Genomic DNA, 115343 nt, shown 5'->3' on the forward strand with positions numbered 1-115343 from the left:
TGGGTATTTTACACTTGCTATAAAAACTATTCGTGTGAATGCGGATGTGTTTAGTAAAAATGTTAACAAAAAGATTGGTAGAGTTAGCGATTTGGATCAGGAGAACAATACATATACATTATCTGCGTATCTAATTGCACAGCTTGGAAAGAATTATTCAGATAATATGAACGAAAAGATAGAAGGTAGACAATTGTTGCAGGCTGCTGTAGAGACAATTAAGAAGTTGCAATATATGGCCGGAGGAACAGTTTGCTTTCTTGAAGCGGAAGAAAAACAAAAACTACTGGATTTTTACGAGAAAGATAATTCATTTAAACGATTTGCTACTAGAGAATCTAAGAATGATGGACACAAGCTTATTCAGTTATTAAAAGTAATTTAGTGCTGGTATATAGATTACCTAGGTTTAATTAGAAAAAGGCTAAAGATTTAGGTGCCTGACCCCAATGTGGGTAACATAACGTCAACTTAGAATTGAATGATACATGCTTACAGAAAAAGAGTATAAAATATAGCAAAAAGGACAAAAATAAAAACATAAGGTATTAATGACATAATTAACAAACTGTTCATAGTTGAATGCTAAAATGTGTGTACTTATCAAGTCACAGGGAGGCAGGCTATGAACAGTTTTTTTAATGCGAAAAAAATAATTGCATCACTGATGGTAACAGCGATTATGTTATCATCAGTTTCGAATACTGCATATGGAGCTCAGACCAAAAATTTGGCAACTACAACTATAGAGACTGCAGTATCCGTAGAGACGCTATCTATTCAGGAGAAACTAAAGCTATATGTGGACACCACAAAAAAGCAGTATGAAAATTATATGCTGCTAAAAGACTATAGATTTTTTGATCCTGAAAAATATTTATTAAATAATCCGGATGTTATGGCTGCGGCAGAGCAGTTTAAAGCTAAGGATTTAAATTCTTTTGCTCTGACTCATTATTTGTACTTTGGTATATTTGAGGGCAGAAGTTCACAAACGCCATTTGATCCAATAGTAGCACTTGTGTCTGATTCAGACATATTTAACAAGCTACTAATCTCCAAAATTTTTACTCCAGAAAATGTATTTACATACTATTTTGAAAAAACTGGCAAGGATTCTACACAAGGGTTAATTCTTACATTTGATGCTACTCATACTTTGTTGGCTATTCCTGATCCAAAACTGACTGCCAGTGCAGTTCAGTATGATGGTGGTTCATCAGGTGGAGGCTCTTCTAGTGGCAGCGGTTCCTCAGGTGGTTCACAATCAACACAGGGGTCATCACAAGCGTCTGATTCTACCACATCGTCAGAGGCTGAAAATATAAATCAGATTATTCCTACTGGCAGAAATTATGAGCTGATAAATAGTAAAGCTGAAAAAATTAAGGGTTACACGCTTTCATCTAACGGTACTACAGCCGATTCAGCTCTTAAGGTAACATTTTATGATTCAAACTATTCCAAGGCAAGGAAGTTGGCAGAGGGAAAAAACTACACATTTATGATTTATATGTGCGGTACAGATCAGGAAAGAAATAATAATTATAAAAGAGTTACAGCCCAGATTATGAGCCTTCTCAAAGGCGATATGAGCAATGTTAATGTACTTTTGTGCGTTGGTGGAACCACAAGTTATGCTAACAAATATTTGCAGAATGATGTCTCTGATTTAAGATGTGGAATCTATTATATCAATCCAGCTGGTGTCAGCACAGAAGGGAAGGAGGTATTGGATTCCTTTCAATTAGGAAATAGATCAACGTTATCAGCAAAATTTAATAAAGTAATTAACGAAAATACGTTAATAAAGCTTGCAACAACCGGTGCTCCTATAGATATGGGTGACCCGGGATTATTGGCTGGATTTATAGATTTTGGAACAAATCTATTTCCAGCTGCAGATTATGGACTTAGCCTGTCAAATCATGGCGGTGGCCTTGAAACAGGTATTTGTTCATCAGATAGCCTGATTAAAAATGGCAGGATTGTCGTAAATGGTACCAGCATTACTACAAATGAACTTGAATCAGCTTTAGATTCTACCGATTTGTACATGGATGAAACAGCAAATGCTGATGGTAAACTGGGATTGCTGTTTATGGATGCATGTCTTGAGGGTTCTACAGAGCTTGCAAACAATCTGAGAGACTATTACAGATTTATGATTGCCTCAGAAGAAATTACTATGAATTGGACAGATTATGAATCTCTAATTAATAAACTAAACACTGCTGTTAAAAATAATAATAGTGACCAGAATATTGCCATTGCTATAGCAGAAGATTTTGGAAACACTCCTTGGCATCGAGGGAAAAATAATGGACAGATGAGCAGCATAGTAGCCTATTCTTCAGATGCTATTGCAGAATCCTATAGAAGAATAAATGCGCTTTCTGACCAGCTATCAACCGTATTTACGAGCAACTACTATTCAAACCAGTTGAGGGAACAGCTATTTACTGAGCTTAGAAAATCCATACTTTCCTGTCATATTGCAGCAGGAACCTGCTATGAAGACAATCTAAAAAACATGATCTCTGGAAATTCCTATGTAGATATAGGCGAGTTCATGATATTTTTAAATAAAAATGTGGGTAACTTACTTACATCCCAAGCAGGACTTACGGCGGCAGATATATCTGCACTTAACGAAATTTCAGCCAGCATTAATAATGTTTTAAACAGCGGATTTTTGGTATATCTTTCAATAGATAATTTTAAGGGCGCCGGTGGCTACGAGTTTTCAAACAATGCGCCAGGTCAGATTATAACTATGGCCAATCTTTCGGAATACGCCCCAAGTGGCTGGACCAAAATCCGTGGTAATAATGATTATTTATATGGAAGCTCATTGTACATCCCATTTGGAATGTCTGAGTCTGAATTCCTGCAAGGAGAGTTTTACAAGTATTATCATGGTTCAGAGTTAAATCCATACGTGGATTTCGTGCACAACTATTTGAGTTATTACAATGATAGTGTAAATGGATATGCAAAAAAGAGAATAGCGCTGGCAAATGAGCTGAATGATAATTTTAGCAAGCTGGTTAAACCTGCATCAGATTTTATGACACTTGAAGATGAAAACGGCAATGTGACTCGCAAATTTATTAGTTTTGATATCGCACCAAGCTATGAAGCAGCAGGCCTTGCAACACCAGCAAACTCTACGGGAAGTCCAATGCTTGATATTCTAGAGACCCAAGGCTCTATTCAGGTATCAGCTGTGCGTAAGGAGTATTTCCCAACTAAAGACAATCAGGGAACTGTAGTGGTTGATATGATATGTGCTGAGGAGGATGTAAGCAGATATTCATATGCACTTGACAGCAATCGCATATACTTTAATGTGTCAGATTTGGCAGATAGTGTTATCCACGGATATGCACTTTCAGGAACATTATTTGATAAATCTACTGGAGAAATCAAAACCGATGAACGAGGTAAAAGTGTCACAGATTGGCAGTTTGTACTGAAATCTTCTGCTGAAAAAAATATAGATAAAAAGGTAGAACTGCTTCGCTCGGCAGGGGCTGATTCAGAGAGTCTGACAACAGATTATATAACTGTTTTGGGTGGCACCATTGCAGAGAACAACGAGGGAACAAGTTCAGAAGCCGACGCAGAATATATTAACACCTATCACATTTTCAAGACATATGATGACGAAACTTATACCTATTGGGCATCGGTAGGTGAGGATCAGACTATAGGCTATTACAAGATTGAAAATGTAGCTGGAATTTCAGTTTATCATTACATACTTGTGGAAGAAGATGTGGAAGGCAGCGATGAAAAAGTTTTGAATAAAAGATGCCTGGAAGCTTTTAAGGGTATTGATGACGGATATTTCAGCACTGAGAGAAGGATGGAAATATTTAGAGCTGTTGTAGCTGAATCTCTTCAAGATGATTTGCGTTCAAGTGAAGGTAACGGTTACACACTGGATATAGGAGCTACAAATAAGGATTATTCAGCCATTGCAAAGGTTAATGAAACTGTATACGAAGGTGCTGGAAACTCAGGAAATGGCCCATTGTTTGTTGATGATGCATCCAAGGTTGATGAAAGAATTCTAGAAAAAGACATTAAACCAGGTGATTATGAGGATGATGAAGGTGAGACTCCAGAAAAATATGAGGAAACTATAGATATCACAAATGATGAGGAATTAGACACTGTGACTGAGGCGGAATCTGAGTCAAAGCCAGAGGCAAAGGAAGACTTTGAACAAAAAGAGCAGGAGGTTATATAACCTCTTGCTCTTTTTTAAACATGGTCTTTACGGTTATTAGCATAGTGATAAAGCAAGCCATTCCGCCCACCACGTTACTGATAGGCTCGGCGGCAAACACGCCATTTGTGCCCATGTTAAACAAGTATGGAAGGATGTAGGTCAGTGGAGCCACAATGACAATCTTTCTAAATAAAGAGAAGAAGATTGCATGGCCCTTTCGGCCTAAGGATTTAAATACAATCTGTCCGGAGTACTGGAATACCATAAATATAAAGGTTGAAAAGTACAGGTTAAACGCTGGAACTGCATCTACCAGGATGGTCTTATCATTTGTAAATATTCCAATGATTAAAGCTGGTGCAATTCTGATGATTGCCCAAACGCATACGGTGTAGGCCATGGTGATTGTAAACATGATGATTATAGATTTTTTAATCTTATCGAATTTTTTAGCACCGTAATTGTAGCTGATTACAGGTGATGAACCTTCTGTGATGGCTACGATAGGTGTTTCCATCATCTGACGGGCACTGTTTACAATGGTCATTACTGATACGTACACATCGCCACCCACATTTGAAAGGACACTGTTGCAGGAAATCTGAACCACTGCATTTGTAAACTGTGTCATGAAGGAAGCAGTACCAAGTGTGATGATTTTTGCGGCAGTTGGTTTGCATTTTTTAAATTCTGATAAGCTCAATAATTTTAGTCTGCAATCGCATTTTTTACCAAATAAAAATCGCAGTACGTATAGAGCTGACATGCCTTGAGAAATAATGGTGGCTACAGCTGCACCCTGCACTCCCATGCCAAATGCAAAAATGAATATTGGGTCAAGAATAATATTTGCAGCAGCTCCTACAATAACGGTAGTCATACCCACAGTGGAAAAGCCTTGTGCTGTGATAAATGGATTCATTCCGGTGGCTATCATGGAAAATATGGTTCCTAAAAGATAAATACGTAAATACGGTAATGCATATATCATAGAATTATCGGAAGCACCAAAGACTGAAAGAATTGGTCTACCGAAAATTTCTCCAATTAATATAAGGCATATGCCGGTCAAGACCAGTAGAAAAAATGATGTGTTTTGAATTTTTTTTGCTTCCACGTCATTCTTTTGACCTCTTGCGATGGAGAAAAGTGGGGCTCCGCCACCACCGTACATATTCGTAAATGCAGTAATAAGTATTACAAGAGGAAAGCAAAGTCCAACCGCCCCAAGGGCTACGGTTCCAATTCGTGGGATTCTAGCGATGTAGATTCTATCTACAATGTTGTATAAAAGATTTAATATTTGTGCTACAAGCATTGGAAGTGCAGTAGCCATAATATTGGTAAGTGTTCGTCCGCTTTCAAAATCTACTTTTTTCATTAAATTACTCCAAAATGTCTAGTATTGCCTTAAACGACAGGTCTAGTTTATACTTGTTTTAGTTATATGTAAAATATAAATAAAATAGAGAATGTATATATAGAATATATAGAGGCGATTATGGACATAAAGCAGATGGAGTATTTTAAGACTATTGTCGATACAGGCAGTATCAATCAGGCTGCAAAGATTTTGCACATGACGCAGCCACCACTTTCCATGTCAATGAAAAAACTGGAAGATGAACTGAACACTTCATTATTTATCAGAGGAAGCAAGCACGTTGCATTAACTGAAGCTGGGGCTATTTTTTACCAGAGAGTGTGCAGAATTTTGGAGCTTACAAATAGCACCATAACTGAGGTATCAAAGGCAGGCCTTCACAAGACTTTTTCATTAGGACTTACCCCATCTACCATCCCGGTGGTTTCAGATACTCTTGCTAAATTTTCAGATGACAATCCAGAGGTGCATTTTCAGATTTATGACGGTTCCACTTTTGAGCTGCAGCATTTACTGGATACAAACGTAATCGATGCTGCATTTCTGCGCACCCCGTTTGCTTCAAAGGATTTCAAGAAAATAGAAATACAGACAGAACCTATGGTATGCGCTATACCAGATGCATTTATGGATAAATCCCTTAAAAATAAAAAATCTATTTCATTAAAGCAGCTGTCCACCTATCCGATTTCGACCTATAGAAGATACCAGAATTTGCTGACGGAGGCTTTCAAAGAAGATGGCTTGGAACCGGATTTTTTCAGTATATGCGATGATACCCGCACCTCACTTCTATGGGCAAAAAATAACAAAGCGGTTGCCGTATTTCCAAGGTCTTTATCTGTGGAATGTAAGGATGATTTGACCATACTTCCAATCCAGTCAACGCCACTGGAAACTACAATCCTGTTTGTATATAGCCCCGAAATATTAAAAAGCAATACCCTTCTAACAGAATTTCTGAATTATATTTAGGATTATTTGCCCAAAGACTGGCTGAAAAAAGCCGGTCTTATTTTATGTCGTGTTTTCCAAAAAAGATGTCGGCTTATGCTACGTGAATAAGCAAAACAATCATGATATAGTTTTCCTACAGAGAAGGAAGGTAGGTATTATGAAGAGAGAAAATTATAATAAGGATTGGCTATTTTGGAACAGTAAGGATGCATTTGCTTTGGTATGGGATATACCAGAGGCTGCAAAAAAAATTACATTGCCACATGACGCAATGATTGAGACAAAAGGAAATCCAGAGTCTCTAAATGGAAGTAATACTGGATTTTTTGATGGTGGCTCATATACCTATGTGAAATTTTATGAGTCAAAGCCAGGAGATAGAAAAAGAAATATAATGCTTCAGTTTGATGGCGTTTACATGAATACATTTGTTTATGTAAACGGGCAGCTGGCAGTAAATAGACCATATGGATATTCGCAGTTTTATGCCCCTATTTCACATTTGTTAAAGGAAGAAGGAACAAATGAAATTCGTGTGCAGGTGCGAAATGGAGCGATGGCAAACAGCCGCTGGTATTCAGGAAGTGGAATATATAGAGATGTGTATATGCTCACATCCGAGCCAACTTACATAAAAGAAGAAAGCCTTCAGGTGGTCACTGAAAATTGTGATGAGTCACAGGCAACTTTAAAAATAAAGGCCAAAATATGCAACAAAGAGTTTGAGGCTAAAGGACTAGAGATCCTATTTGAAATTTATGATGAAGAGAAAACTCTTGTAGCTAGTGACAAAAAATTCGTATATACGAATTCTAATGATTGCCGTCAGGTTACAAGCAGAGTAAATATTTTAAATCCAAAGCTTTGGAGTGAGGATACACCAAGTCTTTATACCGTATATGCGAAGCTTTATATTGAAGGACAGGATGCGCCTATAGATGAAGACAGCACAACCTTTGGTATCAGAACACTCACACTTGACGTTGCACATGGCCTTAGAGTAAATGGAAAAGAAGTAAAGCTCAGAGGTGCCTGCATCCATCATGACAGTGGCATCCTTGGTTCAAAAACATATTATGAGGCAGAATACAGACGAGTAAAAATCTTAAAAGAGTCCGGATTTAACGCTATCAGAATGTCGCATCATCCAGCAGCACCAGCGTTACTTAGAGCTTGTGATGAGCTTGGCATGTATGTCATGGATGAGACCTTTGATATGTGGACCAGAACAAAATCTGATTATGACTACAACCTTTATTTCATGGATTGGTGGAAAAAGGATGTGACCGCCATGGTAATGAAGGATTTAAACCATCCTTCAGTTATCCTTTATTCTATTGGAAATGAGATTCCAGAAATCGGAACAAATCAGGGAGCTCAGCTTGCAGCTGAAATCAGCGATTTATGCCATAGCCTTGATAGCTCACGCTATACATTGGCATCGATTAATGGTGTGTTTGCAGCAGGTGATGATGTGCCTGAAATCACGGCTGACGTGGCAGGAGAGGTTGCTGCTACAGATGATTCTGTAAATGTTAATGATTTCATGACCATCATGGATAAATACATGGATAGAATCGTGGTACATAAGGCTATAACAGCCAGACTAAAAAAGGCATGTGCTGCTACTGATATTGCAGGCTATAACTATATGACTGCAAGATATGCGTTGGATGCAAAGGAAGAACCAAACCGTGTTATGGTGGGAAGTGAAACCTATCCGCCAGAGATTGCAACAAACTGGAGAGAGGTTATGAAATATCCTCAGGTAATAGGCGATTTCACTTGGACAGGATGGGATTATCTTGGTGAAGCAGGAGTTGGAATCCCTGCCTATAAATGGGGTGAAGGTGGCTTTGGTGCAAAATACCCAGCTCGACTTGCCTATACAGGAGATGTGGACATTACAGGCTTTAGACGACCACTTTCATATTATAGACAGATAGTGTTTGGCCTGAGAAAGGCTCCATATATAGCAGTGCAAAATCCTGCTCACTATGGTGAAAATCTTATCAAAACACCTTGGGTGATGAGTGATGCCACATCAACATGGAACTTTGCAGGATATGAAAATAAGTCGGTTATCGTGGAGGTTTATTCAGATGCAGATGAGGTCGAGCTTTTCTGCAATGGAACATCAATTGGCAAAAAGGCCATTACTGATGCAGACAAATGTCGTGTATTATTTGAAACTACATATCAGCCAGGTACATTAAAAGCTGTAAGCTATGTGGCAGGAAAAAATACCGGAGAATATGAGCTTACTACAGCAGTAGGAAATGTTCGCCTCAGTGCACAGCTTGACGAAAACGTAAATGAAAAGTCTGATATTGTATTTGTTAATTTCACTCTTGAGGATGCTTCTGGAAACGTATTTACGGATTCTGATATGAAAATTAATCTAGAGCTTGAGGGAGACGGAGAATTGCTAGGCTTCGGCTCAGCAGATCCAAAGGCTACAGAGCTTTATGGAAGCGGTGAGGCGTACACCTTCAACGGTAGAGCACTTGCTATCATCAAGCGCTCATCAACTGAAAAGCTTGTGCTTAAAGCTACTGCTGGTGAAGCAATCAAAACAGAGCTTACAATATAATTAATAGAAATATTTATTATCGAAATGGAGCAGAAGAAATTCTGCTTCATTTTTTTAGACATAAATTTATCACATCTAAAAATATGTAGGATTCTATAAAAAATATATCATTAAAAGCCTGTAGGAATCATAATATAATCTTTACATAAGGTAGAAAGCTATAGAGGCTATGGAGGTAAAAAATGTCGAGAATTAATTTATTTACGGTGATGCTTGTGTTTATGCAGGCGATGAATCTGATGACACTGTTTATTTCGGTGCCTGATTTTTCTGTGAGCCAGAATATCATTAAATTCTTTTGGCCCGGGGGACTTGCATTAATTGCTTTTATATTTGGCCAGTTGACAAAACCTAGAGCATAGAGGCTATAGTAAAAATGAAGGAGAAAAACTTATGGGAAACACAAATCAAAAACCTGAAGTGACAAAGGCATTTACCTGGTTTCACGCTACTTCAGTAAACGGTGGCGCAATGGCAATCGCCGCTACAATTGCTACTTATTTTTCGTTGTATGTTCAGGAAACAATCGGTATCACAGCAGCTCAGCTTGCAATTATCATGTTCATCTGCACTCTGTGGGATGCCATCAATGATCCAATCATGGGCGTTATCTGTGATTCTGTTACTCCAAAGTGGGGCAGATATAGAACCTGGTTTACATTCACACCAGTTTTCTTATTAGTAGATATGTTTTTATTGTTCTCTAACCCAGGCTTTATTCAGGGTAGTGCAACAGCAAAATGTGTATACGTATGTATCACCTACATGTTCTACGGAATGATTGTTACAGCCTACACAATGCCACAGATGGCTATTCTTCCTGCAATGACAAAAAATGATCAGGAAAGAAATGGCGTAATCGCAAAGGGTGCTGGTGTATGTGCTCTTATGTTTACAATCGCTTCTACATTCTCAACACAGCTTGTAGAAATCTTCGGAAGCTATCGTAGATTAATGTGCTTCTACGCTATATTTGCAGTTATTTCTTTCTGGGGATTGTACAAGACTTCAGAGGAGAGATATGTACTTCCAAAGGATCCAAACACAACTGGTATCAAACAGCTTGGATATGTATTCCGTCACAAGGAAGTTTGGCCAGTAATGCTTTGCTGGTGCCTTGCATCCATCTCTTATGGATTTATGTTTACATCATCAGTATATTATGCACAGTACATTCTTGCAGCTGACAAGATTAACGCAGGACTTGCAACAGGTGCATATCAGTCAGAAGAGGAAATCGGTGCTTTTATTGGAAGCACTATCGGTTCAACAATTTCAACCTATATGGGATTCATTTCAGTGGGTGCGTTACTTTCAATGGTTGTACTCATGCCTATATTCTTAAGAACCTTTAAGACAGGCTGGAAGACACTTTTGGTTTCACAGATTGGAACAGTTATCTGCTATGTGATTTTATTCTTCACAGGAAGATTCAATTTCTGGTATTGCTGCATCCTTTCTCTTGTAGCTACAGTAATTGGAGCTATGGTAAATGCAGTTGTAAATGTACTTGTAAATGACACAATAGACTTCATCCTGCTTAAAGAAGGTAAGCAGCTTTCAGGTGTTGTTTCATCTGTAAAGGGCTTTGCTCAGAAGTGTGGTAACACTGTAACAAATTCTGGAATGCTTGCAATATTAGCACTTTGTGGATTTGATGCACAAAACGGTCCTCTAGGCCAGGTGCCATCTGCAATTATTGGAACAAATGTAGTACGTTTCCTTGTACCTGCAATTGTTTCAGGAATTATCATCGTACTTATGGTGTTCTACCCAATTAGAAAATACTTCCCAGAAATCGAGGCTATGAAGGCCAAGATGCATGCTACTGGTGAACAGGAGGCTTAAAATAAAATGTTAGATTTGGCAATGCTGAAAAAAACTCCATTTAATCTGAATGATAAGCAGGTGTCATGGGTAACGGATACCCTTGAATCAATGAGTCAGGAAGAAAAAATAGGTCAGATTTTTTGCCCGATTTGTGGCGAAACAGAACCTGAAAAAATCAATCAATTCGTAAATACATATAATCCAGGAGGTGTACTTTATCGCCCTATGGAGTCAAAGGTAATCAAAGGCTGTCACAAAGCTTTTCAGGATAGCTCAAGAATACCTATGCTGCTTGCGGCAAACCTGGAGTCAGGTGGAGTAGGCATTGCCAGCGACGGCACATATTTTTCACGCCCAATGGGAGTGGCTGCTACTGGAAACAAGGAAAATGCCTACCGTCTGGGATATATATCAGGCAAGGAGGCGGCAGCAGTAGGCTGTAACTGGTCCTTTGCTCCTATCTGTGATTTGGACAAAAATTTTATGAATCCTATTATGAATGTCCGTACCTTTGGAGATAACGTAAATACGGTAATCGGCTTTGTAAAGGAACAGCTACGTGGCCTGGACGAGTTTGGTGTAGCAGCAGCCCCAAAGCATTTTCCAGGAGATGGCGTGGATTTTAGAGATCAGCATCTTGTTTCATCAGTGAACAGTCTTTCTGTGGAGGAGTATGATGAAAGTTATGGAAAAATTTGGCGTGAAGTAATAGATACAGGGGTGCTTTCTGTGATGGTAGGGCACATCCTGCAGCCTGCTTATAGCAAGCTTTTAAATCCATCACTTAAGGATGAGGATATTATGCCAGCAACTTTGGCAACTGAAATTCTTCAGGGATTATTAAGAGATAAACTTGGCTTTAATGGAGTGATAGTCACCGACGCGACACCAATGATTGGATTTACAACAGCTATGAAGCGAAGTGATGCTTTGCCTGCATGTATTATGGCAGGCTGCGACATGATTCTTTTCAATAAAAATATAGACGAGGATTATGAGTTTATTAGAGCTGCACTTTCAGATGGACGATTAAGCGAAGAGCGTCTTGAGGAAGCGGCAATCAGAATTCTTGCCATGAAGGCTGCTATGGGATTGCCAGAAAAGAAGGCTAAGGGTACGTTGGTTCCAGAAGAAGCTTATCTTACAGATATAGACTGCAAGGAGCATAGAGACTGGACTAAGCAGTGCGCCGATGAAGCAGTTACTCTGGTAAAGGATACACAGCATCTGCTTCCAATTTCTCCAGACAAGTACAAAAAAATCAGACTCTATTTTCTTGAGGACAGAGTAGGCGGCGGCTTCAAGGACGGGGAAAGTGAAATCTATAGAATAAAGGCACTGCTTGAAAAAGAAGGCTTTGAGGTGAGCGTATATGATTACGCCAAGCCTGATTTTTATGAGATGTTTGAAACGGGAGTAGGCTATGCCAAGGAAAAATTCGACCTGGCAATTTACGTGGCCTGCATCGATACAGCCAGCAATCAATCGGTACGAAGAATTGACTGGGTACATCTTATGGCTGCAGATGCACCATGGTTTGTGAATGATATTCCTACAATGTTTATATCTCTTGCAAATCCATATCATCTTGTGGATGCGCCAATGGTCAAAACCTTTATCAATGCCTATACACCTACAAAGGAAGTGTGCGAAGCGGTGGTAGAAAAAATAATGGGCCGCTCCCAATTTAAGGGAATCAGCCCGGTTGATCCATTCTGTGGAGTATGGGGTAGTAAATTCTAATAACTTTTTGCGGACTGCATAATAAAACAGTCCACAAGAACCTATAAATAAAAGCTTAGGCTTCTTCATCGTCTTCAACTGAGAAGGGGATGAAGGGGCTATCTTTTTTATTTAGCTTTCTGAATTCTGCTGGTGACATTCCATATGTCTGACGGAAAACTCTTGAAAAATGGTCGGCGCTGTTATAGCCAATCTGTTCCGCAATTTCATTTATCTTTTGATTTGTATTTATCAAAAGATTCTTAGCGTCACGAAGGCGCAAATTCTTTATTAAATCCGTATAGTTTTTTCCAGTGTTTTGTTTAATTAAAGTACATAAATGTGGCTCACTGTAATGGAAAAATTCAGCCAGGGACGCCAGTGTCAGATTCTGATAATTATGCTGGATATACTGAAGCACAAGTGAGAAATCTGAGCCTAATTCATAGTTGTAAAAGGCGATTGTCTTACTGTAATTCCTAAGCAGGTTTGTGAAAAACAGATTGATAAGGTCTATGCAGCAGGCGTTGCTGTATTCGTCTGGATGAGATGACTCAAGCAGCAGCTTCCTTAAAAAGATGCGGCACTCCATATTGTTTCCAGTGAAAAGTCTTAAATAGTTAGCACGCTCTTCATCCCTAAGTATCTGACGGAAAAATCCCGATAACAAATCCTCGTGGCTCATCAGAGATGTAAAGGTGGACTCAAAGGTGCTTTTTCTGATGCAAATCGTATATACGATACTAGAGTCATCATTTATGACGAAATCATGAGTGGAGCCTGGTGCAATAATACATACTTCGCCCTCATGTAGTACATGCTCTGTTTCTTCAAAATAAAATGTACCCTCACCCTTTACCACAAAGTTCATCTCAAAATAGTTGTGTCTATGAGATTGATGCCTTGTGAAACGAGGATGGCGAATGGTAAACACATCCTGAAACTGGGGTATCATTTTGTCTTCAAAAATTTCTCTATTGGTGGCATTCTCAAAATTAACAGAGATGCTGATAGAATCGACGATTTTATCAAATTCCTCGTCCGAAATGGCCATTGCGTCTTCTGGAATTCTTATATGAACCGGATGAGAATCCATGAGATTTTTTGCCAGCATACGCTGAATCATCTCCATAAACTGAAGCCTTGATTCGGTACGGTGAAAATAGGTGTTCATCTCTTCTTGAAATTTGCCATAGGTTGTGTATACGTACATAATCTATATTTCCTCAATATTGCTGTGAATAAATACTAGATAATAATACCATTTTTTAAGGTGCTTGGCACGATAGCAGATTTTAATCCACAGATTGATACACGTATATTTTAATTTGGGGCATAAGTTGAGGAAATCATAGATAAATGCTACAATTATCTATAATGTTGGGTGTTTATTGTGGGGGATATTATGTTAGAGAAGGTTCAGATTTTACGTCAGAGTATTGAAAAACGAATTGTGGGAAAAGGGGAGCTGATAGATAGAGTGATTGCGGCCCTTCTTGCAGATGGTCATGTGCTTTTGGAGGATGTACCGGGAGTGGGCAAAACCTCACTTGCTAAAGCGTTGGCTGACTCACTATCCTTGTCTTTTGCCAGAATTCAATGCACACCAGATACCACACCTTCTGATATTACAGGTGTTTCTATTTATAATTCTAAAGAGCAGGTTTTTACAGTTATGCCTGGACCTGTAGTTAATAATATTGTGCTGGTGGACGAATTAAACCGCACATCCCCAAAGACTCAGTCAGCCTTGCTTGAAGTAATGGCGGAAAATAAAGTTACTATTGATGGAAAAGAAATTCCTGTGCCAAAGCCTTTTATGGTAATCGGCACTCAAAATCCTGCTGATATGGCAGGCACTTATCCATTGCCTGAATCTCAGCTAGATAGATTCATGCTAAAGCTTTCTGTAGGCTATCCTGACAAGGCCGCTTCAATAGATATGGCCTCAAGATTTTTAGATGGCAGCCTGCACGAGGTAACAACAGCGGTTCTAAGTGCAACTGATATTGAGGCTATGCGTTTAGAGGTGAGTGCTGTCACAATAAAGAAAAATCTCAGAGAGTATGCAGTGGCAATCGTAGAGGCCACAAGAAACAATGCAGATATAGCCTGTGGTGTGTCTCCAAGAGGACTGCTTGCTATGCTTCGTTATGCTCAGGCGTTGGCTTTTATGGAGCAACGAAATTACTGTGTTCCAGAGGATATTGTAAAGTCTGCAGAGTTGACTCTGCCCCATAGACTTATACTTACGACAGATGCCAAAATCAACGGTAATACAAAAGAATATATAATGAAAAAGATTCTTGAACAGGTTAGATGTGTTGATCCTATACTGTGAGATGCTATGACTGTTACCATTCAAAAGAGGGGAGTAATTTTATATCTACTTATTCTAGTGGGGAGCCTTGGGTTTGCCAGCTTTTATGGTGGGCCTGTGGCCTACGTGTGGCTTTATGCCATTTTTCTTTTAATTCCTGTTTCTATTTTATATTCCATTTTAAATTATCAATGCCTGAGGATTTATCAGGAAATCGAAGTTCATAAGGTTACAAGGGGAGAGGTCCATACATATCGCACCACCATAGAAAATGCCGGACTTTTGCCAATTTATAGAATGGGCATTTTTTTGTTTACTGAAAGGTGTCAGCTTACTGATATAAAAGATGGCATGCCAATTTCTCTATATGGGTTTGAAAAGCAGGAGATTACCTCTGGGATAATTTGCAGATATGCAGGAGCCTACAATGTGGGCATAGAAAAAATATCTCTTGCTGATCCATTTCATTTGTATGAGGTGATGATAGAAATTCCTTATACCTTTAAGGCAGTGGTAAATCCCCCAGTTACTGACAAGGCTTTTGCAGCTCTTGAAATAGAAAATCTGGTGAACAGTACAGGCCTAAAAAGTGACATTAGCTATGAGGACATTTTAGGCAATGATGTGCGGGCTTATGAAATGGGAGATGCCTTTAAAAGTATTAATTGGAAGGTGTCTGCAAAGCTTTCAAAGTTAATGGTGCGTACTCCGGATAAAATGGAAAAATCTAAGGTGACCATGCTGCTTTTGGCGGCAAAGGACCCTGCCAGCAAACAGGATTTGGAATATCTAAAAAGACGAGATTTTTTCCTTGAATTTATTATTTCAGCGGCATGGCATTTTGGAAGTCAAGGCGTGCCGGTGCAGATTATTTATCCTTCTGGACAAATTGTAAAAGCAACAGTAAATTCCTATGAAACTTTTATGAGCTTTTATGACATTGTGGCTGATGGAATATTTTATAGTACAGATAGAATCTATGATGAGCTAAGGACTATGGCGGCAGAATACAGAGGTAGTGGTTATGAAAATTCTACATGGATTATCATTAACGAAAATCCTGAATCTGATGAAGAGTTCTACACAATTTGTGACTGAAAAGAAAATAGGGCTATATTCCTATGCCCTTTTGGCGATAGGTCTGGAGATATTTACACTTGTAAATGCCAGGGCTGATATTAACAAAAATCAGTTTTTGATTGTTTCAGTTGGATGTCTGGGATTTTATTTATTACTTGAATATGCAATTAGATTTTTCGTAAATACGAATTGGACAGCGGTGCTTTCTGTCATTCCTGGACTATTATTATTTTTACGTTTACATCATCAATCTAGCGACTCCATGGTTATCTATGGAATCTTAATTGGCGCAATTCTTAGATTATTTTTTTCTTATGTACCTTTTCGAGAAAGGGTGCTTCTGCTTGGTTGTTTTCCTTTAGATGGAATAGTTTTATATCTATGGTTTTTCCAGGATAGCTTTAGAGAAAATATTTTTGCAGATAAGCTGTTACTTTTATGCCTGGTGTTGCTTACCCTAGCCGCAGTGCAGCAGGTTTTATATGAGAAAAATCAGGGGGCATACCCATTTCATTTTTTCCTGTTGATTGGAATGGTGATTATTTTTATTCCAGTCAGGGAAAAGCCCATAGATTGGACGCCTGTAGAAAAAGCCTTTGTGAAGGTGGCAGATACAACAAAGCATATTTATTTTTATCTGGAGGATATGTTTGATTCCAACACCTATACCACAGGCTACAGCTCCCTTGATGTAACAGGTGGACGACTGGATAAATCAGAAAAGCCTCAGCTGATTTTGACCACAAATGAAAAACCATACTTCGTATATACGGATTATGAAAACCACATGAAAAAGAAAATACGAAGGAATGTTTATTTAGAAGGGGGCAGGGGCGTCGATAAAACCCAGATGGTAAAATTTATAAATTTCTTGTATCAGAACAATTTAGATGCTGAAGCTGTAAAGGTATTTTCCCAGCCCTCAAAGCTAAAGCTTGAGTACGTTTATTTGAATACAGCCGATGAAATCGCTCCTGCAAATTCAGTGCTCCTTTCAAATGAAGCGGGTCAAGTAACTGCTGGAGTGAGCCCAAACATACATGAAAAGGGCTACAGCATCCAGTCTGCTTACATTGATATAGACTATGGAAGTCCTTATTTTATGGGTCTGCTAAATGATTCAGCTGCACTTGATAGTAGAAATATTCCGGATTATCAAACTATGGCTTCCTATGTGGATGATATCTACAGTCTTAAATTCTCAGATATTGTGACAGAGCAGGAATATAATACAATCCTTACAGAGCAGGTGGATAACAGTAAATATCTTGATGATGGAAAGGCTTCGAAGAGGCTTAAGGAACTGGCGTTGGATATAACAGCAGATGCCACGGGAAGCTATGATGCGGCAAAACGCATAGAGGCTTATTTAAGGCAATACCCGTATAGCACCAAGACACTAGGTGGTTATGATAAGAGCTCTACCATGGCAACAGCTGATGGCATGGCAGATATTGCAGATAGATTTTTATTTGATTCAAAAGAGGGGTACTGCGTTCATTTTACATCCGCCATGGTAACGCTGCTTCGCCTTTCTGGAATTCCAGCCAGAGCTGCCATTGGCTATAGATACGTGTATCCATTTGATGAGCAGGATAGCTATGTGGTTATAGGTAGCTGTGCCCATGTATGGCCAGAGGCCTACATAGAAAATGTTGGGTGGATTCCATTTGAACCAACAGCTGCATATTCTACTGCGGCTGCATACACCTGGCATAGAAGCCAGTCAGAGGACATAAAGGAGTCAACTGAAAGCAAATACGAAACCCCATATTCTGCTGGTGTACCTATAGTAGCTGGGGCAGGTTTGACCAAAAGCAAGGAAAGGGGTGATGGAGTCCAGGTAATTAAGCTTGTGGCTCTTGTAGTCATTAGCATTCTGTTCCTACTTTGTCTTTTGATTTTGGGAAATATCCTCTTTAGAAAAATCAGATATAAAATTGCCAGCCCTAACAGGCGGCTGTATCTTGATGTGGCAGAAATAAAAGAAATATTAATAAAAAACAATGACATTACAATTACTGACAGGGGCATACTGACAGACTATGTGAAACTGGCCCCAGAAGAGCTGAAATCTCAAATACAGGCTGTGATTAATCTATATTATAGAATGGAGTACAGCGAAGCTACAGAAGCAGTTATATCAGAAGCGGAAAGCAATTTCGTAAAAAATATTAGAGAAGAGCTGAAAAAATATTCTAATTAATTAAAAATATTTGGATAAAGTCAGATAATAAGAGGAAAGTTCAGATAAAAAACATAAATTATTATATTTTATATTGTAAAATGAAGGTTAAAGGGGTGTAGGAAGGAGGATGTAATGTCATTGGCGGAAAATACTAAAAAAAGAGGGTCTATAAAATTAAATCTGTTAATCATAATCATTCCTATAGTTACGATTATGATGCTTATTTTAGTGTTGAGTTCGTATCAGATTTCTTCTAAAAGCTTAAGAGGCGAAGCAGAGGAACTACTAAAAACCTCTATCAGAAGTCAAAAGAGTGATATTGAATCTTGGATGAAGGACAATTTGGACTCCTTTAAAATTGTAAAAAATACCATCGAAAGCTCAAATCCAGATGAGGCAACCTTAAAGGCGATTTTGGATGGTACTGTTGGTTACAACACTTCGTTTGAGGATGGCTTTTATATAGGAAAAAATGATGGACAGTTCATTACCGGTGCAGGCTCTAAAAAAACAGAAAGTAATGTATTAGCCTCAAACTGGTATTTAGAGGGTTCAACAAGAATCAACATGGCCTTCGGTGATCCATATGTTAATAATGATGGAAAAAAGGTTATAAGTGCCACCGGAATGCTTAAAAATGATCCTGACGGTATAAGTGTAATTGGCGCTGACGTTACACTGGATAAAATAAGTGTAATCGTAAACTCAAATGTTGAGATGGAAAAAGCCGAGACATTTCTTGTTGAAGCAGCAACTGGAACTATCATTAGTAATAGAGATTCCTCAAAGGTTGGAGCCAACATCGCAGACTATAGTACCGACGAATTTTACAGTGGTGTAGCAAATGCCCTCTCTACATCTGATTATTCTACAAAAGAAATCGCCGGAAATATGACAGCCTTTTGCGAAGTAAGCGGAACTGACTGGGTATTAGTATCCTTCATCCCTTCAAATATTATTCTAAGTGATGTATATAAGCTTGGAAAAGTAATGGCAGGTCTCGCAGTTGCTGGTGTATTGATTTTAATTGTTTTAATTGAAAGAACAGTACATATCTTAATCAAGCCTGTAAATAAACTTTCAGGAGTAATCAATACCATGACAAATGGCGATTTCACCATGGAGATTGAAGTTGAAGGTAACAACGAAATTACTTCAATGTCTGAAGGAATCAGAGATTTCGCAGGCACAATGCATGGCTTGATTAGTAAGATTGGAAATATTGCTGTCAACCTGAATCAGCAGGCTGATGAAAGTAATACAGTTTCCAGAGAAATGTATGACGCCTCTAAGATGCAAGAGGATTCAATGCAGGGCTTAAATGAAACGGTAGATGGTCTTGCAAGCTCTATTAATGAAATAGCAAACAGTGCAACAACCCTTGCTTTGGTTGTTACAGACACCAGAAACAATGGTGAAAGTGTAAGCCAGCAAATGTCTGAAACAGTAAATGTTGCCAATAAGGGTCACAAGGATATGGAGAAGGTAAGCGATGCAATGAGCAATATCATTTCATCAATTACTGAACTCCAGACTGCAATCAATGATGTAGGAGTTGCATCAAATGAGATTACAGAAATTGTTAAACTGATAGGCACCATTGCAGAAGAGACAAACCTGTTATCATTAAATGCATCAATCGAAGCAGCAAGAGCAGGCGAGACAGGAAAAGGCTTTGCTGTTGTTGCAAATGAGATTGGTAAATTGGCTCAGACCAGTACAAATTCTGTACAGCAGATTACAGAGCTTGTGTATGGAATTGATAATTTAGTTAAGGATGCAGAAAAGAAGGCAGAGGACAGCGTTAGAAGTATTGATGAAAGTAGTGAATACATCACAAATGCTGTAGATACATTCGGATTAATCTACAAGAACATTCAGCAGACCAACGAGATGGTTGCTGAGATGATTGAAAAGGTAGGCGAAGTAGATGCGGTTGCAACTGATGTAGCAGCTATTTCAGAGCAGCAGGCAGCAAGCGCAGAAATCATTTTAACTACATCAGAAGAAATAGTTAAACAGTCTGCCAAGCTAACTAATAATAGCGAGAAGGTTGCAAAGGAATCTGAAATGTTGGCATCAACTTCAGTAGAATTAGACAGACAGGTACATCAGTTTAAGATTTAAAGGAGTTAATCGAGATGAGAAGGAAAATATTAGCACTAATGTTATTAGTAACAATGTCAATCTCTGGTTGTGGATTATCTTCTTCTAAAAATACTTCATCAGGTGGCAATGGTGTAAAGGTGCTGTTTACATATTCACAGGAAGAAGGAAATACATTCAGAGATACTTTAGCCGAAGGTGCGCAGGAGTATGCAGCAAGTGTAGGGGCAACTGTAGAATGTGTTTATCCAGAGCATTCTTTAGATATGCAGATCGAACAAATAAAGTCTGCACAGAGTGAAGGCTACGGCGCAATAATGTGTATACCTGAGGACGCATCTACCGCAAGACAGCTGGAGGCTGCAGCAGGTGATTTGCCAATCATTTTCTGCAACAATGCACCAGATGACGCGACACTAAAGGAAGACAAATATATATACTGCGCTTCAGATGAGGGTGTGGCAGGAAAGCTACAGGCAGAATATATACTAAATTTATTCGCATCAAAGAATGAAATTAATGTATTATTATTAAAGGGTCTTGATGGACATTCAGCTACAATAGGCAGAACAAAGACATTAAAGGAAGACTTAAATGCCAGTGGAAAAAAGATAAATTATGTCTTTGAAGATTTTGCAGATTTTGATACAGGTAAAGCAAGAGAAGCAGTTAATTTTGCAATAAGCAAAGGAATAAATTTTGACGTAATAGTATGTAATAATGACGCTATGTCACGAGGTGCTATCCAGGCATGCCAGGACAATAATATCAATCTCAAGGATATGCCTATTTTAGGTGTAGATGCCACAGCAGATGGCTGCGAGGCAATTCTTGCTGGAGAAATGGTATTTACAGTATATCAGCCAGCTGGACCACAGGGAGCAGAGGCTGCAAAGGCTGCAATAGAATTGGCAAAGGGTGGAACAGTTACAGGATTTGAAACAATCTCAGAGGATAAATTACATCTATGGGTTCCATTTGAAGGTGTAGATGCTTCAAATGCTAAGAATTACTTAAATTAAAATTAAATACAACATCGAGGAGGAAAAATGAAAAAAAAGGTTTTAGTATTAATCTTGACAGCTGCGTTGCTTGCGATGGTGGGCTGTGGAAATCAGGGAAACACTCAGTCAGAGAATGGTACAGACGCAACAGAACAAAAGGTTGATAAGACTAAAGTAGAGGAGGCGTCTACCGACACAAAAGCAGAAGAAACAGCAGATGCTGAGGAAGAAAAGACACCTGCTGAGGATCCTGACGACATAGATGTAGAGTCAGAATTTCTAAACGATGGAACAGGAATTGCGCCAGATATCGACATTTCTGGATGTGATACCTTTACCCAGATTGTAGACAGAAAGTTAGAGCCTGGAATGGGTTATGCCAATGCCAAAATCGGCGATGAGGATGTACTTTTAGTTGCAAGTGGTTGCTATGATTGGGGCGGCGGACAGATGGTTGCCATTGATGCTACTATCTTTAGATATGACAAAGACGGTGCAATCGAAGAGGTGGCCAAGGTTACCTGTGGCGGTACAGCCTATCCACTTACCTTAAACAATGACATCCTTTACTGTGGCGCTAATCATTGGATGGTAAAGGACACCATCAAAGACGGTAAGCTTTCCATGGTAGAGCAGGTAAATGTAGAGTACGGAGAAGGTGAGGCTACCTACTACTACACTGAAGCAGGCTTGGAGCCAATAGTTTGTGAGGATGACTCTGAATTCAATCAGCTTTACACAGAGTTGGAGGACGCCACTGTTATAGAATTCTCGGTAGTTGGGGATGTTTAAAACAGTAGAATCATAATAAAAAGACTGGTTTATCAAATTAACGATAGACCAGTCTTTTTTTGTCTATTTTCCTACTGAGGACAATTACCCAAACGTCTAATATCTAAAAATTTTTAACTAGTACCTTGACATTGAATAAAAGATGGGTATTATATAACTCAGTTAGTTAAAAAGTTTTAACTAAAAACATTTAGCTAACAGAAAATATTTATCAACAAGCAAATAAAGGAGAAAATTTATGTTTGAAGTAGTAAAGGAAGTAATTATCGATACACTTAGCTGTGCAGCAGAGAAGGTTACACTTGAGGCTAACCTTTTTGATGACCTTGGTGCAGATTCACTTGACGCAGTAGAGCTTTCTCTTGCAGTTGAGGAAAAGACAGGCATCACAATCGATGAGGATGCAATGGCAGAAATTAAGACAGTAGCAGATATCGTAAATTATCTTGAGGCACATAAATAATCATGGACGTTAAAGAAATAAAAGAGCTGCTTAAGGCTTTTGATGAAAGCGACAGTTCGTATTTACGAATTAAACAGGATGGTGTGGATATCAGACTTAGAAAGCCTGACGATGTAAAGCAGGTGGTTGTAGCAGCACCACAGACATCAGTGGTTAATCCTGCTGCAGTTCAGGTTGAGGCTGCAGCAGCTGAGCCAGTATCCACATCAGAGTCATCTGTAGAGGAAAAGCAGCAGCCAGTTGATGGTGAGATAGTAAAGGCACCACTTGTAGGTGTGTTCTATTCAGCTCCATCACCAGAGGAAAAGCCATACGTTCAGGTAGGGGATTCGGTTAAGGAAGGCCAGGTGCTTTGCCTTATCGAAGCCATGAAGATGATGAGTGAAATCACTTCACCTAAGGACGGTGTGGTAAAAGAAATATATGCAAAAAATCAGGATATTGTCGAGTTTGAACAAAATCTATTTTGCATAGGAGAGTAGTTATGTTTAACAGAATATTGATTGCCAATCGTGGTGAGATTGCTGTTCGAATTATCAGGGCATGTATGGAAATGAATATTGAGGCAGTTGCAATTTATTCTACTGCTGATAAGGATTCACTTCATGTGAAGCTTGCGACTAAAAGCGTTTGCATCGGCCCTGCCAGAGCGGCAGATAGCTACCTGAACATGGATGCTATTATTACAGCAGCTAAAGTGACAGGATGCGATGCTATTCATCCAGGCTTTGGTTTCCTTTCAGAGAATTCCGATTTCGTTCGTAAATGCGAAGTAGAGGGAATTACATTTATAGGCCCTACAGCAGATGCCATGGATGCACTTGGAAACAAGGCCACAGCCAGAAAGATTATGATGAAGGCAGGCGTTCCTGTTGTACCAGGCTCAGATGGTCCTGTTGAGGATTACAAGAAGCTTGAAAAAATAGCAAAAAAGATTGGCTATCCGGTTTTAATAAAAGCAAGTGCCGGTGGCGGTGGACGCGGAATGCGCCGTGTTTATCAGCCAGAGGATTTGAAAAAGCTTTATGAAGAAGCAAAGGCAGAAACAAGAGCCTGCTTTAACGACGATGAAATGTATGTTGAAAAGCTGATTTTAAATCCACGACATATCGAATTTCAGGTATTAGCAGATGAGCACGGAAATGTAATCCATTTAGGAGAGCGTGATTGTTCTATTCAGCGTAAAAATCAAAAGCTGATAGAGGAAAGCCCATGTATGTTTATAGATGATGATTTGCGTAAATCTATGGGAAAGGCCGCAGTGCTGGCAGCAAAGGCAGCAGGTTATACTAACGCGGGAACTGTTGAATTCGTGTTAGATGAAAGAAATCACTATTATTTCATCGAGATGAACACAAGAATTCAGGTGGAGCATGGCGTCACTGAAGCGGTTACTGGAATAGATTTGATAAAACAGCAAATCAGGATTGCCTTTGGCGAACCACTAAAGATTAGACAGCGTGATGTAAAGCTAAAGGGTCATGCAATCGAATGCAGAATCAATGCGGAGGATCCTGCAAAGGGATTTATGGCAAACACAGGAAAAATCAGTTTCTTGAATGTTCCTGGAGGCCCTGGTGTAAGAGTGGATACATTGCTTTACACAGGGTACGAAACCAGCCCATTTTATGATTCCATGATGGCAAAAATCATCGTTCATGCTGAGACCAGACTAGAGGCCATCAGACGAATGAGAAGAGCATTGCTTGAACTTGTTACCGATGGAATTATTACAAATGGAGATTTTGATTACCTGCTTTTACATCATCCTGATTTCATTAAAGGAAATTACAACGTAGGCTTCATCGAGGAACACGTAGAAGAAATCCTAAATTGGGATAAGGCGGCTGAAGAAGCCGATGCCTAAAATTTCAATTAGGCTTAAGAGGTGTTATGAACGCAAACGCAGTAAATGAAAGAAAAGAAAAATTCAATAGATATAAGATGCTCAGGGAAAATCCTGAAGAGCTGTTAAGCCCAGTGATTAAACCCGCTAAGTCTTATTCAGCAAGAGACCGTATCTTAGATACAGTCGATGCAGAAACCTTTGAGGAATTTACATTTGATTTTCCAGAGACAAATCCTCTTGAATTTGAAGGATATGTTGAGAAAAAGGAAGAGTTGAGAGAAGAGCTTTCCATTCACGATGCAATCATTGCAGGTACATGTGAAATAGAAGGCCACGGGGCAGTGATAGTGGTTATGGACAAGCATTTTATGATGGCATCCATGGGAATGGAGCTTGGAGAAATAGTTTGCCAAAGCGCTGAGTATGCATCAGAGCATAAGCTGCCACTCATTATTTTTACAGCCAGCGGCGGTGCCAGAATGCAGGAGGGAATCCTAAGCCTTATGCAAATGGCAAAAACCAGTGCAGTAATTGAGCGCTTTAAAAATGAAGGTGGGTTATATATTGCGGTTTTGACCCATCCAACAACTGGTGGTGTAAGTGCTAGTTTTGCAACATTAGGCGACATCACCATAGCTGAAAAGGGAGCGCTAGTTGGCTTTGCGGGCCCTAGAGTAATCGAGCAGACCATAGGCCAAAAGCTTCCTGAAGGCTTTCAGCGAGCCGAGTTTTTAGAGGAGCATGGATTTGTGGATGCAGTAGTAGAAAGAGACGAAGTAAGAACTACACTTGCCAGAATTTTAAAATTACATGTGAACTAGGCAGCCCCAGTGGCTGGCTGAAACCGTTGGCCATAATGGCTGATGCAAAAGAGGTGTATTTATGAAAGCAATAGACAGAGTTCTAGCAGCTCGCGACAAAGACAGACCGAAAATCACTGATTACATCGATAACGTATTTACGGATTTCTTTGAGCAAAAGGGAGATATGCTTGGTAAGGAAGATGCAAGTATCTATGGAGGTATCGCACTCTTTCACGGCAAGCCGGTGACTGTACTGGGCCATCGTAAGGGAAATGATGTTAATGAAAATGTACTCTGCAATTTCGGCATGCCAGGACCGGAAGGCTACCGAAAAGCGCTTCGCATAATGAAGCAGGCTGAAAAGTTTTCAAGACCTATCATTACATTTGTGGATACTCCAGGTGCGTACCCTGGCCTTGAGGCAGAAATGTATGGAATATCTCAGGCAATTTCTGGAAATCTTGCAGCAATGAGTTCACTTAAAGTTCCAGTAATCACAATTGTAACCGGGGAAGGAAGCAGTGGCGGAGCTCTTGGAATAGCAGTGGCAAACAGAGTATATATGCTTGAAAATGCAGTTTATTCTGTTTTATCACCAGAGGGCTTTGCATCTATATTATGGCACGACAGCGCCAGACGCGATGAGGCTGCAGAGGCTATGAAGCTTACAGCAACAGATTTGCTTGAGTTTGGCGTGATAGATGGAATCATTTCTGAGCGAGGCGTAGGTCTTTCAGTGGTAGATGAGGATTCTGCCACAGGAGCATATGATAGATTATTTGCCAGGGTAGACAAGCAGATTTCTAAGGCTCTAAAGGAGCTTGAGGGAAAATCAGGCGATACTTTGGCTAAGGAACGTTTTGAAAAATTTAGAAGCTTTGACGAGGCATTTTTAAAGGTAGATTCGTCAGCTAGATTGGAAAATTTATAAATGACAGGAATAAAGATTTTAGCAACCGGAGCCTGCACACCAAGCAAGGTTGTCACAAATGATGACCTTGCAAAAATCGTTGAGACAAGCGATGAGTGGATCAGCCAGCGAACAGGTATGAAGGAGCGCCACTATGTACAGGGCGATGAGAATCATACTTACCTTGCAGAAATGGCGGCAAAGCAGGCAATAGAAAATTCAGGAATACCTAAAGAAGAAATTGGAGTAGTAATCGTTTGTACAGTCTCGGCTGATTATTTTTCTCCATCAGCAGCCTGTCTTGTACAGGGGCGCCTAGGACTTTCAAAGGACATAATAGCCCTTGATGTAGGGGCAGGATGCTCAGGATTTATTTTTGGACTAGAAACAATTCGAGCACTTATGATGGCTCGAAACTCTAAATATGGACTTATCATCGGTGCTGAAGTGCTATCACAAAAAATGGATATGACAGATAGAAGCACCTGCGTATTATTTGGTGATGGAGCTGCAGCAGCAGTGGTAACACTTTCAGATTCACTTTACAGTTCTGTTATTGGCGTAGATGGTGATGAGGAAATGATCAACATCAAATCCCCAAATGGATTTATTCATATGGACGGCCAGGGCACCTACAAATTTGCAGTAGCAACAGTGCCAAAGGTTATAGAACAGGCTGTAAATAAGGCGGGGCTTACCTACGACGAGATTGATCATTTTGTACTTCATCAGGCAAATCTTCGCATCATAGAATCCATTGCAAAAAAAGTAAAACAATCTATGGATAAGTTTGTCGTAAATATAGATAAATATGGCAACACATCGGCAGCCAGCGTAGGCCTCGCCTTAGACGAAGCCTTCAAATCTGGCAAAATCCGTAAAGGCGATAAAGTACTCCTGTGTGCCTTCGGCGCAGGCCGCACCTGGGGAGCTATCGTATTAGAGATGTAAAACATTTAGATAACAAATCAGCTTGAAAAACATGGTAAGCGCGAGCAGGAGGGCCCCATGCCAAGTAAGGAGGGACCCCTTGGGGAGGATTCCTTGCTTGAGTATGGGAGGTGGCCTGCGGGAGCATGAAGAACTAGGAGGCTGATTTGTTTCAAGAAGTAGAGGATTAAGCTATGAAATTAAATGATTTAACAGGAACTAAATATCCTATTATTCAGGGTGGCATGGCAAACATCGCCACAGGTGCATTTGCAGCTGCAGTAAGCAATGCGGGAGCCCTTGGTCTTGTTGCTTCGGGCGGAATGAATGCCGAGGCTTTGCGTGAGCAAATTAGAATTTGCAAAAGCAAAACCGACAAGCCATTTGGTGTAAATTTAATGCTGATGAATCCTGATGTAGATAACATCGCTCAGATGCTCATTGAGGAAAAGGTGCAGTTCATCACAACAGGTGCAGGTAACCCTGGAAAATATATGGCAGGCTGGAAAGCCATGGGTGCAAAGGTATTTCCAGTAGTTGCATCCGTTGCACTTGCAAAAATGATGGTAAGAGCTGGTGCTGATGCAGTAATCGCAGAGGGCGGTGAGTCAGGCGGTCATGTAGGCGATATGACTACAATGACACTGCTTCCACAGGTGGTTGCAGCAGTAGATGTACCTGTTATTGCAGCAGGCGGTATCGCCACAGGCGAGCAGATGGCAGCAGCTCTTCTTATGGGTGCCTGTGGCGTTCAGATTGGAACATGCTTACTTGTATCAGAAGAATGCCCAATCCACGAAAATTACAAAGCTGCCCTCATCAAGGCAAAAGATAACGCTACCACAGTAACAGGCCGCAGCCAGGGTGCACCAGTGCGTATCATCAAAAACGAAATGGCCCGCGAATACCTAAAGCTGGAAGCCGAAGGTGCCGGCCGAGAAGAACTTGAAAAAATCACACTAGGCGGCCTCCGCCGCGCCGTAGTTGACGGCGACATGATCCGCGGCTCCGTAATGGCCGGCCAAGTCTGCGGCCAACTCACAGCCATTCGTCCAGCATCATCGATTCTCGATGATATTTACGTAAATGCGAAGCGTACGTTAGAAAACGCTGTTAATATTGCAATTTAAAAGATTTAGATGAGCCCTGCGGGTGGACACACGCAGCTTTGCAATGAGCCCGTAAAGCAACGTCGGCACTTAGCGAGTGGCTTGCCACGAGCTTAGTACCGCTACGTTGCGACAAGAGCGAAAGCGCGGCGAATGCAAAGCTGTGTGTGGCCGCCTGCAGGGCGGACTAGGGGTAAAACATGAAACTAGGATTTATATACGCTGGCCAAGGTACACAAAAGGTAGGTATGGGCCAGGATTTCTACGATAAATACGAAGATTTTAGGGAGACTATTGACAACGCCACAGCCTCAGTTAAAAGCGTCACTGACATGGACGTTGCCAAACTTTCATTTGAGGGCCCAATCGAGCAGCTCTCAGACACAAGATACACTCAGCCAGCCATGGTAGCCTTCGCAATTGGCGTAACAAAGCTTTTGCATAAGAAGGGCCTTAAGTCTGACTATACCTGTGGCCTTAGTCTGGGTGAGTATTCAGCACTTTACGAAGCAGGTGTTATTGACGAGAGCACAATTATGGAGCTTATCGCAAAAAGAGGAAAATACATGTCAGAGACAGCTTCTGATAGAACTGTAAAGATGTGTGCAGTACTTGGGGCAGACCGAGAGGTTGTTCAGGAAACCTGCGATTATGTAAATAATTTTTACAATGGTGAATTTGTAGTTCAGCCTGCAAATTATAACTGCCCTGGACAGATTGTAATTTCCGGAGATGCACTTGCTATTGATAAGGCTAGTGCATGTCTGAAGGAAGCAGGAGCAAAGCGCATTTTACCTTTAAAGGTGAGCGGTCCATTCCATACAAAGCTTATGAAGCCAGCTGGTGATAAGCTTGCAGAGGAATTTAAAAATGTAGATTTCAATCAGCCAAATTCCAAGGTGGTATTTAATTGCCTTGGCAAAGAAAAGTCAGAGGATGATAGTGTGGCAAAGCTTCTTGAGAAGCAGGTGCAGTCATCAGTTTATCTGGAGGATTCTATCAAATATATGGCTGATGAGGGTGTAGATACTATTATCGAAATCGGACCAGGCAAAGCCATCAGTAAGTTTATTAACAAGACAGTAGATGGCGTAAAGGTATATTCAATCGATACTGTAGAGGACTTTGAAAATATCGTGGAGGAATTGGCATGAGTGTTGCACTTGTAACAGGCGGAAGCCGAGGTATAGGAAAAGTTATTTCGTTGAATCTTGCTAAAGCAGGCTTTGATGTGGCTATCTGCTATTCAGGAAATGAAGCTGCAGTACTAGAGACAGTGACTGAGTGTAAGGAACAGGGCGTGCAGGCTATCAGTGTTAAGGCTGATGTAAGCAATATCGATGATGTAAATGCCATGTTCGAGGAAGTTAAGTCTTCGCTTGGTGCTGTAGAGGTGCTTGTAAATAATGCAGGGATTACAAAGGATGGCCTTTTAATCCGCATGAGTGAAGCTGATTTTGATTCAGTTATCGATATAAATTTGAAGGGAACCTTCCTGTGCACAAAGGCTGCTATAAAGGATATGATGAAGGCCAGACATGGACGTATCATCAATATCACTTCAATAGTAGGTGTGGAAGGAAATCCTGGACAGGCAAATTATTGCGCAAGTAAGGCAGGAATTATCGGATTTACGAAGTCAGTTGCAAAGGAGTATGGCGCAAAGGGGATTACCGTAAATGCGGTAGCTCCAGGATTTATTCAGACAGCAATGACAGATAAGCTTCCTGACAATGTGAAGGAAGCATATTTAAAGCAGATTCCAGTTGGCCGTTTTGGACAGCCAGAGGATATTGCAAATGTAGTTGAATTTTTAGCATCAGAAAAGGCAGCTTATGTCACAGGACAGGTTGTTGAAGTTACTGGAGGTATGTAATGAGAAGAGTAGTGATTACTGGAATGGGTACAGTCAATCCACTTGCAAATAGTGTCGAGGCTACCTGGGATGCAGTTAAGGAAGGCAAATGTGGTATTGCACCAATAACACGTTTCGATACAACAGATTTTAAGGTAAAGCTTGCCGGTGAGGTAAAGAACTTCGACCCTACAGAAGTGCTTGATCCAAAGGAAGCAAAGCGAATGGATGTATATAGCCAGTATGCCTGCGCAGCAGCCAAAGAAGCAATGGCAGATTCCGGCCTTGAAATGGAAAAGGAAAATGCAGATAGAGTAGGTTGTATCGTATCATCAGGAATCGGTGGACTTTCAACAATCGCTGAGGAGCATACAAAGGGAGAGACAAAGGGCTATAACAGAATTTCTCCTTTCTTTATTCCTATGTCTATCAGCAACATGGCAGCAGGTCAGATTGCTATCATGTTTGGACTTAAGGGTATCTGCACATCGGTAGTAACAGCCTGCGCCAGCTCAAACAATGCCATTGGCGATTCCTTCCATAGAATACGTGATGGCTATGAAGATGTAATGGTTTGTGGCGGTGCAGAAGGTGTGGTTATGCCACTTGCCATCGGAGGCTTCCAGTCAATGAAAGCACTTTGCACCAGTGAGGACCCAAATCGTGCATCTATCCCATTTGATAAAGAAAGACATGGTTTTGTACTTGGCGAAGGTGCAGGAATTCTTGTTATAGAAGAGCTTGAGCATGCCAAGGCTCGTGGCGCAAAAATCTATGCAGAAATCGTAGGCTACGGAACAAACTGCGATGCATATCATATCACAGCTCCAAACCCAGAAGGGGAAGGCGGCGCAAAGTGTATGACACTTGCCGTAAAGGATGCAGGTCTTGAAATGACTGACGTAGACTACATCAATGCACATGGAACCAGCACAAGCCTTAACGATGCAGGTGAAACCCTTGCAATCAAAAAGGCTTTTGGCGACCACGCATACAAACTCATGGTAAGCTCAACCAAATCCATGACAGGCCACTTACTTGGTGCAGCAGGAGCAGTAGAAGCAATCATCACAACCCTTGCCCTCAAAAACAGCTTCGTCCCAGCTACAATCAACTATCGCGAAAAAGACGAAGCCTGCGACTTAGACATCGTTCCAAACCAAGGCCGCAACGCCGACATCAACGTAGCGTTATCAAACGCACTTGGTTTCGGAGGCCACAACGCGTCAATCGTATTTAAGAAGTATGCGTAACTAATCCAATACGTAGAGGTACAAGGATTTAATTGAAACTGAAATCATTTAGATGAGCTGATGTTACACAGGCTCAAAAACTGTAGCCAATTTATTTAAGAAGAAGTTTTCATCTTTAACACTACAGTGAGCCAGTAGCTGTCAAGAATGTGTACCTATTTTTGAGGAGTATAGCGAAAGCGATCTCAAAAATAGGTACACATTCTTGATAGCGTAACTGGCGGGCTAAAGGTATTCGCAGCCTGTGTAATATCAGCGGACTAGGAGCATATATGCAGTTAAGTAATAAAGAAATACAAGAAATCCTACCACACCGTTATCCGTTCTTGCTGGTAGATAAAGTCACAGAGTGTGAGCCAGGTTCATACGCCAAGGGAATTAAATGCGTCACCGCAAACGAAATGCACTTCCTCGGCCACTTCCCAGGTCACCCTGTAATGCCAGGTGTACTTATTATAGAAGCTTTAGCTCAGGTAGGTGCAGTGGCTCTTTTAACAGAAGAGGAAAATAAGGGCAAGCTTGCCTTCTTCGGCGGAATCAAAAATGCCAGATTTAAAAAGCAGGTGGAGCCAGGTGATGTTTTAGAGCTTGAATGCAAACTTACAAGTAGAAAAGGACCAGTAGGTTTTGGCGAGGCAGTGGCATACGTGGACGGTCAGGTTGCGGCTAAAGCTGAAATTTCCTTTGCCATAGGAGAGTAATTTGAGTATTATGTTTCCAGGGGAGATAAATTTTAAGAAGGAACAGGTACTAAAAATGTTAGAACAAACACTTTCCGAGGTGTACACCAAGTTTAAGATTCATTTTTATCAGGAGATGTTTAAAAAGCTTAATTCCAGGGAAACTTCATTGACCACAGTAGAGCTCTTTTGCGTAGAGATTATACATGCCCTCAAAAATCCTACAGTAGCAGAATTCGCAAACTTTATTAATGTATCATCGCCAAACGCTGCCTACAAGGTAAACAGTTTGATACAAAAGGGCTATATTGAAAAGGTTCAATCAGAAACAGATAGAAGAGAATATCATCTTCATGTGACAGATAAATATTATAACTATTTCAACCTTTCTCAGAAATATGTCAGCACAGTTGTAGAGCGTGCTAAAAAACATTTTTCGCCTGAGCAGGTAGAGATATTAGATGGCATTCTTAATGATATGTCACATGAACTTATGAAGGAAGTAATTATTCCACCAGTAGAAGTATAAACAAAAGATTCAGTATCTATCAGCAGATAGAAACTGAATCTTTTTTTATTTTTGTGAAATTTTACAAAATGTTATATTGTATAATGTTTTCCGAAAAGGGATATTTTAGGAGTATAGATGAAACTTTCACAGTTATTAGAATTTGATAATATTATAGTTCAGTGCCATAATACACCAGATGCTGATGCCATAGCATCAGGTATGGCATTGACTAAATATTTAAAAGATAAAGGTAAAAACGTTTGCTTCGTATATGGCGGCAATTTTGAAATCACAAAAAGCAATCTTAAGCTTATGATTTCAGATTTGGGCGTGGATATTCATTATGTAAATCATCAGGCTCAGCTTTCACAGCTTCTTGGCATACGTGAGCAGGAGCTTCCAGATTTATTAATTACAGTTGACAGCCAGTATGGTGAGGGCAACATTCGCAAATTCAAAGCGAAAAACATAGCCATCATTGATCATCATCAGGTTTCCAGTCCTCTGCCTCAGCTGTCTGAGGTCAGGTCCTTCCTCGCCAGCTGCTCCACATTGATTTGGGATATGTTTCGCGAAGCTCACTACGATATTTCAGAGGATATTAATCTTTCTACAGCCCTTTATTATGGATTGCTGACGGACAGTAACAATTTCGCTGAAATCAATCACCCGCTTGATATGGATATGCGTGATGATTTGCAGTATAGTGCTGCGGAAATCACCAAATTTAAAAATTCAAACATTTCCCAGGAGGAGCTTCGCATAGCTGGAATAGCCCTTCTTGGTTCTGAATATTACAAGGACAATCATTATTCTATCGTAAAGGCGGACCCATGTGATCCAAACATCCTTGGAATCATTGCCGACATGCTTTTAGAGGTTGAAGATGTAGACTGTTGTCTGGCATACACAGTACATGAGGGTGGTATCAAAATCTCCATTCGAAGCTGTGTAAAGGAAGTAAAAGCAGATGAGCTTGCACGCTATATTTGCGCAGGTGTAGGCAATGGAGGAGGACACACCATAAAGGCGGGCGGTTCAATCACACGCTCCCTGCTAGAACAGGCCGAAATGGATTACAATGCGTCAACCATCCAACAGTTCTTCCGTGAGCGTATGCAGGATTACTTCAACGACAATGAAATTATCTATGCAGCCGATTACCAGGTCAATATTGACGAGATGGAAACATATCACAACAGACAGGTCCAGTTTGGATATATTAAGGCCTCTGATATCATGCCAGTGGGCACAAAAACTACCATCCGTGCACTTCAGGGTGATATAGATTTGACCATAGAAGAAGATACATACCTTGTCATAGGAATAAAGGGTGAGATTTACGTCACCACTAAAAACTCCTTTGAAAAATATCACAGAGTTGTTGATGGGGAATATAACTATCCCGGCGATTATGAGCCTGTCATTCGAGTTCAAAATAAAGAACACATCCGAAGCCTTTTGCCATACATCAAAAGCTGCATTTATATAGGCGATGGAGATGTTTATGCAAAAGAGCTCAACAAACGTACAAAGATATTCACAAGGGCATATCCTGACAACTATACCTTAGGTCGCCCTGGGGACTTCTTTGTCGTTTCGAAACGTGAACCAACTAATATGTTTATTTTAGATAGAGAACTATTTTGCAAAACATATGAAAAATAGTTGATTAGTTGCGCGCAATGTAATATAATCTATATGAATTAAATAGGAAATCTTCAGGGCAGGGTGTGAGTCCCTACCGGTGGTATAGCCCACGAGCCGCAAGGCATGATTCGGTGTGATTCCGAAGCCGACAGTATAGTCTGGATGGAAGAAGATGTACAGTTATTTTAGTACTTGATGCCCTGAGTTTATCTCAGGGCTTTTTGTTACCCTTAAAGCCTTCCCCCTCTGGGGGAAGGTGCCCGGAGGGAAGAGATAATGCTTTAGCATTATCTGCCACCCCGGCGAGGGGCGGATGAGGGCTAACAAATTATAACAAACCGAAGACTTCCTACTTAAATAGAACCAATAAATTTATTATTAAGGGAGGTCCAAAATGGATACAACACAATTTACAGGAACAGCGTCACAGACGAAACCAGCAAAAAGAGTAAACGTAAGAAACATGACAGTAACTGCAATGCTTTCAGCAATCGCATTTGTCCTTATGTTTTTAGACACAGCAGTGCCTATCATGCCTAGCTTCATCAAGCTCGATGTGTCAGAGCTTCCAGCACTTGTAGCATCATTTGCACTAGGCCCAGTATATGGCGTTATCGTATGCCTTATCAAAAACATTCTTCATCTGTTCATTACACAGACAGGTGGCGTAGGAGAGCTTTCCAACTTTATCCTTGGTGTAGGCTTTGTTCTTCCAGCAGGACTTATCTACTACCACAAAAAGACAAAGAGAAACGCAATCCTTGGAGCAGTGGTTGGTGCATTTATCATGGCAGCCATCAGCTTCCCATCAAACTTATTTATCGTATATCCGGTATACTACAACTTCATGCCAAAGGATGTAATCGTTGCAGCATACCAGGCAGTAGCACCATTCGCTCACATCCATTCAATCGAGCAGTGCCTGTTACTTTTCAACGTACCATTTACATTTGTAAAGGGACTTATTTCAGCAATCATCACAATGCTTATTTACCAGCCACTTCGTCCATTGCTTAAGGGAAATAAGTAATCAAGACTTTTTATTCATTATATGAGTAGAACCACGATAATCCTTTGGGGATTGTCCATATTTGGCTTCGAAGATTCTGTAGAAATATGCAGAATTTTCGTAGCCAATTTTTTTTATGATTTTTTCAGTTGTAAGAGTTGTGCTTTCCAGCAGATATGCCGCCTCCTGAAGACGGCGCTGCTGTAATAGCTGTTTGAAATTAAGGCCGGTGTTCTGCTTTAGCAGGCGGCTTAAATATGCTGTGGAATAGCCAGTAAGGCTTGCAAGCTCATCAAGTGTAGCATCAGCAAAATGAGTATCGATATATTCTAGTGCCTGAATAGTGGTGGAGTTACTGCCACGGCTCATATCTGTCAGGCTGTCTGATGAAAGAGTGCACAGATTCATCAGCAACAAATCCATGGTGGACATAGCGATAGTGTTCATATCATTCTTGTGATAGATAAGTGTCCATATTAGATTTTCAATGAGATTTTCCACAGTAAGGATTCCCTTGGCATGATACAAAATATAATCATTGTAATTTTGTTTATCTGATAAAGAGGTTACGATAAAGTCTCTTAAAATATCATTTCTATCGTAAAAAATCTGAGTACGGGAGAAAAACTCTGGAAGAATGATAAAGTTAATAGCTATATCATCCTTGCCACAAGGCTCTATGTCATGGCGGGCATGACGATTTAAAAGGAGTATATCTCCAGCCTTAAGTGTCAAAGTTTCTCCATCCACAAAATGGGTGGTAAGCTCACCCTTTAAGATGCAGACCATTTCTATGTAGTTATGTCTGTGGGTAGGGAAATAGGCAAATCTGGTGTGAGGTCTGATATCGATTAGTTTGCCCTGGGCCAAAAGCTTACTGGAGTCTACGACAAAGTCATCCTCTGAGGTGTAGAGCTCTTTTTTTATGTCTGAATCCCCTTCCAAAATCTTTTTTTCTTCATCTGTAATTGTATTTAACAGTTCATAAATATCATTTCTCATAATGTCAAATAAGGTCCCATAATGTGAAAGCTATTGTTCTAGTTTCTTGATTAAAACCATTATATTATAGGCATACATAAAGAGCAAATAAAGTTCTAGGAGGGTTCACATGTTAATCGAGACAAAAGCAAGAGTGGGTATATTTTCAATTGCCCTTGGAGCATATTTACCACAGTTTCCATCGCTGGTTCCAGAGTTTGAGAAGCAGTACGAGGATTTCAAAAAATCAATTCCAGATACAGTAGAGCTTGTGGATGGAGGCGTAGTTACAACAAAGGAGCAGTCACAGGCAGCTGGAGATAAATTCAGAGCAGCAGACGTAGATTTAGTATTCATGCAGCTGCTTACATATGCAACAAGCTACAACATGCTTCCAGCAGTAAAGGATTTGGATGTGCCTGTAGTACTTGTAAATGTTCAAAAGCTTAAAGCCCTTGATTACGATACAGCAGGCACAGCAGAGTGGCTTGGTGAAGGATATGCCTGCGGAGCCGTTGGTGAAATGGTGGCTGATCTTAATCGCTACGGAAAGCGTAGCGCTGTAATCACAGGCGTTGTAGAAGGTGGCGATGCAAATGTTGCAAATGAAATCGCTGAGTGGTGCAAGGCTGCAAACTGCCGCAGACGTTTTAGAGATACAAATATAGCTCAGATTGGTCGTCCATATCCAGGTATGATGGATTTATACATCGACGAATCAAATCTTTACAGAAGAATGGGACTTTACACAAAGCAGTTTGACTGGGAAAAGATTTGGGCTATAGCAGATGATATTACAGATGAGGCTGTGATAAAGGCAAAGGCTGAGGACATCTTGGAGACCTTTGATATTGTCGGTGGCGGCGATATTGAAAAGGTTTGGGAGATGGCAAAATACGTTGTTGCCTTTGAACAGTGGGTAAAGGACGAGAAGCTTGGCCTTGTGGCTTCCCACTATGATGGATTTGCAAAGGGAATAGCCGGCAAGGTAGATAGTCTATTAATCCCTGCATTTTCAATGCTTATCAAGCAGGGTACTGCATGTGCAGTTGAAGGTGATATGAAGGTTGCAATGGCAATGAGCATTTTAAAGACCATCTCTGGTACAGGCCAGCTTGCAGAGATGTACACTATCGATTTCAACGATGATGTTGCTTTAATCGGTCACTCTGGTTCAGGTGATGCTGCAATTTCTCAGGCTAAAAAGCCTACAATGAAGATGATGGATGTATTCCACGGAAAGACCGGCGGCGGATACTTAACACAGTTTTATCCACCTGTTGGCCCTATTACATATCTTGCAATCACACAGGATGGCGAGGGACACTTCAAGTTTGTAGTAGCAGAGGGCATCAACGAAGAAGGAAAGATTCTTCAGAATGGCGACACTATGATGCGTACAAGATTTTCATGCAGTGCATCAGAGTTTGTAACCAGATGGAGCGAGACAGGCCCTACTCACCACTTTGGCGCAGCAGTAGGAAATCATATAGAGACTATCAAAAAGGTAGCAAAAATTTTCAATGTACCAGTAGAAGTAGTTGTTAGATAAAGGAGAAATAAAATGAAAGTATTAGAAGCAAAATTTGTAGAAGGTTTTATGAGAATGGCTGATGATGGCTGGAATCAGGGCTGGCATGAGCGCAACGGTGGAAACCTTTCTTATAGAATTAAGCCAGAGGAAGTTGAAAGTGTAAAAGAAGAGTTCAATGCTGGTGAGTGGAGAGAAATCGGAACAACAGTTGCTGATTTAGCAGGAGAGTATTTCCTTGTAACAGGTTCAGGAAAATATTTTAGAAATGTTGCTATTGATCCTACAGATTCTATCGGAATCATTGAGGTTGATGAGACAGGTAGCAAATACAGAATCCTTTGGGGCTTTGTAAACGGTGGCAAACCTACATCTGAATTACCATCACATCTTATGAACCTTGAAGTGTGCAAGAAAAGAGATGCTGAAATCCGCGTAGTATATCATTGCCATCCAACAAACATTATTGCACTTACTTATGTTCTTCCTCTTTCAGACGAAATTTTCACAAGAGAAATCTGGGAGATGGCAACAGAGTGCCCTATCGTATTCTCTCAGGGTATCGGCGTAGTGCCATGGATGGTTCCAGGCGGAAGAGATATTGCAGTAGCAACATCAGAAATCATGGCTACAAAGGACGTTGCTGTATGGGCTCACCATGGAATGTTTGTATGTGGTACTGATTTTGATATTGCATTTGGTCTTATGCACACAGTTGAAAAGGCTGCAGAGGTACTTGTAAAGGTATTGTCTATGACAAATAAGAAGCGTCAGACTATCCAGCCAGACGAATTCAGAGCATTAAATGAGCCATTCAACGTTCACATCAACGAAGAATGCTTATATGAAAAGAGCAGCGATATTATTGGAGAAAAATAATGTTTAATTACTATTTAGCAGTAGATATTGGGGCATCTTCGGGCAGGCATATGCTTGCCCATATGGAAGATGGCAAAGTGGTTTTAGAGGAAATACACCGTTTTTCAAATGGAATGGTCGAGGTGGATGGCCACAAAAGATGGGATATAGATGAACTGTTTAGGCAGATTATCATTGGCCTGAAAAAATGTAAGGAGCTTGGTAAAATTCCTACCTCCATGGGAATTGATACCTGGGCTGTGGACTATGTTCTTTTAGATGAAAATGATAATGTAGTTCGTCCATGCTTTGGATACCGTGATAGCAGAACAGCAGGGGCTGATAGTCTGGTTTATCAGGTGATTCCAGAGGAGGTTCTTTACCATCGCACTGGTATTCAAAAGGCCATTTTCAACACAATCTATCAGCTCATGGCAGATAAAAGGGATGGGTATCTATCTGATGCTAAAAGCTTTCTTATGGTTCCTGATTTCTTACATTTCCTGTTAACAGGTGTTAAATCAAATGAGTATACCAATTGTTCTACAACTCAGCTGTTAAACCCTGCTACAAAAACATGGGACTATGGGCTAATTGAAATGCTTGGCTTCAACAAGGATTTATTTGGTGAGATTAAGCAGCCGGGCACTTACATTGGTAATTTTTCAGAAAATGTTAGGGAAGAAGTAGGCTTTGATTGCAAGGTGGTTATTCCTCCTACCCATGACACCGCATCTGCAGTTTTTGCAGTGCCAAACACATCTGACAATGTGCTTTATATTTCATCAGGCACCTGGTCATTGCTTGGCAGTGAAAACATGGAAGCCATCTGTACAAAGGGGGCTATGGAAGCAAACTTTACCAACGAAGGTGGATACGAAGGTCGTTTCCGTTTCCTTAAAAATATCATGGGTCTTTGGATGATTCAGTCTGTTAGAAATGAGCTGCTTGCAAGGGGTGAGGAATATTCTTTTGCAGAGCTTTGCACACTTGCAGAACAGGCAGATATTGAATCTATAGTTGATGCCAATGATGAATGCTTCCTTGCACCAGCTTCTATGATTGAAGCGGTAAAGGATTATTGTAGAAATCACGGTGAGACAGTACCAAATACACCAGGAGAGATTGCAAAGGTAATCTACCATTCACTTGCTGTATGCTACAAAAAGGCTTGCGAGGAAGTAGAGAATATCACCGGCAAAAGCTTTGATACTATAAATATTGTGGGCGGCGGTTCAAAGGCAGAATACCTAAATAAGCTCACAGCAGAAATTACAGGAAAAAAGGTCCATGCAGGCCCTTCAGAGGCCACAGCTCTTGGCAATATAGGTTGCCAGATGGTGGCTGCAGGGGAAGTAGCCGGACTAAAGGATTTTAGAAACATAATGTCTTTATAGAAGCAATTATTCTTTGACTTTTTTCTGACCAAACAAAGAAATAGTCAGCAAGAATCATGTAGAACTTTACCTTCTTTTTCTATATAATTAAGCCATAGAAAAATAAATTTGAGGAGGTAATGTTATGCCATTTTTAATCGTGTTACTGGTTATTCTTGTAGTATGCATAGGCTTTGGCATTAGAATTGTCCCACAGGGCTATGTATTCGTTATCGAGTTTTTAGGAAAATATCATGCAACCTGGCAGGCAGGCTTTCATGTTATGATTCCTTTCCTTCAGAGAGTATCTAAGAGGGTATCTCTCAAGGAGCAGGTGGCAGATTTCCCACCACAGGACGTTATCACAAAGGATAACGTTATCATGAAAATCGACACTGTAGTTTATTTCAAGGTTGCAGACCCTAAGCTTTATGCTTACGGTGCTGAGCGTCCAATTCTTGCTCTTGAAAATCTTACAGCTACCACTCTTCGTAACCTGGTAGGTGAGCTTGAGCTTGATCAGACTCTCACATCCCGTGATTCTATCAACGCAAAAATGCGTGTGATTCTTGATGAAGCTACAGATCCTTGGGGAATCAAGGTGGGCCGTGTTGAGCTTAAGAATATCATCCCACCAGAAGAAATCCAACGTTCAATGGAAAAGCAGATGAAGGCTGAGCGTGACCGCCGTGAGACACTTCTTGAGGCAGAGGGACACAAGCAGGCATCCATCACCAGAGCAGAAGGTGATAAGCAGGCACTTGTACTTAAGGCTGAGGCTGAAAGAGATGCAGCTATTGCAAGAGCTACAGGTCAGGCTGAATCTATCCGCCTTGTATATGAGGCAGAGGCAAAGGGTATTGAGCTTCTTAAGAATGCCAATATCGATGAGCGTGTTCTTCAGATTAAAAAGCTTGAAGCACTTGAAAAGATGGGCGATGGTAGAGCAACCAAAATCGTGGTTCCTACAGATTTGGCTCAGGCTGCATCAGACCTTACCTTTAAGACGGAGATGCTTGGCTTTGGAAACAACACTCCAGTAGACACATCAGCTTCAAAGAAGGTACAGCAGAAAGCAGCAGATCCTTGCTGTAGCGATGCTGATAAAGGCGAAACTACAAAGCATTTTGCTACACAGCAGCATGTAGATTTTGAAGGATAATTAGATCTAACAGATAAATAAAACATTACAGAAATCCGTTTGCAGTCCTTTGCAGGCGGATTTCTTTTTTTGATTGTATTAACACCCGCGGACAAATGTCGGTGTGACGCAAACTTTTTGTTGTAATATGAGAAAAACTATAGTATAGTATCAGAGGTAATCACTTTAGCGGATTAAAGTGAAACTTCTGGTACTATTCTTATTGAGTTTTATTTTAAAAATAGAACATTTGTGCTATACTGTTAATGCAATTTTCAGTAACGTAAGAATTAGGAAGGTATCACATGGACCTATTTGATTACATGAGACAGGAAGCAAAGAAAAAGGAGTCGCCACTTGCGGCCAGACTTCGTCCTACCACACTTGATGAGGTAGTAGGTCAGCAGCATATCATCGGCAAGGACAAGCTCCTATATCGCGCCATCAAGGCGGACAAGCTTTCTTCTATTATATTTTACGGGCCGCCTGGCACAGGTAAAACCACACTTGCTCAGGTCATCGCCCATACAACAGCAGCGGAATTTACATCTATAAACGCCACCACCTCTGGAAAAAAGGACATGGAAGCGGTGGTTGAAGCCGCTAAGCAAATGCTCGGAGCTTACGGCAAAAAGACCATCCTGTTTATAGATGAGATTCATAGATTCAACAAGGGGCAGCAGGATTATCTGCTCCCATTTGTTGAAGATGGCACCATCATTCTTATCGGTGCCACCACTGAGAACCCATATTTTGAGGTAAATGGAGCTCTTCTTTCAAGGTCTATCATATTTGAACTAAAGCCTCTAGAGGCGGCAGACATTAAGACTTTGATTATGCGAGCAATCACCGACGAAGCCAAGGGTCTTGGCAGCTACAATGCAGTCATAGATGATGACGCCCTTGAATTCCTTGCAGATATCGCAAACGGTGATGCCAGGTCGGCTCTTACAGCTATCGAGCTTGGCGTGCTCACTACAGACAGAGCAGAAGACGGAAAAATTCATATCACTATAGATGTAGCCAGCGAATGTATCCAGCGCCGTGTTATCAAATACGACAAGGATGGCGATAATCACTATGACACCATCTCAGCCTTCATCAAAAGTATGAGAGGCTCAGATCCGGATGCAGCAGTTTACTACCTGGCTCGTATGCTATACGCAGGAGAGGATCCAAAATTCATCGCCAGACGTATATGTATCTGCGCCTCAGAGGATGTAGGCAATGCAGACCCTATGGCTCTTGTGGTAGCCACCAATGCATTCCTTGCAGTAGAGCGCATCGGTATGCCGGAATCAAGGATTATCCTTTCCCATGCAGCCACCTATGTAGCCTGCGCACCAAAGTCAAATTCAGCCTACGGAGCTATAGATTTGGCTATGGCAGAGGTGAGAAATAACACCACGCGACCAATACCAACTCACCTTCAGGATGCACACTACAAATCAGCAGGAAAGCTTGGCCATGGTGTTGGATACGAATATGCTCATGATTTTCCTAATCATTTCTCTCACCAGAGATATTTACCGGAAGGACTTGAAATCGGAGATTTCTATCGTCCAGGAAATCTGGGTTATGAACAGACAATCAATGAATACCTGGATAAGGTACGAAATGATAAATAAAAACGTTAGCCTTCCCCTTGAGGGTAGGGGCCCAGAGGGCGGATGAGATGTCCTTGGGGCATAAGTATTTTAAAAGGAAGGAAATACTCAATGAAAAAGTACAGCGAAATGTCACCAGAGGAATTAGCAGCAGAGAAGGAGCAGCTCTCAAACCAGTACAAGGCTTGGCAGGCAAAGGGCTTAAAGCTTGATATGAGCCGTGGTAAGCCATCAGTAGAGCAGCTTAATCTTTCAATGCCACTTTTTGATATCCTTGACGGAAAGTCACTTATGAAGTGCATGAATGGAGTTGAGACCAGAAACTACGGTCAGCTTGAGGGTATCGTAGAGGCACAGCATCTTATGGCTGAAATCATGGATTGCCAGCCAGAGCAGGTTATCGTAGGAGGAAACTCTTCACTCAACCTTATGTTTGATGCGGTAGCTCGCGGATACATGTTCGGTTTTGATGGATGCACACCATGGTGCAAGCTTGAGAGAGTAAAATGGCTCTGCCCAGTACCTGGTTATGACAGACACTTCGCTATTACACAGCACTTTGGATTTGATATGATAAACATCCCTATGAAAGAGGATGGCCCTGATATGGATGTAGTCGAAGGACTTGTAGCAGCTGACGACAGCATCAAGGGTATGTGGTGTGTACCAAAGTACTCTAATCCACAGGGTATTGTATATTCAGACGAGGTTGTTCGCAGAATCGCTAACCTCAAGCCAGCAGCAAAGGACTTCAGAGTATTCTGGGACAATGCATATGCTGTACATCACCTCTACAAGGAAAAGAGCAAAATCTTAAATATTCTTCACGAGTGTGAGGAAGCAGACAATCCAAATCTTGTATTTGAGTTTGCATCTACTTCAAAGATTACATTTGCAGGTGGCGGTATCGCAGCTATTGCATGTAATCACAAGAACCGTGAGGAACTCAAGAAGACTCTTACAGTTCAGACTATCGGCTTCGACAAAATCAACATGCTTCGTCATGCCAGATATTTTGCAGATGTTGAGTCTGTCAGCAAGCACATGGAAAAGCACGCAAAGATTCTCCGTCCAAAGTTTGAGCTTGTAATCAGAACAATGGAGAGAGATTTAGCAGAGCCAGGCTGTGGTAGCTGGATTTCACCAAAGGGTGGATACTTCATCACATTCGAGGCTCCAAAGGGAACAGCTACTCGTATCGTAGATTTAGCAGCAGAGGCAGGCGTTAAGCTTACGCCAGCAGGAGCTCCATTCCCATATCACATGGACCCTAACGACTCTATCATTCGTTTCGCTCCATCACTTCCTCCAATCGAGGAGCTTGAGCAGGCAGCTGAGGTATTCACAGTTTGCGCACGTATTGCATATCTTGAAAAGCTCATCCTTGCAAAGGCAGAATAATTAAATACTTTTGTTAATCAGGCGCTCTCTAATTTTAGAGGGCGCTTTTATAAAATAAAAAATAGCATTTATAATTTATTATGTGGATAAAAACAGTGAGTTAAGGTTTCAAGTGTACAAAAAAGTCCGAAGATGGTAAACTTATTGTAATATTTTGGGACTTTTTGTTGTAGGAACTGGAGGTTATACAAATGAAAATTGGTTTTATTGGAACTGGTAACATGGGTTCAGCTATGATTGGTGGTATTATTTCTTCTGGTATTGTTGATGCAGAAGATGTAATGGCAAGCGATATTTTCCAGGCTGCCCTTGATAAAGTGAATGAACAGTTTGGTGTAAACACAAGTATTAGCAACAGAGACGTCGTGGATTTTGCGGATATTATTTTTCTGGCTGTTAAGCCACAGTATCTTCCTAGTGCTATAGATGGCATCAAGGATATGGATTTCTCTGACAAGGTTGTGGTCAGCATTGCAGCAGGGCAGTCGCTTAAGAGATTGTCAGAGTTATTCGGAAAAGAGTTAAAGCTTATCAGAGTAATGCCAAACACACCAGCTCTTGTAGGTGAAGGCATGAGCGCACTAAGTCCAAATGAGCTTGTAACAGATGAGGAATCAGAGACAGTTATGGAGCTTTTTGAGTCCTTCGGAAAGGCAGAGCTTGTTCCTGAGAGATTGCAGGATGCAGTGGTTGGTGTCAGCGGTTCATCACCTGCATATGTATACATGTTTATCGAAGCGCTTGCAGATGGTGCTGTTGCAGAGGGGATGCCTAGAGCACAGGCCTACAAATTTGCGGCGCAGGCAGTTCTTGGCTCAGCTAAAATGGTACTTGAAACAGGGGAGCACCCAGGCGTACTAAAAGACAACGTCTGTTCACCAGGAGGCACCACCATCGAAGCAGTAGCAGCCCTCGAAGCCCTAGGCTTCAGAAACGCAGTAATAGAAGCCGAGCGCGTCTGCATCGAAAAATCAAGAGAATTATAAAGGCTTCCCCCTTGGGGGAAGCTGTCAGCTTTAGCTGACTGATGAGGGGTTGTAGGTAACGCAATTTAAACAACCCACCTAAATACCAGCACCTTCTCTTCCCAAAAGAGAAGGTGCTTTAAAATGGAGATAAACATGAAAAGTATTAAGCATTTTATTCAAAATGAAATAGTTTTAGTAGTAGCCTTTATTCTAGCTCTGATATCCAGCTTTATAGTCCACCCCGATTCCATGTACCCAGGCTACATTGATTTTAGAACACTAAGTATCCTGCTGGCATTGATGATTACCATGGCAGGCCTACAGCGTCTTCAGGTTTTTCGTCAAATCGGAGAACTACTTGTTGCAAAAATGAGCTCTATAAGAGGCGTAGTGCTGGTGCTTATTGCACTTTGTTTTTTCTCAGCAATGTTCATTACAAATGATGTGGCACTTCTTACCTTTGTACCATTTTCAATAGTTACCTTATCCATTTCCAACCGCAGGGACCTTTACATCATAGTAATAGTATTAGAAACTATAGCCGCCAACTTGGGCAGTATGCTCACACCGCTAGGCAATCCTCAAAACTTATACCTGTATTCATTAGCTGGAATGAGCCTTGGAGCCTTCATCAAATTGATGCTTCCATATAGTGTAGTGGCACTGTTGCTTCTTGTCGTATGTGGCTATGCATTTGTAAAGGCAGCGCCTTGTACTCTTACAGAAAAACATAAATACGAGCGCACCAAAAGAGACAGGAAAATGATTGGTATGTACGTATTTACGTTTTTGGTATCTATCCTTGTCGTAGCCAGAGTTTTAGATTATAGAATAGGACTATTAATAGTTTTCGCCCTCACACTGATTTTTGACAGAAGAGTACTGAGAAAGCCAGATTATTCACTTTTATTTACATTCATCTTTCTATTTATTTTTATAGGAAACATCAAGCGCATTCCAGAACTGAGCTCGGCCATTAACAGTATGGTTCAAATAAACGAGGTGGCAGTTTCCATTATACTTAGTCAGTTTATCAGCAATGTGCCAGCAGCAATTCTGTGTTCAGGCTTTACAGATAAAATAGATAAGCTGATAATAGGAACTAACTTAGGTGGACTTGGCACATTGATTGCATCAATGGCCAGTCTTATTTCTTTCAAGCAGTACAGCTATATAGACGGCGCTGATAAAAAGAAATATATCGGTGTTTTCACATTGGCAAACATCGCATTTTTAATTGTAATGTGTGCTATGGCTGCCATATTTTAATGAAATTGAGATTATAGAAAATGGAATCATATGGAATACATTAGCTTATCAGATTATCTAAAAGAAAAATACAACACAAAGGTCTACAAACTTTCACTCACCAGTGGATGCACCTGCCCAAATAGAGATGGCACCATCTCTACTGGTGGGTGTATTTTTTGTTCTGAAGGTGGCTCAGGAGATTTTGCAGCCAAGGGCTTAAGCATTGAAAAACAGATAGCAGATGCCAAGTCACTTGTAGACAGTAAAATATCCTCTAAAATCCCTCCAGAGGAGAGAAAGTATATAGCATATTTTCAGTCTTTCACTAATACCTATGGTGATCAAGAGCGCCTGATTAAGTTGTTTGATGAAGTGTTAAGCTTTAAAGAGATAGTGGGACTTTCAATAGGAACCAGACCAGATTGTCTGACAGATGAAATGGTAAATTACCTGAGCTTGGCCAATAAAAATAAAGAAATATGGGTAGAACTGGGGCTGCAGACAATTCATGAAAATACAGCAAGACTTATCAACCGCGGCTACGAGCTGAATGTATTTGAGGATGCCTACAAAAGACTGACAGATGCAGGCCTGAAGGTAGTAGTACACATAATACTTGGCCTGCCAGGTGAAACAGAAGATGATATGCTTGCTACAGTAAAATATCTGGCAACCTTTAACCCGACACTTTTTGGAGTAAAGCTTCAGCTTCTACATGTATTAAAAGGAACAAAGCTTTCAGAAATGTATGAAGAAAATCCATTTCATATATTTGAACTAGAGGAATATTGTAATCTGGTTGTGAAGTGCCTAAAGCTTCTGCCAAGGGAAACTATAATCCACCGTCTCACAGGCGATGGCCCTAAAAAGCTACTCATAGCACCTATGTGGAGTGGAAATAAAAAGCTAGTGCTAAATACTATGAGGAAAATTGTGGCTAAGTCATAGGATGCGTTTACCTAGAAAATACAATTCTCTTGCATTTTCTTATTTCAGGGAGTATTATAATCAAGCAATTTAACAATTAATTTCACCTATCGTGGTGAGGGACAGTTCGTTTGTACCATCCTGTCCATAAACAAAACCAGGACTAAACACACTCTTTTTGTGTGTTTTCCCGTCTCTGGAGGTTCTTAGAACCTCTTTTTATTTTGGGAATTTCTAGTCCTATTTCGAGGAGATTTCAATGTATTATTTAACTGCAGAGGCTTCATTTGATGGAGCTCATTTTTTGGCTGGCTATGAGGGTAAATGCTCTAATTTGCATGGCCATCGCTGGAGAGTAATTTTAAAAATAAAAACTGATTCATTGCAGAGCGAGGGGCAACAGCGTGGAATGGTTGTAGATTTTGGCGATATAAAAACCGTTCTAAAAAAAGAAACAGACTATTTTGATCATACATTTATATATGAGGAGGGCTCACTGAAGGAGGCAACTGTGGTAGCTCTTAAATCAGAGAATTTCTTGATGAGAGTGGTTCCGTTCAGACCTACAGCTGAAAATTTCTCAAAATATTTTTATGAAAAGTTCACAGGATATGGATTCAATGTTGCAGAGGTAACAGTTTATGAAACACCTAACAACTGCGCAAGTTATATGGAGGATTAGTCATGGCAGTATTTTATGTGGTAGAGAAATTTGTCAGCATAAATGGCGAGGGGCAGCATGCAGGTGAACTAGCGGTGTTTATAAGACTCAGAGGCTGCAATCTAAATTGTAGCTACTGCGACACCAGGTGGGCCGGCTCTTACGATGCGCCTGCTGAAGCTATGACAGAAGAAGAGATAATTGAATATATAAAATCCACTGGAGTCAAACGCGTCACTATTACAGGCGGTGAGCCTTTAAAGGCCAGAGATATAAAGGATTTACTCAGAGCACTTGCAGCAGAGCATAAACTTAAGGTGGAGATTGAAACCAATGGTAGCGTATCCATTCTTGAATATGCAGCTATTCACAATGCTCCGGCGTTTACCTTGGATTACAAGCTACCTGGCTCTGGAATGGAAGATAAAATGGATTTGTCAAACTTCACATTTCTGCAGCCAAAGGACACAGTGAAGTTTGTTGTTTCAGAGGTAAGCGAGCTTGATAGGGTATGTTCATTGGTTGATACCTATGGTCTTTCGGATAAATGTACAGTTTTAATAAGCCCTGTCTTTGGGCGAATAGAGCCAGCAGATATGGTGAATTACCTGATTGAGCACAAACGCAATGACATTCGTTTACAGCTTCAGCTTCATAAATTTATCTGGGACCCAAATAAGCGCGGAGTCTAGAGAGGAATTAATATGGCAATCAACAAAGAATTAATTAAAGAAAGCATCAGAAATATTATTATTGCACTTGGGGATGATCCTGAGCGCCCAGGCCTCATAGAGACTCCGGACAGAGTGGCTCGCATGTATGAAGAGGTTTTCGAGGGAATGAACTACAGCAATCAGGAGATTGCAGATATGTTCAACAAGACCTTTGATGAGGATTACTACGATGCAGACAGCCAGGATTTGGTGTTTGTAAAGGATATTGAAGTGTTCAGCTACTGCGAGCATCACCTTGCCCTTATGTATGATATGAAGGTCAGCGTGGCTTACATTCCAAATGGCAAGGTTATCGGACTTAGCAAAATCGCCCGCATAGCAGATATGGCTGCAAAGCGTCTTCAGCTTCAGGAGCGCATCGGAAATGATATTGCAGAAATAATCCAGCTTGTTACTGGCTCTGAGGATGTGGCTGTATTTATTGAGGCCAGCCATTCCTGCATGACAGCAAGAGGCATTAAAAATGCAGGGGCTAGGACCCATACACAGACACTGCGTGGAAAGTTCAAGACAGATAGAGATTTGTTGGGACGATTATTATAGACACCATCATCTGTCGACGAGTTGCCACTCTTTAAAAGGAGATAAGGCCGAAAAAGGAGAACAACATGAAAGCATTAGTTTTAGTTAGTGGTGGTGTGGATTCCACTACTTGTCTTGGAATGGCTGTAAAGGAATACGGAAATGAAAATGTGGTAGCACTTTCTATTTTTTATGGTCAGAGACACGATAAAGAAATAAAGGCAGCAGATGCAGTATGCGAGCATTACAACGTTGAGCACATCACACTTGATTTATCAACAATGTTCCAGTTTAGTGACTGTACATTGCTTCAGCATTCTGATGGAGAAATCCCTGAAGAATCCTATGCAAAGCAGCTTGAAAAAACAGACGGTAAACCAGTGAGCACCTACGTGCCATTTAGAAACGGACTTTTCCTTTCAAGTGCAAGCGCCATTGCACTTTCTAAGGGCTGTTCAAAGATTTATTATGGTGCACACAGTGATGATGCAGCAGGTTCTGCATATCCTGACTGCTCAGAGGCATTTAATAATGCTATGAATACAGCAATCTACGAGGGTAGCGGAAAGCAGCTTGAGATTGTAGCACCATTCATCAACCTCACAAAATCTCAGGTAGTGAAGAAGGGATTGGAACTAGGCGTTCCTTATGAATTAACCTGGAGCTGCTACGAAGGCCACGACAAGGCTTGCGGAAAATGTGGTACCTGTATCGACAGAAAGGCTGCATTTGAATTGAATGGTGTTTCGGACCCTATTGAATATGAAATATAATTATCGTATATACGAATTGGAGGACTGATTATGTCAGATAGAAAAGACGAGGGTACTTTAACCCTGCTTGGAAATAAAAATAATAAATATCCAGATAATTACGCACCAGAGATGCTTCAAACATTTATAAATAAGCATCCAGAAAATGATTATTTTGTAAAATTTAACTGCCCTGAATTTACATCCCTTTGTCCTATTACAGGTCAGCCTGATTTTGCAAATATCATTATTTCTTATGTACCAGGTGAAAAAATGGTAGAGAGCAAATCATTAAAGCTTTATTTATTCAGCTTCAGAAACCACGGTGATTTCCATGAAGATTGTGTAAACATCATCATGAAGGATTTGATTAAGCTGATGGATCCAAAGTACATTGAGGTTTGGGGAAAGTTCACTCCAAGAGGGGGCATTTCCATCGATCCCTACTGCAACTATGGCAAGCCTGGTACAAAATGGGAAGAGGTAGCATTTAACCGCCTTGCAAACCACGACATGTATCCTGAAAAAGTGGATAACCGATAAAAAAGAAGGATGAGATGTTTATAAATCGTCTCATCTTTCTTTATGTTTAATCTGCCCATTTATTCACTTTTTTCTGAGGAGTTGTTTGATTTTCCAGCAGGCTTGTCAGCGGGTTTTTCACCATTTCCATTTCCATCTGCTGGAGGCTCTTTTCCATCACCTGGCTTTCCTGAAGGAGCGTCCCCGGAAGGGGCACCATCTGGGGCTTCACCATCAGGCTTTTCACCTGGCGCACCACCTTCTGGCATGCCATCTATCGTACCAGAGCTTGGACTGGTTAACTCGATGGCCTCACCATCTGAGGCAGTTCCTTCTGAATATTCTTCTCCATTTACATAGAGTGTATAACCATTTAAATCGATACTATCTGCGTCGCATGTGAGTGAAGTGATATATGAGTCGCCTGTCAATGTCCAGGTAGCTCCGTTTGTAAGGGAAACGTAAACATCCCCTGCCTGTCCATCAGAATTAATTGCTCCGGTGTATCTGGAGCCAGTCTGTAGATAAAGGTTTAAAGCTGACACATCATCAACGATAATATCTCCATCGATTGTCTGCTGTGTAGCATACAAATCTGCCTGACCACCATTGCTTCCTTCATTGCCCCAGCCTGCAGCCGCAGCTCTTAAGAATACGCCATCACCATTATTTGTGATATCTACATTTGCAAGGTCAATAGTTGCTACAGTGTTTGTGATAAAGAAGATATCCTCGTTTTCATTTGTCAGGCTGCCATCTGTCATTGTAAAGCTGGCAACACCGTCATCTGCATCACCAGACATAGACTGGTAAATCATAACAGACTGGTAGTAATCTGATTTATCGCTGTTTTTAGTGTTGTTGTCAGCGTTCAATGTCACGTTGTTTAGGGTTACTGAGTTGTTACCCTCCACTACAACGCCCTGTGATGCTGTTGAGGTCAGAAGTGCATCATTTACAGTAATATCTGCTGTCGAGTAGATAGCAGGTGAGCCTGTGCCTGAGGTAGAATAGCTGCCACCATCAACTGTAACAGTACCGCCGCCTCGATCAGATCTGATTGCAGCAGAAGAATTTCCGCTTGTTTCGATAGTTAGATTTGAAGCGTTCATAGTGCCGCCACCTGTTGTCATAAGACCGCCTGAGCAGTTGCCAGCTGTTGTGATGTATGAGTCAGAAATATTGACAGTAGTTCCTTCACCATAGCTGTACACTGCGTTGGCGTGAGTTCCGTTGGTATCCACCACAATCTCTGAGAGATTTAAAGTGGCTCCATCAGTAGCGAAAACTGCAGCGTTTTCACCATAGAAGTCAGCTTCATCCCCATCGGCCTCGCCGGTTTTAATAACCTCCACATTGCTGTAGGATTGCTCCTCACCGGAAGCCTCGATTGCGTGCTCCCCGTCAGCATCATTTTCAATAGTTTCATTTATTGTAATATCATCTCTGGTGAGATAAGCTGTACTTCCTGTCTGGGTAGTAGCCTCGCTTTCTGCAGTGGCTTCAACCTCTGTGGTTGTTTCTTCCGTGGTTGAACCACATCCCACAAAAAGCATCGAACCTGCAATTGTGCAAGCCATAAGTCTGGATAAATATTTTGATTTCATTTTTTCCTCCTTGTTCATATCTTTCGATGGGATAAAGTTATCATTCCTTTTTGAAGAACAGGTGAAGGAAAATAAAAGGTTGGGTGAGGGGAAATGGGATTTTTTGGTATAATGATTTCAGAGGTTTAGTATGAGTGATAAATTGATTTTTCATATTGATGTTAATAGTGCATTTGTTTCCTGGTCAGCCGTAGAGATGTTGAAAAAAGGCGGGCCTGATTTGCGTGAGGTTCCTTCTATTGTTGGTGGAGACCCATCTTCACGAAGAAGTATTGTGGCAGCCAAATCAATACCTGCCAAAAAATATGGAATTGTAACAGGGGAGCCTGTAGCTCTTGCCCTTAGGAAATGTCCTGATCTTGTGATAGTGCCTTCCAACTTTGACTGGTATGTGAGATGCTCCAGGGCTTTTAAGGCTATCTGCCAGGAGTACACTCCTACAATGCAATCATTTTCCATTGATGAGGTGTTCCTTGATATGTCGGGAATGCATTTGATATATCCTAATCCTATTGCGACAGCCCACGAGATAAAGGACAGAATATATAGAGAGCTTGGATTTACTGTAAATGTAGGGATTGCTTCCAACAAGCTGTGTGCAAAAATGGCTTCAGATTTTGAAAAGCCTAACAAGGTACACACACTTTTTACGGATGAAATTCAGGCTAAAATGTGGCCGCTTCCGGTAGGAGAATTATTTTCCTGCGGCAAGTCCACAACAGCAAGGCTTAAAAGTGTGGGGATAAACACCATAGGGGAACTGGCACAGACACCTGTAAGTCAGCTTTCACTAATACTTGGAGAGCGTGCTGCTAACCATTTTCATAATTATGCCAATGGAATAGACAACTCGCCAGTAGTGGACGAACCAGAGGATGCCAAAGGCTATTCTGCTGAGAACACCGTGGAGGATGATTTGGTGGATTTGGAATCCATCAACAGGCTACTTTTGGCTCAGGCAGATGTGGTGGCAGCCAGAATGAGAGCAGACGATGGCAAATGCCGCTGTGTCGGTGTGACCTATCGAACACTTGATTTTACAAACAGATCCCATCAGGTTAAGCTATCAGAGCCAACAGATGTTACAGAAATTATCTATCAAACCGCAAAAAAGCTGATGAAGGAAAGCTGGCATGGCGAGCCACTGCGCCTAATCGGCCTTTCAATCAGTGACATCGACAGAGGCGGCTTCGAGCAGATGACCTTATTTGTAGACGAAAATAAAGAAAAGCGAAAAGCCTTAGACGGCGCTCTGGATTCCATCCGAGGTAAATTTGGCAACGGCTCAGTTCAACGCGCCAGCACAATGGATACCAGCAGATATGTTAACAGGAAATTTAAGGCTGAGAATGAGATTGATAGGAAATAAAAATGGGGCTCCTGCGGGAGCCCCTAAGCATTTTGGTGGGTGAAATTTATAGCTGCGCTGTGCAGTGTGGACAGCGGGTAGCTTTGATGTTGATTTTGCTGTAGCAGTATGGGCAATCCTTTTCTGTAGGTGTGGCTGCTTCAGCCTCTTCTTTGTTTTTCTTTACAAGTGCAGCAGCTTTTTCTGATGCATGGTTAAGTCCCTTAATGATGCAGAAAATAACAAGTGCTGTGATGAGGAAGTTGATTACTGCTGTGATGAAATTTCCATAGGTAAGTGTTGGAGCAAGCTCGCCAGTGCCAAGTGTAACCTTAAGTTCTGAGAAATCTGTGCCACCAAAAATACCAAGAATAGGTGAAAGAATGTCTTCGTTCAGTGATGTAACGATTGCTGTAAAAGCACCACCTACGATAACACCGACTGCCATATCCATTACGTTTCCGCGCATGATGAATTCTTTAAATTCGCCGATAAAACCCTTTTTGTCGCTCATAATGACCTCCCTATAAACAGTTTGATTAATTATTGTAAATAACGTTTGAGTCAATTATACAACAATTTGAGCGAGGTGGGTGTTTTTTTTATCCTTTATATGAGATATAATGATTGTACTGTCAAATACCATAGGGTTTTTTCCTTCATATAAACTAGGAAACGGACATAGATTATTATGGCAGATAAATGAATTTTATTAGGAGATTTTGTTATGGGTTTATTTAAGAAAAAAGAAGAAAATATCGCAGTAGAAGACACAGATGTAACTGCCACAGTTGATGCTGGCAGACGCTTCTCTGTAATCATAGAGGGCATCACTACAATGCTCGATGGCAATGGAAGTATCATCACAGGTCAGCTCTTTGGAAAAATCCTTAAGGGTGACAAGGTATATGTATACATGGCTACAGCAAAGGCTATCGAGTGCGAGGTACAGGCTGTAGAAGCAACTATCGATGGCAGAAGCGCCATCGTAGATGAAGCAGAGGATACAACAGTTTCACTTCAGCTCACACTTCCAGATGATGCCAATATCAAAAAATATGCAATCATTTCTAACATTGCACCTCAGGAAAAGCTCGATCCTAGAGTGTCTATTGAAAATCCAGCCCTTGCAGGTATTATCAATGGAATGACTGCCCACGGCACAGACAACACATTCCACGCTACAGTTGCTTACTGGGCTAGCCATGCACGTTTCATCACACCTATCAAAATGGACCAAGAGCCACAGATAAATGAGAATGGTATGGCCGTAATTCCAAAGGACACAAAAATCGGTTTCTACATGCTTAAATCAGCAGTGAAGCTTACAGGTACACCAGAGGATAAGGACAGCATGGTGCTTCCACTTTTCACAGACTGGACAGCTCTTCGCCGTTGGGAAGGCCTTGCAAAGGATGGTCAGAAGATTCACACACAGGTGCTTACATTCCAGGATGTTTATGCAATGATTAAGCGTGGTGATGTGTACGCTGGTATCGCTATCAATCCTTTCAACAAAATTCCATGTACTCTTCCTGTACCTTATCTTGATACCATCACAGGTACACCAGGCTATCAGGCAGAGTTTGGCAAAAAGGATACAAATGCACCACAGGAAAATGTTCAGGAGCAGAAGATTCCAGCAGGAAAGAAGATTCTCCTTGGTGTTCCAGTAGAAAATGAAGAAAATGCAACTATCCGTACAAAGCTTACAGAATACGGACAGACACACGAGGATATTAAGTCTATCAGCTTCCTTACAAAGGTAGAGGAGGATACAAAAATCGTTCGTCACCTTGTAGTACTTGAGTTCCCAACAGACTTCACAAAGGATCAGATGAAGGAACACATGGAAGCAATTTACCAGACACTTAAACCATTTGCCCACGAAATCAACCAAATCGAATACGCCCTAAAAGGCGCCATTCCAGCCGTGGACGACGTAGTAAAACAGCACGAAGAAAAGATGCTCATTTACACAGCGTAATCCGTAAATACGAATATTTGTGAACACGCACCCGTAAATCCGTAAATGCAAATTTACGCATTTACGTACTTATCCAGTAAATTGGATTGGCAAGAACATCATAAGCATCTAGATGAGCTGGTAGGTAACAATGATTAGGTCTCTTAAGGGAGACATTCTAAGTCGACCGTAGAGACCTAATCATTGTTACCGTAACCGGCGGACTATAGGCTAGCCACTTTTTAGCCAATAGACTTGGGGGAGTCAAATCATTTATGAAATTAGACATTAAGAGAACCGTGCAGATGGGCTTCGGTTTCTTAAGCATCTGCGCATTTTGGCAAATGTACAACGCCATCATTCCTTTGGTGCTCACCAACACCTTTCACTTAGCAGAAACTTATTCAGGTATAATTATGGCTATGGATAATGTCCTGGCCTTGTTTTTGTTGCCATTTTTTGGCGCAATATCAGATAAATGCAAAAACAAGATGGGCCGTCGCAAGCCTTTCTTTTTATATGGAACCATAGCAGCCGTGTTGCTGATGCTGCTACTTCCTCTAATTGATAACAGCTATTACGCAAATCCTACCACTTCCAAAGAGATTATTTTCATTGGAATTTTGGGCGCTCTTTTGGTAGCTATGGGGACCTATAGAAGCCCTACAGTTGCGCTGGTAGCAGATTGCACCATCAAGCCACTTCGTTCCAGAGCAAATGCCATCATCAATCTGATGGGCGCATTGGGAGGTGTGGTATATCTGATTGTTGCTGCTATATTTTATCCAGCTTCAAAGGTGAGCTCCCTTGACCATGTGAACTACATGCTTTTGTTTATGGTAGTGGCAGGGATAATGCTTATCTCCCTTGGCATTGTGATGTTGGGGATAGATGAGGTGAATTTAAGCAAAAATGTGGAAAACTATGAGAGCCTTCATCCAGAGGAAAACTTAAGCGTAAAGGATGAAAATGGAAATGAGGTGCTACCAAAAGAGGTTAAGCGTTCACTTACATTTCTTTTGATGTCAGTGTCCCTTTGGTTTATTGCATATAACGGCATGGAAACCTGGTTTACAACCTATGCGGTGAAAATGTGGAGCATGGCATTGGGGGATGCCAGTGTTTGCATGCTTTTAGCATCTGTTGGAGCCATTGCCTTTTTTATTCCATCAGGTATGCTAGCTGCAAAAATCGGCCGTAAGAAAACCATTCTTTTAGGAGTTATTTTATTAGGGGGAAGTTTTTTTGCTGGATTCGTATTTACGTTATTATCCGATACATTTTCACCAGTATGCTATCTGATATTTGCATGCATGGGGGCAGGCTGGGCTTTCATAAATGTTAATTCATTACCTATGGTTCTTGAAATGTGCAGTGATTCAGACAGCGGCAAATTCACAGGATATTATTATACATTTTCAATGTCAGCTCAGATTGTTACACCAATTGTGGCTGGATGGCTTTTGTCCCATGTGGGTTACATGACATTGTTTCCATATGCTACTCTTTTTGCAGCGTTGGCTTTTGTGACAATGCTGTTTGTTCAACATGGAGATGTACACGTAGAGGCTAAAACAGGTTTAGAGGCCTTTGAAGATTTAGACTAAAATGAAACAGAGATTTTACAGAACAAGATTATTATTAAAACAAATCAGGGTACGCTATTACAACAGAATAGGTATCAGAAAACGAGGAAAGAAAATGAACAGACCGTTGGTTTGGGCACATAGAGGTGCCAGTGGATATCTTCCAGAGAACACCCTTCCTGCTTTTGAAAGGGCAATTGAGATGGGGGCAGATGGAATCGAACTTGATATCCATAAAACAAAGGATGGTCAACTAGTGGTCATCCACGACGAAAAAATCGACAGGACTTCAAATGGCAAGGGGCAGATTCAGGATTATACGCTAAAGGAGCTTAGGAGATTTAACTACAATGCAACTAAGCCAGAGTGTACACATGCTGATATACCTACTATGCGCCAGGTGTTTGAGCTTATTAAGCCTACCGATTTGCAGATTAATATCGAATTGAAGACAGGTATTGTATTTTACGAGGGGATTGAGGCTGATATCCTTGCCATGACAAAGGAATTTGGCATGGAAGACAGGGTTATCTATTCATCCTTTAATCACTATAGCATTATGAAAATCAAAGAGCTCGACCCTACAGCCCGTACAGGATTTTTGTACATGGATGGCACCCTAAATATGCCAGAATACGGACATGATCACGGTGTTGAGGCACTGCATCCAGCATTTTACAATGTGCAGTATCCTAATTTCGTGGAGCGGTCTCATGAGCTTGGGTTAAAGATTAACAGCTGGACTATAAATTCAAAGCAGTATATGAAGATGGCCTGCGATATGGGTTTGGATGGCATCATCACAAACTATCCGGACGTAGCGCTTCAAATCGTTAATGGTCAGATATAATATTTTGATGAGGGGCTAGATATTATGACATTCGAAGATTTATTTATAAAAGATCAGGATTTTTCCAAAGAATTGGAAAATAAACTTCTTCCATTCATGGAAGAAACAGCAACAGACGGCTATTTGGAAAGTAACGATGGGTTAAAGCTACATTATCAGTATTTTTTAAATCCAAAGGAAAGAGCAGCAATTGTCATTTCACATGGATTCTGTGAGTTCATTTCTAAATATGCAGAGACTATCTATTATTTTTATCAGATGGGTTATTCTGTATTTATGATTGAGCATAGAGGACATGGATTCTCTGACCGTCAGGTTTCAGGTTTTTCCATGGTTCATGTAAATCGTTTTGAAGACTATGTGGATGATTTTAATCTTTTTATAGAAAAAGTGGTAATTCCACAGAGCTTGACTGAGCGTTTATATTTGTTTGCACATTCTATGGGTGGTGGAATAGGCTCACTTTATTTGGAGGCTCACCCTGAGGTATTCAAAAAAGCTGTGCTTTCATCACCACTTATGGAGCTTAACATGGGCTCAACCAACAAATTTTTGATTTGGTTGGTATGCATGCTTTCTTATATTCCATTCATTGGAACAAAATATATTCCAGGTCATCACGATTATGACCACAAATATAAATATCCTCATTGTTCAACCATGTCCAAAGCCAGATATAACTTTGTATACAACGAGCGTGAGGAGGAGCCTCATTATCAGTCAAATGGTGCTAGCTTCAGATGGGGCAGAGAAGCTATTAATGTTTCTAAAAAAATTCTAAAAAATGCCCATTTAGTAAAAATTCCTGTTATACTTATGCAAGCATCCTTGGATGATTTGGTTACTCCTACTGCGCATAAGGAGTTCGAAAGCAAGGCTGCTGATTGCAAGTTGATTCGTTATGAGGATTGTAAGCATGAAATCTTCAATGCCACAGACGACATCATCTTTGACTATTACAAAAAAATAATGGATTTTTATGAGTAAAAAGCCTGGGATTCCTGATTTAAGATTGATTTCGTCAGGGCAGGCAAAGAGGAGAAATATTATGTCAAATCAGGATTTCAGAGAATTTGACCCTAACGAAACAGAGATAGCTGATATCTCAGATGATGTAATTGAAGAAGTTACAGGCAAAGATAATAAAGAAGATAAAAAGGACAATCAGGATAAGAAGCCTACAGAGTTCTGTTATATGTGCCGCAGACCAGACAACATCTGTGGTCCACTTATCAAAATGGCTCCAGGAATGGGAGTCTGCAACGAATGTATGCAGCGCACTTTCGATTCAATGGGCAACTTTGGTTTTGGCGGCGGTGACAATTCTAAAAGCAATATGGATATGTCAAAAATGCCAAATATCAGCTTCTTGAATCTTGGAAATCTGTTTGGTGAAGGTCCAAAGGTTAAAAATGCCCATGGTGCATCTACAGCAAAGGCAGAAGAGGATAGACCGGCACCAGCTATTGATATCAACAATATCATCCCACCTCACAAAATCAAGGCAATGCTTGACGAATATGTGGTAGGTCAGGATTATGCAAAAAAGGTTATGTCCGTAGCTGTTTACAATCACTACAAGCGTGTAGCGACAGGCACTATGGATGATATCGAAATTGAAAAGTCAAATATGCTTATGCTTGGACCAACAGGTTCAGGAAAGACATATCTTGTCCGTACTTTAGCTCGACTTCTGGATGTACCTCTTGCTATCACAGATGCTACATCCCTTACAGAGGCAGGCTACATTGGTGACGATATTGAATCCGTTGTCAGCAAGCTTCTTGCAGCAGCGGGAAACGATGTTGAACGTTGCCAGCAGGGTATTATCTTCATAGATGAAATAGATAAGCTGGCTAAAAAGAAAAACACAAATCAGCGTGATGTAAGTGGTGAGTCAGTTCAGCAGGGAATGCTTAAGCTTCTTGAGGGAGCTGATGTGGAGGTGCCAATCGGTGCATCCAGCAAAAATGCCATGGTTCCAACCACTACTATCAATACAAGAAACATTCTGTTCATCTGCGGTGGTGCATTCCCTGCAATGGACGAAATTATAAAGGCCAGACTCAACAAGCATTCATCAATGGGCTTTATGGCTGACCTCAAGGACAAGTACGATAATGATAAAAACATTCTTCAGAAGGTTACTGTTGAGGATTTAAGAGAGTTTGGTATGATTCCAGAATTTATTGGACGTCTGCCAATCGTGTTTGCCACAGAGATGCTGGATGAGGATATGTTAGTGCGTATCCTTAAGGAACCTAAAAATGCCATTATCAAGCAATATGCAAAGCTTCTAGAGCTTGATGAGGTTAAGCTTGAATTCGAGGAGGAAGCACTTCATGCTATAGCAAGAAAAGCTCTCGATAAAAAGCTCGGTGCCAGAGGACTTCGTTCTATTATTGAAGAGTTTATGCTTGATATCATGTATGAGATTCCAAAGGATGATAATATCGGTCAGGTAATTATCACTGGAGATTACATTGAAAAGAAGGGTGGCCCAAAGATTCTTGTACGTGCCGCTGGAATGATTTCAGATAAAGCGGCAGCTCAATAAAAATATTCTTACAATAGATTTGCCTAAAAAATGCTGTACCTCAACGTTATAAAATTCGGATGACATGTTATTTTTATTAATTATGAGTAACAATTGGTAAAAAATGTATAAAAAAATCCGTCAATTCCTTTACTTTGCTATTCGGTTTTGCTAAACTAAACATAGTCAAGCAGGAGCTTGGCAAGTAATATATTGGAGGTACTTTAGCATGAGCAAAGGTACAGTAAAGTGGTTCAACAACTCAAAGGGCTACGGATTTATCTCAGACGAAGCTGGAAACGATGTATTCGTTCACTTCAGCGGCATTAACTCAGAGGGTTTCAAGACTCTTGAAGAAGGTGCTACAGTTGAGTATGAAGTAACTGATGGGGCAAAGGGACCACAGGCTGTTAACGTAACAGTTGTACGTTAATCAAATTCATTAATCATATGTTTGGGATACCTTTGGTTGTGTTATGAAAAACAGGCTTTAGGCAATACAAAGATGATTAAGGGGAGAGAGGCAGTGTAATTTTATATTACACTGCCACTTTTTTTAGGAGGAACTTTTTGAAAAAATTTATAAGTTTTCTAATCAATACCATTATCCTACTGGCGTTAATTACGGGAGCTATTTATTTAGGAACCTACGTCCTTAAATATTTTAAGGGTTCTAAAGGTCCAATAGTTCCAATAATAGCCGAGCCTAAGGTTGTAGAGAGTGTCTCTTATGACCGTTATGCCTACCAGCAGCTTGATGAGGAAGCCCAAACGATTTATGATCAGGTCTATAACTGTATCATTGAATATAATGATAAAGTGTCATTATCTACAAAGGATAGTGAAGTTTTACAGCTGGCCTTTGAAGCAGTTATGTCAGATTATGGCGATTTGTTTTGGGTAAATGGCTATCAGTATAATACCTACTCATCTGGTAGTGAAGTGGTAGGCATTGAGTTCTTGCCCAAATATACTATCAACAAGGAACAAAGGGATGTATACCAGGCTACAATAGAGGCTAAAGCAGATGAGTGGCTTTCTGGTATTAGTGATTCTGCCAGTGATTTTGACAAGGCCTTATATGTATTTGAAACGCTGATCAATAATGTAGATTACAATCCGGAAAGTGATGAAAATCAAAACATACTCAGCGTATTTTTATATCAATCTACAGTATGTCAAGGTTATGCAGATGCTGCCTGGTATTTGTTAGACCGGTTGGACATAAATAGTACCATTATAGCGGGGACAGCTAATGGTGAGAATCATGCCTGGAATTTGGTTTATCTGGATGGTGCTTATTACTACATGGACATTACATGGGGAAACAGCAAATATCTGGATAGTAACAATGATACAACAAAGCGAGTTAACTACGCATATTTGGCTATGACCAGCGAGGAACTACTTCAGAATCATGTAATTACATCCAGCTTTGAAGTACCGGAATGCCTGTCGAACCAGGATAATTACTACGTACATCAGGGACTTTATTATGATCAGTTTGCTCCAGAAGCTATAGGCTCTCAGCTTAAACAGTCCTACGAATCTGGCGAGGCAGAAATCTCTTTGAAATTTAGTGATTCTGACCTGTTTTCTCAGGTTATGACTTATTTTATAGACGAAAATCACTTATCAGAGTATTGCAGAGGCCTCAAGTCAGTGTATTATCTGAAGGATGAAAGTGTCAATGTTCTTACTATTCAGTGGAATTAAAGGGGATTCTTGGAATGATGGACATATGAGAATAAATACACATGTAGTTTTAAAAACCACATGTTGAATTAATAAAAACTATTTACGTGGAAATACCCTAGTGCTATAATCTCTGTTGAAGAAGATTATCGGAGGATTACCATGTACAAAATTATTTTAGATAGCTGTGGGGAGCTTACAGAAGAGATGAAGGCAGATGGACGTTTTGTAAACGTTCCACTTACTCTAGAAATTGACGGCGAGCATATTATTGATGACGAGACCTTTGACCAGGCTGACTTTATTAAAAAAGTTAAAGAAAGCCCAAATGCTCCTAAATCAGCATGTCCATCACCTCATGCATATATGGCGGAAATGGAGTGCGACGCAGATAATATCTACGTGGTTACATTATCAGGAGAGCTTTCAGGCTCATATAATAGCGCATGCCTTGGCAAGGATCTTTACGAGGAAGAGGATACCTCAAAAAATATCCATGTTTTCAATTCTAAGTCAGCATCCATCGGTGAAACTCTGATCGCCATGAAAATAGCTGAGTGTGAAGAAGCTGGCATGTCATTTGAGCAGGTTATTGAGGCTGTAGATGCCTATATCGAAAACCAGCATACATTCTTTGTACTTGAGACACTTGAGACCTTCAGAAAATCCGGTCGTCTTTCAGGACTTAAGGCTGCCATTGCAGAAACACTTAATATCAAGGTTGTAATGGGTTCTACAGATACAGGATATATTCAGCAGCTTGCAAAGGGACGCGGCATGGCCCAGACAGTCGACAAGATGACAAAGTGCGTCATGGATGTTACCACGGGTTGTGAAGATAAAATTTTGGCAATTTCTCATTGCAACTGCCCAGAACGTGCTCTATCATTAAAGAAAAAAATGGAGTCGTTGGCCAATTTTAAGGACATCTTTATTGTGGACATGAGAGGCGTCAGCACTATGTACGCAAATGATGGTGGAGTTATTTTGGTCGTATAATTAACTATGACATATGATCAGGTAGTAAATACAATTGATAATAAACGCCGTTTTGGTAAGGCTTGTGGGCGAGATGTTACAAAAGAATTTATGGAGGTCCTAGGACATCCTGAGCTTGGAAAACATATTATTCACATAGCTGGTACCAATGGCAAAGGATCAGTAGCAGCTTTTGTGAGTAGTATCTTGCAGGCTGCTTCTTTTTCGTCTAAAACGTCCTTTAAGGTAGGACTTTTTACATCACCACATCTAATCGATTACACTGAGCGCATCCAGGTGGATGGCAAGCAAATCTCAAGAGAAGATGTGAGAAGACTTGGGGAAATGCTTCTTTCAATGAATCTTGAGCTTGAAGCTACCATGTTTGACTACTGGCTTGCTATGGCACTTTTATATTTCAAGGAGCAGGAAGTAGACTATATAGTTCTTGAGACTGGCCTTGGTGGTGCAAAGGATTCTACTAATGGATTAAGCCAGGTTCCTAAGGTCTGTGCCATTACATCTATAGGCTTAGAGCACACCCAGTATCTTGGGGATACACTTGAAGCTATAGCAGGAGAAAAAGCCGGGATTATAAAGGCGAATATTCCTGTTGTAATAGGACAGATGGATAACGAGGCTGCAGCAGTAATTGAGACCCGTGCTAAGGACTTAGGTTGTGCACTTACCAAAGCGGACGAGGTGGATAAGTCACTTAAACTTGGTCTGTTTGGTGAATATCAACGGAAAAATGCTGCAGTTGCGGTGGAAATCATCAAGAGTCTGAGCCTTACTGTGGATAATCAGACGATAGAAAAAGGACTTGCAAATGCAGTCTGGCCAGGAAGAATGCAAATCATTAACGAGGCGCCTTTTGTTATGGTAGATGGTGCCCACAATCCCGCTGGAGTAAGAGCATTGTATGAAAGTTTGGTGTCCGAATTTCCATCAGAGAGATTTTCATTTATAATGGCAGTGATGGCAGATAAAAATTATGCCGAGATGGCTGATATTATAAAGCTTGTAGCAAAGCGCATTTATACAGTGACCGTTGATTCTGATAGGGCACTTCAGGCCAAGGAACTTGCAGAGGTTTTGCTGGATAAGGGAATCGATGCAACAGCCTGTCAGTCCTATGAAGCTGCCATAAATCAGGCATATAGTTATGAAGAAAAAATAATAGTATTTGGTTCGTTATATTTCATTGGGGAGATTTTGAAAAATGATTAAGACCAGACAGGAAGCATGTGCTATCCTTGGACTTTCTGCTTATGCAGATGAAGCTCAAATAAAAATGGCATATAAGGATTTGGTGAAGAAATGTCACCCCGATGTGACGGGAAGTCACGATTTCACTCAGTATAATCACATCACTGAGGCCTATCAGTTTTTGTTAGAGGAGTCTAGGGGAGAGGCACTTGTCCATAGCAAAGTTATGGGTAAATCGACCCAAAGATACGCTTCCAGTAAGGCAGATTATGCCTCTTTTCAGAAGAAGGTGGACCGACAGAGAGCTAAAAAGAAGGCTGAATTTGAACAGAAACAAAAGGACTTTGCCGCCTACTATGAAAAGCAGGAGGCGGATTATAAACGCGCCATGGACGCCATAGAGGCCATCAGAGTGGCGAGAGCCATTGAAAGTATGGTCTGGGCTAATGGCTTAGAGAAAGAAAATAAGGAAAATGATAGGAAAAAAGACTAAGGATAGTGTATTTTGGAGTGTTGTAGTTGTTGCTATTCCTACTATGCTGGAGCAGATTTTGTCTGTGCTCATGCAATATGTGGATACCGCCATGGTAGGCCACCTGGGAGCAAAAGCTACGGCTGCAGTATCTACATCCACCACCATCACCTGGCTTATTGGCAGTATGCCATATGCCTTTGGTGTGGCCGCCATGACGCTTATCGCTCAAGCTATAGGTGCTGGTGAAGAGGACAAAATAAAACATATCGCAAAGCAAAGCTTGTTATTTGCGATTGGAGTAGGTGCTGTTATAGAGGTGATTTGCCTTGTTATTTCACCATTTGTAGCTACCTGGATGGGAGCTGAGGAAGCTATCAGACCAGCGGCGACCAGATATTTCTTCTGGATTTCAGTGCCGATTATTTTAAAATCCATTCAGTATATTTTGGCATCGGCTATTAGAGCCACTAAAGACACCAAGACACCTATGATTATTAGTATTCTGATAAATGGTGTTAACCTGATTTTAGACTATATATTCATCTATATTTTTAAAATGGGTGTGGATGGTGCTGCATTTGCCACATGTATATCTGCGGCACTTGGTGGAATACTTACACTGTTTGTATTCTTCAAGAATCCATATCTCTCATTTAAGGGCAGCCTATTTGAGGCTGATAAAGAGGTTACAGCCAGAATGTGGAAGTTGTCTTTGCCTGTGCTTTTGATTAATGTGGCTTCTACATCTGGTTATGTAGTGTTTGCAGGTCTTGTTTCACACATGGGAACAATTATTTTCGCAGCACACAGCATTGCTGTTGGAGCGGAAGAACTGTTTTATATTGGTGGCTATGGTTTTAAATCTGCAGCCACTACTATGGTTGGAATATCCTTTGGTGAAAGAAACTACGACAAATACCGCAAGGTATGCATCAGCAGTATAGCCTGTACACTGGGAGTAATGATACTCAGCGGTGTGCTGCTATTTATATTTGCTCGACCACTGATGGGATTTTTCACCACAGATGCTGAGGTTATAGAGCTTGGTACCACAGTGTTAAAGATGGTAGCTTTCAATGAACCATTCTTTGGACTTTACGTAATATCCGAAGGTATCTACTATGGACTTGGCCGAACCAAATATCCATTCGTAATCGAAAGCGTAGGGATGTGGGCAGTGCGTATCTTATCCACCTATATTGGAATTCATTTCTTTGGAATGGGACTCATTTACGTTTGGTGCTGTATGATAGCAGATAACGTATTAAAGGCTTTATTCCTTACTGCGCCGGTGCGTGGCCTCTGGAAAAAATCTATAGAAAAAGCTTAAATAAAAACACTTGCAATATCTCTTAGTATTTTCAATGAGCATAGGCGTGACCGATATTGAAAATACTTTACTTAGAGATATGCAAGTGTTTTTTTATAGAGTGAATTGATTTTTTCCTTTATTTACTCCAAAACGCTTGGCCTTCAGGCGTATCCTTAGGTGGCAGTTCTACGCGGAAGAACCGTACGTTTTTGGTAAGAATTTCTGCGATTTCCTGTAGTTCCTTAGCCTGGTCTACAACAGCTTCCATATTGGAATCGAGCTGTGCTAGACTGGCACTGGTTTCTTCTGTTGATGCGGCGTTTTCCTGTGAGATACTTGATAGAGAATCTACAGAGCTGAGGATGCTGTTTTTATCTGCGTTAACAGATTTTACCAGCTCAACAATCTGCTTATTTCCTACCTCTGTTTCCTGAAGGAGTCTAAGCATTTCATCAAAGGATTCGCTCATATCTTCAAGGGCTGCAGCTTCGCTTGTGGTGGCATCTTTGATATCTTCAGCCAGCTTTTTATTGGTATCTGAATAATGAGTAATTGTAGCAAGCATTCCTGTGATTTCACCTGCCAATTGATTAGTTTCTTCAGCCAGGTTTTTGATGTTATCGGCAACAACGGCAAAGCCCTTGCCTGCTTCGCCTGCTCTTGCAGCTTCGATAGATGCGTTGAGGGCCAAAAGGTTGGTCTGGCTTGAAATATTTATAATTCCTTCTGCAGCCTCTGAAATCTGAGCAACAACATTTGCTGTTTCACCAACTGAGCTTGCAACTTCACCGGCGATAGTATCTGTTTTTTGATCCTGTATTTTAATCTGTTCCAATTTTTCTTTTAGTTTAGATGATTCGTCGAAGACGAGCTGGCCTTTATCCAGGTTTCCATGTGCAGAATCTAATACATTTTCCACAGAATCTCCGATACTTGCAGTAATCATTGATGTAGTAGATACATCCTGAGCCATCGCTGTAGCTCCTTCTGCTATATCATAAACAGCAGAGCTGATGTCATTTGTGGTGGCCTGAGATGCTGTGATGTTGTCCTTGGTTTCCTCCGCTTTAGCATTAACTTCATTGGCTTTGTCGATGATATCTGCCAAGGCATTTCTTAAATCATGCCGCATAGATTCAAGGGATTTACCCATATTTGCAAATTCCGTGATGATGGTTTTCGGTCGTACCTTTGTTACAAAATCTCCACTAGACATCTTTTCTACAGAAGTTGTGATAGATTTCATATTTTTGCTTATATTAATAAGTATATAGATGGTGAATGCAAGTAATGCAATGGAAACGACACCAAAAATTAATACTGAATTAAGGATTGATTTTTTAATGCTCTCGTCTGTATAGGCTTTTTCCTCAGCTGCAAAGGCGATAACCATTTCGTTCATATCTTTTAGCCAGGCTCTTGCACTTGAAAAACTATTAATCCACGCTTCGGTAGCTTCAGCTGTGGTTGTGTTGGAGTAATCATTTTTCCAAGCGGTAAATTCTGACATAAAATTATTATAAGAAGTAGAAAAGTTATTACCTGATTCGGCGGTGATACTGTTATATAAATAGTCGATGGATCGGGCTACTTCAGCAGCAGCATTTAATTCGGACTCAACCTGCGCTGTTTTTGTAGCAAAATCTGTGTCAAAACCGGCTAACACATCAGCAGGTACGTATGCACTATAGGTTATTTTTTGTGTACCGATAAGCTGTGCCTCCACAAAATCTCTGTCAGCAGAAATAACGTTGGAACTTATACCATAAAGTATGGTGTAATAGTTATTTTCTGCTGTTTCTTCAATTTTGATTGACCTGTAGGCATTATAGATGTTACACGCAATTAAAGCGATTATGAGCGGCAGTGCAATCATCAGAATTAATGCGTTCAAACTAATTTTGCGATTGTTTTTCTCTTTCATATGAAATCTCCTTAAAATTATGGCGGATGAAAAAAGAAAATTGCTTTATGTTACATTTTGTTTAAATAGTCTACATTAAAATTTTGATAAAATGCAAAAATACACTAAAAAAACATACAAATATCCAAAAAAATAGTAATTTACAGAGATATATAATGGTATGCTAGACAATAGTATACGATGAAACAATATAGAATAAAGTTATATAAATGATGATGATTACATATATGGGTTGACATATAATGGAAGAGCGTGCTAAACTAACATCGTTTTTGAAAGAAAATTTGTTGTCGATGTTTTGAGAGGTATTTTATGGAACTTACAACACTTAATAAAGAATACAAATTATTACGCGAAGAGAGCGAAGAGAAATTCGTAAAGATGAGCTTAATTGAGCCTCATATTAATTTCGTTGAAGAATACTGGATTACTTCAGATCATACTCTTGGAAACACAAGATCATATTTTGATTCTTATGAGATGGGACTTGAATATGCATTAGATAGAGTAGATTACAGAATGAGTCTTAATGCTGATGGCCAAAAGCCATTTATTATTTTTGTAAACGGTAAAGCGGTTAACGCCAAGGGCCAGCTTGAAAGCTTCCTCAATGGAGATTTCAAGATTGAAGCTGTAAATATAGAAGAGAGCAACGTCAAGAAGCTGTATTCTTAATTGCAAATTTGTGCACAGAGCTCCAGTGCTTAGATGAAGTCTAGGTACTGGGGCTTTTTTATTTAATGAGTATCTATAAATAGAAAAAGACGGTTCATGACCGCCTTACTATTTACTACTATATTAATTATCGAAAATTTTATTTAACACAAAAAAAGAAGCCATCCAAATGAATGACTTCTCAAATTCAAGAGCGCGAAACGGGACTCGAACCCGCGGCCTCCACCTTGGCAAGGTGGCGCTCCACCAACTGAGCCATTCGCGCATTTCTTATGTGTTCCTCGGAACAATGTATAATATATAGGAATTACAGCCATAAGTCAAGCAAAAATAAAAAGTTGCAAAGCTTTAAGAAATGCGCGAGATTGTCTGAAAATTCTAATGGCTGGTTGTTACATTAATAAATGATTATAATAGAACATGATAAATGTGCATGGCACGTCAAAACGAACTTGAGTGAGGAGAAAATAGATGAAAAAACGAACTGTAACTTTTTTATTATCTATGATGGTGGCAGCTAGTGTGGTTGCTTGTGGAGAAACTGATACAAAGCAGACTTCTACTGGGGAGTCTCAAGTAGTTACTGAAGAAACAGAAACTAATAATGATGCTCCGATTGAGACTGCAACAGAACAATTAACAGATGAAGAGAAAGGTCAGATTTTAGCTGATTACCCAACAGGCTTAGAAAAGCTTGCGGACAAGACCTTTGATATGAAGGCAGGATATAAAGCTTCTGAGGGGCTTTATGATAAAATTGATGGTCCAAGCGGGACGCTATATTGGCAGTATCCATTAAATACAGATAACCTTGTGGTTGCAAAATACGATAGCGATGAAAATGCTTTGACATTCGAGTCTATAGGTGTAGATGAAGCTGGTAAAGCTGTGGTCACAAGTGATGTGGTTTTAGAAGATTTCCTTGGAATATCTGACGACACTAAAGTTTTATTTTCGGGCCTTAATACTACATCAGGACAGAATCTAATAATGGTCGAGTACAGGGATGTTGCATACACTTATGCAGATGGTGTGACCTACAATATCGCATTAATCCAGATAGGAGATGATGGTAGCCTTACAAAAGTTTTTGACGATGGACTCTGTGGCTCTGGTGATGAGGACATTACTGCCGATTTGAGAGCAGGTTTTAATAAGGCCATAGCAAGGGATTACTCAAAGGATACATTTGAAGATGCTTTTTACAATGGTAATTTGTTGATCGAACAGGAAAATATGCCAGTGGCTGCCAGTATAGAATTCAAGTCAGAATCTGCAAAGCTTGCTGATGATGGTGATTGGGAAGGTGCCAGCGGTATTTCATCAAAGCTTTATGAAAATCCAGATGCCGATGTAGAACCATTTGATTGGGGTACAGGCAAATTCGTCGCAGATAGTTATAAGTAAGATGAGGTATAAAAATGACATTATATAGTGGCAGACCTGGAACCGCAGAAGGTAGACTGGAAAAGGAAATACGTACATACGATTATTTGGATGAGCTAAAAATCCCATATGAGAGAGTAGATCACGAGGCCGCAGAAACAATGGAGGCCTGCAAGGCGGCGGATGATTCCCTCGGTGTTGAGATGTGCAAAAATCTCATGCTTTGCAACAGACAGAAAACTGCATTTTACATGCTCTTAATGCCTGGCGATAAAAAGTTTAAAACAAAGGAATTATCAGCACAGATTAATTCAGCCAGACTGTCATTTGCTGATGGGGAAGATATGGTTAAATATCTGGACATTATACCTGGCTCACTAAGCATTATGGGGCTGATAAATGACAAAAATAACGACGTTAAGCTTCTGATTGATGAGGATGTTTTAAAGGCTGAATACATCGGCTGTCATCCATGTGTGAATACATCAAGCCTTAAGATTTTAACATCAGATATAGTGGAAAAGTTTATACCATCAACAGGACACGATTTTACAACAGTGCATTTAGTTGGGGAAGATTAGTGCTTTTATTTTCTTTTTGGCAGTTTTATATTACACTAATCAGGAGAGGCTAAAGGGCAAAGCGTATGCAGCAAATATCCCTGAATGATAATTTCATAAAAGTCACAGGCGTAGATGTCAAAGGTTCTTATGGAGGCAATCAGGGGTGGTTTGTAGACAGTGCCTTTGGCAATTTATCCAGGCAGGGCTGTGGTGTTATCGCTGCTGTGGACACTATGCTGTATCTTATAGGTAAAAATGAAGCTGCTATCGAAAGTTATTCGAAGATAGTGCGTGATTTTTGCCATGAGCGTAGACTTTCCAGGTTGTTTATGAAAGAAATATCAATCCGCAAACACGGTAATAATTCTTTTGCTATTGGAATCATTCCTATTCAGATGTCAGGTTTTATCAACAATAGGATGAAGGCCTATGGGATTAAAAAGCGAGTTAAATGGAATGGCATTCATGGACACAAGTACATGTATCAGAAAATGAAAGCTATGATTTCCATGAATAATCCTGTGATTTGGTCTTTGTACTCGCCTAAGGGGAAGCTTAAACTATATGTAAAGACTGATAAGACGAAAGGCTTTTCGTACGCTGGTCAATCTGTAAATAATCATTATGTGACGGCGACTGCCATACTTGAAGGTTATGTGCCAGAACACCCCAGGATGATAGAGATATCCAGTTGGGGCAAGAGATATTATATTGATTATGATGAATATTTAAAATACGTTGGCAAATCTTTGATTAGTGGGTATTGCTCTAATATATTTATTGTAAAGTAAGGGAAAAAATTATATGAAAAAAATCATAATAGCACTGGGTACTACAGTTTTGGTAGCAGGTGGAGCAGGAGCAGGTCTCTATGCCTACTACAATCAGGAATCTGATTTAGTGTACAAGGATGTTTATGTGGAGGCAGGCACATCGGATTGCGATGTGAAGGAATTTTTGAAAAAAGAAAATGCTAGTGCTACTTTTACAGCTGATTCTACATTTGATGCAAGCGTCCCAGGTGACTACGATTTAAAAATCAAAGCTGAACTGCCTATCTTTGGAGAAAAAGAATTTTCAACTACTCTTCATGTTCAGGATACTGTGGCTCCAAAGCTTACTTTAGCAGAAGAATCTATAGAGATGTATACCACCGCAGTACCACCAGAAATTACTGATTTGGTTGCAAACGTAGAGGATGTAACCAACTGTACCATTGACTTTGAGAAGTCCTATGATTTTACAAAGGAAGGTCAATTTGACATAACGATTCTGGCAAAGGACACCAGCGGAAATGAGACAAAGGGTTCAATCCCATGTAAGGTGATCGCAGATGTAACACCGCCGGAAATCAAAGGCGTGGAAAATCTGGTGATTGCTCAGGGTGATGCTGTTTCATACAAGAAGAACATTGAAGTGGTGGATGATCAGGATGAGAATCCTACACTTGAAGTAGATAGCACTGGAGTAAATGTAGATAAACGAGGAGTTTACACTGTGATATACAGGGCCACAGATGCAGCAGGTAATACTTCTGAGAAAACTGCGTCAGTGAAAATTATATCGGCAAAGATTGCAGCTGCCACTGAAGAAACCGTATATGCGAAGGCAGATGAGATCTTAGCAGATATCATTACACCAGGGATGACGCAGCTTCAGCAAGCCAGAGCAGTATTTGACTGGGTGGTAAAAAACATTACGTATTCCGAAACTGCTGGTATAGATGATGTGCTATCAGCAGCCTACAAGGGTATGTTCAACCGTATCGGTGATTGTACTGTCAAACAAAAGACTGCTGAAGTGATGCTTAATCGCCTTGGCATAAAAAATATGGAAATTGAAAAGATCCGTGATACCAGAGGCCATTATTGGCTGCTCATTGATGTGGGAGAGGGATGGTATCACTATGATCCTAATCTGCAGTTAGATGGAACATTGATTTTCTACTGGCATGATGCAGACCTGTGGGAATATTCAAATGCCCATAAGAACACACATAATTACGACCCAGCGAAATATCCACATATTCAATAGAAATAGGCAAAGCCTTAAAATAAAGGAGAAAAATGATGAAGAGAAAATGGTTAGCTTTTGGTATTGTTGCAGCTATGGCACTGTCTATGGTTGCCTGCGGCGGTTCAGACGACACTAAGGTTATTGAGGCTAGCTCAAATGGTGCTGGTGATGCTGAGTCTACAGCACAAAATGATGAGGGATATGTTTTCCATTATGATGGAACAGAATTGAAAATGGATGATGATGCAGCCCCTATAGTAGAAAAGCTTGGTGAGCCAAGTCAGTATTTTGAATCACCTAGCTGTGCAGCAGAGGGAATCGGAAAGCTATATACTTACAGTGATTTTGAAATTCAGACATATCCAGATGGTGATGTTGACAGAATTTTATATGTTCGCCTCAGAACAGATAATGTTGCCACAGATGAGGGGATAGACCTTTCAAGCACAAGAGAAGACATTGTTGCTGCATATGGTGAGCCAGCTGAAGAGGCTACAGGTTCAATGACATACGAGCTTGGCGGTACATCACTTATTTTCATATTTGATGGCGACAGCCTTAACTCAATCGAATATGATAGTGCCATGAATAAGTAGTTGTAATTTTCTGAAAAACGAAGGGATTTTTAAAAGCTTTGCAACTTTTAAAAATCCCTTGACTTATGGCTGTGATTCCTATATATTATACATTGTTCCGAGGAACACATAAGACATGCGCGAGTGGCTCAGTTGGTGGAGCACCACCTTGCCAAGGTGGGGGTCGCGGGTTCGAGTCCCGTCTCGCGCTCTTCCGAAATGGCTCACAAATGTTGATTTTATCGCATTTGTGAGTTTTTTATTTTGCAAAAACAGGGGTACAATAAGGGTACATTCGTTGTTCTGGGCTTATAGCCCTTATTTTTTTACTCATTTTTGCTTACCCAAACATCTCATTCCAACTATCAGTATCAATATCACCAAGTTGTGACACTCTCTTATAGTGGCCTGTTGTTTTATTGCCTAGTCGAACAAAAGATGATATTTTTTTGGGTGAATTAGGAAAAAATCAAACAAGAAAATATACAGTGAAATAGTAATTATTTTATTCCAATTGAATTCGGCAATAAATGATGTTATATTATAGATAAAGAAAGCACCCACTTCAAAGTGGATGCTCCCGAAATAGACTTATTTAGCTCTCAGTGAGAGCCGCCTCTTTCGTTTCGCAGACGAGAGAGGCATTATTTTTTTCGCTTGTTGTTTCTCTTATCGAGAAAGCTAAGCAACGCCAGTAAGAAACCACAAGCTGTAAAAAGCAACGCTAACATAGTTAGCATTATCATCAAGATTTCGTAGTCCGTCATGTGCGCCACCTCCCTTCCATAGTGACATCCAAATATATGGAGCACCTTATAGAATGGCTCGGGAGATTTCCACCTCGTCATGGGTACTTTCAGTGCGGATGAACCGCATAGATAAATCTAGCACAAATGTTCTACTTTTACAATCGAATACTCCAAGTTTCTTAGTACTAAAAAATAAACTGGTTTATTGGACTAAAAAACTTGGAGAAGTACATGATTGAAGCAAAGTATGTAGAAACAAAGAATAAAGATTTCTGGTATAGCTCAGATAAGCATTTGCCAGAAAAAGATTAGAGAGCCGCACAAAATTATACTGAATTATTAGCATAATCAGCCGATATACAAATAGAGAGAGTATTTACATTGTAGTAAAGGATTTGAAGGTGTCAATGGATTGAGCATATCTGTTGATGCCTTTTTATTATGAAAGGGGCTGGAAACTTATGGATAATATATTGATACAGGCAAAAATGAAAATGAATAGCATAAAACTTGATGTATCTGCAGCTGATGAAAAAAGTACAGAAAAGCTTGGAACTGAGATTGCAGCTTCAATTAGAGAGAAAATTGAAGAATCAAAGAATAGTTCTGAACAAAATGACGAAAAGATGATGACTAAAATAATGGCAAAACTTAAAAGTGGTAAGAAACTTAGTCAAAAAGAAGAATCCTATCTAAAGCAGCATGATCCAGAGCTGTATATTCAGTATTTACGAATCCGTAGAATGGCAGAAACTATGGCTAGTCGTTTGAAGCATGCCAATTCAAAAGAGGAAGTTAATGACATAATTATGCAGTCCATATCTGGAATATCTGATAAAGATCAGTATAAGGAATATATTGTAGCAGCACTTGACGAGGTGGCAAAAGAATTTAAAAAATCAGATAATTATAGAAAACTACCTTCTACGTCAGAGGAGGCTGAGGAAAAGAAAAAATCTTTATCAAATAATGATTCATTTTCTGAAGACAATTTTGATGACGATTTTGACCCTATGAGTTGGTCGCCTTTACAGGAGCTTGTTGATACTATGCCAACATTTGAAGCTCCTGCATGAAATGCATATTGATTTGATAACTCCATTTTATATACATTTGTTATTAAAAATATTTACACAAAAAATATGCCACGATTATATTTATATTGACTATTATTTTGAGCCGTTATATGTCGATATAGAAGTGTAATTGTTTGTAAGGCAAAGGAAACGCTTATATCAACGGAATGATGTTGGAATAGGTGATTTACGATTTGTGGGCGAAAATGATGGAGGTTGTTATGAGTTCAATTAAAAATTCGTATGAATACTATCAGGCTAGCCAGGGGCTTTTATCAATGTTAAATAAAAACAAAAAAGGTAATCCGCTGATTAATCATTTGGTCGAAAAGAATGAATTAGCATATCAGCGAAAAATGGAATCCTTTGGATTTGGTACGACAAAAGGTAATAACAAATATAAGCAAGTTGAAACATCTGCAAATAATTTGGAAGATGCCTTAGTCAAACTTGGAAACGAAGAGCTTTACAAAGCAGAAACTGGAAAAGAATACGATAATAGCTTGCTGATTAAAAATATCAATAATTACATAACTGCTTACAATAGTACAGTTACTTCTTTGGATAATTGCGGTGGTTCACTTAAGAATAGTTTTGCAATAGAGCTTAGTGAAGCTTTCAAAGAAAAGGCAGAAGCTTTTAATAAAGTTGGGATAACAATGTCTGCCGATGGAAAACTTGCCGTGGATCAAGAAAAGCTTAAAGCTGCCAATCCAGATGATATAAAGAGTATTTTTAATACAGGTTCAGCGTATTACAAAGCCATAATTAATGGTACAAACTCAATGGAGACCATTATTAATAAGGCATTGGCTATGAAATCGGGAACATATAATGCCAGTGGAATCATGTTGCAGTAAAAGTGCGCTATGAAGCTATATAGGCGATTAATATTTGAATATTACAAAAAGAAGAATCCTATGCAAAGCAGCATACTGCCAAGATGCTTTGCATAGGATTTCATTTTATCACTAAACTTTGGACTATTTTGCCTTTTTAATTGAGACCTTGCGTTCTCCAGGCCTTGTTCCAATTATATTTTTTATCTGCCCTGCAGTTGCAATGGGATACATGTCCATTATGTGGTTTTCGATTTTCTTTGCAGAATCTATAGGATTTTCTTTATATTCAGACCTCACATAATCGGAGCCCCACAGATGTTCCGGGGTAGAATAGATAGCTATAGGCCATCCGTATTCTTCGCCTTGCTTGTTTTTGCGTTGCCTAAAATCTCTTACACAAAGATACATCTGCATTTGCAGGCCAGTGATTACACCATCAAATCCCTTCTCACCACCTTTTCCGAACCCTGCTTTTTTCTTAAGTTCATTGGAATAGTATTCCGCGTCTATTTGATCGTCACAATATAAATCCATAATTTTCTTTTGCTTGGCCGAGGCTTTACCATCTTCCCAAAGAGCGTCAAAATCATAACCATCTCTGCGATAGTTCACAAATTATCACCTTCATTAACAGGTTTGTAAACAGTCACTAGGGAAACTATGGAATCAAGGCAAATTGCTTGGGGTGCAATAATTTCCACCTTCAATAAAACATTTGTTCTTGTTGAAATATTGAGATATAATACTGAAAATAGCGATATTTACGTCCGGGAATATGAGCTAAACTACGGTAAAAATAGGAGTAACACTATGATTATTAATACAGGGCAGAGGACGGACATACCTGCATTTTTCCCTGAATGGTTGGCAAATAGGCTAAGAGAAGGTGTGGTGTGCGTGCGCAATCCATACAATCCAGTTCAGGTGAGCAGATACAAGCTGGATCCTAAGGTGGTGGATATTATAGGCTTTTGCAGCAAAAATCCGGCGCCGTTCTTTAAGTATCTTGACTTGTTGGATGGCTATGGACAGTTCTGGTATGTGACTATTACTGGCTATGATAGGGACATAGAGCCCCATGTGCCGGACAAGCTAAAGGTGATGGAGGATTTCAAATATCTTTCTAAAAAGGTGGGACTTGATTCCATAGGCTGGAGATATGATCCGATTTTTATAGACGATAAATATACGGTGGATTTTCATCTGAAAAAAATTGCGGAAATGGCGGAAAACCTTGAGGGCTACACTAGGATAGTGGTGATTAGCTTTATAGATATTTATGACAAGGTGAAGAGAAACTTTCCAGAGGCCAGAGGTGTGTCAGCTGAGGATAAGGTTTATCTGGGACAAAAAATCATAGAAATTGCAAAGAAACACGGGATGCTCGTTAAGCCCTGCGCTGAGGGAGATTTTCTGGAAAAATATGGGGCAGATTGCAGAGGGTGCATGACACTAGCTGACTACGAAAACGCCATAGGTAAGAAGCTAATTCCACCTAAATCAAAAATACAAACTGCGCGTGAAGATTGCGCCTGCTATTTAGGGTCGGATATTGGCGCTTACGATACCTGTGGCCATTTGTGTAGGTATTGTTATGCTAATAATGATATCGCCCAGGTGCCCGTTAATAGAAAACTGCACAATCCGAACTCTCAGTTTTTGATAGGCGACTATAGGCCAGGTGACATCATCCATGATGTAGAGCAAAAATCATGGATAGATGGACAGATGGATATTTTTCAATTCATTTAATAAAATGGGCACCCACTATACAAGTGGGTGCTCGTCCATATATGCTTCTGTGGCTAAAATATTTGGAATTGAATGTTCCAGCTCTCGTGCATAAAGATATGTAAATCTTATAATATCCGCCAAATCAATTGAACCAGTATTAATATAATGCGCCAGCATTAAGTCCTGAATGTGAACGCATGTGGCGACTGAAAGCTGCGCCTGCCCGAAATAGTATTCATCATAGGCGGAACCGCAGAAATACGCATAAATAAAGTAAACCAGAATTTGCTCCATGATAATATCAAGATTGATATTTTTACTAGAAAGATGTGAGCTCATGGAAGTGGTCATATCGCATATATCTACTGACTTTCTTGACGTAGTATTATAGATAGTTTCTTCGGAAAAATTGATGATGTCAACAAACTCATCGCCAGTGTATTCCCAGTCTTTCATAGCATCAAATAAGGTGTGTCTTACCTCTGGAGTCAAATCTAAAGGTTTGTAAGCGACGTGTAAAACAGCCTCTAAATCAATATCTTCAATCTCCCCGTCCCCAAGCAAAACAAAATCGATTTCATCTTGAAATGCCTTTGCAATAGCTAAAATTTGCCCCATTCTGTCATCAAGTGTGCGTGTTCTGTCTTGAGCGATGTCGATGAAATTATCTCTCAATACACTAAGAAGTCTATATATGGACTGTTCTTCAGGATTATAGTCCTCTTCATCTAAAGTGGCATCCTCCGAGCGGTTAAAAGAAATCGGTTCCACGGTTGAAAGAATCATTCTTGCAACCTCAGGGCAGGAAATGCTGAGGGAATATTCTCTGACATTTTCAAATTCTTCTATGTGCCTTGGAAATGTGGCGCAGGTGTGGCATAAAATATCCGGGCCATGGGCAGTAATCAATTTACATAAACCATTTTCATCAAGGTTCAGGCATCGTTTTTTATTATCATGAAAAAATGCTTGCTCATGGTAATCGACAGTATCAATTTTCATGGATGAATATTTATTCAAAGAATTATCATCTATTTCTATCTGCCAGCCGGCACAGCAGGTCTTAGGACAGGCGTCTGCGATGCATTTGAAATTGTCATAGTAATCTGGATGAATGTATTTCATATCGTAATCTCCAAAATTTTAAAATAAAAACGACCCGCACATAGCGAGCCGCTGGTATTATGTTTAATCTGATTATTCAGCTGATAAATCTGAAAGATAATCCTGAATGGCTGAAGTGTCAACCTCGTTGTATTCGTAGGTGGCATTTGCCTTGGCTGAATCCTGTACCTTTGTGTAGATAGAAAATCCCACCCAGCCAACGATAGCAAGGCCAATTACTGAAGCAACTACGATGCTGGCGATTTCTTCGGCTTTTTTCTTTCTGAGGATTGATCTGCGATTTTTCTTGTCTAACTTCTTCTGATCTACTTTCTGCTGACTCATTTCTTCTCCTATTTGCTAGACCTTGATTTCCGTAGGAAGTCTAACATAACTAGTAAATATAGTAGCGCATTGATTAGTCCTTTTCAAGGGTATTCAAATTGCAGGCAATTGTGGTAAAATTTATAATGATTATATAATCTAGGTGAATTCTAGGTTTTGAGATTTTGAAAGGGATAATTATTGCATGAGCAAAGCTGATATTATATTTAAAGATATGTGCCGAGATATTTTGGAAAATGGCACGGATACAAAGGATGAAATAGTGCGCCCAACTTGGCAGGATACAGGTGAAAAAGCCTACACTATCAAGCAGTTTGGCGTGGTTAATAAATACGATTTACGTGAGGAATTCCCAGCTCTTACACTTCGTAAGACAGCACTTAAGTCCTGCATGGATGAGGTGCTTTGGATTTATCAGCGCAAGTCAAATAATATTCACGATTTGAAGCCACATGTATGGGATGAATGGGCAGATGAGAATGGTTCCATCGGTACAGCCTATGGATACGTAGTTGGAGAAAAATTCGAGTTTAAGGGCGAGCAGATTGACCAGATGGATTATGTACTAAAGCAGCTCAAGGAAACACCTTATTCCCGTCGAATCATGACAAATCTATATCAGTTCCACGACCTTGCCACAGGACATTTGGATCCATGCTGCTATTCAGCTACCTATAATGTCACCAAGGACAAGGCTACAGGCAAGTTGGTACTTAACATGGTGCTGAATCAGCGTTCACAGGATGTGCTTGCTGCAAACAATTGGAACGTGTGCCAGTATGCCATCCTTCTTATGATGGTGGCCCAGGTCAATGACATGATACCGGGACAGCTCATCCATGTCATCGCAGATGCACACATCTACGACCGCCACGTGGATGCAATCAAAGAGCTTCTAAGCCGCCCAGAGCTTCCAGCTCCAAAGGTTTCGCTTAATCCTGAGGTGAAGAATTTCTATGATTTCACTACCGATGACCTTATTGTGGAAGGATATGAGGCTGGCGAGCAGATTCGTAACATACCGATAGCGGTATAATGTTGTTGAATAATCAGCTGCTTAACCTTGGCGAGCGCGAGAAGGAAGGCTCCATGCCGAGTGAGGAGCTACTGCACCGGAGCGAGAGTATGGAAGGTGGCCTGCGGGAGCACGGAACACTTGGAGGCTGATTTATGGAGAGGATTATGATATGAATTTAATTGTAGCAGTAGATAAAAATTGGGCCATAGGCAAGGACAACAAGCTCTTGGTAAGCATTCCAGATGACATGAAGTTCTTCCGAGAAACCACCACAGGCAAGGTGGTAGTCATGGGGCGCAAGACTCTAGAGAGCTTCCCAGGTGGCAAGCCACTCAAAAATAGAGTGAATATCGTTTTGACTCGCGACTCAAACTATCAGGTAAAGGATGCAGTTGTAGTTCATTCAAAGGATGAGCTTGATAAAGAACTTAAAAAATATAATCCAGATGATATTTTTGTCATCGGTGGCGAAAGTATCTATAAGATGCTTCTTGATGAATGTAGTCGTGCATTTGTTACATATGTGGATTATAGCTACGATGCAGACACATATTTCCCAAATCTGGATGAAAAACCAGAGTGGAAGCTTGCTCAGGAATCAGAAGAGCAGACATATTATGATATAGAATTTTATTTCAGAACTTATACAAAATAGCAACAATAAACCGGCACTTACAATGAGGACACTAAAATGGCATTGAACATCACAGGACGAAAGTTATTTGTTAAGGCGTTGAAAGAAGAGGGCGTAGATACAATATTTGCATACCCAGGTGGTATGATTACAGATATTATAGATGAGCTATACAAGACTGAGGGCATAAGAGTTATTCTTGGCCGTCATGAGCAAGCCCTTGTGCACGAGGCAGAAGGCTATGCCCGTGCCACAGGAAAGACGGCTGTAGTCCTGGTGACCTCAGGTCCAGGTGCAACTAATACAATTACTGGTATTGCAGATGCCTATTATGACAGCATTCCAGTAGTTATCTTTACAGGTCAGGTACCTCTTCACCTAATAGGAAACGATGCTTTCCAAGAGGTAGATATTGTGGGCATGACCCGTTCTATTACCAAACTTGGCGTGACAGTCCGCAACCGCGAGGAGATGGGACGCGTCATTAAAATGGGATTTCAGGTTGCCTCAACTGGCAAGCCTGGCCCGGTTCTTATTGATATTCCAAAGGATATTCAGGTGACACCAGGCTCTCCTGATTACCCTGATCATGTGGATATTCGTGGTTATCATCCAAACGAGACAGTTCATATTGGCCAGCTTAAAAAGGCCTATCGTCTGCTTAAAAATGCAAAGAGACCTCTGATTTTAGCAGGTGGCGGTGTCAGAATATCTGGTGCTCAGGCCGAGCTTTTAGAGTTTGCTACCAAAATGAACATCCCTGTCACAACTACAGTGATGGGAAAAGGTGTTATGCCAGAGGATAGCCCGCTTTACATTGGTAATTGCGGAATGCATGGTAGATTCGCTGCTAATAAAGCGGTTACCGAATGCGACGTTTTATTTTCTATAGGTACACGTTTTAACGATAGAATAACAGGTGATTTGGAGAAATTTGCTCCAAAGGCACAGATAGTTCATGTGGATATTGCCTCTGCTTCTATCTCACGTAATGTAGTGGTAGATGTTCCGGTTACAGCTGATGCTAAAATCGCTCTTGAGCGTTTGGTGGAATATGCTGAAAAAATGAATACCGAAAAATGGGTGGCAAAGATTGCAGAGTGGGAGAGCGAACATCCACTTACTATGCCACATAGCAAAATAGGTGTGTGTCCTCAGGTTATTTGCGATGGAATCAATCAGGTATTCCCGGATGCTAATATCATCACAGATGTAGGACAGCATCAGATGTGGGCCAGCCAGTTTATTAAGCTGAATAAGGGGCAGGAATTTATTACATCGGGTGGTCTTGGAACTATGGGATTTGGATTCCCGGCAGCAGTGGGTGCAGCAGTAGGTGCCCCAGACAAGCCTGCAGTTTTAATCACAGGCGATGGTGGCTTCCAGATGAACATGCAGGAAATGGCCACAGTCATGACAGAAAAAATCCCAGTTGTTATATGCTTATTTAACAATTCTAATCTGGGTATGGTTCGCCAGATGCAGCAGCTTTTCTATGGAAAACGTTATGAGATTACCGATTTATCTGCAGGGGAAAGAGGCTATTTCCCAGACTTCCTCAAGTGGGCTGAGGCCTACAATGTTAAGGGTATAAGAGTAACAAATGAATCTGAGGTTGTAGCTGCGTTAAAGGAAGCTAGAGCAAATGAGGATGGCCCTACTATCATAGATTTTGCAGTATCTCCAGACGATTTGGTTCTTCCTATGGTAAAAAGCGGAACACCACTTAGTGACATGATTTTAAAATAGAAGCAGGGGTAAATGACATGGATAAAATGAAAAATAGATGGATTGCTTTATATGTAGAAAATCAGGTAGGTGTTCTGGCAAAGGTCTCTGGACTTTTTTCAGCTAAGTCATATAATCTTCAGACTCTTACAGTAGGTATTACAGAGCGTGAGGATGTATCACGTATGACCATTTCTGTTATGGCTGATGATGTGACCTTTGAGCAGATTAAAAAACAGCTCAACGCTATGGTAGAGGTTATCAAGGTTATAGATTTGACCACTATTCCTATCCACATGAAAGAAATCCTTTATGCTACAGTGCATGGACTTGATACCGAGGGCAAGACAGAAGCCTTTCAGATAGCAGAAGTATTTGACAGAGGGGGCAGTGTAAAAATCTGTGATATTGGTTCGGATACAGTGCTTTTTGAATGCACACTTACTGAAAATAAAAATAATGAAATAATATCTTTACTTAAAACAAGATTTAAAAACGTACAGATTGTGCGCGGCGGTGCGGTTGCTGTGGAAGCTATTAGCAGATCTAACCGTTAGTAATAAATCAGGTAGGATATTACATGGGGGAATTAATGAAACATCGACTCAGAGCCTGCTTGGTGATTATCATTCTTTCGCTGAGTTGTTTATGCTCAAGTGTTGAAGCTTCTAAAGCGGAAGTAGACAGGCTCAAGGAAGAGACGGAAAATGCTACCCAAAAGGTAGAGGATTTAAAAAATCAGCAGCAACAGGTTCAAGATGCAAAAAATCAATTGGAGTCTCAGGCGGATAGCTTGTCAGGACAGATTACAGATTTGAACAATCAAATATCCACTGTTACTGGTGAGATTTCAAATACAGAACAGGATATAGCTGCGGTTGAAGCAGATATAAATAAGCTTTCTGATGAGATTACAACTATCCAGAATTCATTGGATGCTCAAAAGCGTTCCATGAAAGCCAGAATACAGTATATGTACGAAAATAAATCTACAAACACTCTGGTAAACTTTCTGGAAAGTGGCACCATGTCAGATTTTTTGCAGAGACTAGAATATATGTCCCAGATTGTGGACTATGATCAAAGAGCCATAAAAAAGTTTGAGGAAACTCAAGCATCGCTAGAAGAAAAAAAGGCGGAGGTAGAAGAAAAAAATAAGCAGCTGAGTGCCTATAAGAGCTCTTTAAGTTCAAAAAAATCACAGCTTGGAAATTTAGTTGGAAATGCAGCTACAGCGCTTAACGTTACAGCTGGTCAGATAGCCGATAGCCAGGCTGCTATTGAAGAGTTAGAACGTCAGCTTCAAGAAGCGAAAGAAAACGAAAAGAGAATCAGAAAACAATACGAAGAGGCTCAGCTGGCATTGGCACAAAGGCTGGCTGGTGAGCATGGAGCCTATAAAGGCGGTTACGCCGGAGACGCTGATGAAACCACACTTTTAGCTGCTCTTATTCAGGCGGAGGCTGACAACCAGGGCTCTGATGGACGTTTGGCGGTAGGCTCAGTAGTTATGAATCGAGTGGCTAGCTCCAAATTTCCAAATACTATTGCGGGAGTAATTTATGCTCCAGGTCAGTTTGCTCCGGTGGCATCAGGCAGATTTGCAATCATTCTTGCGAATGGTCCAAACAAAGGCTGCATGAAAGCGGCAGAGCAGGCTATAGCTGGAAATACTAATACAGATGCGCTGTTTTTCTTCACCACATCCTATGCCCAAAACCTACATGACACACAGGTGGCAAATGGACAGGAAGGCTTTTTCGACAGGACAGAAGGAATTACAATCAGGGCTCACTATTACTACAATTACAAGTAAAACATAGTTGAAATACTAGAGAACTTTAGCTAGAATAATCTTCTAGCTGTGAAATTAAAATATAATTTAATAAGGAGGAAAAGATATGGCAACACCACATAACGAGGCGAATAAAGGTGATTTTGCTAAAACAGTACTTATGCCAGGAGACCCACTCCGCGCAAAGTTTGTAGCAGAAAATTTCTTAGAGGACGTAAAGTGCGTAAATACTGTTAGAAACTGTCTTGGCTTTACTGGAACATATAAGGGAGTTCCTGTATCAGTCATGGCCAGTGGAATGGGAATGCCTTCTATCGGTATTTATTCATATGAGTTATACGAATTCTATGATGTAGAAAATATCATCAGAATCGGTTCAGCAGGAAGCTACACAGACAAGCTCAACGTACTTGATGTAGTTATCTCAGAAAGCGCTTTTTCAGAGAGTACATTTGCAAAATTTACAAATGGTGTAGAAGAGAAGACTTTATATCCTAGCAAGAAGATTAACGACATTGCTATCGCAAAGGCCAAGGAGCTTGGCATCGATGCAAAGCTTGCAAAGGTACATTCAAGTGATCAGTTCTATACAGCACCTGAGATGGGTGGCTGGAAGGCAGTTAAGGAGCGTTGCGGTTGTGACTGCGTAGAGATGGAAAGCTTTGCTCTTTTCAACAACGCAAACATGCTTGGAAAAAACGCAACTTGCATGCTTACAATCTCTGATTCATTTGTTACATCAGAGGAAATCCCAGCTGAAGAGCGTCAGAAGTCATTTACAGAAATGATGAAGCTTGCTCTTGAGACTGCAATTGCATTATAAAATTTAAAACATATAAAAAGCACCCGATTCGGGTGCTTTTGCTTTACATAGCGGATTTTATTTTTTAGAAGCCTGATAGTTGGCCAATTCAGAAGAAAGAAAATGCGCCAGCAGCTCCATTGTCTCTTTTACCCTGGATGTTTCTGAAATGTCAAAGTTGGCAATGTAAAGATAGCCAATAGTTTCATTGTGGTGAGTTAGTGGAACCAGGCATAAGCTACTTACATTATCGCGTTTGAGCGTAGAAACCCAAGCTGGGGCTTTCTTTTCGTATATTTCCATATCCTGAGCATCTTTGATAATGAGAGAGTTGGTCTCTGTAAAAAGTTGAGACCAGGCATCCATTATTTCAAATGGAAAATCTTTAAATATTTCTTTTACGCTAAACATATTGTTTAAAACGCTCTCACTTAAGATAGAAAAGTCTTTTGACTGCCTGTCAATGGAAATCATGCTGCAGGTGAAGGAATTAGTATATTCCCTGATTTCTTTAGTGACATGATTTAAGCTTTCAATGAAGTCACGGTCTTCATTGAGTTCCAGACAAGACTGAATTACAAATTGAGAAATGTCAGGTGACATCAATGAATATTTGCTGGGATTCATTTGTTTGTCCATTATATAAAAGAACTGACAATAGGAAATATTGTCATCATGTTCGCAATTGATAGGCATTAATATAAACTCGGACCAGCAGGAAAGTGTTTTTGTAGTATCGACATAAACACGGGTAGGTTCGTTGTTCCATGCGCACTCATAGGCAATCTTGTCAAATTTTGGTTCCCTGGGTATGAAGCAGGTATATGATTTTCCTCTAAGATATTCATCGAAGGTTGAATAATCTATAGAATGCGCATCGATATTTATATTTTGAAGCTGACAGTAAAAACTTAGTTTAAATGGTTCATTCACACACAGATAGCTAATCTCGCCGATTTTTTGTTCATCTGTTTTTTCAACAGACAGAATAGCGCATGGAAGCGGTGATGCTGATGCTAAATTTTTCATTTTGTTATATAGTTCGTTTTGCATAATTATTTAACTCCTTACATAATTATCCTCATAGCATTATATCATGTTGGATATTTTAATGTGCGAAATAAATGGGATTTTTTTGTGTATAAAACCACACATTCTGGAAACGGAAAGTATAAGATTAAGGTTTTTAATCCATAATTGCCCACAATTTTAGAATAAATGCATATATTAAAAAAATGTGAAGTATGTTACAATTTGTAATGTTTAAAAAGGGAGAAAATTTTAAATTCTAACTAGTTTTATCATTTCATAAATAGCGGATTTTCATTCCAAAATAACAAAATTTAATAGATTTAGGTTCTAAATAATGAAAAGCAGAACAGTAACAAAAGGCGTGTATGCAGGGATTTTAGGGGCATGCACCATTGCTATATGTGTATTGCTGATAATATTGGTCAGACAAATGCGGAGTGTGGCCATACTTCCTATCCCATATGCAGTAGCTATAGTTATATTTATACTTATTCTTTTTGGTGCAGGCGGATTTTTCTTTACACGCAAAAAAACAGTTGTTAAAGTGATTGGAATTATCCTCATTGTTGCATCAATTGCAACAAATGTTGAAGGAATATATTTGTACGCAAACAGTATTAAAGCCTTGGATACCATCGCCAATCAAACAACCGAAACGACTACCTATGGTATTTACGTTTTGAATGAATCAAAGGTAGAAACAGTAGATGACTTATCAAAGAAATCTGTAGGTCTTGCTTCTGATACTGTAGACGAAACTTTATCTGAAAAAATTGGATCTTACGGATTTGCCATCAGTCAGTTTGATAATCAGGCTTCGTTGGTTGAAGGGCTTATAAATGGGCAGTGTGAAGGCGCAGTGTTAAACACTTCATATATAGATTTACTTGAGGATAGTGAATTCGGTGAGGAGTTTAGCGGCAGATTGCGATTGCTGGATAAAGTGGATGTTTCAAAAATCGTGGAAGCTCCAACTATCATCACACCCGAAGAGCCATTTATCGTATACATAAGTGGTAAGGATACCTGGGGCCATATTTCTGTCACAAGCCGTTCTGACGTAAATATCATTGCCGTGGTAAATCCTGAAACTAAGCATATTTTATTAGTTTCGACACCTAGGGATTACTATGTACCTTTGTCTATCTCCGGTGGTGTCAAGGATAAGCTTACCCATTCAGGTATATACGGCATAGATGTGTCAAAGGACACCATGGAAATGCTTTACGGCATAGAAATGGATCACTATTTCAAGGTGAACTATAGTGGCTTTGAAGGATTGATTGATGCCATGGGCGGTATCACTGTATGGTCGGATTATGCCTTTGATGTGGAAAATATTGGACACTTTAGCAAAGGAGAAAACCAGCTTACCGGTCTACAGGCGTTGGCTTTTGTTAGAGAAAGACATTCATTTGCCAGAGGAGATGTCCAGCGTGGCGAAAATCAAATGAATGTTATTCAGTCTGTAATTCAAAAAATGACTTCAAAGAGCACATTGATGAATTACGCTGATATTTTAAAAGAATGTGATGGCACGTTTGCCACAGATATAACAACTGATGAGATAGCCGATTTGGTTTCTTATGAGTTGGCAAATCCGGGGAAATGGAATATTGAAAAATTAAGTGTTGGTGGTACGGGAGAGTACAACCATGTTTATTCTCTTACGAAAAGGGTGTATGTAATGGAGCCAAATCAGGATGACATTGAAAATGCCAGAGAGCGAATAAACGAAGTTTTAGAAGAAAATTAATGGGAGAGTAATTTGTGAAAGCATTAATTGTTTCTTCTGTGTATGGTTTTTTGTCTAAATTTGAAAGACAAAACGTTGAGCTTTTGGAAGCCATGAACGTCGAGGTGCACTACGCATCTAATTCTCATAATATTGTCTATGAAGACGACGAGGATATTTTGAAAGAATTAGGTGTTAAGTATCAGGACATTCCAATTACTCAGTCACTAGTAGACGTCGGGGCTAATATTAAAGCTATCGTTGCCTTACGCAGACTCATCAAGACTGAAAAATTTAATATCATCCATTGTCACACACCTACTGGAGGTATGGTTACAAGACTTGCCTGTATAGGTCTAAAAGGGGTGTATGTGATTTACACTGCGCACGGGTTCCATTTTTATCATGGCGCATCCAAAATATGGAATGCTATATACTATTTGGCAGAGCTTTTCATGAGCAGAAATACCAACGCAATCGTCACTATCAATCACGAGGACGAATGTGCTGCCAAAACTATGTATGCAGATAATGTTTATCGGATTCCAGGTGAGGGCGTGGATTCGGAATATTATTGTCTGACCAACGATGACGACAAAACAAAAGAGCGAGAGCTGTTAGATATAAAAAAGGATGATTTTTTCATCATAAGTGTTGGAGAGATTAGAAAAAACAAGAATCAGAAAAAGATTATAGAAACCATCCGCTATTTCAAACAAAATAATGATGGATTCAATGTAATCTATGGAATTATCGGAAGTGGAAGTCAGGAACGTTCCTTAAAAAAATACGTTAAGAAGTATCATTTAGAAGATAATGTGAAATTCTTTGGCTACGAGGTAGATATACGTCGATTCCTAAGAGCTGCAGATGTAATGGTATTTCCATCAATCAGGGAAGGCCTTGGTATGGCTCCACTTGAAGCAATGTTTACAGGGCTTCCAGTTATCGCATCAAGCAATAGAGGGTCAAAAGAATACATCAAAGATAAGAAAAACGGCCTTCTGGTAACAGAAGATACTGTGGAGGCTTATGCCAATGCTATTATGCGAATGTATTCATATAAGCTAGAGCATAAAAAATATAATAGAGAAAACATTAGAGAATCAGTTACAGCTTTTGAAAAATCAGAATCAGAAAAAGTGATGAGAAAGGTCTACGAGGATGCCTTCAATAAGTGTAATGTTTCCGGTTTATAACTGTAAAAAAACATATTTGAAAAAGGCGATTGAGTCAATACTTGCTCAGTCTTTCAGGGATTTTGAACTGATTATATTTGACGATGGTTCTGTTAATAATGTTAAAGGCATTATTGATGAATATGCTAAAAGAGATACAAGAATTGTATTTATCCGAGAGGAAGTGCATCATGGGCTGGCATATGGCTTAAACCATATGGTGAAAATAGCCAATGGCAAGTATCTGGCAAGAATGGATGCGGATGATATAAGCTCTCCTTCAAGATTTGAAAAGGAATATACATTTTTGGAAAATCACTTGGAGTATGGTTTTGTTGGAGGCAATTTGCTTTTGATGGATGATACCGACAAGGTATATGGCAAGCGTAAATATCCAAAGAAACCTGTAAATAAAGATTTTTTGAAGTATCAACCTTATGCCCATCCAACTATTATGTTTCGTAAATGCGTATTAAGCATGGACAATCCATACGGCTCAAATAACAAATCGCGCCGTGGTGAGGATTATCAGCTGTTTATGAATTTGACAGCAGCTGGAATAAAAGGGTTCAACCTGCAGGAGGATTTGCTTTATTACAGGGAGACCAAAGATAGCTACAACCGCAGGAAACTGAGTGATCAGCTGGCCGAGGTTGTCATTAGATGGAATGGATTCAAAAAGTTAGGTTTGAATCCATGGCTTGAAATCTACTATGTTATTAAACCGCTTATTGTTTGGATGGTTCCAAACAGAATTGCTTTTAGAATCAGAAATGGATTTTAAGTCTTAGGAGTTATGTTTTGAAAGAAAAAAAGATAATAGAGTATGAGAAAATCTACAAAGCAGTTCCAAAGCTAGGTGATTTATCAGCAAGACCTGGTGAGCACAGAGTCTTCTCCAATAGAGAAGACGAAGTGATTTATAATACTGGGAATTACGTTTTGGTACCGGTTTTAAACAGCTTTGTGTTACATGTTCTTGAGGAAGCTATGAATAAGGGAATCAAGACCTTATTTTTTCTCGCAAGAGATGCCTATTTCTATTACCGAATAGCAGAAAAATACGTAAAAGAGTTTGATTTAAATATAAATTGTAAATATCTATATGTTTCGAGGTTATCTTTAAGAGTTCCCCTTTACCATTTAGATGTTGATCAAGCTTTATCTTATATTACTTTGAGCGGAGTAGATGTTACTCCTACTACAGTGTTGAATCGCTCAGGACTTTCAGAGGGCGATAAAACACAGTTTATACAAAAAATAGCAGACTTCCTTGGAATTGGCGTTGATGAACAGATTCCAAGGCACAGACTTAAAGAAGTCAAAGCTATTTTAAAAAATGACATAGACTTTCTTGGCCTGTTAATAGAAAATTCAAAAAAGGAATTTTTAAGTGCTTCTAAATACTTAGAGGAGGCAGGCTTTGGAAATAAAGAAAAAATAGCTATTGTGGATAGTGGCTGGGTTGGTTCAATACAACAAAGCCTAAACAAATTTCACATTGCTATGGGTGGGCAGGAACCTATAGAAGGTTATTATTACGGGTTATATGAAATACCACCAAAGGCAGAAGAAAAGTATTATCACTCATTTTTGTTTGGGCCTAGGTCGAGACTAAAGGAAAAAGTGGCTTTTAATAATTGCTTGTTTGAGTGTGTTTTTTCAGCACCACACGGTATGACCCTAAGATATAAATATAATCCAAAAGGGACTGTCCCGGTTTTATCTGATATAACAGTAAAACAGATTGCTTTTCTAAATCAGATAGATGGTATTATCGACGATTATCAGGAAAACCTGCTTCGTGAATACGATAATTTTCAAGATATATGTACATTGTTTAACAATCCTATATCAAAAAAAACAATTGAAAAAGCATTATTTAACTTTATGTCCAAACCATCTCTTGAAGAAGCGAAAGTATTTGGACAATTACATTTTTCAGATGATGTTATCGACTATGATAACGCTGTGTTGGCCACAAGGCTTACAGAAAAAGACTTGCATGACAATCATTTCTTAAAGAGGGTTTATCTTGAACTTCGTGAAATGATTTTTGGTAAAAGGTATGTGGTCAATATATCAGGTTGGTATGAGGCATCAGTGATGCTTTATGCAAAACCAGCCACTGTAAGATACCATTTGACTGCGTATAATCACTACAAATATTACATGCAATATAGTAAAAGAAAACGATGGATAAGAGAGCGTGAGAGATATGAAACGACATGAGATTAGAGGCTTGACGGTTGCGCTGGCAATCTTGTCTTGCGCATTTATAAATCCTCATTATGCCTATGCTGCAGGTGAGATTACATTTGGTTCAACAGAGTATTACGAAGAAGATAATTCAAAATTCCCAATAGGTGTTTATGTCAATACAACTGATAGAAATCAAAACTATCACATAGAACTAAAGTATGACAAAAACAGAATGCAATATATTAAGGGTGGTGATTCTGAGGAAGACGGAATAATCACTCTTGAAGGTAGCGGATTGTCAGCAACCAGGAAGTATATGCTTTCATTTGAAACGCTTTCAGGTGGCAATGGCTATATATCTGTTGTAGATGGTTACACTAGTGATGCTGATGGCTCAAATCGTCAACCAATAGAAGACTTAACCAACGTAGATGTCTTTATCGAAGGTGAAGATATAGTTGGTGAAGTAGAGGAAGAAGAAGTTCAACCTGAGGTTGAAGTGGTCATGCCTGAAGCTGATGTAGTGTCTGAAACTGAGGTCGTTACTGCTCAAAGTAACATTGATGAAAAAGAAAGTGAAAATTCAGAGGAGATTACATTGAAAGCTAATTTTATAAGCAATGGAGTGAATACATTACCACTCATCATAGGTATTGTAAGTATGTCCATAGGTGTTTTGATTCTTGGGATTGTGGGTGTTGTACTTTTTATGAAGAAGAATCCAAAGACAGAAAAACAGAAAAAGAAAACGTATATACGTAGTAATTTTTTCGACGATGAAATAGATATTCAAGATTTAGGTGATCTTGAGGATTTAGATGATCATAATGACTCTAATACAGTAATTTCTGTTCAGAATGTAACAATGAAATTTAAGGTTGCTACACAGAATGTAAATGGCATAAAGGATTATTTCATACAATTACTTAAAAGAAATATTTCTTATAGAGAGTTTTTTGCTCTTGATGACGTAAGTTTTGATGTAACTAAAGGAGAAGTAGTAGGTATTATCGGAACAAATGGTTCCGGAAAATCTACAATCCTTAAAATCGTATCAGGAGCTCTTCGTCCTACATCAGGTACAGTAAAGGTTGATAGAAAAAAGGTTCAGCTTCTTACACTTGGTACAGGTTTTGACATGGAGCTTACAGGTCGCGAGAATGTTTACCTCAACGGTGCTATCATCGGTTACTCAAAAGCTTTTTTGGATGAGCACTATGATGAAATCGTAAAGTTTGCAGAGCTTGAAGATTTCATGGATGAAAAGGTTAAAAACTACTCAAGTGGTATGGTAAGTCGTCTGGGATTTGCAATCGCCACAGCCGGTGATGCAGCTGAAATCCTTATCTTGGATGAAGTCCTTTCTGTAGGTGATGAGTTCTTTAGAAAAAAGAGCTTAAAGCGTGTTAAAGAAATGATTCATGGTGGAAGTACTGTACTTCTCGTTAGCCATAGCATGCCTACTATCAAGGAAAACTGTTCAAAGGTTGTATGGATTGAAAAGGGAAAGCTTCGAATGGTAGGTAAACCTGAGGTTGTATGTAAAGCTTACCAGCAAATGCAGGAAAAAGGTGTGCCAGAACCTATAAAAAAGGTTAGTGAGGTATCTTAGTTATGGAATATGGATTAAAGCAATATATTTTCGTAATTAGAGAGCTCACTACAAGGGAGATTAAGCGAAAGTATTCAAGGTCAGTATTAGGTATTTTTTGGAGTGTATTACAGCCACTGTTATTTATGTTTGTTATGACCGCAGTTTTTAGTGGGTTTACGCTGAACAATATTTCTTATCCAGTTTATTATTTGACAGGATATACAACTTGGTCAATGTTTAATATAGCTACTACCACATCTATGACTGCATTTGAAGATAATAAATTGCTATTTCAGAAAACAAAATTACCAAGAGGGATTTTTGTGCTTTCACGTGATTATACATCGCTAGTAAATTTAGGATTTTCTTCTATTGCATTACTTGTAGTTCTGATATTTTTTAGAGTGCAAATAAAATGGACTGTTATTTTATTTTTTGTGGATATATTTTTTGAATTACTTTTTACTGTAGGTATTTCTTTTTTGCTAGCAACTATATATGTTTTTTATAAGGATATTAAATTTTTATGGCACAATATTCTTGTTTTACTGATTCACATGATTGCGATATTTTATCCTATTGAGCGTTATCCAGAAGCTGTACAAGAGTACACATTGATTAATCCTTTGTTTATTTATCCTGATATTGCAAGAAAAAGTATTATAAATGGTACATATGAATTAAAACAATTAATTGCAATGATTGTTTGGGCTATTGGTTCACTACTTCTTGGATTTATAGTCTTTAAGCTGGCAGAAAATAGTATTATAAAGAAAATTTAGTGGGTGAAGTATGGAAAAACTTAGACAATATTATTTTGTTATGCAGCAAATTGGATATAAGGAACAACGAAAAAAAAGTAATGAGACGAGCTTGGGATTTGTTTGGAATCTGTTAAATCCATTGTTGTATATGGTGATTTTATCTACATATTACACCAATATAATAATCCATGATATTGATAGATTTCCTGTCTTTGTGTTTACAGGAATTACAATCTTTAATTTTTATAATTCATCAACAAAAACTGCGATGAAATCACTTGTTAATAATAAAAATCTTTTGATAAAGACTAAATTGCCGGTTGAGGTTTTTGTAATTAATAGCATTTATTCGGGCTTTAGGGAATTCTTGTTTTCGTCCATAGCATTGATTCCAATATGTATATATTACAAAGTGCATATTACTTGGAGGATTATTTTAGTTATTCCAATATTGTTAATCACAGCTAGTATAATTACTAGTATTGGAAGAATTCTAGCTATTTGTTATACATTTTTTGGCGATGTTGAGTATCTATATTCAGTTTTAATGTCAATGCTGGTTTTTGTGTCAGGTACTTTTCTACCACTAGGAAATTATCCTGAGAATATTAGATATCTTTTAACCTATAATCCTATTTTCCTTTCTATTATTTTATATAGAAACAGCCTAATGTATGGGATTCAATCCCATTGGTCTGCATGGGCAAAATTTTTAATGTGGTTTTTAGCATTGCTGATTTTTTCAAGATATATATTTGATAAAAAGAAAGATGATTGCATAAACATGTTATGATTTCAAAAAAAATATTATTGGTAAGCTTTGAAATGACATATTCTGGCGCACCTGTTGCAGTGTTAAAGATGGCTCGTGTTTTTAGAAGTATAGGGTATCAAGTTGATATTTGGACATTGCATGATGGTCCATTTACTACAGAGTTCAGCAATGATGGATTTGATATAGTTAGTATTAATTACCCATCAGATGCCGGTTATGAATTAGATAATAAATTAAAAGATTATAGGTTATGTATATGTCATACAATTTTTTGTTCAGAAATAGCTCGGTATATACAACGAGTTTTAAAAACAGTTTTATATATTCACGAAGCTGATAATATTGAAGAATTAATTAAAAACTGTGATATTATGCCAGATGACTTTTTAAATATAAATAGATATTGGTGTGTTAGTGAATATGCAAAGCAGAAGATATTAGATAAATATCAACTTGAGAATCTCGACATTTTACCTAATTATGTTGAAGAATATATATTAAAAGAAAATAACGTAGATTTTGAAAAAAAACTTAAATTATGTTTGGCGGGAACAATAGAATTTCGAAAAGGATTGGATGTTGTAGTTAGTGCTATAGACAATCTACCTGTCGAAGTGAAAAAATCTATTGAATTACACATAATTGGAAGGATACCTGAGTGGTCACAGGATTACGCCTCAAAATATATAAATCACGAATGTGTAGTATATCATGGTGAAATTCGAGATATTACCAAGTTATACAGATTATACAGTTCAATGGATTTATTTATTATAGCTTCTAGAGATGAATCATGTTCGCTGGTGGCATTAGAGGCGGCTATGTTAAAAAAAGCTTTGTTAGTAACTGAAAATACAGGTGCAAAATATATAGTTGATAATCCTAAATGTATTCTAAAAACAGGTGATACACATGAATTAGCCAATCAGATTACAGAATTCATAAAAAATCGTTCATTACTCAACTATGAGGGAAAGAAGAATTATAGAAATTATAAAAAGAAGGCGTCTATATCGAATTATAAAAAAAAATTAATACATAACATATTTAAAATAAAGTTTTCATTAAAGGGAGGAAATATAAAATGAATGAAAATGTAGAAATTTCTATTGTTGTGCCAGTGTGTAATGTAGGGGCGTATTTGGAAGAGTGTTTGGATAGTATATTAAATCAAACATTTAAAAGTTTTGAAGCTATATGTGTAAATGATGGCTCTACAGATAATTCTTTAGATATTTTGCGTGAATATGAGAAGAAAGATAAACGTATTAAGGTAATTACTAAGGCAAATTCTGGCTATGGAAATACTATGAATGTAGGCATGGATGCAGCTCAAGGTAGATATATTTGTATTATTGAATCAGATGATTATGTAGATAAGCATATGTTGGAACGATTATTTGATTCTATTGAGAAATATGATGCAGATGTAGTTAAGTCAGATCATTATATTTTCTCTACCAAAAATGGGAAAAATAGAAGTCAATTCCAAGCGGTATGTCCTGATGAATACTATAACAGAGTTCTTAACGTTACAGTATGTCCTGAGATTTTTACATTTACAATGATGAATTGGACTGGCATATATAAGACTGAATATTTACGTGAGAATAATATAAGACACAATGAGACCCCAGGCGCTAGTTTTCAGGATAATGGATTCTGGTTTCAGGCTATATCTATGGCTAACAAAATTGTATTTATCAATGAAGCATTTTACTATTACAGACAAGATAATCCTAATTCATCAATTAATAACAAGAAAAAAGTATTTTGCATTTGTGATGAATATAAATTCATGCGAGAAATATTAGATAGTCACAAGGAGTTTGGCGAGGAAATACACAAGCGTTTCTTTGAAAAGAAGCTCTTCAATTATTTAAATTCATACAACAGAGTGGCTATTGATTATAAGTTGGAGTTTTTAGAGCATATAAGTAAAGAATTCGAAGAAGATTTAAAAGATCCATTATTGAGAGTTGAATCTCTTGATCCATGGATTTTCATGCAGGTGAATCGAATTATTGATTCTCCAAAGTTGTTTATGCTCGAGGATTGTTCAGTTAGATATCGCGATCAATATAATGAGAGCCATGAAAAGCTTGTGAAGATTAGAAATTCAGAAGAGTTTAAACGAGGAATTAAAGTTAAAGAATTATTACATGTAAAATAATATAAAAAAATTAGAACGGAGAAAATCAAAGGTTATGGGTAATGAAGTGATGGAAAATGAATTAAACAAAGTTGAGAATGAATATAATCCAGTTATATCGGTAATAATTCCAGTTTATAATGCAGAAAAGTATATCATGAAGTGTTTGGAGACAATTAGCAATCAGTCATACTGGCATCTTGAAATCATTTGTGTTGATGATGGCTCTACAGATCATTCATTAGAGTTATTGGAATTGTTTTCAAAGAAAGATGACAGAATAAAGATTATCCGACAGAAAAATTCAGGTCCAGCTGCTGCTAGAAATGTTGCTTTAAGACACGCTACTGGTGATTTTATTAGTTTTGTTGATGCAGATGATTACCTCGAATATAATGCATATGAGATTCTAATAAATAAGATTAAAGAAAATAATATTTGGGATTTGGTTATCTTTGGAGGAAATGTTGTTGGTGAACCTAATGATTATATTTCAGGCGTGCTAACTACTCAGTACAGTGAACATATCAATTGCAAACCAAGTGAAATAATATTTAGAGAAAAAGCTGCGAAACCATTTCTTTGGTTACATTTAATTAGAAGAGAATTATTATCAAGCCCTACTGAGCTTTTCTTTGATGAGACTATGAATTTGGGAGAAGACCAGATATTCCAGTTCGGATATGTTCCAAGAGCAAAAAATGTTTTAGTTCTTGAAGATAAATTATACAACTATAGAATAACTAAGAATGCTTCATTGATGCAATTGTATAGTCATAGACGTATCAAGAAGACTGAAATGCATTTTGAGATTATTAGAAAAGTTGTCAATGAATGGAAGGAAATGGGCTACTATGATTCCAATAAAGATGAACTTTGGACATGGGCTGTTAGTTTTGTTTATTGGACTATTATAGATTTCCCTGTGGAATATAGAAAAAAATATTCTCAAGATTTTGTGGATCTTCTTGAAAAGGAAAATCATGAGGGGGCATATATTATCCTTGAATATGAGAGTGCTCATTATGATGAAATGCGTGAATGGACTTTAAATGATTATTCAGAAGAAAAAGAGTTGGCTCGTTTAGTAAAAAAGATAGAGCATGAAAATTATGAAGTTCAGGAAACTCTTAAATCAAGAGCGTTTAAAATTGGTAGAATTTTAACACCTGAAAGCAAACGATTAGACTTGTCTGCTTTTTAAAAACATAAAAGATATAAAAAAAGAATGGAATAAATAAATGGATAAATCAATAATTAATGTTAATAGAGTGGACTGTACTGGATGTGGAGCATGTAAAGTTGCATGTCCTGTAGATGCTATCAAGCTCGAATATGATGCTGATGGATTTTTATATCCACTAGTGACAGATGCCTGTATCAACTGTGGACAGTGTTCAAAGTCATGCCAGGTAGTTCACCCTATTGAAAAATATCCTACTCCTAAGGCGTATGCATTTATGGCATCGCAGCAAATTAGAGAAGTAAGTTCTTCAGGCGGTTTATTTTCTTTATTGGCTACATATGTTATTGGCCAGGGGGGAGTAGTATTTGGAGCTGTATATGCTGATGATTACAGAAGTGTCTATATGACAAAAGCTGAGTCTATCGAGGATATTGCACCAATGAGAGGTTCTAAATATGTATTCTGCGAGACAAAGGATACATACAAGGAAGCAAAGGAGTTATTAGATGCTGGTCGTCAGGTTCTTTATACTGGTACTCCATGCCAGTTAGCAGGCTTTAGAGCTTATTTAGGTAAAGACTATGATAATCTCCTATTGGTTGATTGTGTTTGCCATGGGGCTAATTCTGTAAAAGCATATGAATCTTGGCTAGATGAATTCACAGAGGGAAAAGAACTCAAAAAATTTGATTTTAGAGATAAGAATTATTACAAGTGGTCATCATCGGCTGTGGCATATTTTAAGGATGGAACTGTAAAGAAGCAGGCACATCGTGAATGTTTTTGGTATAACGGATTCCTTGAGGGTGTTATCAATCGTGATAACTGTGATCACTGTGCTTATGCTTGTGCAGAACGAATTGCTGATATCACTATGGGTGATGCTTGGCAGGTTTCACGTATAAATAAAGATTACAATGATGGCATTGGTACATCGTTAGTACTTGTAAACACTGAAAAAGGAGAAACTGTTTTCAACCGTATTCAGAAAGAGTTGAAGAATCTTGTAACACTATGTGAAGAGATTCCATTGGAAGAAATCAGAAAGTACAATGGAAATATTAATTATTCACAGAAGCAGAGCCCAGCAAGAAAATTCTTCTTTTCACATTTAGATGAGATGGGTTACCACAATGCATTATGGTATGGTCGTGGAAGAAGATGGGATTTTGGTATTGTTGGATGGTGGTTTGCATCTAACTACGGAAGTGCTTTGACTTACTATGCATTAGCAAAGCAGTTAGAAAACATGGGTAAGGCATCTATTTTCATTCCAATTCCAAAGCTGGATGGAACACCTTGGGATGATGATACAAAATATGTAGAGGCCTTTATTGGAAAACATTTCCATATTGCGAAAAAGAGAGATAAAAATCATATGCATGAAATGAATCATTTTTGTGATGCATTTATGTTAGGTTCTGACCAAATGTGGAGAGAATCTACAACAAAGCTTGTAGGACATACATTCTTCCTTGATTTTGTAGCTCAGGGAAAGAAGAAGATTGCATGTGCACCTTCATTTGGAGTTGGAAGATATTCCAAGGATCCAAATATGATAATGGAAGCATCAGTATTACTTGATAGTTTTGATGCTGTAAGTGTCAGAGAGACAAGTGGTGTTGATATTTGCCGTGAAGTGTTTGGAGTAGAAGCTCAGCAGATAATAGATCCTATTTTTTGGATAGATACAAGTGTATATGATGAAATTGCAGAACAATCATCTTTAAAGGATCTTCCAGAAAAATATCTGTTTTGTTACGTACTTGATCCGAATGATGAAAAGATTAAGATTGCAGAAAGAATTGCAGCCGAGCGAAATCTTGAGGTAATTACAATTCTTGGAATGCGAGAGGCGAAATATACGCGTGACAAGTGGACAGTAGGAAGAATTATTGATAATGCATCAGTCGAAGATTTTGTGAATGCAATTCGTAAATGCGAATATATGTTTACAGATTCTCATCATGGTGTTTGTCTTGCGATAAAATATAATAGAAATTATGTGGCAGTTGGAAATGTTGCAAGAGGTTTAGATAGATTTACAACTGTCGGTAATTTACTTGGAGTAAACAACAGAATCATTACTCTTCCACACGAGGGAGTTAATGATTATGCAGAAATGCCTGATATCGATTATACAGTTGTAAATGAAAAGCTATCTTATGAGATTAATCGGGGTAAGACATGGCTTATCGATGCAATCGAGAGACCGGTTAAGCCAGAAAAACCGATTACAACCTTATTTAAGCGTGTGCAGCTATTGGAAAAAGAAGTTGCTAAATTGAAACAGAAAATAAATAATTAGAAAATGGGAGATGAGACTATGTATGATTATCTAATTGTCGGTTCAGGTCTTTTTGGAGCCGTATTTGCAAGACAGGCAACAGATGCAGGAAAGAAGGTACTTGTTATTGATAAAAGACCTAATATAGCCGGCAACGTTTATACAGAAAAAATCGAAGGGATTCATGTCCACAAATATGGTGCTCATATTTTCCATACCAACATGGAGCACGTATGGAACTATGTCAATAAATTCGCCACATTCAATCGCTTCACTAATTCACCTGTAGCAAATTACAAGGGCGAGCTTTATTCTCTTCCATTTAACATGTATACCTTTAATAAGATGTGGGGAGTTGTAACTCCTGAGGAAGCTGTCAAAAAGATTGAGGAGCAGAAAAAAGAAGCAGGTATTACAGAACCAAAGAATCTTGAGGAGCAGGCTATCTCACTTGTCGGTACAGATATTTATGAGAAGCTGATTAAGGGATACACTCAGAAGCAGTGGGGGCGTCCATGTACGGAGCTTCCTGCGTTTATTATTAAGAGACTTCCTGTAAGACTTACATTTGATAACAACTATTTCAATGCGCTTTACCAGGGGATTCCAGTAGGTGGATATACAAAAATGGTGGAGAACATGCTAGATGGTATTGAGGTTCGCCTTAATACAGACTACTTAGAGAATAAGGCTGAGCTTGATGCTCTTGCTGATAAAGTTGTTTACACAGGTCCAATCGATGCATACTATGACTTTAAGCTTGGAACTTTGGAGTATCGTTCAGTAAGATTTGAAAATGAAACACTTGATAAGCCAAACTTCCAGGGCAACGCAGCTGTAAATTACACAGATGCAGAGACACCATGGACTCGTATTATTGAGCACAAGTGGTTTGAGTTTGGCAAGGATGATGAGGGTAATGACATTCCTAAGACCATCATCAGCCGTGAGTACAGTTCTGAGTGGAAGCCTGGTGATGAGCCGTACTACCCAGTAAACGATGAGAAGAATGGAAAGCTTTACGAGCAGTATAAAGAGCTCGCTGATAAGGAAGAGAAAGTTCTCTTCGGTGGTAGACTTGGTGAGTATAAGTACTACGATATGGATGCAGTAATTGATTCAGCATTAAAATTTGCTGAGAAAGAATTGTAAGAAGAGTACCAGTAAAGTTCCGCTTATTAGTTGAATCTATATACAAGAAAAGAATAAAATATGATAGCCCAACCTTTTTTGGAAATGCTGGCTTTAAATTAAAGAACTGTATCAGGAGACATTGCTTTTACTCAGATTGACAGAGAAATGGCAGAGTTAATGAGTGATTAGTTTGCCTAGGAAAGATAAGGATGGTCCTATTAGTACGGAGGAAGCAGTTAAACGTGCTAATATGAATATGGAAGAATTTGAGAAACTATTAAATTCTGATAACAAATAATTAATATCTCCCATCGAATGATGGGAGTTTTTTAAAGAGAAAATGAGATTAAAAATTTATAACTTTTTAGTAAATAAACATATTGGAATAAGAAAGCGCTATCATGCTTTTCATGACAATTCTACGGGAATAATCAGGATGCTATCGTGGGTTTATCTCTTGTGGCTTAACTGTGCATACTATTGTTTATTTATGCATTCGCTTGGCAAGGATGATAAAACCGATGTGTATGAGTACAAAAATATTGAGTCTAGAATATCAGAGATGGCGCATTTTAAAAAAGAATATCCGGATGTTTGTGTAGACAGATTTGTTGAAAAACTTCTAGGTTTTGATGTTGTTTCTTTTGATATTTTTGATACTTTGATTTTTAGACCTTTTTCTGAACCTGCGGATTTATTTTACCTAATTGGTTGTAAACTAGATTTCTTAAATTTTAAGGATTTAAGAGCACGTGCCGAGTTTGAAGCTAGATTAATCAGAGCAGAGAGTCAAAAAATCAAAAACAAAAAAAAGAAGCAAAGTGTAAAAAAACAACAAATTGACTACGAGGTAGACATTAACGACATCTGGAGTCGTATGTCAGATATCACTGGAATTGATGCGGTAAAAGGCAAGGCTATTGAAGAAGAATTGGAGTATGAGCTTTGCTATGCTAATCCATTTATGTTACAAGTTTTCAAAGAACTTCAGGCTAGAGGTAAGCGTATAGTTATCACATCTGATATGTATCTGACAAAGGATTTTCTTGTAAAGATGCTCAAAAAAAATGGATATGATGGATATGAGTACATTTTTGTTTCAAATGAATATCATAAGAGCAAGAGTGATGGTCGACTTTATGATGTAGTAAAAAACAAAATGGGGAATGAGCTTAGCTATATTCACGTTGGAGATAATGTACATAGCGATATTAAGATGGCTGAAAAACATGGCTTTAATACATTGTATTATCCTAACGTAAATAGAGCTGCTCTTCTGTACAGAACCTACGACATGTCTCCAATTATTGGAGGAGCATATAGAGGTGTAGTTAATAATCGCATATATTCTGGAGTAGATAAAAAAACGACTTCAATGGAATACGAGTATGGTTATATTTACGGTGGTCTGTTTTCCATAGGATATTGTGCGTATATTCATGAATATGCAAGACTTCATAATATAGATAAGATTTTGTTTCTCTCTAGGGATGGAGATACATTAAAGCAAGTGTATGAAATTATGTATCCTGAGGAAACCCTTTCCGATAAAATCCAGTATGTATATTGGTCTAGAAAGGCGGCAACTATTCTTACGTATGATTTGGATAAAAATGACTATTTTAGACGTTTCCTATATCACAAGATCAATCAAAAATATACAATTTTGCAGATTTTATCATCAATGGAATTAGAGAAATTAGCTGATAAAATTGAAGGTTATTCAATTGTAGACAAAGATGTTCCGCTGATAGGTAATGAAGGACGTAAAATAAAACTTCATTTGAGTGATGAACTTACAGATAAAAATGTTGAAATTCTTCGAGTATATATTGAGGAAAACTTTGGTAGAATTAATGAGCAATATCTGCAAAGAGAAAAGGCAGCAAAGCTCTACTATAAAAATGTACTTGATGGTGTTACAAAAGCGTTGCTTGTTGATATTGGTTGGGCTGGAAGTGGTGCTATTGCAATTCGTAGATTGTGTCATGAAAAGTGGGATATTCCATGTGAAATCATTGGTATGATTGCTGGAACAAACACAGTTCACAATGTAGAGCCATATCAAACAGAAACGTTCCTACAGTCAGGTGTGATGAATGCCTATCTCTATTCACAGAGTTTCAACCGCGATTTGCTAAAAAAACATGACCCTGCAAAAGACTATAATGTTTTTTGGGAGTTGATTCTAGGTTCTCCTACAAGGCAATTCAAAGGTTTTAAGTCCTTAGATAATGGTGCTGTAGGTTATGATTTTGGTGATTACGATGATAATTTAGAGGGAATTAAAGAAACACAGCAAGGAATTTTGGATTTTTGTAAGGATTATATTACTGCTTTCGGTTCGCCTGAGAATGGTCAGCACAAGCTGCTATATAGAATTAGCGGAAGAGATGCTTATGCTCCAATATTAGCTGCTTCTGGTAATAAAGAAAAATATCTTAAGGCTATCAGAGATAAATTTAAATTAGAGCCAAATGTAGTATAAGGTATAAATAAGACACAGATTGAAATAAATATTTAGATCGATTTTTTAGTTTAAAAATACTAAAAAAATGATATATTTTTTGAGTTCAACAGTTTTAAACGTAAAACACGTTTAAAACTGTTGAACTTTTTTCTTGAAAATTGTATTATTTCCATATGGAGGTAATTAAAAATGGTAAAACTATTGAAAATATCTGCAGAAGGTTTGATGCTTTTTAAGGATAAAGTAGATATAGATTTCTATACTGAGCAAAGAGTATTAGCGGATAATAATGAAATGGTGTTTAATCCATTTGGAAAGATATATACAAATAATGTATTGTCTATAGTAGGTATTAATGCCTCTGGAAAAACGTCGTTATTAAAGCTAATTTCATTTATCACTAGGCTTGTAAATGGAGCGCCTATAAATAATATAGATAGCAGGGATATACTCGTAGGAAGTGATAATGTTTTTATAGAGTCTATATTTTATAACGATCAGGTAGGAGTTTGTAAGCTTGTTACCAATATAAGAAAAGAAGTTATAAATGAGCTTGAGTCAAGATATATTATTGCAGAAGAAAAATTATTCATTAAGAATACTAAAAAAATAAAAACAAGAAGAGATATTCTTGAATTCACAAAGAATGATTTATATAAAGAGCGTGACAATTCAGCAGAATTTCTTCAAGATGATGCAAGTATTGCTATATCATTAAGTAAACTTTCTAAAATATATGTGGATGATTTGATTAGTACAACCAACCGAAATTATTTGCAGTTGATTGGCGATTTTCCACACGAATTAATAGCTTTTTTGGATCCTAGTATTGAAAAAATAGAATTTAATAAGAAAAACGGAGAGGCAGCTTTAAAGTTTTACGGAAAAGAAACTATTAAAGTTTCAAATCCTATGTTGTTTGAAAACTACTTGTCATCAGGCACGATAAAAGGAATTAATGTCTTTATTAGTGCGATGGTTGTATTTTCTGAGGGTGGATATTTATTAGTAGATGAGTTGGAAAATCATTTTAATCGTGAAATAGTAGCAACATTAATAAGATTTTTTATGAATAAAAGGGTTAATCCTAATGGTGGAACGTTAATATTTTCTACTCACTATTCTGAATTACTTGATGAGTTTGATCGAAATGATAGTATCTTTATTGTTAGAAATAGAGGTGGTATTAGTATTCAAAAATTAAGTAATATTCTTAAGAGAAATGATATTAAAAAGAGTGAGGCATTTAAGAGTGATTTCTTGGATGGGACAGTTCCTTCTTATGAGTCATATATAAATTTAAAACGTGCAATTATCAACAACCCTATTTCGGAGGGATAAGATATGGATGGTAGTAAATTGATTGCATGTATTTGCGAAGGGACAGCAGAAAGAGTAATTATCAATAAACTTCTAGATGAAGATAGGCTGATTTTTTCTAGAGAAGAATTATTGGATGAAGAAGTTTTGAAATGTCGAAACGCTAAGATATTTCAGGATAGGTATTTGGGAAAAGGTTTTAAGCAAGAAATAACAGTTTATCGTATTCTTGATTCCAGAAGGGAGAACTTTAAATTAAGTAACGCCTATAAAAATAAAGTAGATGTAATAAACGTCATCACTGCACCAGAAATTGAAATGCTGGTAATTATTAACGAAGGTAAATATAAAGATTATCAAAAGTATAAAAGTATAATAAAGCCTAGTGATTATTGTATAAATAATTTAAAGATGCCAGATGTTAAAAATTTTGAATTTATAAACATGTATTTTCAAGGTATTAACATGTTAGTTAATGCTATTAAGCAGTATAAAGAATTAGCGAAAATTCACAAAGATGAATTGTGTTTGGCGGATATTCTTAAAGCATAACTTTTATACATATAGGTTTATGATTGTAGATTTTTAATTAATAGCTTGAAAGGCTTAGATATTTTTTGAAGCCTATTTAAAAAATTATAATTATGATAAAATCATTAATATTTTTTAAATAATATCAATTATATAATCTATCAAAAGAAATATTAGGCAATTATTAAATACAGATTATATACATTTGGATAAGGGAGAAAAACTATGTATGATTATCTAATAGTAGGTTCAGGCTTGTTTGGTGCAGTATTTGCCAGACAGGCTACAGATGCAGGCAAAAAGGTACTTGTTATTGATAAAAGACCTAACATAGCCGGCAACGTTTATACAGAAAAAATCGAAGGGATTCATGTTCATAAATATGGTGCTCATATTTTCCATACTAACATGGAGCATGTATGGAACTATGTGAATAAATTCGCTACATTCAATCGCTTCACTAACTCACCCGTAGCAAACTACAAGGGGGAACTCTATTCGCTTCCATTCAATATGTACACCTTCAATAAGATGTGGGGAGTAGTGACTCCTGAGGAAGCTGCAGCAAAGATTGAAGAGCAGAAGAAAGAAGCTGGTATTACAGAGCCAAAGAATCTTGAGGAGCAGGCTATCTCGCTGGTTGGTACAGACATCTATGAGAAGCTTATTAAAGGATACACTCAAAAGCAGTGGGGACGCCCATGTACAGAACTTCCTGCATTTATCATTAAAAGACTTCCTGTAAGACTTACATTTGATAACAACTATTTCAACGCCCTTTACCAGGGGATTCCAGTCGGTGGATATACAAAGATGGTTGAGAACATGCTTGATGGTATCGAGGTTCGTCTTAATACAGACTACTTAGAGAATAAGGCTGAGCTTGATGCTCTTGCTGATAAGGTTATTTACACAGGCCCAATCGATGCATACTATGATTTCAAGCTTGGAACTTTAGAGTATCGTTCAGTAAGATTTGAAAATGAGATACTTGATAAGCCTAACTTCCAGGGTAATGCAGCCGTAAATTACACAGATGCAGAGACTCCATGGACTCGTATTATAGAGCACAAGTGGTTTGAGTTTGGCAAGGATGATGAGGGCAATGATATCCCTAAGACTATCATCAGCCGTGAGTACAGCTCAGAGTGGAAGCCAGGTGATGAGCCTTATTATCCAGTAAACGATGAAAAGAATGGAAAGCTTTACGAGCAGTATAAAGAGCTCGCTGACAAGGAAGAGAAAGTTCGCTTCGGTGGTAGACTTGGTGAGTACAAGTACTATGATATGGATGCTGTAATCGATTCAGCATTAAAATTTGCTGAGAAAGAATTATAAGATATAAAAAATGTAGTCATGTGTCAAATGCGACACATGACTTTTTTTTTACTATATAAAGTGTTTGTGTACAAACTTGGTCACAAGATTTAGTTTCTGAAAGTTCTGTTAAAAATCTTTTAACAGATGGTTAAACTTTAATATAACTACTGTGAAATTCCGTTATAAAACCCTTTCACATGATAATCTTTTCTTAAGAACTAATATTTCCCCTCCATGCATTAAGGAGGTATATGCTATGTGGAATAAGCTATTTACAAAAAAAAGATTATCATCTTATTTACAGGCCGGTGCGGTATTAGGCCTTGTTTTATTTTGCGGAATAACAGGCTATGAACATAATCGAAGGATTCTCGATGAAGAAGTACCTTTGGCTAAAATAGGTGTGTATAAATACTGTCCTACGGCGATAGCGGGGAACGTTCTGTACTGCTCTAACGAGGCAACCCCAGGCGAGGTAAAAGACGGTATTTGTTACAATGGAGTAAGGGTCCTCACTACAACAAAGGGGGCTTGGGATTCAGTTCAGGTATGTGACCCAACGGTGATTGAGGGCAATTTTACTTATGGGGGCGACTCATATAGATATTTAATGGCATACTTGGGTTGTGCAACCTATGATTGTACAGCAAATGAAGTGGGATTTGCTGTGTCTAATGATCTGGTGGACTGGAAAAAGACTGGACGCGTAGTGGCGGCAGTCAGGGATGGACACTGGGGCGTCGGACAGCCTTCGCTCATCAATTATAATGGCAACATTTTTTTATTCTACACAAGCGGCACAGCTTCCAAAACTACAACCTATGTGGAGCAGCTTGATTGCTCGGATTTAGGTAATATACAAAGCCTTGGCAAAGCACATATATCCTGCAGCTACGATTTTATCAGCAATGCAGATTTTGCTTTTTCTGATGGAATGATTTATATGACCTGTGATACCCATCCATTTCCTGCTGGAAAGCTTGATTTTATTTCATCTAAACAATCTGTTTATAGTTCACCATGGGACGGAACTCTTGAAGCCCTTGGAAGTGCACATTGGGAAAGAATAGCTCAGATAGGTTACGAGAATACAGGTCATGAAAGAAATCATAATGGTTGCTTTTCAAGAGATGCGTATGGTGGCTTGAATTCCAGAACGCTTTTTGTATCTATAGCTGATGCAATAGGTAGCTGGAGTGATAATCTTTACACGTATAGGTTTATGACTGTAGATTTTTAAATTAGTAGCTCGAAAATATATTGGATTTAAGCTGATATTGCTAATAATATGACTACTTAAAACCTCTGGTTTTCCAGAGGTTTTTTTGTGGCAAAAAAGCAGTAATGGGAGATATTTTAAAAGTTCATGTGCGAATTTACATTTAATTTTCTGTGGAAAATATACAATTCGGAAACTGCGTTGCATACTGATAGTTTCCGGCATAACGTAAAATCAATGTTTTTTGATAATTATTTAACAAGCGGATTATGAGAATTGATGAAATAGAGGTTAAGGTGTCTGAAAACTTATAATTACAAGGAATATATGACAAAAAAATTATTTGAATTTGTGTTGAAACTATGTTAATATTTTCCCATCGGGCGCGGTTTGAGGACTATTTTTTTTAGCTTGGTTCGTTAAAAAATTAACAGTTTCGGCTTAATGAAATTGTGCAGTATGTACACTGCGATATTTTTAATGAGCTTGTTATGAAAATATCCCTTGGCACGCCAAAACAAAAAAAGTATTTCTTATTTCAAAAGGAGAAAGAAACATGGGAAAAAAAGTAGTTATTGCTAGTGCATGTAGAACAGCAATCGGCACAATGGGTGGATCACTTAGTGCAATTCCAGCAGTTGACTTAGGTGCTACTGTAATCAAGGAAGCAGTTAAGAGAGCTGGTATCAAGCCAGAGGACGTAGAGCATGTATACATGGGTTGTGTAATCCAGGCAGGTTTAGGACAGAACGTTGCTCGTCAGGCAGCTATTAAGGCTGGTCTTCCAAATGAGACAACAGCTGTTACTACAAACGTTGTATGTGGTTCAGGTCTTAACTGTGTAAACCAGGCAGCTCAGATGATCCTTGCTGGTGATGCTGATGTTGTTGTTGCAGGTGGTATGGAAAACATGTCTTTAGCACCATTTGCACTTCCAAATGGACGTTTCGGTTACAGAATGACATGGCCTTCAAACAGCCAGGGGGCTTTAGTTGATACAATGGTTAAGGATGCTCTTTGGGATGCATACAATGACTACCACATGATCAAGACAGCTGATAACGTAGCTGAGCAGTGGAAGCTTACAAGAGAAGAGCTTGATGAGTTCGCAGTAAATTCTCAGAACAAGGCTTGTGCAGCTATCGAAGCTGGTGCATTCAAGGACGAAATCGTTCCTGTAGAAGTTAAGAAGAAGAAGGAGACAATCCTTTTCGATACAGATGAAGGCCCAAGAGCTGGTACAACAATGGAAGGTCTTGCAAAGCTTAAGGCTTTATATCCAAACGGTGTTGTTACAGCTGGTAATGCTTCTGGTATCAACGATGGTGCTGCAGCACTCGTTGTTATGTCAGAGGAGAAGGCTAAGGAGCTTGGTGTTAAGCCACTCGTTACATTCGTAGCTGGTGCACTTGGCGGATGTGCTCCTGAAATCATGGGTGTTGGTCCAGTTCCTGCAACAAAGAAGGCTCTTGCTAAGGCTGGTCTTACAATCGATGATCTTGATGTTTACGAAGCAAACGAAGCATTCGCTGCTCAGTCAGTAGCAGTTGGTAAGGAGCTTGGCTTCGACCTTAACAAGCTCAATCCAAACGGTGGTGCTATCGCACTTGGTCACCCAGTAGGAGCTTCTGGTGCTCGTATCCTTGTAACACTTATCTACGATATGCTTCACAACCCAGAGTACAAGAAGGGTCTTGCTACTCTTTGCATCGGTGGTGGTATGGGATGTGCTACTATCGTTGAGAAGTACGAAGGCTAATCGTTAAGACGATAAGCATACTTAAATTAGGATATAAGTATTCTGAAAATATAGAATTTAAGTGAGCGTCAGCTCAATATATTCAAATAGCTTGTAGCTATCAAGGCTAGTATTTCTTAAGCGAAGCTTTCCATTGCTGAGCGTAGAAATATTAGACTTGTTAGCGTAACAAGCGAGAGATATATTTTTGTCTGACGCGGACTAAAAATTTAGGAGGAAATTAAAATGAAGGTAGGCGTAATTGGCGCAGGTACAATGGGCCAGGGCATTGCTAAGGCATTTGCTATGGTTGATGGTTATGAAGTAGCTCTTTGCGATATTAAGCAGGAATGGGCTGAAGGCGGAAAGGACAAGATTGCTAAGGGATATGCAAGACTTGTTGAAAAAGGAAAAATGGAGCAGGCAGCAGTTGATGCTATCCTCGCTAAGATCACTCCAGGTCTTAAGGAAGACCTTTGCAAGGATTGTGACCTTATCGTAGAGGCTGCTTTCGAAAATATGGAAGTTAAGAAGACAACATTCAAGGAGCTTGACGAAATCGCTAAGCCTGAGTGCATCTTCGCTTCAAACACATCTTCACTTTCAATCACAGAGATTGGTAACGGTCTTAACCGTCCAATGATTGGTATGCACTTCTTCAACCCAGCTGATAGAATGAAGCTTGTTGAAGTTATCGCAGGTGTTAACACACCACAGGAAACAGTTGATAGAATCGTTGAAATCTCTAAGGAAATCAACAAGACTCCTGTACAGGTTAACGAGGCTGCTGGTTTCGTAGTAAACCGTATCCTTATCCCAATGATCAATGAAGCTGCTTTCATCAAGATGGAAGGTGTTTCTGATATCGCTGGTATCGATGCTGCTATGAAGCTTGGTGCTAACCACCCAATGGGACCACTTGAGCTCGGTGACTTCATCGGTCTTGATATCTGCCTTGCTATCATGGACGTTCTTTACAACGAGACAGGTGACAGCAAGTATCGTGCTTGCCCACTCCTTCGTAAGATGGTTCGTGGCGGTAACCTTGGTGTTAAGTCTGGTAAGGGATTCTACGTATACAACGCAGACCGCACAAAGACAGCAGTAGATGCTCAGTAATTCGTAAATAAAGCCATATAGGCTTTTATGTGAACTAAATGAATCCATTGTTCATAACCTTGGCAAGCGCGAGCAAGAGGGCCCCATGCCGAGTGAGGAGCTACTGCACCGGAGCGAGAGTATGGGAGATGGCTTGCGGGAGCATGATGAATTTCGGACAATGGATTCTATAACAATATAAGGAGATTCAGATCATGGATTTTACATTAGATAAGAAGCATGAGATGGCTAGACAGTTATTCAGAGAGTTTGCTTTGAATGAAGTTAAGCCAATGGCTCAGGAAATTGATGAGACAGAAGTTTTCCCACGTGAGAACGTTGAGAAAATGATGAAATATGGTTTCATGGGTATTCCAATTCCAAAGGAGTACGGCGGACAGGGATGCGATGTTCTTACATACATCATGTGCGTAGAGGAACTTTCAAAGGTTTGCGGTACAACAGGTGTTATCGTTTCAGCACATACATCACTTTGCTGCGATCCTATTCTTACATATGGTACAGAAGAGCAGAAGCAGAAGTTCTTAGTTCCACTTGCAAGTGGTAAGAAGCTTGGTGCTTTCGCACTTACAGAGCCAGGCGCTGGTACAGATGCACAGGGTGCTCAGTGTAAGGCTACAGAAGATGGAGATTCTTGGGTACTTAACGGTTCTAAGTGCTTCATCACAAACGGTAAGGAAGCTGATATCTATATCATCTTTGCTGTTACAGACATCGTTGAGGATGCTAAGGGACGTAAGTCTAAGAAGTTCTCAGCATTCATCGTAGAGAAGGGAACACCTGGATTTACATTTGGTACAAAGGAAAAGAAGATGGGTATCCGTGCTTCTTCTACATATGAGCTTATCTTCCAGGATTGCCGTATTCCAAAGGAGAACATCCTTGGACCTAGAGGAAAGGGCTTTGGTATCGCTATGCACACACTTGATGGTGGACGTATTGGTATTGCTGCTCAGGCACTTGGTATTGGTGAAGGCTCAATCGATGCAACAATCGAGTTCGTAAAGGAAAGAAAGCAGTTTGGTCGTCCAATCGCTGCATTCCAGAACACTGCATTCCAGCTTGCTGATATGAAGGCTCGTATGGATGCTGCTAAGTATCTTGTATACAAGGCTGCATGCACAAAGGATCAGTATATGGTTGATCACAAGACAAGCTACTCTATCGAGGCAGCTGAGGCTAAGCTTTTCGCAGCTGAGGCAGCTATGGCTGTAACTACAAAGGCTGTACAGCTTCACGGTGGTTATGGTTACACAAGAGAGTATGATGTTGAGCGTATGATGCGTGATGCTAAGATTACAGAAATCTACGAAGGAACATCTGAGGTTCAGAGACTTGTTATCTCTGGCGCAATGCTCAAATAAGATTGTTTATTATCGTGTGAATAAAAGGAGATTAAATACATGAATATCGTAGTATGTATTAAACAGGTTCCTGACACAAAGGGCGGCGTAAAGTTTAACCCAGATGGAACTCTTGATAGAGCAAGCATGCTTGCTATTATGAACCCAGATGATAAGGCAGGCCTTGAGGCTGCACTTAGAATCAAGGAGCAGAATGGTGCAAAGGTTACAGTTGTAACAATGGGTCTTCCAAAGGCTGATGATATGCTTCGCGAAGCACTTGCTATGGGTGCTGATGAGGCTGTTCTTGTTACAGATAGACGTCTTGGTGGTGCTGATACTTGGGCTACATCTTCAACAGTTGCAGCTGCAGTAAAGAAGCTCGACTATGACCTTATCATCACAGGCCGTCAGGCTATCGATGGTGATACAGCTCAGGTTGGTCCACAGATCGCTGAGCATCTTGCACTTCCTGTTATCTCTTATGCAGAGGATATCAAGGTTGAGGGCAACAGCGTAATCGTTAAGCGTCAGTATGAAGATAGATATCATGAAGTTAAGGCTCAGATGCCTTGTCTTATCACAGCTCTTTCAGAGCTTAACGAGCCACGTTACATGACTCCAGGCGGAATCTTTGATGCTTATGACAAAGAAGTAACTGTATGGGGCCGTGATGATCTTACAGATCTTGATGATGCAAACATCGGTCTTGCTGGTTCTCCAACAAAGATTGCTAAGGCATCTGATAAGGTTCGTAAGGGCGCAGGTGAGAAGGTTACTCTTGATCCTAAGGAATCAGTTGAGTATATCGTAAACAAGCTTAAAGAAAAGCATGTAATATAATAAGAGGAGGCAAACATAATGTCATTAGAAGAATACAAGGGCGTAGCTATATTCGCTCAGCAGGTTGATAATAAACTTAGCTCAATTGCCTTCGAACTTATTGGCAAGGCACATGAGCTTGCAGCAGATTTAGGAACAGACGTTACAGCAGTAGTACTTGGTCATGATATTGCAGGTCTTGCAGATAAGCTCGGCGAGTACGGTGCTGATAAGGTAGTTCTTATCGACAACAAGGAACTTGAAACATATCGTACAGAGCCATATGCTCAGGCTCTTACAGCTTATATTAATGAGTACAAGCCAGAAATCATGCTCGTTGGTGCAACAGCTATCGGTCGTGATCTTGGTCCTACAGTTTCAGCTCGTGTTAAGACAGGTCTTACAGCTGACTGTACATCACTTGAGATTGGTGATTTCCCACTTCAGGCTAGAGAAGGTCAGGAGCAGAAGCATAATCAGCTTCTTATGACTCGTCCAGCATTCGGTGGAAATACAATCGCTACAATCGCATGCCCAGACAACCGTCCACAGATGGCTACAGTTCGTCCAGGTGTTATGCAGAAGCTTCCTAAGGAGGCTGGTAGAAAGGCTGAGGTTATCAACTTCAACCCTGAGCTTACAGTAAACAACCGTTTCGTTGAGATTCTTAACATCGTTAAGAACGTAACATCTACAGTAGATATCATGGCTGCAAAGATTCTTGTATCTGGTGGTCGTGGAGTAGGTTCCGCTGAGAACTTCAAGCTTCTTGAGGATCTTGCAGAGGTACTTGGTGGTACAGTTTCTTGTTCACGTGCAGTTGTAGATTCAGGCTGGAAGCCAAAGGATCTTCAGGTAGGTCAGACAGGTAAGACAGTTCGTCCTAACGTTTACTTCGCAATCGGTATCTCTGGTGCTATTCAGCATACAGCAGGTATGGAAGAGTCAGATATCATCATCGCTATCAACAAAGATGAGTCAGCTCCTATCTTTGATGTTGCTGATTACGGTATCGTTGGCGACCTTAACAAGATCGTTCCAGCTCTTACAGAGGCTCTTAAGGCAGAGCTTGCTGCTAAGAACTAATCACATTTTATTTCTTAAGGGGCAATATCTATTCTTCCCAAAGATTAGATTTTTCCTATAATTTCTTTCTTTAATTTTATGAAGGCGAGTCTGTATGGACTCGCCTTCTGTGTTTTGTATATAAGGTGACTAATATTAGTCAAAGTGTTAGAATTAATAATATGAAAACAAAGAAACTCGATATGACACATGGCCCGCTTCTGGGCAAATTAATAATTTTCACTATACCTATCATTTTATCAGGTGTCTTACAACTTCTATTTAATGCAGCTGATGTAATTGTTGTGGGCCGTTTTGCTGGTGAGGCAAGCCTGGCTGCTGTAGGTTCTACAGGTTCTCTCATAAATCTCATGACTAATCTTTTCATAGGTATGTCTGTAGGTGCCAATGTTTGTGCAGCCCAGTTTTATGGCGCTGGCAATGAGGAAGATGTCAAGAAAACAGTTCATACCAGCACAGCATTTTCAATGATATGTGGCGTTGTTCTGATATTTATAGGTTTATTTGGTGCCAGACCAATGCTTGAACTTATGGGTTCTCCTGATCAGGTGCTAGGTCTTGCCGCTTTATATGTCAGATTATATTTTCTGGCAATGCCAGCCATTATGCTTTATAACTTCCTTGCTGCAATACTTAGAGCATCAGGTGATACATCGCACCCACTTATATTTTTGACAATTGCAGGTATAGTAAATGTTTTGTTTAATCTTGTTCTAGTAATAGTGTTCAAGTTAGGGGTGGCAGGTGTAGCTATAGCCACTGTAACATCAAATTATATTTCCTGCGGAATGCTGGTTTCATTTCTTATGAAACAGCGTAATAGTCTTAGGCTTGAATTATCAAAGATTGCAATAGATAAAAGGATATTGAAGAAGATAGTAAAAATAGGACTACCGGCAGGTATACAAGGTACTGTATTTTCGTTATCAAATGTAGTTATTCAATCTGCAATTAATTCTTTCGGTACAGCTGTAATCGCAGGCTCCTCAGCTGCAGCCAGCATCGAGGGATTTGTATATATCTCAATGAACTCGGTATCTCAGACAACAGTAACTTTCGTTGGACAAAATTATGGAGCAGGCAATGAGAAGAGAGTACGCAAGGTAATATTTGAAACCCTTGGAATTGTAACAATAGTAGGTGTTGTTATGGGAAATCTGGCATATGCTTTTGCTCCACAGCTTTTAGGTATATATACAGATAGTGCAGATGCTATAGTAGCAGGTACTTTACGTCTATTTTGGGTATGCTGTTTCTACTTTTTATGTGGAATCATGGATACACTGACAGGTGGTCTTAGAGGATTAGGAAATTCAACACTACCTATGGTAGTTTCAT

At 39.3% G+C, this 115343-nt stretch carries 100 protein-coding genes, 2 tRNA genes, 1 pseudogene and 1 riboswitch (1 of these 104 running past the window's edge); of the genes and pseudogenes, 92 read left to right on the plus strand and 11 right to left on the minus strand.

The annotated features are described in order from the left end of the window. Positions 1 to 385: pseudogene (locus tag BLV53_RS16990) on the plus strand (GNAT family acetyltransferase); the annotation flags it as partial. 240 nt (positions 386 to 625) lie between these two features. Further along, a complete protein-coding gene (locus tag BLV53_RS05760; protein WP_090298405.1) occupies positions 626 to 4258 on the plus strand; it encodes a clostripain-related cysteine peptidase in 3633 nt (1210 codons plus the stop codon). Here the strand turns inward: BLV53_RS05760 and BLV53_RS05765 are convergent. Then, positions 4251 to 5621, minus strand: a complete 1371-nt coding sequence (locus tag BLV53_RS05765; RefSeq protein WP_090298407.1) for an MATE family efflux transporter — start codon at positions 5619 to 5621, stop codon at positions 4251 to 4253. The genes BLV53_RS05760 and BLV53_RS05765 overlap by 8 nt on opposite strands. A 120-nt stretch (positions 5622 to 5741) precedes the next feature. Here BLV53_RS05765 and BLV53_RS05770 point away from each other — a divergent pair, with 120 nt between their 5' ends. The 5 genes from BLV53_RS05770 (at position 5742) to BLV53_RS05790 (ending at position 12747) form a co-directional block, all read left to right on the plus strand. Beyond that, entirely contained in the window at positions 5742 to 6599 is an 858-nt protein-coding gene (locus tag BLV53_RS05770) for a LysR family transcriptional regulator (RefSeq protein WP_090298410.1), read from the plus strand. A 139-nt stretch (positions 6600 to 6738) separates the two neighbouring features. After that, a complete protein-coding gene (locus BLV53_RS05775) occupies positions 6739 to 9174 on the plus strand; it encodes a glycoside hydrolase family 2 TIM barrel-domain containing protein (RefSeq protein WP_090298413.1) in 2436 nt (811 codons plus the stop codon). 182 nt (positions 9175 to 9356) lie between these two features. Then, positions 9357 to 9536 carry a hypothetical protein gene (locus tag BLV53_RS05780; protein ID WP_090298416.1) on the plus strand — a complete coding sequence of 60 codons (180 nt, stop codon included), beginning with the start codon at positions 9357 to 9359 and terminating at the stop codon, positions 9534 to 9536. 31 nt (positions 9537 to 9567) lie between these two features. After that, positions 9568 to 11022, plus strand: coding sequence for an MFS transporter (locus BLV53_RS05785; RefSeq protein WP_090298419.1), 1455 nt, complete (start codon positions 9568 to 9570; stop codon positions 11020 to 11022). 6 nt (positions 11023 to 11028) lie between these two features. Next, positions 11029 to 12747, plus strand: a complete 1719-nt coding sequence (locus tag BLV53_RS05790) for a glycoside hydrolase family 3 protein (protein WP_090298422.1) — start codon at positions 11029 to 11031, stop codon at positions 12745 to 12747. A gap of 55 nt (positions 12748 to 12802) precedes the next feature. Here BLV53_RS05790 and BLV53_RS05795 read toward each other — a convergent pair whose 3' ends face one another. Beyond that, complete coding sequence (locus tag BLV53_RS05795) at positions 12803 to 13939, minus strand: helix-turn-helix transcriptional regulator (protein WP_090298425.1); 1137 nt, start codon at positions 13937 to 13939, stop codon at positions 12803 to 12805. A gap of 192 nt (positions 13940 to 14131) precedes the next feature. On the opposite strand from BLV53_RS05795, the gene BLV53_RS05800 reads away from it, so the two are divergent. The 20 genes from BLV53_RS05800 (at position 14132) to BLV53_RS05895 (ending at position 35259) form a co-directional block, all read left to right on the plus strand. Then, positions 14132 to 15067 (plus strand): AAA family ATPase, encoded by a 936-nt coding sequence (locus tag BLV53_RS05800; RefSeq protein ID WP_090298428.1) that lies wholly within the window; start codon positions 14132 to 14134, stop codon positions 15065 to 15067. Between the two features lie 6 nt (positions 15068 to 15073). Beyond that, positions 15074 to 16144 (plus strand): DUF58 domain-containing protein, encoded by a 1071-nt coding sequence (locus tag BLV53_RS05805; protein ID WP_090298431.1) that lies wholly within the window; start codon positions 15074 to 15076, stop codon positions 16142 to 16144. Continuing rightward, a complete protein-coding gene (locus BLV53_RS05810; RefSeq protein WP_090298434.1) occupies positions 16071 to 18332 on the plus strand; it encodes a transglutaminase-like domain-containing protein in 2262 nt (753 codons plus the stop codon). Before BLV53_RS05805 ends, BLV53_RS05810 begins: the two co-directional genes overlap by 74 nt. Before the next feature lie 114 nt (positions 18333 to 18446). Continuing rightward, the gene (locus tag BLV53_RS05815; protein WP_090298436.1) at positions 18447 to 20441 is read left to right on the plus strand and encodes a methyl-accepting chemotaxis protein; all 1995 of its coding nucleotides are present in this window, start codon (positions 18447 to 18449) and stop codon (positions 20439 to 20441) included. A 14-nt stretch (positions 20442 to 20455) separates the two neighbouring features. Then, on the plus strand, positions 20456 to 21442 hold the full coding sequence (locus BLV53_RS05820) for a sugar ABC transporter substrate-binding protein (protein WP_090298439.1): 987 nt from the start codon (positions 20456 to 20458) through the stop codon (positions 21440 to 21442). Positions 21443 to 21469: 27 nt separating this feature from the next. Continuing rightward, positions 21470 to 22216, plus strand: coding sequence for a hypothetical protein (locus BLV53_RS05825; protein WP_090298442.1), 747 nt, complete (start codon positions 21470 to 21472; stop codon positions 22214 to 22216). A 238-nt stretch (positions 22217 to 22454) separates the two neighbouring features. After that, entirely contained in the window at positions 22455 to 22679 is a 225-nt protein-coding gene (locus tag BLV53_RS05830) for an acyl carrier protein (protein ID WP_090298445.1), read from the plus strand. Between the two features lie 2 nt (positions 22680 to 22681). Continuing rightward, entirely contained in the window at positions 22682 to 23161 is a 480-nt protein-coding gene (gene accB, locus BLV53_RS05835; RefSeq protein ID WP_090298448.1) for an acetyl-CoA carboxylase biotin carboxyl carrier protein, read from the plus strand. A gap of 2 nt (positions 23162 to 23163) precedes the next feature. Then, positions 23164 to 24546 (plus strand): acetyl-CoA carboxylase biotin carboxylase subunit, encoded by a 1383-nt coding sequence (accC, locus tag BLV53_RS05840; RefSeq protein WP_090298451.1) that lies wholly within the window; start codon positions 23164 to 23166, stop codon positions 24544 to 24546. A gap of 26 nt (positions 24547 to 24572) precedes the next feature. Further along, complete coding sequence (locus BLV53_RS05845; RefSeq protein ID WP_090298456.1) at positions 24573 to 25349, plus strand: acetyl-CoA carboxylase carboxyltransferase subunit beta; 777 nt, start codon at positions 24573 to 24575, stop codon at positions 25347 to 25349. Positions 25350 to 25410: 61 nt separating this feature from the next. Further along, positions 25411 to 26262: a carboxyltransferase subunit alpha gene (gene accA / locus BLV53_RS05850; RefSeq protein WP_090298459.1), complete on the plus strand. Its 852-nt coding sequence runs from the start codon at positions 25411 to 25413 to the stop codon at positions 26260 to 26262. Continuing rightward, positions 26263 to 27192 carry a beta-ketoacyl-ACP synthase III gene (locus BLV53_RS05855; RefSeq protein ID WP_090298462.1) on the plus strand — a complete coding sequence of 310 codons (930 nt, stop codon included), beginning with the start codon at positions 26263 to 26265 and terminating at the stop codon, positions 27190 to 27192. A 173-nt stretch (positions 27193 to 27365) separates the two neighbouring features. Then, positions 27366 to 28301: a nitronate monooxygenase gene (locus tag BLV53_RS05860; protein ID WP_090298465.1), complete on the plus strand. Its 936-nt coding sequence runs from the start codon at positions 27366 to 27368 to the stop codon at positions 28299 to 28301. 179 nt (positions 28302 to 28480) lie between these two features. Then, the gene (locus BLV53_RS05865) at positions 28481 to 29434 is read left to right on the plus strand and encodes an ACP S-malonyltransferase (protein WP_090298467.1); all 954 of its coding nucleotides are present in this window, start codon (positions 28481 to 28483) and stop codon (positions 29432 to 29434) included. Beyond that, positions 29431 to 30156: a 3-oxoacyl-[acyl-carrier-protein] reductase gene (gene fabG, locus BLV53_RS05870; RefSeq protein WP_090298470.1), complete on the plus strand. Its 726-nt coding sequence runs from the start codon at positions 29431 to 29433 to the stop codon at positions 30154 to 30156. Before BLV53_RS05865 ends, fabG begins: the two co-directional genes overlap by 4 nt. Beyond that, positions 30156 to 31388: a beta-ketoacyl-ACP synthase II gene (fabF, locus tag BLV53_RS05875; protein ID WP_090298473.1), complete on the plus strand. Its 1233-nt coding sequence runs from the start codon at positions 30156 to 30158 to the stop codon at positions 31386 to 31388. The genes fabG and fabF overlap by 1 nt, the downstream gene beginning before the upstream one ends. 272 nt (positions 31389 to 31660) lie before the next feature. Next, complete coding sequence (gene fabZ / locus BLV53_RS05880; protein ID WP_090298475.1) at positions 31661 to 32089, plus strand: 3-hydroxyacyl-ACP dehydratase FabZ; 429 nt, start codon at positions 31661 to 31663, stop codon at positions 32087 to 32089. A 10-nt stretch (positions 32090 to 32099) separates the two neighbouring features. Continuing rightward, positions 32100 to 32597 carry a MarR family transcriptional regulator gene (locus BLV53_RS05885; RefSeq protein ID WP_090298926.1) on the plus strand — a complete coding sequence of 166 codons (498 nt, stop codon included), beginning with the start codon at positions 32100 to 32102 and terminating at the stop codon, positions 32595 to 32597. A gap of 117 nt (positions 32598 to 32714) precedes the next feature. After that, a complete protein-coding gene (locus BLV53_RS05890; protein WP_090298478.1) occupies positions 32715 to 34247 on the plus strand; it encodes a DHH family phosphoesterase in 1533 nt (510 codons plus the stop codon). Between the two features lie 45 nt (positions 34248 to 34292). Then, positions 34293 to 34407: riboswitch (FMN riboswitch) on the plus strand. Positions 34408 to 34623: 216 nt separating this feature from the next. Beyond that, a complete protein-coding gene (locus tag BLV53_RS05895; RefSeq protein ID WP_090298481.1) occupies positions 34624 to 35259 on the plus strand; it encodes an ECF transporter S component in 636 nt (211 codons plus the stop codon). Here the strand turns inward: BLV53_RS05895 and BLV53_RS05900 are convergent, their stop codons facing one another. After that, positions 35260 to 36240 (minus strand): AraC family transcriptional regulator, encoded by a 981-nt coding sequence (locus tag BLV53_RS05900; protein ID WP_090298483.1) that lies wholly within the window; start codon positions 36238 to 36240, stop codon positions 35260 to 35262. A 109-nt stretch (positions 36241 to 36349) separates the two neighbouring features. Here BLV53_RS05900 and BLV53_RS05905 point away from each other — a divergent pair, with 109 nt between their 5' ends. The 14 genes from BLV53_RS05905 (at position 36350) to queF (ending at position 50491) form a co-directional block, all read left to right on the plus strand. Beyond that, on the plus strand, positions 36350 to 37771 hold the full coding sequence (locus BLV53_RS05905) for an arabinose isomerase (RefSeq protein ID WP_090298486.1): 1422 nt from the start codon (positions 36350 to 36352) through the stop codon (positions 37769 to 37771). A 12-nt stretch (positions 37772 to 37783) separates the two neighbouring features. Next, positions 37784 to 38629 (plus strand): rhamnulose-1-phosphate aldolase, encoded by an 846-nt coding sequence (rhaD, locus tag BLV53_RS05910; protein ID WP_090298489.1) that lies wholly within the window; start codon positions 37784 to 37786, stop codon positions 38627 to 38629. After that, positions 38629 to 40005, plus strand: a complete 1377-nt coding sequence (gene rhaB / locus BLV53_RS05915) for a rhamnulokinase (protein WP_090298493.1) — start codon at positions 38629 to 38631, stop codon at positions 40003 to 40005. The genes rhaD and rhaB overlap by 1 nt, the downstream gene beginning before the upstream one ends. Positions 40006 to 40129: 124 nt before the next feature. Then, complete coding sequence (locus BLV53_RS05920; RefSeq protein WP_090298496.1) at positions 40130 to 41146, plus strand: SPFH domain-containing protein; 1017 nt, start codon at positions 40130 to 40132, stop codon at positions 41144 to 41146. A 284-nt stretch (positions 41147 to 41430) separates the two neighbouring features. Continuing rightward, on the plus strand, positions 41431 to 42753 hold the full coding sequence (locus BLV53_RS05925; RefSeq protein WP_090298501.1) for a replication-associated recombination protein A: 1323 nt from the start codon (positions 41431 to 41433) through the stop codon (positions 42751 to 42753). A gap of 90 nt (positions 42754 to 42843) precedes the next feature. Beyond that, on the plus strand, positions 42844 to 44133 hold the full coding sequence (locus BLV53_RS05930) for an aspartate aminotransferase type Ic (RefSeq protein ID WP_090298503.1): 1290 nt from the start codon (positions 42844 to 42846) through the stop codon (positions 44131 to 44133). Between the two features lie 191 nt (positions 44134 to 44324). Further along, on the plus strand, positions 44325 to 45119 hold the full coding sequence (gene proC, locus BLV53_RS05935) for a pyrroline-5-carboxylate reductase (RefSeq protein WP_090298507.1): 795 nt from the start codon (positions 44325 to 44327) through the stop codon (positions 45117 to 45119). A gap of 135 nt (positions 45120 to 45254) precedes the next feature. Continuing rightward, the gene (locus BLV53_RS05940; protein WP_090298510.1) at positions 45255 to 46370 is read left to right on the plus strand and encodes an SLC13 family permease; all 1116 of its coding nucleotides are present in this window, start codon (positions 45255 to 45257) and stop codon (positions 46368 to 46370) included. Between the two features lie 30 nt (positions 46371 to 46400). Then, a complete protein-coding gene (locus tag BLV53_RS05945) occupies positions 46401 to 47300 on the plus strand; it encodes a tRNA modification radical SAM protein MnmL/YtqA (RefSeq protein WP_090298513.1) in 900 nt (299 codons plus the stop codon). 238 nt (positions 47301 to 47538) lie between these two features. Beyond that, a complete protein-coding gene (locus BLV53_RS05950; protein ID WP_090298516.1) occupies positions 47539 to 47961 on the plus strand; it encodes a 6-pyruvoyl trahydropterin synthase family protein in 423 nt (140 codons plus the stop codon). A gap of 2 nt (positions 47962 to 47963) precedes the next feature. Next, positions 47964 to 48632, plus strand: a complete 669-nt coding sequence (gene queE, locus BLV53_RS05955; RefSeq protein WP_090298519.1) for a putative 7-carboxy-7-deazaguanine synthase QueE — start codon at positions 47964 to 47966, stop codon at positions 48630 to 48632. A gap of 12 nt (positions 48633 to 48644) precedes the next feature. Further along, a complete protein-coding gene (gene folE, locus BLV53_RS05960; protein WP_090298523.1) occupies positions 48645 to 49217 on the plus strand; it encodes a GTP cyclohydrolase I FolE in 573 nt (190 codons plus the stop codon). A gap of 65 nt (positions 49218 to 49282) precedes the next feature. Further along, on the plus strand, positions 49283 to 49969 hold the full coding sequence (queC, locus tag BLV53_RS05965) for a 7-cyano-7-deazaguanine synthase QueC (RefSeq protein WP_090298526.1): 687 nt from the start codon (positions 49283 to 49285) through the stop codon (positions 49967 to 49969). 30 nt (positions 49970 to 49999) lie between these two features. After that, complete coding sequence (gene queF, locus BLV53_RS05970; protein ID WP_090298529.1) at positions 50000 to 50491, plus strand: preQ(1) synthase; 492 nt, start codon at positions 50000 to 50002, stop codon at positions 50489 to 50491. 59 nt (positions 50492 to 50550) lie between these two features. Here queF and BLV53_RS05975 read toward each other — a convergent pair whose 3' ends face one another. Further along, positions 50551 to 52077, minus strand: a complete 1527-nt coding sequence (locus BLV53_RS05975; RefSeq protein WP_207646221.1) for an ICP22 family protein — start codon at positions 52075 to 52077, stop codon at positions 50551 to 50553. Between the two features lie 130 nt (positions 52078 to 52207). Here BLV53_RS05975 and BLV53_RS05980 point away from each other — a divergent pair, with 130 nt between their 5' ends. Continuing rightward, the gene (locus tag BLV53_RS05980; protein WP_090298532.1) at positions 52208 to 53446 is read left to right on the plus strand and encodes a DNA polymerase Y family protein; all 1239 of its coding nucleotides are present in this window, start codon (positions 52208 to 52210) and stop codon (positions 53444 to 53446) included. Positions 53447 to 53492: 46 nt separating this feature from the next. On the opposite strand, the gene mscL is transcribed toward BLV53_RS05980, so the two are convergent. Next, positions 53493 to 53939, minus strand: coding sequence for a large conductance mechanosensitive channel protein MscL (gene mscL, locus BLV53_RS05985; RefSeq protein WP_090298535.1), 447 nt, complete (start codon positions 53937 to 53939; stop codon positions 53493 to 53495). Positions 53940 to 54152: 213 nt separating this feature from the next. On the opposite strand from mscL, the gene BLV53_RS05990 reads away from it, so the two are divergent. The 11 genes from BLV53_RS05990 (at position 54153) to BLV53_RS06040 (ending at position 66050) form a co-directional block, all read left to right on the plus strand. Then, positions 54153 to 55412, plus strand: coding sequence for an SseB family protein (locus BLV53_RS05990; RefSeq protein WP_090298538.1), 1260 nt, complete (start codon positions 54153 to 54155; stop codon positions 55410 to 55412). A 254-nt stretch (positions 55413 to 55666) separates the two neighbouring features. Beyond that, a complete protein-coding gene (locus tag BLV53_RS05995) occupies positions 55667 to 56998 on the plus strand; it encodes an MFS transporter (protein WP_090298541.1) in 1332 nt (443 codons plus the stop codon). A gap of 1 nt (position 56999) precedes the next feature. Beyond that, a complete protein-coding gene (locus BLV53_RS06000; protein ID WP_330388315.1) occupies positions 57000 to 57827 on the plus strand; it encodes a glycerophosphodiester phosphodiesterase in 828 nt (275 codons plus the stop codon). A gap of 24 nt (positions 57828 to 57851) precedes the next feature. Next, positions 57852 to 58814, plus strand: coding sequence for an alpha/beta hydrolase (locus BLV53_RS06005; protein ID WP_090298547.1), 963 nt, complete (start codon positions 57852 to 57854; stop codon positions 58812 to 58814). 61 nt (positions 58815 to 58875) lie between these two features. Continuing rightward, entirely contained in the window at positions 58876 to 60384 is a 1509-nt protein-coding gene (clpX, locus tag BLV53_RS06010) for an ATP-dependent Clp protease ATP-binding subunit ClpX (protein ID WP_090298550.1), read from the plus strand. A gap of 208 nt (positions 60385 to 60592) precedes the next feature. Continuing rightward, positions 60593 to 60796 carry a cold-shock protein gene (locus BLV53_RS06015; RefSeq protein WP_028235478.1) on the plus strand — a complete coding sequence of 68 codons (204 nt, stop codon included), beginning with the start codon at positions 60593 to 60595 and terminating at the stop codon, positions 60794 to 60796. Positions 60797 to 60933: 137 nt separating this feature from the next. Further along, entirely contained in the window at positions 60934 to 62079 is a 1146-nt protein-coding gene (locus BLV53_RS06020; protein ID WP_090298553.1) for a transglutaminase domain-containing protein, read from the plus strand. Between the two features lie 141 nt (positions 62080 to 62220). Beyond that, positions 62221 to 63057 (plus strand): DegV family protein, encoded by an 837-nt coding sequence (locus BLV53_RS06025; protein ID WP_090298556.1) that lies wholly within the window; start codon positions 62221 to 62223, stop codon positions 63055 to 63057. Positions 63058 to 63063: 6 nt separating this feature from the next. Continuing rightward, on the plus strand, positions 63064 to 64266 hold the full coding sequence (locus BLV53_RS06030; RefSeq protein ID WP_090298558.1) for a bifunctional folylpolyglutamate synthase/dihydrofolate synthase: 1203 nt from the start codon (positions 63064 to 63066) through the stop codon (positions 64264 to 64266). Next, positions 64259 to 64738 carry a J domain-containing protein gene (locus tag BLV53_RS06035; protein ID WP_090298561.1) on the plus strand — a complete coding sequence of 160 codons (480 nt, stop codon included), beginning with the start codon at positions 64259 to 64261 and terminating at the stop codon, positions 64736 to 64738. Before BLV53_RS06030 ends, BLV53_RS06035 begins: the two co-directional genes overlap by 8 nt. Then, entirely contained in the window at positions 64719 to 66050 is a 1332-nt protein-coding gene (locus BLV53_RS06040; RefSeq protein ID WP_090298564.1) for an MATE family efflux transporter, read from the plus strand. Before BLV53_RS06035 ends, BLV53_RS06040 begins: the two co-directional genes overlap by 20 nt. Before the next feature lie 118 nt (positions 66051 to 66168). Here BLV53_RS06040 and BLV53_RS06045 read toward each other — a convergent pair whose 3' ends face one another. Next, positions 66169 to 67956 (minus strand): methyl-accepting chemotaxis protein, encoded by a 1788-nt coding sequence (locus BLV53_RS06045; protein ID WP_139298925.1) that lies wholly within the window; start codon positions 67954 to 67956, stop codon positions 66169 to 66171. Positions 67957 to 68268: 312 nt separating this feature from the next. Here BLV53_RS06045 and BLV53_RS06050 point away from each other — a divergent pair, with 312 nt between their 5' ends. Continuing rightward, complete coding sequence (locus tag BLV53_RS06050; RefSeq protein WP_090298568.1) at positions 68269 to 68631, plus strand: hypothetical protein; 363 nt, start codon at positions 68269 to 68271, stop codon at positions 68629 to 68631. Between the two features lie 192 nt (positions 68632 to 68823). Here the strand turns inward: BLV53_RS06050 and BLV53_RS06055 are convergent. Beyond that, positions 68824 to 68896 (minus strand) — tRNA-Gly (locus BLV53_RS06055). 206 nt (positions 68897 to 69102) lie between these two features. Here BLV53_RS06055 and BLV53_RS06060 point away from each other — a divergent pair. The 8 genes from BLV53_RS06060 to BLV53_RS06095 all read left to right on the plus strand — a co-directional run bounded on the left by BLV53_RS06060 (position 69103) and on the right by BLV53_RS06095 (position 75856). Beyond that, positions 69103 to 70038, plus strand: a complete 936-nt coding sequence (locus BLV53_RS06060; protein WP_090298571.1) for a hypothetical protein — start codon at positions 69103 to 69105, stop codon at positions 70036 to 70038. A gap of 14 nt (positions 70039 to 70052) precedes the next feature. Then, complete coding sequence (locus tag BLV53_RS06065) at positions 70053 to 70598, plus strand: prolyl-tRNA synthetase associated domain-containing protein (RefSeq protein WP_090298574.1); 546 nt, start codon at positions 70053 to 70055, stop codon at positions 70596 to 70598. 65 nt (positions 70599 to 70663) lie between these two features. Continuing rightward, positions 70664 to 71371 (plus strand): hypothetical protein, encoded by a 708-nt coding sequence (locus BLV53_RS06070; protein WP_090298580.1) that lies wholly within the window; start codon positions 70664 to 70666, stop codon positions 71369 to 71371. Between the two features lie 13 nt (positions 71372 to 71384). Continuing rightward, complete coding sequence (locus BLV53_RS06075) at positions 71385 to 72614, plus strand: transglutaminase domain-containing protein (protein ID WP_090298583.1); 1230 nt, start codon at positions 71385 to 71387, stop codon at positions 72612 to 72614. A gap of 32 nt (positions 72615 to 72646) precedes the next feature. Beyond that, positions 72647 to 73192 (plus strand): hypothetical protein, encoded by a 546-nt coding sequence (locus tag BLV53_RS06080; RefSeq protein WP_139298926.1) that lies wholly within the window; start codon positions 72647 to 72649, stop codon positions 73190 to 73192. A 117-nt stretch (positions 73193 to 73309) separates the two neighbouring features. Further along, a tRNA-Gly gene (locus BLV53_RS06085) sits at positions 73310 to 73382 on the plus strand. A 999-nt stretch (positions 73383 to 74381) separates the two neighbouring features. Next, positions 74382 to 74996, plus strand: coding sequence for a hypothetical protein (locus tag BLV53_RS06090; RefSeq protein WP_090298588.1), 615 nt, complete (start codon positions 74382 to 74384; stop codon positions 74994 to 74996). Between the two features lie 221 nt (positions 74997 to 75217). After that, entirely contained in the window at positions 75218 to 75856 is a 639-nt protein-coding gene (locus BLV53_RS06095; protein ID WP_090298591.1) for a hypothetical protein, read from the plus strand. 123 nt (positions 75857 to 75979) lie between these two features. Here the strand turns inward: BLV53_RS06095 and BLV53_RS06100 are convergent, their stop codons facing one another. After that, the gene (locus BLV53_RS06100) at positions 75980 to 76450 is read right to left on the minus strand and encodes an AlkZ-related protein (RefSeq protein WP_090298595.1); all 471 of its coding nucleotides are present in this window, start codon (positions 76448 to 76450) and stop codon (positions 75980 to 75982) included. A gap of 198 nt (positions 76451 to 76648) precedes the next feature. Between BLV53_RS06100 and BLV53_RS06105 the strand changes: the two genes are divergently transcribed. Further along, positions 76649 to 77590, plus strand: coding sequence for a DUF1848 domain-containing protein (locus tag BLV53_RS06105; protein ID WP_090298931.1), 942 nt, complete (start codon positions 76649 to 76651; stop codon positions 77588 to 77590). Between the two features lie 15 nt (positions 77591 to 77605). Here BLV53_RS06105 and fliB read toward each other — a convergent pair whose 3' ends face one another. After that, entirely contained in the window at positions 77606 to 78697 is a 1092-nt protein-coding gene (fliB, locus tag BLV53_RS06110) for a flagellin lysine-N-methylase (protein ID WP_090298619.1), read from the minus strand. A 72-nt stretch (positions 78698 to 78769) separates the two neighbouring features. Beyond that, positions 78770 to 79021 (minus strand): hypothetical protein, encoded by a 252-nt coding sequence (locus BLV53_RS06115; RefSeq protein WP_090298623.1) that lies wholly within the window; start codon positions 79019 to 79021, stop codon positions 78770 to 78772. A gap of 184 nt (positions 79022 to 79205) precedes the next feature. On the opposite strand from BLV53_RS06115, the gene thyA reads away from it, so the two are divergent. The 6 genes from thyA (at position 79206) to deoD (ending at position 85019) form a co-directional block, all read left to right on the plus strand. Beyond that, entirely contained in the window at positions 79206 to 80057 is an 852-nt protein-coding gene (gene thyA, locus BLV53_RS06120) for a thymidylate synthase (protein ID WP_090298626.1), read from the plus strand. 151 nt (positions 80058 to 80208) lie between these two features. After that, positions 80209 to 80694: a dihydrofolate reductase gene (locus tag BLV53_RS06125; RefSeq protein ID WP_090298629.1), complete on the plus strand. Its 486-nt coding sequence runs from the start codon at positions 80209 to 80211 to the stop codon at positions 80692 to 80694. A gap of 36 nt (positions 80695 to 80730) precedes the next feature. Further along, complete coding sequence (gene ilvB / locus BLV53_RS06130) at positions 80731 to 82422, plus strand: biosynthetic-type acetolactate synthase large subunit (protein WP_170830765.1); 1692 nt, start codon at positions 80731 to 80733, stop codon at positions 82420 to 82422. Positions 82423 to 82448: 26 nt separating this feature from the next. Beyond that, positions 82449 to 82958 (plus strand): acetolactate synthase small subunit, encoded by a 510-nt coding sequence (gene ilvN / locus BLV53_RS06135; RefSeq protein ID WP_090298937.1) that lies wholly within the window; start codon positions 82449 to 82451, stop codon positions 82956 to 82958. A 35-nt stretch (positions 82959 to 82993) separates the two neighbouring features. Next, positions 82994 to 84217 (plus strand): cell wall hydrolase, encoded by a 1224-nt coding sequence (locus tag BLV53_RS06140; protein WP_170830766.1) that lies wholly within the window; start codon positions 82994 to 82996, stop codon positions 84215 to 84217. Positions 84218 to 84302: 85 nt separating this feature from the next. Continuing rightward, positions 84303 to 85019, plus strand: a complete 717-nt coding sequence (gene deoD, locus BLV53_RS06145) for a purine-nucleoside phosphorylase (protein ID WP_090298632.1) — start codon at positions 84303 to 84305, stop codon at positions 85017 to 85019. Between the two features lie 57 nt (positions 85020 to 85076). On the opposite strand, the gene BLV53_RS06150 is transcribed toward deoD, so the two are convergent. Next, a complete protein-coding gene (locus BLV53_RS06150) occupies positions 85077 to 86051 on the minus strand; it encodes a GAF domain-containing protein (RefSeq protein WP_090298635.1) in 975 nt (324 codons plus the stop codon). Between the two features lie 313 nt (positions 86052 to 86364). Here BLV53_RS06150 and BLV53_RS06155 point away from each other — a divergent pair, with 313 nt between their 5' ends. The 23 genes from BLV53_RS06155 to BLV53_RS06265 all read left to right on the plus strand — a co-directional run. Beyond that, a complete protein-coding gene (locus BLV53_RS06155; RefSeq protein ID WP_090298639.1) occupies positions 86365 to 87786 on the plus strand; it encodes an LCP family protein in 1422 nt (473 codons plus the stop codon). Between the two features lie 14 nt (positions 87787 to 87800). Continuing rightward, positions 87801 to 88964 (plus strand): glycosyltransferase, encoded by a 1164-nt coding sequence (locus BLV53_RS06160; protein WP_090298642.1) that lies wholly within the window; start codon positions 87801 to 87803, stop codon positions 88962 to 88964. Between the two features lie 16 nt (positions 88965 to 88980). Then, positions 88981 to 89727 carry a glycosyltransferase gene (locus BLV53_RS06165; RefSeq protein ID WP_170830767.1) on the plus strand — a complete coding sequence of 249 codons (747 nt, stop codon included), beginning with the start codon at positions 88981 to 88983 and terminating at the stop codon, positions 89725 to 89727. A gap of 17 nt (positions 89728 to 89744) precedes the next feature. Beyond that, positions 89745 to 91175: a hypothetical protein gene (locus BLV53_RS06170; protein WP_090298648.1), complete on the plus strand. Its 1431-nt coding sequence runs from the start codon at positions 89745 to 89747 to the stop codon at positions 91173 to 91175. Beyond that, positions 91162 to 92757, plus strand: coding sequence for an ABC transporter ATP-binding protein (locus BLV53_RS17645; protein ID WP_330388319.1), 1596 nt, complete (start codon positions 91162 to 91164; stop codon positions 92755 to 92757). The genes BLV53_RS06170 and BLV53_RS17645 overlap by 14 nt, the downstream gene beginning before the upstream one ends. A 2-nt stretch (positions 92758 to 92759) precedes the next feature. Beyond that, a complete protein-coding gene (locus BLV53_RS06180; protein ID WP_090298650.1) occupies positions 92760 to 93521 on the plus strand; it encodes an ABC transporter permease in 762 nt (253 codons plus the stop codon). Positions 93522 to 93531: 10 nt separating this feature from the next. Then, entirely contained in the window at positions 93532 to 94296 is a 765-nt protein-coding gene (locus BLV53_RS06185) for an ABC transporter permease (RefSeq protein WP_090298653.1), read from the plus strand. Next, positions 94293 to 95366, plus strand: a complete 1074-nt coding sequence (locus BLV53_RS06190; protein ID WP_090298656.1) for a glycosyltransferase family 4 protein — start codon at positions 94293 to 94295, stop codon at positions 95364 to 95366. The genes BLV53_RS06185 and BLV53_RS06190 overlap by 4 nt, the downstream gene beginning before the upstream one ends. Beyond that, on the plus strand, positions 95363 to 96451 hold the full coding sequence (locus tag BLV53_RS06195; protein WP_090298660.1) for a glycosyltransferase family 2 protein: 1089 nt from the start codon (positions 95363 to 95365) through the stop codon (positions 96449 to 96451). The genes BLV53_RS06190 and BLV53_RS06195 overlap by 4 nt, the downstream gene beginning before the upstream one ends. A 34-nt stretch (positions 96452 to 96485) precedes the next feature. Continuing rightward, the gene (locus BLV53_RS06200; RefSeq protein WP_090298663.1) at positions 96486 to 97634 is read left to right on the plus strand and encodes a glycosyltransferase family 2 protein; all 1149 of its coding nucleotides are present in this window, start codon (positions 96486 to 96488) and stop codon (positions 97632 to 97634) included. A 37-nt stretch (positions 97635 to 97671) separates the two neighbouring features. Then, complete coding sequence (locus tag BLV53_RS06205) at positions 97672 to 99924, plus strand: polysaccharide pyruvyl transferase family protein (RefSeq protein WP_090298666.1); 2253 nt, start codon at positions 97672 to 97674, stop codon at positions 99922 to 99924. An 18-nt stretch (positions 99925 to 99942) separates the two neighbouring features. Further along, positions 99943 to 101055 carry a UDP-galactopyranose mutase gene (gene glf, locus BLV53_RS06210; protein ID WP_090298669.1) on the plus strand — a complete coding sequence of 371 codons (1113 nt, stop codon included), beginning with the start codon at positions 99943 to 99945 and terminating at the stop codon, positions 101053 to 101055. A gap of 322 nt (positions 101056 to 101377) precedes the next feature. After that, positions 101378 to 103525, plus strand: a complete 2148-nt coding sequence (locus BLV53_RS06215) for an HAD-IA family hydrolase (RefSeq protein WP_090298672.1) — start codon at positions 101378 to 101380, stop codon at positions 103523 to 103525. Between the two features lie 171 nt (positions 103526 to 103696). Continuing rightward, positions 103697 to 104848: an AAA family ATPase gene (locus BLV53_RS06220; protein ID WP_090298677.1), complete on the plus strand. Its 1152-nt coding sequence runs from the start codon at positions 103697 to 103699 to the stop codon at positions 104846 to 104848. Positions 104849 to 104851: 3 nt separating this feature from the next. After that, a complete protein-coding gene (locus tag BLV53_RS06225) occupies positions 104852 to 105379 on the plus strand; it encodes a hypothetical protein (protein WP_090298680.1) in 528 nt (175 codons plus the stop codon). Between the two features lie 204 nt (positions 105380 to 105583). Continuing rightward, entirely contained in the window at positions 105584 to 106696 is a 1113-nt protein-coding gene (glf, locus tag BLV53_RS06230; RefSeq protein ID WP_090298683.1) for a UDP-galactopyranose mutase, read from the plus strand. Between the two features lie 238 nt (positions 106697 to 106934). After that, entirely contained in the window at positions 106935 to 107918 is a 984-nt protein-coding gene (locus BLV53_RS06235) for a glycoside hydrolase family protein (protein WP_090298685.1), read from the plus strand. A gap of 535 nt (positions 107919 to 108453) precedes the next feature. Further along, positions 108454 to 109656 (plus strand): acetyl-CoA C-acetyltransferase, encoded by a 1203-nt coding sequence (locus tag BLV53_RS06240; protein WP_090298687.1) that lies wholly within the window; start codon positions 108454 to 108456, stop codon positions 109654 to 109656. A gap of 225 nt (positions 109657 to 109881) precedes the next feature. Then, positions 109882 to 110754 (plus strand): 3-hydroxyacyl-CoA dehydrogenase family protein, encoded by an 873-nt coding sequence (locus tag BLV53_RS06245; RefSeq protein WP_090298690.1) that lies wholly within the window; start codon positions 109882 to 109884, stop codon positions 110752 to 110754. 194 nt (positions 110755 to 110948) lie between these two features. Further along, positions 110949 to 112118, plus strand: a complete 1170-nt coding sequence (locus tag BLV53_RS06250; RefSeq protein WP_090298693.1) for an acyl-CoA dehydrogenase — start codon at positions 110949 to 110951, stop codon at positions 112116 to 112118. A gap of 39 nt (positions 112119 to 112157) precedes the next feature. Beyond that, on the plus strand, positions 112158 to 112940 hold the full coding sequence (locus BLV53_RS06255) for an electron transfer flavoprotein subunit beta/FixA family protein (RefSeq protein ID WP_090298697.1): 783 nt from the start codon (positions 112158 to 112160) through the stop codon (positions 112938 to 112940). Positions 112941 to 112958: 18 nt separating this feature from the next. Then, positions 112959 to 114005: an electron transfer flavoprotein subunit alpha/FixB family protein gene (locus BLV53_RS06260; protein ID WP_090298700.1), complete on the plus strand. Its 1047-nt coding sequence runs from the start codon at positions 112959 to 112961 to the stop codon at positions 114003 to 114005. Between the two features lie 161 nt (positions 114006 to 114166). Further along, a protein-coding gene (locus tag BLV53_RS06265) for an MATE family efflux transporter (RefSeq protein ID WP_090298703.1) crosses the window boundary here: on the plus strand, positions 114167 to 115343 show its 5' portion. The gene runs 185 nt beyond the window's last position; only the first 1177 of its 1362 coding nucleotides appear in the window; the start codon lies at positions 114167 to 114169; its stop codon lies off the right edge, out of view.

The sequence above is a fragment of the Pseudobutyrivibrio sp. ACV-2 genome, assembly GCF_900107545.1.
GTDB lineage: Bacteria > Bacillota > Clostridia > Lachnospirales > Lachnospiraceae > Pseudobutyrivibrio.

Coding starts and splice junctions, on each gene's coding strand:
- BLV53_RS05760 (WP_090298405.1), top strand. CDS start 626: ATGAACAGTTTTTTTAATGCGAAAAAAATAATTGCATCACTGATGGTA.
- BLV53_RS05765 (WP_090298407.1), bottom strand. CDS start 5,621: ATGAAAAAAGTAGATTTTGAAAGCGGACGAACACTTACCAATATTATG.
- BLV53_RS05770 (WP_090298410.1), top strand. CDS start 5,742: ATGGACATAAAGCAGATGGAGTATTTTAAGACTATTGTCGATACAGGC.
- BLV53_RS05775 (WP_090298413.1), top strand. CDS start 6,739: ATGAAGAGAGAAAATTATAATAAGGATTGGCTATTTTGGAACAGTAAG.
- BLV53_RS05780 (WP_090298416.1), top strand. CDS start 9,357: ATGTCGAGAATTAATTTATTTACGGTGATGCTTGTGTTTATGCAGGCG.
- BLV53_RS05785 (WP_090298419.1), top strand. CDS start 9,568: ATGGGAAACACAAATCAAAAACCTGAAGTGACAAAGGCATTTACCTGG.
- BLV53_RS05790 (WP_090298422.1), top strand. CDS start 11,029: ATGTTAGATTTGGCAATGCTGAAAAAAACTCCATTTAATCTGAATGAT.
- BLV53_RS05795 (WP_090298425.1), bottom strand. CDS start 13,939: ATGTACGTATACACAACCTATGGCAAATTTCAAGAAGAGATGAACACC.
- BLV53_RS05800 (WP_090298428.1), top strand. CDS start 14,132: ATGTTAGAGAAGGTTCAGATTTTACGTCAGAGTATTGAAAAACGAATT.
- BLV53_RS05805 (WP_090298431.1), top strand. CDS start 15,074: ATGACTGTTACCATTCAAAAGAGGGGAGTAATTTTATATCTACTTATT.
- BLV53_RS05810 (WP_090298434.1), top strand. CDS start 16,071: ATGAAAATTCTACATGGATTATCATTAACGAAAATCCTGAATCTGATG.
- BLV53_RS05815 (WP_090298436.1), top strand. CDS start 18,447: ATGTCATTGGCGGAAAATACTAAAAAAAGAGGGTCTATAAAATTAAAT.
- BLV53_RS05820 (WP_090298439.1), top strand. CDS start 20,456: ATGAGAAGGAAAATATTAGCACTAATGTTATTAGTAACAATGTCAATC.
- BLV53_RS05825 (WP_090298442.1), top strand. CDS start 21,470: ATGAAAAAAAAGGTTTTAGTATTAATCTTGACAGCTGCGTTGCTTGCG.
- BLV53_RS05830 (WP_090298445.1), top strand. CDS start 22,455: ATGTTTGAAGTAGTAAAGGAAGTAATTATCGATACACTTAGCTGTGCA.
- accB (WP_090298448.1), top strand. CDS start 22,682: ATGGACGTTAAAGAAATAAAAGAGCTGCTTAAGGCTTTTGATGAAAGC.
- accC (WP_090298451.1), top strand. CDS start 23,164: ATGTTTAACAGAATATTGATTGCCAATCGTGGTGAGATTGCTGTTCGA.
- BLV53_RS05845 (WP_090298456.1), top strand. CDS start 24,573: ATGAACGCAAACGCAGTAAATGAAAGAAAAGAAAAATTCAATAGATAT.
- accA (WP_090298459.1), top strand. CDS start 25,411: ATGAAAGCAATAGACAGAGTTCTAGCAGCTCGCGACAAAGACAGACCG.
- BLV53_RS05855 (WP_090298462.1), top strand. CDS start 26,263: ATGACAGGAATAAAGATTTTAGCAACCGGAGCCTGCACACCAAGCAAG.
- BLV53_RS05860 (WP_090298465.1), top strand. CDS start 27,366: ATGAAATTAAATGATTTAACAGGAACTAAATATCCTATTATTCAGGGT.
- BLV53_RS05865 (WP_090298467.1), top strand. CDS start 28,481: ATGAAACTAGGATTTATATACGCTGGCCAAGGTACACAAAAGGTAGGT.
- fabG (WP_090298470.1), top strand. CDS start 29,431: ATGAGTGTTGCACTTGTAACAGGCGGAAGCCGAGGTATAGGAAAAGTT.
- fabF (WP_090298473.1), top strand. CDS start 30,156: ATGAGAAGAGTAGTGATTACTGGAATGGGTACAGTCAATCCACTTGCA.
- fabZ (WP_090298475.1), top strand. CDS start 31,661: ATGCAGTTAAGTAATAAAGAAATACAAGAAATCCTACCACACCGTTAT.
- BLV53_RS05885 (WP_090298926.1), top strand. CDS start 32,100: ATGTTTCCAGGGGAGATAAATTTTAAGAAGGAACAGGTACTAAAAATG.
- BLV53_RS05890 (WP_090298478.1), top strand. CDS start 32,715: ATGAAACTTTCACAGTTATTAGAATTTGATAATATTATAGTTCAGTGC.
- BLV53_RS05895 (WP_090298481.1), top strand. CDS start 34,624: ATGGATACAACACAATTTACAGGAACAGCGTCACAGACGAAACCAGCA.
- BLV53_RS05900 (WP_090298483.1), bottom strand. CDS start 36,240: ATGAGAAATGATATTTATGAACTGTTAAATACAATTACAGATGAAGAA.
- BLV53_RS05905 (WP_090298486.1), top strand. CDS start 36,350: ATGTTAATCGAGACAAAAGCAAGAGTGGGTATATTTTCAATTGCCCTT.
- rhaD (WP_090298489.1), top strand. CDS start 37,784: ATGAAAGTATTAGAAGCAAAATTTGTAGAAGGTTTTATGAGAATGGCT.
- rhaB (WP_090298493.1), top strand. CDS start 38,629: ATGTTTAATTACTATTTAGCAGTAGATATTGGGGCATCTTCGGGCAGG.
- BLV53_RS05920 (WP_090298496.1), top strand. CDS start 40,130: ATGCCATTTTTAATCGTGTTACTGGTTATTCTTGTAGTATGCATAGGC.
- BLV53_RS05925 (WP_090298501.1), top strand. CDS start 41,431: ATGGACCTATTTGATTACATGAGACAGGAAGCAAAGAAAAAGGAGTCG.
- BLV53_RS05930 (WP_090298503.1), top strand. CDS start 42,844: ATGAAAAAGTACAGCGAAATGTCACCAGAGGAATTAGCAGCAGAGAAG.
- proC (WP_090298507.1), top strand. CDS start 44,325: ATGAAAATTGGTTTTATTGGAACTGGTAACATGGGTTCAGCTATGATT.
- BLV53_RS05940 (WP_090298510.1), top strand. CDS start 45,255: ATGAAAAGTATTAAGCATTTTATTCAAAATGAAATAGTTTTAGTAGTA.
- BLV53_RS05945 (WP_090298513.1), top strand. CDS start 46,401: ATGGAATACATTAGCTTATCAGATTATCTAAAAGAAAAATACAACACA.
- BLV53_RS05950 (WP_090298516.1), top strand. CDS start 47,539: ATGTATTATTTAACTGCAGAGGCTTCATTTGATGGAGCTCATTTTTTG.
- queE (WP_090298519.1), top strand. CDS start 47,964: ATGGCAGTATTTTATGTGGTAGAGAAATTTGTCAGCATAAATGGCGAG.
- folE (WP_090298523.1), top strand. CDS start 48,645: ATGGCAATCAACAAAGAATTAATTAAAGAAAGCATCAGAAATATTATT.
- queC (WP_090298526.1), top strand. CDS start 49,283: ATGAAAGCATTAGTTTTAGTTAGTGGTGGTGTGGATTCCACTACTTGT.
- queF (WP_090298529.1), top strand. CDS start 50,000: ATGTCAGATAGAAAAGACGAGGGTACTTTAACCCTGCTTGGAAATAAA.
- BLV53_RS05975 (WP_207646221.1), bottom strand. CDS start 52,077: ATGAAATCAAAATATTTATCCAGACTTATGGCTTGCACAATTGCAGGT.
- BLV53_RS05980 (WP_090298532.1), top strand. CDS start 52,208: ATGAGTGATAAATTGATTTTTCATATTGATGTTAATAGTGCATTTGTT.
- mscL (WP_090298535.1), bottom strand. CDS start 53,939: ATGAGCGACAAAAAGGGTTTTATCGGCGAATTTAAAGAATTCATCATG.
- BLV53_RS05990 (WP_090298538.1), top strand. CDS start 54,153: ATGGGTTTATTTAAGAAAAAAGAAGAAAATATCGCAGTAGAAGACACA.
- BLV53_RS05995 (WP_090298541.1), top strand. CDS start 55,667: ATGAAATTAGACATTAAGAGAACCGTGCAGATGGGCTTCGGTTTCTTA.
- BLV53_RS06000 (WP_330388315.1), top strand. CDS start 57,000: ATGAAACAGAGATTTTACAGAACAAGATTATTATTAAAACAAATCAGG.
- BLV53_RS06005 (WP_090298547.1), top strand. CDS start 57,852: ATGACATTCGAAGATTTATTTATAAAAGATCAGGATTTTTCCAAAGAA.
- clpX (WP_090298550.1), top strand. CDS start 58,876: ATGTCAAATCAGGATTTCAGAGAATTTGACCCTAACGAAACAGAGATA.
- BLV53_RS06015 (WP_028235478.1), top strand. CDS start 60,593: ATGAGCAAAGGTACAGTAAAGTGGTTCAACAACTCAAAGGGCTACGGA.
- BLV53_RS06025 (WP_090298556.1), top strand. CDS start 62,221: ATGTACAAAATTATTTTAGATAGCTGTGGGGAGCTTACAGAAGAGATG.
- BLV53_RS06030 (WP_090298558.1), top strand. CDS start 63,064: ATGACATATGATCAGGTAGTAAATACAATTGATAATAAACGCCGTTTT.
- BLV53_RS06035 (WP_090298561.1), top strand. CDS start 64,259: ATGATTAAGACCAGACAGGAAGCATGTGCTATCCTTGGACTTTCTGCT.
- BLV53_RS06040 (WP_090298564.1), top strand. CDS start 64,719: ATGATAGGAAAAAAGACTAAGGATAGTGTATTTTGGAGTGTTGTAGTT.
- BLV53_RS06045 (WP_139298925.1), bottom strand. CDS start 67,956: ATGAAAGAGAAAAACAATCGCAAAATTAGTTTGAACGCATTAATTCTG.
- BLV53_RS06050 (WP_090298568.1), top strand. CDS start 68,269: ATGGAACTTACAACACTTAATAAAGAATACAAATTATTACGCGAAGAG.
- BLV53_RS06060 (WP_090298571.1), top strand. CDS start 69,103: ATGAAAAAACGAACTGTAACTTTTTTATTATCTATGATGGTGGCAGCT.
- BLV53_RS06065 (WP_090298574.1), top strand. CDS start 70,053: ATGACATTATATAGTGGCAGACCTGGAACCGCAGAAGGTAGACTGGAA.
- BLV53_RS06070 (WP_090298580.1), top strand. CDS start 70,664: ATGCAGCAAATATCCCTGAATGATAATTTCATAAAAGTCACAGGCGTA.
- BLV53_RS06075 (WP_090298583.1), top strand. CDS start 71,385: ATGAAAAAAATCATAATAGCACTGGGTACTACAGTTTTGGTAGCAGGT.
- BLV53_RS06080 (WP_139298926.1), top strand. CDS start 72,647: ATGATGAAGAGAAAATGGTTAGCTTTTGGTATTGTTGCAGCTATGGCA.
- BLV53_RS06090 (WP_090298588.1), top strand. CDS start 74,382: ATGGATAATATATTGATACAGGCAAAAATGAAAATGAATAGCATAAAA.
- BLV53_RS06095 (WP_090298591.1), top strand. CDS start 75,218: ATGAGTTCAATTAAAAATTCGTATGAATACTATCAGGCTAGCCAGGGG.
- BLV53_RS06105 (WP_090298931.1), top strand. CDS start 76,649: ATGATTATTAATACAGGGCAGAGGACGGACATACCTGCATTTTTCCCT.
- fliB (WP_090298619.1), bottom strand. CDS start 78,697: ATGAAATACATTCATCCAGATTACTATGACAATTTCAAATGCATCGCA.
- BLV53_RS06115 (WP_090298623.1), bottom strand. CDS start 79,021: ATGAGTCAGCAGAAAGTAGATCAGAAGAAGTTAGACAAGAAAAATCGC.
- thyA (WP_090298626.1), top strand. CDS start 79,206: ATGAGCAAAGCTGATATTATATTTAAAGATATGTGCCGAGATATTTTG.
- BLV53_RS06125 (WP_090298629.1), top strand. CDS start 80,209: ATGAATTTAATTGTAGCAGTAGATAAAAATTGGGCCATAGGCAAGGAC.
- ilvB (WP_170830765.1), top strand. CDS start 80,731: ATGGCATTGAACATCACAGGACGAAAGTTATTTGTTAAGGCGTTGAAA.
- ilvN (WP_090298937.1), top strand. CDS start 82,449: ATGAAAAATAGATGGATTGCTTTATATGTAGAAAATCAGGTAGGTGTT.
- BLV53_RS06140 (WP_170830766.1), top strand. CDS start 82,994: ATGAAACATCGACTCAGAGCCTGCTTGGTGATTATCATTCTTTCGCTG.
- deoD (WP_090298632.1), top strand. CDS start 84,303: ATGGCAACACCACATAACGAGGCGAATAAAGGTGATTTTGCTAAAACA.
- BLV53_RS06150 (WP_090298635.1), bottom strand. CDS start 86,051: ATGCAAAACGAACTATATAACAAAATGAAAAATTTAGCATCAGCATCA.
- BLV53_RS06155 (WP_090298639.1), top strand. CDS start 86,365: ATGAAAAGCAGAACAGTAACAAAAGGCGTGTATGCAGGGATTTTAGGG.
- BLV53_RS17645 (WP_330388319.1), top strand. CDS start 91,162: ATGAAACGACATGAGATTAGAGGCTTGACGGTTGCGCTGGCAATCTTG.
- BLV53_RS06180 (WP_090298650.1), top strand. CDS start 92,760: ATGGAATATGGATTAAAGCAATATATTTTCGTAATTAGAGAGCTCACT.
- BLV53_RS06185 (WP_090298653.1), top strand. CDS start 93,532: ATGGAAAAACTTAGACAATATTATTTTGTTATGCAGCAAATTGGATAT.
- BLV53_RS06190 (WP_090298656.1), top strand. CDS start 94,293: ATGATTTCAAAAAAAATATTATTGGTAAGCTTTGAAATGACATATTCT.
- BLV53_RS06195 (WP_090298660.1), top strand. CDS start 95,363: ATGAATGAAAATGTAGAAATTTCTATTGTTGTGCCAGTGTGTAATGTA.
- BLV53_RS06200 (WP_090298663.1), top strand. CDS start 96,486: ATGGGTAATGAAGTGATGGAAAATGAATTAAACAAAGTTGAGAATGAA.
- BLV53_RS06205 (WP_090298666.1), top strand. CDS start 97,672: ATGGATAAATCAATAATTAATGTTAATAGAGTGGACTGTACTGGATGT.
- glf (WP_090298669.1), top strand. CDS start 99,943: ATGTATGATTATCTAATTGTCGGTTCAGGTCTTTTTGGAGCCGTATTT.
- BLV53_RS06215 (WP_090298672.1), top strand. CDS start 101,378: ATGAGATTAAAAATTTATAACTTTTTAGTAAATAAACATATTGGAATA.
- BLV53_RS06220 (WP_090298677.1), top strand. CDS start 103,697: ATGGTAAAACTATTGAAAATATCTGCAGAAGGTTTGATGCTTTTTAAG.
- BLV53_RS06225 (WP_090298680.1), top strand. CDS start 104,852: ATGGATGGTAGTAAATTGATTGCATGTATTTGCGAAGGGACAGCAGAA.
- glf (WP_090298683.1), top strand. CDS start 105,584: ATGTATGATTATCTAATAGTAGGTTCAGGCTTGTTTGGTGCAGTATTT.
- BLV53_RS06235 (WP_090298685.1), top strand. CDS start 106,935: ATGTGGAATAAGCTATTTACAAAAAAAAGATTATCATCTTATTTACAG.
- BLV53_RS06240 (WP_090298687.1), top strand. CDS start 108,454: ATGGGAAAAAAAGTAGTTATTGCTAGTGCATGTAGAACAGCAATCGGC.
- BLV53_RS06245 (WP_090298690.1), top strand. CDS start 109,882: ATGAAGGTAGGCGTAATTGGCGCAGGTACAATGGGCCAGGGCATTGCT.
- BLV53_RS06250 (WP_090298693.1), top strand. CDS start 110,949: ATGGATTTTACATTAGATAAGAAGCATGAGATGGCTAGACAGTTATTC.
- BLV53_RS06255 (WP_090298697.1), top strand. CDS start 112,158: ATGAATATCGTAGTATGTATTAAACAGGTTCCTGACACAAAGGGCGGC.
- BLV53_RS06260 (WP_090298700.1), top strand. CDS start 112,959: ATGTCATTAGAAGAATACAAGGGCGTAGCTATATTCGCTCAGCAGGTT.